Source organism: Coleofasciculus sp. E1-EBD-02 (assembly GCF_040218245.1).
Classification (GTDB): domain Bacteria; phylum Cyanobacteriota; class Cyanobacteriia; order Cyanobacteriales; family Coleofasciculaceae; genus Coleofasciculus.
In genome coordinates this window covers 1-84,789 of record NZ_JAVJQN010000033.1, presented here as the reverse complement: position 1 = coordinate 84,789, position 84,789 = coordinate 1, and the positions used below count along the sequence as shown (strand labels likewise).

The window sequence follows — 84,789 nt, the reverse complement described above, 5'->3', positions numbered from 1 at the left end:
TCATTGGTCATTGGTCATTGGTCATTGGTCATTGGTCATTGGTCATTGGTCATTGGTCATTGGTCATTGGTCATTGGTCATTGGTCATTGGTCATTGGTCATTGGTCATTGGTCATTGGTCATTGGTCATTGGTCAAATAGTTCTTGCCCCTACACACCGGGCGGGTTTTGCCGCCAAGCTAGGGATGACAATCAATATTAGTCCCTAAACCCGCCCCTACACCCAGAGGTGCCATGCTACGCCTTTGCACTATTTAAAACCAATCATCATCCTCTTCATCCCAATCATTTTCTAAGGGGGCGGAACGAACATCGCGACGAGAATAACTTCTGGGTCTTTCGTAATCGCGTTGGCGACTGGATCGACCTGTCCCTACACCATAATCATACGGATCACGGGGTTCACGCGGTTCACGCCGTCTGGGTTCCCAATAAGCATCGTCTTCGTCTTCTCCAGTGAAGACACGACGAATTGAGCCAAAAAAGTCATCATCCTCATCTTCGGCGTAAGCTAACCGTACCTCCCGTTTGAGTTCATAGAGAGTATCTTGTAAATCTGACTGCGCCCGGTCAATCGCCCGATCATCATTTTGGGCGATCGCGTCTCGGAGTTCCAAGACTAGGGCTTCAATCCGCCGCCGATACGCACTGGCAAATTGGGTGCCAAAATCCAGCGTCACTTCCTTGAGTTGGCGTTCCGCATCCGTCGCCATGGTTTCGGCGCGATTGCGCTTCTCTACCCGTTCCCGACGTTGACGATCCAATTGGGCATTTTCCTCAGCGTCGCGAATCATCTGTTGCACTTGCGACTCATTTAAGGTTGATGCGCCTTGGATTGTCACACTTTGCTCCCGTCCCGTGGTTTTATCCAAGGCGGTTACCTGTAAAATCCCATTAGCGTCAATATCAAACGCCACTTGCACTTGGGGAACGCCCCGGGGCGCAGGCGGAATTCCGGTCAGCTTAAACCGTCCCAGGGATTTGTTATCATTTGCCATTTCCCGTTCCCCTTGCAGAACATGAATTTCTACCAGGGTTTGATTATTTTCGCTGGTGGAAAAGATATCGGATCGCCGCACGGGGATAGTCGTATTCCGGGGAATCAGCTTTTTCATCACCCCACCAATGGTTTCCAATCCCATCGATAACGGCGTCACATCCAGCAACAGCACATCCTTGACTTCATTACTCAGGATACCCGCTTGAATGGCTGCGCCGACGGACACTACTTCATCAGGATTCACATTTTGATTCGGTTCTTTGTCAATCAAACTCCGCACCAATTGCTGAACTAAGGGAATCCGAGTCGAACCCCCAACCAAAACCACCTCATCAATTTGTACAGGCGTCAATCCCGCATCTTTGAAGGCGCGTTTCAGGGGACGACGTAAACGACTCACCAATTCTCCACACAATCCCTCAAACTGGGGGCGAGTCAGTCGGGTTTCCAGATGCTTGGGTCCCTCGGCGGTAGCGGTGATGAAAGGTAAATTAATCTCCGTCACCCCCACCCCCGAAAGCTCAATCTTGGCTTTTTCAGCGGCTTCCATCAATCGCTGGAGGGCTTGGCGATCGCGGCGTAAATCCACGCCTTCGGCTTCCAGGAACTGTTCGGCTAGCCAATCGACGATTTTGCGGTCAAAATCATTTCCCCCCAATTGAGTATCGCCACTGGTGGCTTTCACCTCAAATACACCCTCCCCCACATCTAGAATCGAGACATCAAACGTACCACCGCCCAAATCAAAGACTAAAATCGTCTGACTGTCTTCCCGATCCAACCCATAGGCTAAGGATGCGGCTGTGGGTTCATTGAGAATTCGCAACACCTCCAACCCCGCAATCCGCCCCGCATCTCGCGTCGCCTGTCGTTGGGAATCATTAAAATAAGCGGGAACCGTAATCACCGCCCCCGTCACCTCTTCACCCAGATAGCGAGTCGCCTCATCCGCCAACTTCCGCAGTACCATCGCCGAAATCTCTTCCGGGAAAAATTCCTGCTTCAAGCGGGGACAGCGAATTTTAATCGCGTCTTCTGGATCACGGCGAATCGTATAGGGGACGCGCTTCGACTCAGGATTGAGTTCGCTATATCGACGCCCCACAAAGCGCTTAATCCCATAAAACGTATTTTGGGGATTCAGAACCCCTTGGCGGCGTGCCATTTGTCCGACTAAGCGTTCCCCCTCCTTACTAAAAGCCACCACAGAAGGGGTTGTCCGCATACCTTCTGCATTAGCAATGACAACCGGCTTGCCACCCTCCATGACGGCTACCACAGAGTTTGTTGTCCCTAGGTCAATGCCGACTACCTTGCCCATGCGTACTTTTGTCTCCTCTCGCTGTTAATGCCAAATCGCTGAATACAATAACTTTAGAGATTTTAATGGATAGTTGACCAGAGGAAGTGCGATCGCTGGTCATTTTACCTATTCTATCGTGAGGAAGAGGGGAAGCTGGGGAAGCTGGGGGAGCTGGGGGAGCTAGGGGAGCTAGGGGAGCTGGGGAAGATGGGGAAGATGGGGAAGATGGGGGAGCTGGGGGAGCAATGTAGAGACGTAGCATGCTACGTCTGGAAGATAGGAAAGATAGGGAAGATGAGTAAAAATCACAAATTTTGTAGGGGCGGGTTTAGGGATTAACCTTGATGATTTCTGATAACTGTGATGCAAAACCCGCCCTTGTTCTATTATTTGAGAGCAAAAACTATTTGCCTGTTTTTATTCAGGGGTGTTTGACCGGACATGATATGACTCAACAGCCTTTGTTGCGAGTGCGATACCCGTCTTGTCGGGTGCGTTCCTACCAATAACTCCCATGACTCACTCGAACTCCATCATGGGAACACACCATCCCAACTTATCGGTGAGTGCGATCGCATCCCTGGTCGTTTGAGTAAAAAAATTCCCTTAACCTTAACATAGACATAAGCCAAATCAAGCTGACCGATGAATTGGAGCAATAACAATGATCGCGATCGCCAACAAACCCCTAGCCTTCGAGGAATTTCTCAACTGGGATGATGGCTCCGGTAGGTCATTCGAGCTTGTCAAAGGAGTTGCCATGCCCCTCAGTGAACCTACAGCTAAACATGAAGACGTTGTTGATGGGCTTTGTCGTCTCCTGAACAACCATTGCCAAGACTTTAATTTACCCTATGTTCCCCGTCAGAGCAAGCAAGTCCGGTTGAATAACGCCCCCGGTGAAAATGAGTCCAGTCGTAAAGCCGATATTGTGATATTCGCCAAAGACGAATGGCAAAGAATGCGCCAAAGTTCAGCATCTGCGGCAGCATACATACCACCTCCCCTGGTGATTGAAGTTGTCAGCACCAATTGGCGGGACGATTACCGGATTAAATTAAATGAGTACGAAACACTCGGAATTCGGGAATACTGGATTGTCGATTATGCCGGACTCGGAGGCGTTCAATATATTGGATCTCCTAAACAACCCACTGTAACGATCAATCGTTTAATTGACGATGAATACCAGGCAGCGCGATATCAAGGAGACGCGACAATTCTGTCTCTTTTGTTTCCTCAGTTAGAACTAACAACGCTTCAAATTGTGGCAATGACAGAAGGGTAATAGTACACCTAAATGTAGGGAAACATAGGGACGCTATGCTTACAGCCTCACCGAATTACAGAGGGCGACCCGACCAAATTGAGACGACGAACGTTGTTCATTTATACAAGCGGGTCACCCCTACTGCATCGCGGCAAAAATACTTGAGCAGCTTCGTAGAGACGATGAAGCTGGGGGAGCTGAGGGAGCTGAGGGAGCTGGGGGAGATATTAGCTGTTCAGTTATTTCTGCCTTCTTGCACTACAAGCGCCGATATGACCAATGACCAATGACCAATGACCAATGACCAATGACCAATGACCAATTAGCAAATAATCTAAATCCAAGAACGGAACCACATTCGCAGTTGATGACCCTCAGGAGATAGAGGTAATCCTAAATAAATCGGCAACCAAAATACAAATGCCAACAGAATTAAACTGATAACCGTTATTGCCACTATTTGCCAAGACTCTTGCTCTCGATGTAGCCAACGGTCAATCAGCCAAGCTAACCCTAACCCAGAAAACACAGAAGCTCCCATATAGTGGTATAAAAATGTACAGCGACTTACCCCAATCCAAGGTACTAACTGAGCCAACCAGTTAAGACCTAAATAGAGGCTAATATAATTCACTGTTGTGGGTGGAAAATATCCACACATTCCTGAAAAAATACGCTGTAGCAACAGCAACAGTAACAATAAAATGGCTGCTGTTGATAACCACCAAAGGATAGGATTTCCCATCGCATGGACATCATAAATCACCTGACCATATCCCTTGGGTAACGGAGGGTAAGCCGGGACTTGTTCGCGGGTACTCTGGGCAGTTTGGTAAAAGTAAGCCACAGGTCGCAGCATAATTAGCCAAGTGTACCATTTAGAACAGTAGGGATGAACATCGGGTCCGCTGCCGATTTTTTCGTGAAACGTCAAAATTTTATAGTGGGCTTCCCAAAATCCGGGTTGGGGATTCATAATTAGGTGGGGAATCCAAAGTAAGCTATACGTCAACGCCGGAATTAAGGCAAAATTGACTAAAAATTGAATCCCGTTTAATTGAGTTAAATTAACTAAGGGAGTTTTAAGTGTTGAGTGTTGAGTGTTGACCCTTCGCTTCGCTGTAGTGCATGGTTTGTAGGGGCGGGTTTCACTACTATCGTCTCTTTTTGACCCAGATGTAAATAAACCCGCCCCAACCCAAGGTTTAAATTTTGAACTATCTCCTCTCCACTGAAGCAACCAAGCCATCCCCCACAGGAGATAAACCCCAAATAAAAACCATAAACCATTCCATTTAATACAAGCAGATGCGCCGAAAAAAGCACCCGATAATGCCAAAATTATCCAGCGTTTCGACTGAGATTGATTGAGTGCGATTAACAAACATAAATTCCCCAATAATCCCAAAATAACCAAATAGACATTATTCAGCGCGTAGCGAGACTCAACTAAAAATAGACCATCCGCCCCAGCTAACAAGGCGGCGATTAACGCATAGCTGCGACGCCGATTAAGCTGATAGGCAATTCCGGCGACAACTAAGGGAATAAACGAACCCGTGAGCGCATTCAGCCAACGGTAACTCCAGGTCGATCGCAATGAACCCGCCAAACCATTCATGGACTGCTGATCCCAGGGAAAATGAGAACCCAGCCACATCCCGATCGCGATAATATATTGGCTCAAGGGCGGGTGAGCATTGAAAAACTCTGTTCCGGTTAAGTAATTATTGGCAAATTTGGCGTAATACACCTCATCAAATACCAGCGTATTAAATCGACCCAATCCCCAAAATCGGAGTAGTACTGAGGCTAAAAAAATAGCGATTAAGCCAAGACGAAACCAATACTTTGATAAGTGATATAATTTATGATTCCCAATCATATAATACTAATGGCTAAATCTTAGGGCATCTCAGGCGACACTTATGAGTCATCATGATCCAAATCAGGAGCATTCCCCTGCTAATCCGTCTGGACAACCAGCGAAACAGCCGGGATTTTTGGCTAAATTCTTTAAATTTGATCGATACCAAACCACCATCCGCATAGAACTATTGGCAGGGTTCACCACCTTTATGACGATGGCTTATATCTTGGTTGTGAATCCGGGCATTTTATCCGATGCCATTTTTTTACAAGCATCAGGAGATTTGTTTAATGAATTGGTCATTGCCACAGCACTTTCTGCGGCAATTGCTACCCTAGTTATGGGATTGTGGGCGAATTACCCCCTTGCCCTTGCACCCGGTATGGGACTTAATGCCTTTTTTACCTACTCGGTGGTATTGGGATTAGGTATCGACTGGCGGATTGCCCTTTCTGCTATCTTAATCGAAGGGTTGATTTTTATTGCCCTAACGTTGTCAAATGTCCGTCATTTAATCGTCAAAGCGATTCCCGATTGTCTGAAACGGGCAACGGCGGCTGGAATTGGCTTATTTATCGCCTATATTGCCTTAAGTGGGGCGGGGATTATCGCCGCTGATACGGTGACGAAAACGAAGTTAGGGGATTTGAGTCAACCTTCAACATTAATTGCGATCGCGGGTATCCTAATTACCTCGGCATTTGTTGCCCGTCGCCTCACGGGGGCGCTGTTATGGGGAATTTTAGCAACGGCGGCGCTAGCCTGGATTCTCGGCGTGTCTCCGTTACCAGAGGGAATTATTGGTGTTCCTGAGTTACCCGTGGATTTAGTCGGAGTTGCGATCGCGGGATTGGGTAGAATCAATCAGGTGAATGGCTGGGATTTCCTAGCAGTGTTGTTCGTGTTTCTGTTTGTAGACTTATTTGACACCGTAGGTACCCTGACTGGGGTAGGGATGCAGGCGGGTTATATTAACGAACAAGGGGAATTGCCCAGGGCGAATCAAGCATTGATGGCGGATGCAGTAGGAACCACAGTAGGGGCAGTTTTGGGAACCTCGACGGTGACGACGTATATTGAGTCAGCTTCAGGGATTGCTGAAGGGGGGCGAACGGGATTTACGGCTGTTGTTGTCGCGGTTTTGTTTATTGGTTCGATCTTTTTTATTCCGTTAATTTCGGGAATTCCAGCGTTTGCTACGACGCCAGCATTGGTAATTGTGGGGGTATTAATGGCTGGGAATTTACGGGGAATTCACTGGGATGATCCGGCGGAGTCAATTCCTTCATTTTTAACGATTTTAATGATGCCATTGACGTATTCGATCGCGGAAGGTTTAGCGATTGGATTGATTACTTACCCGTTAATTAAAGGGTTTCAAGGTAAAGCCAATGAAGTCGCGATCGCGGTGTGGGTTTTGGCGGGGGTTTTTGTGCTACGTTTTATCGTGATGGCGCTGAATAGTGGATAAGCACTGACTAAAGCCCTGAACTAAAGTCCGGGCTAAAAGCTAAAACCCGTTAAAACGGGTTAAAAGAATTACCCAATAAGCTTGATTCTTACTTTAGCTTAAAGATAAGAAATTCCTTTTCTGGTGTCCAAGTTGGCGATATTTATCTTAAGTCAACAACATTCGTTTTAAGTCAATGATATAACAAAGGACGAATGACGAATAACAAATGACTAATCAATTGTGGTTTAAGTGTAGCGCCAGTATGACCTGTGATAATCCAGAGTAGGGCGCGAATGCTGTCACGAAGAATACGCAGCCAGGATTCAGGGGGTTGGTTGGAGGGTACGGCGATGGGGGTGAAGGTGATGCTTTGGCTTCCGAGAACCAGATTCGCGATCGCTTTTGCTCTGGGGATATGATAGTCTGAGGTGATTAGGTAGATATGTTGGATTTGGCGGCGTTTGAAGTCAGCCACGAGAGAGGTGAAATTGGTGACGGTATCGACGGCGCGATAGTCGAGATGAACGCGCTGAGTTGGAATATTGGCGTTCTGGAAAATAGCAGACAAAACGTCTGGGGGTGAACCACTCGAAACCCAGATGTCTAGGGAAGGGTGAGTTTGGGCAAATTGGGCGGTGAAGGTTTCGCGATCGCGCCCACCGCCTAAGGTTAGAATAGCTTGAGGGTAGGGTGATTGGTATTGTGCGATCGCCAGCCGCAGGGGAATGATACTGAGTAGAAGCAGGATCAGAGTAGCGCTGGTTAGACAGCATTTCCATTTAAATTGATGACGGCAGATTTTCACCAGACTATTTGTACTAGCGGGATAGGGGTAAATGTCACTGATTTGACGGCTGATCAATAATTACTGAGATGATCCGGTAAAGGTTTCCCCTCGATTATTGCAGTATAGACAGAAATCAGATTTTGAGCGATCGCCTTCCAGGAATATCGATGACTCACCAAGCGCTTACCATTCTCGCCGAGTTCATGGCGTAGATGAGGAGAGTTTAGCAAAGTCGCGATCGCATCAGTAAGAGTCTCAATCTCTCCCTCTACAACTAATCCAGCTTTAGCTTCGGCAATTTCGGGTGAAATTTGTACACCGGGGGTAACGATCACGGGTAATCCAGCCGCCATTGCTTCGGCTACTGCTACTCCGAAATTTTCCGAAAAAGAAGGGAGGACAAAGATATCCGAACCTTGGAGGAGTAAGTTTTTATCTTCACCCGTGACAAAACCAACAAATGATGTATTTTTAGTTAAACCAACCGAGGCGACTAATTTTTGTAGATGATTTACATAGTCGGGTTCCCCTGAACCCGCCAATATAAGGTGAAAATCATAGCTTTTAACAGTGAGTTGGCTGAGGGCTTGGATTAATAAATCAGGACGCTTTTTATAGTGCAGGCGAGATAAAAAAAGTACGATTGGCGTTTGATTCGGTATTCCATAACTCTGATGTAAATTCTGTTTAGCCTCTGGGCAATCTGGAAGTAAGTTCACCCCTAGAGGTAAAGTAACGGTAGGAGTTGAAATGCCAAAGTTACGCACATCTTGGGCTTCATGGGCTGACGTGCAGTGAATAGCGGCGGCACGGTTGAGATTGCGACGTTCAATTAGGAAGGTGTATAATTGCTTTTTTAACCGACTTTGCTCCAATGCCCAAGGGCTGAGTTGACCCATTGTACGGACGGTATAAGGAATTTCATACCAGCGAGCGATCGCACCAGCACAGGTGGAGGCGTAGGAGAAAAGATAATGGTTATCTAAGATATCATAATCCTGAATATGTTGCCACAACCATTGAGTCAGTGCTGTTGAAAAGATAAACTCTTTTAAAGGTGGAGAAAATCGCGGCAGAAACCAGACAGGAACCTGTTGATATGTAATGCGTTGATTTAAAGGTACATCTAAAAGTGTTGCACCGTTGTCATTAGTGGTAACAATTTCAGTATCAATTCCCCATTCTCGCAATGCTTGAACTAAGTTTAATACAACTTGTGTAGGACCCCCTAAAGCTGGACTAACGGAGGGAATAACCTGTAAAACTCTCACCTATTGAACTCCCAGTTCCGTTGTTTGGAGTAATTCTGCCAAGGTTTGTTGAAAGCGCTCAAACCCATAGGTATCGATGACTTTCTGACGCAAGACTTCAGGTTGATATAGAAGGGGATGGGGATAGATACCTTGCAAGATTTGGATGATGGTTTGAGTTATCTCATCTATATTATCAGGATCGACCAACACACCCAATTCTCCTTGACAAAGTGCATCGATTGCTCCATCCTGATTACCACCGATGGTAGGCTTACCACAAGCTAAGGCTTCCAGGTAAACGATGCCAAATCCCTCGCCTTTGCTGGGCATAGCAAACACATCACAAAGATTATAATGATCACACAGTTCCTCATCGCGAACAAAGCCAGTTAAGGTGACACAATCTTGGAGGTTGAGGTTGGTGATGAGTTGTTCAATGCGGGCGCGATCGCTACCCTGACCAACTAGGATATAGTGAACCTGGGGAACCTGACGCCGAATCTCTGGTAGTGCCTGAAGGATATGGTCATATCCTTTGTACTGTTCACTACTATCCAATCTAGCCACCGTTAAAATAATTGGCTGTTTTTCAGTCAGGTGATAACGCTTCAGTAGATGTTGAGGTTTAGGGGCAATTTGGAAGCGAGTAGCATCAAATGTGTTGGGTAACACTGAGATTTTAGCCGGATCAAGGTGTTGTTCGTTGAGGAGGCGATCGCGGGTATAATGGCTGACAGCTAGAATCCGGTCAGCGTAATGTAAAGCCCTTTTTAAGCCAGGGTGTTCGATGTTCCAAGCTTCTACACCATGGGCAACTGTCCAATAGGGGATACCTGTCATTCGTTTTAGCCAGTACGCTGCTTTTGTAAAATGGAGGTGCGTGGCTATCACTAGATTAGGATGTTGCCAAAATCCATGTCCTAAAATTTGAGCGGCAAATACCAGGGTTCGTAGAGGTAGGGGAAAGGTTCCGGCACAATGAAATCGAGTGGACTTGAGAAAATCGGGTGATGCACAAGTATCGTGTTTGAGAAAAACTTTATAATATTTGTTAGGATACAAGCTTTGTAAATTTTTCAATAAAAAAGCTGAGTAAACTTGAATTCCACCTTTAAACTCAAAAATATTGGGCAACCATAAATGAATCTTGTTAAAGTTGTTTTTCATAACTATATTGACCAATCAAAAAATATTGTATCATCTCATTTTTATTTGATACACATTAATATTTTCATGGATGATATTTAGCAATTATTCTTTTTATTAAAATACCTTTTTTTATGAAATGGGCATTAAAATTCTTGAAATATTTTTAATGCATAATCATACAAATACAAATCTAGCTGATTATTTTTTTTTATAGTTTCCATGGTTTTTTTGCTAATATTAGGTTTTTTATTTGTATTTTTTTGTCTAGTAACTCTGGATTGGAATGACCATCCAAAATACGTTTTCAATAGATTTATTGACTTTTCAAATTCCTCTTGAATACCAAAAATTTTATAGTATTTAACAAGGTTTAACTTTGCAATTTCCAGCATATATTCTGAATCTTTTGATCTCAATCTATTTTCTATTCCGGCAATATACCTTGTTTGCAAATTATCAATTAACCTAAAGTAGTCTAGACTAAATTTATCAAATTTTCTTTTATCAAAAAATTCTTCTAAAGAATTTTCTGAATGCAATTTCCAATCTGGATGTTCATACGTTGGATATTTAGTCTCTTTTACCCAGTAGTAGTGAGATATAACTCTCTCTAGGGGATCTCTTAGAAATGTAGTGTATGCAAAGGAATCAGAAAAAAGCCTATGTAGACCAAAGGGAAAGTGACCTATAACAATTTTAACTTTTTTTTTATTACATAAAATTATTCTTTTTAGTCCCTGGTAACAGTAAATTTCCTCTTCCTTATAGTTGGGATAAATTAAAGTATTTTTTACCGAACTACCCGCCGTTTTAGGAATGTGTGTAAAGAAAATTCTGTGCTGCATCCTTTGCCTATAGAGTAAATCTTCTCAATTTTAACACCAAATGCAGCATTCAGGAGCATTTTTTCCCAAGTTCAGTATTGTAGTATCGAGGCTAGATGATCTTTAGGATTCTTTTTTTGATAAATTGTCTTATTGATAAAGGTAAGATTTTACTTACTAGTCTTCTTACGGCTAAATCTAGATTATTAAACCACCGATCCCGTTCCGTGACCTCTATGTTTGTGTTTGAGGTTATTTTTTTATGTTTTATAATTGAGTATAAAAGGTAATTATCTAAATTTTTTTCTTTAAAATTAATCGGTTTTATCGCTTTCAGAAATACGCCCGGTTCTTCGTTGTCTTTTTGTAGTACTTCAATTTTAAAGTCGGAAAATATAGCTTTTAAATCTGATAGCTGATATCTCCAAAAATCATAGGGTGCGCCATGATAAGGAAAACCTATAGATCTAGTTGTGATCAACAAAATCCCATTGGGTTTAAGCACTTGTTTGAAGTTGCTTATTACCTCTTGCCAATTTGGTACATGTTCTAACATCTCAGTTGAGATCAGTACATCGAACTTTTCTTGTCCAAACTGATTAACTAAATTATCAGCATCACAAATGAAATCGACTCCAGGAGCCATGTGTATATCAACGCCAATATAAAGACTAGGTTCTAAGGCTTCTACAATAGATCTTAAGCTGCCATTAATATTAACAGATCCTACCTCTAGTACCGACTTATTTTTAATGTTTTCCACAGTAAGATTAGCTTGACCAAATTCAATACAGCTTTGATCGCACATGATTTTACCTTAATAATTGAACAAACATTCTCTAACTTTATTAACTAACTTTTGTCGATAATTTTCCCAGGTTAGCTGTTCAGCTTTATGGCGAGCCGCTTTACCCATTTCAGCTAATTCTTGCGGATGCTGATAGCACCATTCTAATTTTTCTTTGAGGGTGTTAACATCCCGAATGGGAATAATAAACCCATCTACCCCATCTGTGATAATATTACAACCTGCTGTGTTAAATGTGGTAATTACAGGAATTCCACAAGCCATTGCCTCTAGCAGCACCAGTCCAAAGCCTTCAACTAAGGAAGGAAACACGAAAACACTAGCAGCACTGTAATATTTTTGCAAGGAACAGTGAGGAACAGAAGGAACATAGCGGAAAAGATGGGTATAATCTGCTAGCCAACCTTCCGGAAATTCGTTAACCCCGACCAAAAGTAATTCCGTCCCAGGTAGTTTTAACTTCTGCCAAGCTAGCAATAGGTAGTGGACGCCTTTGCGGGGTCCAACTCGACCAACAAATAAAGCGCGAAAACAGTGATCTGACTTGGGTTGAGGTTGGAAATAGTCAATGGGCGCACCGTAGGGAATGACGGTAATTTTTTCGGGTTTTACACCTCTATCCAACAGAGACTTTTGTGTCATAGACGATGCCACAACTATATGGTCAGCTAACTCAACTTCCTGTTCCTTACGCTCGATTTTCCAAGCTGGTTCTTGGATGGCCTGTAAGGCAGGAGCCAAGTCTGGAAACTGTTCAGCTTCTTCGGCTTGAATAGCACGACTGGTTCGATAGAAGGGAATCGGCAGGTCGTATAAGCAGAGGATACCAGATTGCTTAGCAGCTTGAAAAGTGCAGGCAGCTCCATCTTCGTAGGCATAGACGGCATCAATTCCTTGGAGATGGTGATGGGCAACGTGGCGGTCTAAGGAAGCATACACCCAATCAATCGGTCCTTGATGACCTAGACCAATGCGGCAACTTACGCCTGATTTGACCATTGCCATTCGCAGTACTTCTCGCCAGGGATACGTCCGTATGGGTACGCCATGGGGAGGAATCCAGGTTCGTCGTTTCAGTTCATGAGTAATCGGGTTACGAATAGAGGGAGGAAGCCGCTTCAAGACATGTCCTATCGCCCCTTCGGGGTTATAAGCCATTGTGGTAATTACTTCCTGAAGCCAACCGGCTTGTGCCAGAGCAATTGCCGCATTCCGGGAAAAAGGATTACTTGTGGGGTGAATCAGGGAAATCCGAGGATTGGACATAGAGTTGCCATGTTTGTTGATAGTGTTGCCAATTCACTTTCTGTTCGAGTTGAGGTAAAAGGAAAATAAAACCATTGAGAAACCAATAATACAAGTTAGCTGTTGGGTTGAAAATTAGCTGACTATTGAACATGATGGCTTGGAGTAAAAAAGCACTGAGAGCCAACTGACGCAAGAAAGGTCGTTTTAGCTGCCTATATACATTCCACAGGGCTAACAGCAAAACCAGTTTAAACCCATACCACAATAAAAAGCCAATCGGTCCCAATTCCAGGGCAATCCTACCCATTTCTGATTCATAAAAGACGGGGATATATTCTCCACTGGGAAGATTGAGTAATGCCCGAATGATACCATTTGCCTGGAAAGTCGCTCCTGTACCGTAACCATCTATTCCCTTATACGCAAAAAACCTAAAGGGGTCAGTAAAACTACCTACAATTCGAGCCGGGAGATCGTTGCTCGTGGAGGCGCGAATCCAGAAGGCTTCCACGGCTGGGCGAAACCAGACAGTTGTGGCAATAAAAGCCAGGATACCGGGTAGTATAAATTTTGGGATGGAACGCAGGATGTTACCCAATTGGGTTAACCCTTGCAGGCTAAAGTAACCAACTATGAGTAAAATGGCGATAATCATTAAGCCACGGGCACCGGTCATAAAGCTAGTGATGACTACTAACAAGACCTCGACAATAGTGAGGGAACGCCATAAACGTGACTGTTGCCGCGTCAGCAATGGTAGCAGTAAGCATAAGCAGAATCCCAGATAAATGGAGTAGCCAGCAATGTAGGAAAAGGTGCCAGTTACCCGGACGGTATTGTTTCCCGATAGGGCAAAAGCTGTGTCATCATTGACATAGACATTAAGAGGGCTACTAGGAGGACTTAAAAACTGAGCGATCGCTAAAATTCCGACAGGAATAAGTAGCAAGAGATAAGAACGCAAAAATTTATAAAGTTCTTCTTCTGACCGGAAAAGATGTGGCAATAGCCACATTAAAGGAAGATAAAATAAGTAATTTTTAATACCGAATATACCGATAACAAAAGAACCCAAACTTGGATTGAAGGATTGAAACAGACACCAGAGTGCTACGATACAGGTTAGAGCAGTAATAGTGTGGTGTTTTCCCGCTAGTTTTAGTTTAGTATTTGGCAAAGAAAAGTAACTGATGTACGCTCCAAAAAGGATAAAGTCTTTCAGAAAGTAAAGGAGTTGACTGGCTTGGGGAAAAGCCCATTTTCGTAGCGCTCCCTCAATCACTACAACAACTAGCGTCGTTTTAACGGCAAGACGCCAGTTGAGGGCTGATAGGCAAGCTATGAAAGTACCAGCGAGTAGACCCAGAATTAGTAGGTTCAACGGATAGTCTCCTCCAATATTTTTAGGTACGCTTTTGCTATTTCAGCTTTTCGATGGTCGGCTAAGTGAGATGCTGCATTTTGGCGATACTGAGATAACAGGTTAGGTTGGGTTAACAACTGTGCTAGGACTTGAGTCAAGGCTTGACTATCACCATTGGCAAAGGTAAGTCCACAAGAACCAATGGCTTCTTTAAGTCCGCCTCCGGCTGAACCCACCACTACGCAGCCACAGGCAATCCCCTCTAACGCTACTATACCGAATGGCTCTTGCCAACGGGATGGTACTACCATAATTTTATGAGCGTTTAATAATTGGGCTAATTCTTTGCCAACTTTCACTCCCACAAAATTGACTGGCTCCCAAATGTGTAAATCTCGCGCCTGTTGACGTAATTGAGCTTCTTCTGCACCGCCACCTATAATCGTCAATCGAGGAAATTGGTTTATCTGTTTAAGATTAGCTAATGCTTTGAGCAATACGTCTACACCTTTATCAGATACTAAGCGTCCTAAAAAGACAAGTTCTTTATCCCGATGAATGTCTGGCATTTCGTAAAATATGTCTTCCTGATAAGGATTGGGAATCACCGTTGATGGAGTTAAGATATGGTTGGCTACAGCTTGACTGACTGAAATGTTAGTGGCAAATCTGATGATTAAATGCTTTAAATAGTCTTGCCAGCCTAGACTACCATTTTGCCGAGTGTACCAATTATTATGTGACACAACCCAGGGTTTAGGGCTAATTAAAAGCGGCAAAATTCCTTTGAGACTGACATTGGGTTGGAAATAGACATCACACCAACGGATAAGTTTTAATAGGTGCTGTGGGTGAGGTCGTCGGATGACTTCAAAAGGAAAAAACCGAGGTACAGTTGTTGGTGTCTGTGAAACGAGTTTAACCTCATGCCCCAGGTAGACAAACTCATGAGCGAGAATGGACACAACTGTTTCTAGTCCTCCAATACTAGGATAAAATAAAGAAGAATAAACTAATATTTTCATTATTTATACATAAAATATATTTATTAAATCTATTTATATTTTTATCTTTTTATACAAAATATAATCTGTTTATAATTTTAATTTGCTTAATTGACTGGGAGGACAGCCATGGCGATTCAGTATAAAATTAGTAATTGCTAAAAATCGCGCATAAAGAAAATCATCTGTAAAAAATGCATTTTTTCGCGTAAAAGGAAATATAAGTAGCCTAGAGGTGTTGATACATATCAGAAATATTCGTAGCATTGCCTGTAACCTACCACCATAAGTATAGGCTAGAAGTAATGAATTCCTAGTAAATAAATAAGTTTTAATTGGACTCGGAGTCCATGAGCCAGGGTTAACTACGAGCGCTCCCCAGACGATAGCAACCTTCCAGTTGTAGAGCCAAGTTCGTAAGCCAAGGTCATACTCGTCACCATAAGCAAAATAACGCTCATCAAACAGACCAATGTCCTTTAAACATTCCCAGCGAAAAGCCATTAGAGTTCCGTGAGGAAAGGGAATTGATTCCACAGTACCAGTAGGACGGGGTGTGGTAAAAATAAAGTGGGGACCTTTTATAGGTGAGAATCGAGGTAGTTCTGGGTTGCCATACTCTGGACAAACAATGCCAAGCTTAGAATCACTTTCCAGACTATTAATCAGCATGTTTAGACATTTTCCTTGTGGTAGAGCATCATGAGCGCTGATGAAACAGTAAGGTTCTTTTTTGTTAACTAGCCATTGACTGAGAAGGACATTTAATCCGCCACCCCAACCTTTATTTTCCTCTAACCGGACTAGTTTGACATTGGCAGGGAGATTCTCGCTCAGAATTTTAACATTTTCTTGACTCGAAGCGTTATCAATGACTGAAATACTCACAAGTAAATTTTGCTCAAGAAAGCATTGTACGGTGCGTATGCATTCTTGAGGGCGATTCCAATGAACTATAAAAACTGGAATGGGTAAACTCATATCATCTTTATTTTATTCCTTGACGGCATGACAAACAACTTCTTCACCTAAATCAGGAAAAAATGGCAATAAAATTGAAGTAAATAAACCCAATATTTTGGGCAATAACCATCCTGTATACTTTCCCACTCTACCTGTCTGATGAATCGATAAACTTTCACGGCATATCCAAAAAAATATTTGCTTAATTGTATAAACTTGTACTTTTAATTTTGTACCTTCCAGCATAGACTCATATCCTTTTCTGCTGGGCAATATCAAATGACGCGGTGCATCTAGCGCATACCATTTATTTTTGAATAACTTGGCTATTATACCCTCAGGGTTAGGTGAAATACTGACTAAAACGCCGCCTGGTTTGAGACTATATTCTAACTTTTTTAACACAGTTTTCGGATCAGGAAGATGTTCTAAAACGTGGTGCAAAACTATAGCATCGTAACTAGAGGGTTCTAAGTCAACGTCTTCCACTCCACATTTTATCAGCTTTAACCCTGTAAAATCAGCAGCTTGAGCTGCCTTTGGATCTGGTTCTATCCCTTCGACGTGCCAGCCTAACTCATTCATCAACCACAAGAACTGTCCATTTCCTGCCCCTACTTCTAACAAGCGACCTTGAGGATAGTAAGGAAGAAATCGAACTGTGTATCCTGCCCATTTTGAAATTCCTGGAAGAAAGCGAATGAACTTCCCTAGCTTAATTCCTAATGACAGGGATGCTTTTTGAGAAAGATCTTTATATCCGAATTTATGTTCTAAAATTGCTAGCTTTGCAGAAAATCTGAACTTATTTAAAAAGCCTTCCGGCTCTTTGAGTGGAGCTTCCGGTTGAATGTGTGTAAAACAATAATTATCAGGATAAAGAAATGAAATCATTTCCTTAGTTGGACGCGGATCTATCCAGAGCGAATTACATTGCTGGCACTTTCTAAATGACCAATTTCCTGACAATCCACAAATATGATCTCGGCAACCTTCTAAGCTAACATAGCCATTAGCTCCACATACAGGGCAGGATTGTACGGGTTCAAGTTTAATAGGATTTGAAAATGCATTTTCTCTAGTATGCAAGCTGGACTTTCTCCTTAAATGAAACAACGTAAATGACAGAAATATTTAATTAGAATATTTATTTAAAATATGAATTGGCTAGATTATATAATAAACAGATTTTTTTTATGATTTATTGTTTTGTTTCAAATCAATCGTTGTCCTTATCGCCTCCACAGTTACGGCTGCATTTTCGCGAGATGACCATGTTTCCATTCGCTGCTTAGCTACCTTTCCCATTTGCTTCAACTGTACCCGATTCGTGAGGGTTTTCCTTAACAGTTCTGCTAAGATGCCTACATCACCACAGGGATAGGTGAAACCTGTTACTCCGTCCTGAATCAAATCATAACTCGCACCCACGCGATCGCTTACAATAACTGGGATGCCACAAACCATAGCTTCATTGACGATTAACCCATAGGGTTCCCACTCAGCCGGATGAACCAGTAAATCACAGGTAGCATAGACTTCCGGTAGCTGTGAATATTTAACGAATCCCAAAAAGCGCACTTGCTCATTGATTCCTAATTGCTCAACGGTAGCACGCAGTTCATCCCCTAATGGTCCTTCTCCCACCAAAACCAAATAACTGTGGGGTATATTAGCAATCGCAAAAGCTTGCAGGACATCCTGAGGACGCTTACGCTCAATAAATTTAGCACAAAATAGGATAATTAAGGCATCTTCTGAAATCTGCCAACTTTCTCTAATTTTTTGACGGTTGGCTTGGCTGGCAATGCTTGTGATTGCTTCGTTATCTACCACATAAGGCGTCACAAAAATTCGCTTTTCTGGAACGCCTAATGAATGAATAAACCGTTTAGCAGCCGTTGATGGCACCAGTACGGCATCGGCTACTCTATTGTACAGGTAAGGAAGTAGCTGGCGTTTGAGCGGCACTTTCCAGTTACCCCCTGCTGCTGATTCCAAGTAGGTTGCATCAGTTGATAGCAAAAGCGGTTTTCCCGTAAATTTGGCTGTCGCGATCACTAACCAAAAACTAGCATAGGCATGACCATAGACTATACAACAATCAAACTTGGATACCATCTTGACTAAACCTGGATTCAGTAACCCCCAAAATCTACCCAGACTGGGTGAGAGGGAGCGATTAGGTACATAAATCCAAGGATAGCCATCCATCATCGGAGTGTCAAAAACATCCTTGTTCAGGTACTCCCAACTCTGCCAAAGATGGGTGTTGGTGGGGAGGCTACAGTAAGCCATCTGCATTTCTAGCTGCGGATGTTGAGCTAGCAATCTTAAAGGCGCAGCATTTTGCATCGGTTGGGAGGAGATAAAAAGAACCCGGTATCTACCTTGACTCATGGCTCAACTCTCTCTGGCAGTCTACCTGCTGATTGGGGCTTAACGGCTTGCGGCATTCTATTCCCACAGCATTCACAAATTGTAACGGATGTTCCACCTGCTTAAACATTACATCAGTAGCATCACTATAGTCACATCTCCTGATATCCATAAATCCCACAGCCATCAACTCATACCTCAGCGACTTAAAATCCCACATCCAGAGGTGACGGCTATTTCCTAGGATGGCTTCTACCCAACCTAATAGTCCTCGTCGTCTTGTTATTACACCCATCCAGGTGTTCCGCACAAATTCCTCAGCAGCTAGAGGGTTTTCAGAGTTAATGTAAGTTTTGGCTAAGTATTCCAAATCGGGAACGACTAACCGAAAAAGTCCGCCAGGGTTCAGTAACCTATAGGTATTCGTTAAGGCAACACGAAAATCTTCTAAAGCCAGATGCTCTAAAATATGACTAGCGTAGATTCCCGCACAAGACTCCGGGGGAATGGGTAGACCTTTTACGATGTCACCGTATTTAACAGTTTTGGGAAAACGCTGGTTGTTTCTTGTATACATTTTCCCGACTAGGGGAATTTTCTCAAACAGCAGGGTAGGGGATGAGTCAAAATTTATCCAATTGTCTGGAGCCGATACACCACAGCCGTAGTTAAGATATAATTTTTGGTTCATTCGAGATATAAAAACGACTTAACTCGCCAAGTTTTGAGCTTAATAGTAGTGATTCTGTACTCTCTCGGTTGTCTCCTTCTGTGATAAATATGTAGCAAAGGACTGAGCCTGTATGGATAAATTATGGGTTTGATACCAACAATGAGCATTATCGGCGATCGCTTGCCCTGTTGCCAAGCTTAGTTTACCTACTGGACTACCTGTAAGCCAATAGTGCTTTCCGGCTTCCAAGCCATCTATCTGGAAAATTGTCGAGGTAGTCGCCACAACCGGAATCAGCCTGTGGGCGCAATAAGCGGCAAAAATAGTAGATTTTGCCAACAGGTGTGTGGGATAGTCCAAGAAACCAACGAGTGCATTTGACAGAAGTGTACTCACGGCGGCTGCTCCTATTTTACCCGTTGCTACCACGGGTACACCATTGACATGAGATATATCCAGACATAAGGGTGAACCCACATCATATATTCGTTCTATGGCAAGTTGATCACATATTTGGTTTAAAGATGTCAGAGACTCCTGATAAACCCGCCGTCTGATACCAGGGGTGCCAAAGACGATTAGCTGTCTAGGGCGTTCTGCTAATGGCAATAGCTGCTTGGGTTCTCCAATGTTGGAAAAGACAGGGAGACTTGGTGTTGGAGTAGGTTTGTCGAGAAGAAGCTGATCCAGGATTTGGGCAATGATTTGATTCGTCGTAAGAGCTTTATCACTCAGCCTTGCCAAACGCGCTGCCAAGTTTCTTTGCCAGGGTGATAACCAAAAGGCACTTGTCCAAGGAGATCCAGAGGCGTAAACTTCGTGGAACATAGTCACTAGATAATGATTGGCACTGGCGGTTCGCCAACGTTGTAACCCATTCACTAACCACAAAGGGCAACCGCGCTGAGCATACCCATAGCCAACATAGTGTAGCAGGACTGTGCTGATGCTGCTAGATAGTATTGAAACCAGGGCATTAGCAGAACGCTTATTTCCCTGGCTGATGGTAAATCCTTCAATTTCTGTAGCACCTGTCCAACCTGGATCTCCGACCACAAAATGGGTTTCGATTTCACAGTCTTGGCGCAGTTGGCGAGCTAGATTCAGTGAGTAATCTCCTAGACCATCAACTGCTGGAGGTAATCTTGGTACTATCTGAACAAGTACAGACATTTTTGTTGCTTGTACTGACATTACACATTCATGAATTGTTTATCAAAGTTGTTTTGGGCAAATTCATATAATTTTATATCTAAGGCATTGGCTTTGAGCAAAATTTGAATTGTTTCTTGGTCTAAATCATCTTTTGTCGGTCTGTTTTTGGTTTTTCTGTAGGGTATCATGTCTATTGGATAAGTCCAAGAAAGTTTTTTTGTTAAAAGTTCGATAGATTCGTCTAGTCTATCATAAATACCGTAAATGCATTTGTTTAAGTTTTTTCACCAATAATAGGATTAATTTATTTGTGCATTTGTAGGGCAACTTTAAATATATTTGATTACTTATGCTCATAATGGCAATGCTGTAATTTCTGTATAAAGAAGCTTTGAGTCTTTGTTTATATACCTAATAATAAAGCAGACTGTTGACCTTTTGTCGCTATGTGAGGAGCGGAAAAAATAAATAGCCTGGGCGCACTCGTCGATATGACTTGATTCCCTTTCAACGTTACTTGGTCACGGCAAGCGCCCCCAGCCTGATGAATGAGCTAAACATAGACCTGAATCCTTACCAACTACATTTAGTGTATTTTATAAAAATAATAGACATGAGCTTTATTTTTTATTCATTCTTCCTATAATAAAAGCCATTTGTAGACAAGAAATATGCCACAACATTGCATGTTTAATACCTAAAAAATTAAATTTCAATAGCTCTGGTATTGTAGATTTTATCAACCCATAAATCACAAACCTTAAGTAATACAATGAATTAATATTTTTAATTTCTTCTGGATGTATCGATAAGTAAATAAATGTAGATTCTTGGTGTTGTTTTAGTTTTTTCCAGCCTTTTTTGGGCGTCCAAGGATGACAGACTGAGGCTGATTGGACAAAATTGAATGGCTGTCCGATCTTGATGATTCTCTGCCTCAACTCTACATCTTCCATCGCTGCATAGGGAAATCGCTCATCAAAACCCCCTAATGATTCAAAGATATGCCTGTGAATGATAAAGTTGCATGACCACAGATATCCACCCGACTCGTTAATCGGTGATGTCTCGGCAAGACTGCGCCGAGGACGGTCAACATACACTCGCCCTTCAAAAATTAAGCAGGAGGACTCAGCTACCATAGCTTGAGTATAGGCTTTTAGCCACTGGGGGTCGGGTAAGCAGTCGTCATCGGTGAACGCTAGCCATTCTCCCTGAGCATATCTTGCCCCATTATTCCGGTTTGCCGCAGGTCCCTGGCGAGAACCAGCGACCCATTTTGCCCAAGGATAGAACTTCTGAATCATAGTCTGAGCCGTTGTCTGGGAGCCATCATCTGTAACAATAACTTCATAGTGTTTAATCGCTAAGGTTTGTACTCCAGGTGCTAAGCAATCCAGACACTTAGCCAACAAGTCATTGCGGTGATAAGTCGGAATAATTACTGATACCAGAGGAATTGAGTTCATCTTCATAAATCTTTTGAGGAGAAGTACGGTACAGTCATTGGCTGTTTAAGCAAAAACTGCTAGTTTAGTAGCGCAGGGCAAACGCAAATCAGGTCTAGATATCAGTCAAATGAATCACTGAAGGCAACAGGAATATCCACTTTATTGGTTTTGCAGGGCTTTAAAGATAAAAAGATCAGATGAGTTGGCTCTGTTAAGTAGCAGTTCATCTCAAGGTAACTTAATTCTATGGCGATTAAAACTGGCAATGGTCTGATAGGCGGTGTATTCGAGGAACCTAACACGCTTACGGGTGGCTCTGGGAGTGATACACTCATTGGTGGAATGTTTGGAGACCTACTTCGAGGGTTAGAGGGAGATGACTCCCTGTTCGGTGGCGCTGGTCCTGATTCTCTATTTGGTGGTTCCGGCGATGACACCCTCTACGGAGGTGGCGAAGGAGGTGACCGCCTAGCGGGGGGTGATGGCAATGATTTCTATCAATATATTCAACCAACGGATCAATTTGTTGAATCTTTCAATGGGGGTAATGATACTATCCAAAGCGCTTTTAACTATAGTATCGAACAATTAACAACCATTGAAAACCTGGTGCTGATATTTGCTGCCACAGAGGGAACAGGCAATGTATTCAGCAATTTTCTTCAAAGCAGTTACGCCTCAACACTCCTACGAGGGCTTGACGGCAATGACACTCTCCAAGGTCGCGACGATAAGACGACGAGTGATACTCTAGAAGGAGGCAGGGGAAACGACCTCCTTAACGGTGGTGGTGGTAACGATAGCCTTGATGGTGGCAGTGGTAGTGATACCATGAACGGGGGCGCTGGCAATGACATCTTAGTGGTAGACAGCCTAAGTGATGTTGTTGATGGCGGCACAGGTACAGATTTAGTCAGGACTTCTGCCAGCTTTAATCTGTTGACCAATGCTACTAATGTTGAGAACCTGGAACTGATTGGGACGATTAACCTCAACGCCACAGGCGATAACGATAATAACATCATAACTGGTAACAGTGGCAATAACCGCCTCGATGGTGGTGGTGGCGATGATACCCTGAATGGGGGGGCTGGCAATGACATTTTGGTTGTAGACAATCTAAGTGATGTGATTTCTGGCGGTACAGGCATAGATCTAGTTGAATCTTTTGTTAACTTTGACCTGTTGACTGCTAGCGATGTGGAGAACCTCACGCTGTTAGGCAGTGCCACCATGGCTATTGGTAACGGACTGGGTAATCTCATCCGTGGGAATACTAATCTCAATAATATGCTAAGTGGGAATGATGGTAATGATACTCTCCTCGGCGATAGTGGTAATGATACCTTGGAAGGAGGCATAGGGGCTGATAGTCTCAGGGGAGAGGATGGTGCTGACACTCTGAATGGGGGCGCTGATAATGACACTCTCAACGGGGGTGCTGACAATGACACCCTCGACGGAGAAGCTGGTAATGACAGCCTAGAGGGGGGCGCTGGAACTGACACTCTCACTGGGGGTACTGGAGCTGACACTATGAAAGGAGGTTCCGGTAATGATATTTACTTCGTAGATGATCCAGGGGACGTAGTTTTTGAAGTGTTTACTCCTGGCGAAATTGATGAGGTTCGCTCTACTATTACCTATACACTCTCTTCCACCGTGGAAAACTTGACTCTACTGTCAGCAGGTGGTGCGATCGATGGCACGGGTAATGTCTTCAACAACAGGATTGAGGGGAATGAATTTGCCAACAGCCTTAATGGAGATTACGGCAATGATATTCTTATCGGCGGTATAGGTGACGATATCCTGAGCGGTGGTGGGAGAGATGACACCCTCGACGGAGGTGGAACGGTGGCAGGTGAGTCGGATGTACTCAGTGGTAACAGTGGTGCAGATCGGTTTATTCTCGGCGAAATGGGTACTACTCGTTATCTAGGTACAGGTTTAGCCACTATTACGGACTTCAACTACTTTGAGGGAGATATAATCCAGCTAAATGGTTCTGCTACCTACAGGTTGGAAAATTTAGGTGCTGGGAATGGTATACAAATTTTTGATACAAGTGGTGCTGCTGATGACTTGATTGCCACAATCACTGGTCCAACAACGGATGTGTTTTTCCGTACTACTAGCTCCTTTACTACGGGCAGGGGCTTTGAATTTGTATAACTTATTGGTGTCCCCAAAAATTTAAGATATGGAAAACTTCCAGAGTTTGCTGATCCAGGCTCTGGAAGCTGAAGGGGTGACAAGCAACTTCATAACAATCAGGCCGCTCACAACTGTTGTGTCAACCCATTTTCTCATGTTTTACCCCAATCGTGATTACGCTTACCCGCGCTCTAGAATAGCGCTTACACCAGGCATAATCAACTATCCTCCTAGATTGTTCTTTTACCTGCTACACGTTCAATCATCTCAATATAAATTGGACGCAGTTTATCCCAGCTAAAGCGTTCATAGATACTACGATGCCGGAGATGACATTTTGACTCATCATTCCCTTCTGCTAAAACTTGACTGATCAGACTCGCTAAGCTACCTGTCAATTCAAAGTTGGCAAAATATCCCTCCTTTCCTAGAACGAAGTGGGCGATTTCATAATCATGAGCGAGACACGGTAAGCCATAAGACATAGCTTCTAAGAACACGCGCCCGAATCCCTCGTTTAAAGAAGCTAACACAAAAACATCAGCCACTCTATAATAATCTACTACTTGATTAGGGGCAACAGTTTTGATTTGAAAACTATCAGTCCCTAATAGCTGATTACCTAGCTGATGAATTTCAGGAGATTGTGCTTCTTGTTGTCCGAGCAGCAACAGATAAGGGCGCGGTTTAGGCAAGGCAGCTATCTCCCGAATCAGATAATCCATGCGCTTATGAGATTTATTAATAGCTCCTACCGATAAAATTATCTGTCGTCTCTCAGGTAATCCCAGTTGGCTTCGTAATGCCTCTCGTTCAGGGGTGGACAGGATTTTTAGTTCGGTAGGTATCTTGATGCCGTAGGGAATGAGACTTTGTTTCGCAGCAGGCACTCCCCTATCTAAGACAGCCTGGAAATGAGAGGGTGCTACTTGCTGCATATGATCGCAGTAGGGTAAGAAGGGCGGAAAAAAAGGAGCGCCATTGGAGAACAAAAGTTTGTAACTTTGTTTCGTTAAACGCCGCCAGTGCCAAAGGACATTACCTAAAGTACCATCACTGAAGTAGATAACATCGGGTTGTTGTTGATAAATGTGTTGTAATAGGCTTAGAGTAAAAGACACTTGCTCGATATAATAGGAATTGCGTCTAATAATTTTGCCGAGCTGAACAGCAATCCAACCCTGGCGTGATAAATTCCATAAAGTAATTTTGGGGGTACTCGATTCTCCACTACCCTTAAATAAGGTAATGTCTAGTGTAGAGTTTTGGTATAAAGCGTCAAAACACTCCTGAGTAAAAGACTCGAATCCCCGCTTTACCTTATCCAATCCTGAACATAGAAGAAAAACCCTAGTCATTATAACCCCTGTAGCAGGAAAAGGACGCGATTAAAGGGTATGGGTAATCTAGCCAAAAATTCCAGCATACGAGCTTTTTTGAGCATGGCGGGTGTTATTTCTGAATGCTTGACAAAGCCATACACTTTACTCCCTCGACGCTCAAACCCATAAAACCCAAAACCTAAGCTGCGAATAATCCAAAGCATTAGTTTTTGCAGATGGAAGTTTTGCGGTAAATGGCATTTGATAGCAGGTGCAAAACTCCAACTTACAGCAAAGGCTCCACCCACTCTAAGCAAATGGTTAATTTCCACGACAGCACCAATGGGATCGATTAAGTGTTCCAAGACTTCTGTTGATATAACTGCATCATAGAGGGGATCAGGTCGTTCTAAAATTCGGATCTGGGGAAAATCTGATAAATAGTGTTCAATAGTTTGGCGAAATTCTGTAATATCAACTAAATCGATGACCTCTACTTGAGGTATATATGTCGCACATAAACGTGACACTGTACCAATACCACCTCCAAAGTCGAGGATTTTGCGAGGTTGTACATGGGTAATTAGGCGCACTGCTGCTAGACGATCATTAATTGTTGCCTGATCAGATTCGGAAAAAGCCGCATTAATTAGCCAAACTGGATGTTGGTAATACTCACGGAGAAAATTTGAGAGATTCAAGCTACGGGAGTTTTTGGATGAGAGTTCCTCCCAAGCCTGATCGAGAATTTGCCATAGTCTTTGTAATGTGATACCGTGACATTCTTCTGATTTATCCAGATAACTTACTGCCTCACTCCATCGACTGTCTATATCTAGACGCTTACTAACTTGTTCCCATTTATATACCATGAGTTGACTAAAATTAATAATTATTTACAGAATAAAACATTCTATTTTTATATATAACTTACTAAACTTTATACTTTTAAATAGAGAAGATTTGAAACTAGACTTACTAATGGCAATGTACCAAATGAAAAGTTATTTTCTAACTAAACAATCTTAGCATAGCTCATAATGTGTTGTAGAGAATTTATTTCTATGGCAATATCTTCTCCAACATTATGAATTTCTGTATATTGATTATGTCTCTCACCTTTACCAAATAAGTAATAATATTCAATACTCATCTGATTACTAAGTGCCCAGTACATAAGATTTACATAATTTGGCGATAAAAACTCTATAACCTTAGTCCCTGGATTGCAAAATACTGTATTAGCTAATCCAGCACCATGAGCAGAAACTACAACTTGAGCAGAAGAGAAAAGTGATGCTTGCTCAACGACTGACATCGACTCTAGTACTATACTTTTAAAACCTAAATGAATACTTAAAAAATTCAGCACTTCATCTTCATTTACGACTCGACGCCAACTTGCCTTGGCACGACTAATATAAATACGTTTGGGGATGTCTAACTTTTCAGGTTTCATTCTAGTCAAAAACTCTCTCCTCAAAAATTTACAAACCCACTGTGGCATGTTACCTACATTTCCAGCTAGAGAAGGTACTACTAAACGAGTTGCTTTGATGTGAGGGTATTGACTACTTTCTATTATCTTTTCTGCCCTAATTCCTAAAATATTCAATGTTTCTTTGTGGAAAGGTAGTTGATAGCTGTTAACTAAAAATTTATCTATGCAACTTATATCTAATTCAGATCGACGCAACAACTCAATGCGCGGCAATAAATCAAACATCCAATGGTAGTATCCTACACCTCCTGCTACTGATAAAACAGCTACTGTACCGTTAACTTTGTATATACGTGGTAACTTCCACTGATAAAAAACACGATGAGCGGCATCTCTTCTTACGAAATCAAAGGACACATCAGCTAATAGTTTATCGTCTGGGGTAATTATAGCGCCGCTATTCCCCCAGACACGCCCATCAGTAACTATTGCCACAAAAGTTTCGGAAAAAATATTTTTTCTTTTATTTTCTCTAGAAATGATTTTATATGTTTCATGCACTTTTATAAATTTCCAATATATATTTTCATCGATTGAATTAGGTAGTTTGCTATATATTTTATAGCCATAATCATCTTCGACGAAGTTTTTCATTATTTTGCCTTGACTACTTAAGCTAGACATAGCAAAAAAATCCGATGTAAATCTATAAAATCCCTTTGGAGGACCTAATATTTCTGATTTTATAGGTAATTTTTGAATTACCGTAGCAAGTTTATTTTGACTTGAATTCAATAAACTCCTAATTTGATAACGTAAATTCATAATTTAATTTTACTCCGTATGCAACAAAAAAATTAAATTTATAAAATGATTTATTTTTAAACCAATTTTGCTTTTTGAAAAATTGGTTTTGATTACTTTGAAAGCTAATTTAGATAATTCTTCATTGAGATAGTTATGATTAATTATAAATCCTAAAAATTGTTTTACCTTTGAAAGTTGATTGCTTTCCAATATATATCCGCATTTCCACTTATCAATAAATTGATTACAGGCAGAGTAATCAGGACCACATGATAAAATCGGTCTTCCAACCGCCATGTAGTCTGTCAGCTTAGTGAAAACTGAAGACCGGATTGCATGGGCATACTCAGGTCGAAACGAGGAGGCAACCAGCAACAGGTCAGCCTGCTTGAGATATGAGTCAAGTTCAGTATAAGGAATAAAAGAGCCATAGACAACTTGCCATTGCTTCCATTGTTTTTGGTAAAGATCCCAAAACGATTGGTGAGTGTACAAAACCAACTCAATCTCTTTTCCAGCGCATCTTAACTGGAAGATAGCTTCCGCAACTACAGCAAGGGCATCATAATGGAGAGGTAAAATAGAGCCAGCATAGGCAACTTTAAATTTCCCTTTACGTTTAGGTAATTTATCAGGTGGATCTTTGCCTGATAGATCAACTGGATTATGAACAATCAGCGAGTGTTTAGGACATAATTGATAGCGACTGGATATGTCGGCTTCTAATTGCTCACTAATCATTAACCAACCGACAGACTCTTGTAAAAGTTTATAAGCAACTGTTTGGGTACTTCCTGATAGCCAGCGTGAGTCTGCTTTTGCTAACCAATCATCCATCAAATAAATTAAACTTGGACAATGAAAATGATTCGCTAATTTATGCCCCATTAGTAAGCACCAAGAGGTTAAGGGGCAGACTAGTATGACTTCAGGGTCAAAATCTTCTAGGCTTTTTTGATTGGCAATGGGTAGCCACTCAAGCAGTTGCAGGTTAAGGGCATTAATTAAAAGTCCAAGTCGATTTTTAAGAGGAGGTAGATAAGAGCCTGGAAATGGGAAGACTCGTTGGTCAAATGGTGGAGCAGTAGGTTCTGTTTTTAGTGAGGTCTCTGGGGCAAATAGCATTAACTGTTCAGATGGATAAGCGTCTAATAGATTGAACAGCGTTCGATTGGCTCCCATACCCTCTTTACTCAGCGGTACTTCGCTAACTATTAGAAGACGTGGTAGATATTTTATCATTGTTAACTAGAATTAGCAGGCATGTTTACTTGATTCGTTCAAACCAAGCGGCAATAATTGCGGCAAAAATATCCTCTAAGGATTTAGTGATAGACCAAGGCGGATAATGCTCTTTGATTTTACGCAAGTCACTATAGTAGCAGATATGGTCGCCATCTCGGTTGTTTTCTAAATACTCATAGTGCATTTTTTTAGCCGTCAATGAAGCAACGATATCAAAGGCTTCTAAGATTGAGCAAGTGTTATTCTTGCCACCACCTAGATTGTATACCTCGCCACAGCGGGGAGCTTGGATGAACGCTTCAACTAAACAAGCAACGTCATAGGAGTGGATATTATCCCGAACTTGTTTACCTTTGTAACCAAATACTTTATAGGGGCAACTCTCTAGGTTACACTTCACCAAGTAGCTCAGAAATCCGTGCAGTTCCACACCCGCATGATTGGGTCCGGTTAAGCAGCCACCCCGCAGACAGCAGGTTTTTAAGCCAAAGTAGCGACCATACTCCTGTACCATAATATCAGCGGCGAGTTTAGAGGCTCCAAACAACGAGTGCTTGGATTGGTCGATGCGGAATGATTCCGGGATACCCTGTTTATAGTGAGGATCAGCATAGTCCCAACGGGTTTCTAACTCTACCATGGGAATCTCGTTGGGAGCATCACCATACACTTTATTCGTGGAAAGATAGACAAAGGGCGCTTCTGGAGTAAACTGGCGAGTGGCTTCCAAGAGATTCAATGTCCCTACCGCATTGATGTCAAAGTCATCAAAGGGCATCTTAGCTGCTAAATCATGGCTAGGTTGTGCTGCGGCATGGACGATCGCATCCGGTCTGATACTCTCAGCTAAGTCTAGAATACCACTGCGATCGCGAATATCTAACTCGTGATGGACAAAGCTTTTAATCTGTGACTGTAGACGCTGTTGATTCCAGCGCGTATCCCCTTGAGCGCCGAATAAAACTGCTCTCTGGTTATTATCCACACCATAAATTTCCCAACCCAGTTGAGCAAAATGCAGGCAGACTTCAGAACCAATCAGTCCTGATGAACCAGTGACAAGCAGCTTAGGCATACTTTATCTTAAAATAAATGAACTGAGAGCAGCTTTTACCCTATCAGGCAATACCACTTTAATTTTCCCATACCTGGGTCACTTCCTGAGAGTTCGATGGTATGCCCAATACCTTCTGTGTTAAGCGAACCATCGTTCCTCCTACACCTCGTCTTTGAAACGAGCGAATGAGTCGTATGATCTGGTATTCATACTCCCATTTTTGGCGTTCCTCTCGTTTCTTTATTAACGATTCCAAGGACAAGGTAGTCCATAGCTTAAACCTAGGAGGACGATAGTATTCCAGGATTTGCGCCAATTCTTCATAAGCATATCCCATTTGATTGATTCTGTCTTGTCCCAGCCACTGCAAATAATCGTTTGCTAATCGCCAGATCTGAATATCTTCCATTCCCCTAACCCACTTTTCTATCCTATTAACGTCCGGTTTGCTCATTTGATAGATAGTCTTTTGATCACCAAAGCGCCATTTAGGAACCTGATCTAGTCCATAATCTATCATTGCTGATAAAAATTCGATATCTAGCCACTCGCAAATTTTTCTCATTTCACTCTCAGGATTTTTTGACAATTGTTCATAATGCAAAACTATACACCTATCTCCTAGTAGCTTTATTCCTTCCAGTAAAAGTGTTGGTGATCGAATTAAATCATTTTTTATTCCATCAAGTAAAATCCAATTTTCCTTTGAACCACAACCGACAGACGAATACAGTACAGCCAATGGATTCCGTAACAAAATGATAAATTTTGCATTGGGAAAAGTACGGTATAGTTCTGGAATAATTAAGTAATAACGGGGTGTCTTGTCCAGGAAATAACGTTTACCTGAACTTGCTAATGCCTGACTATATAAGTAAGTGTACATTTGACGTATACCCTCGAAATACACCTCTTCACGATCAGGAAAGTTCTGAAGGAAATCGTTAAGAGCCATTTGAGCCAAGCTTTGCCAGTATTCCGCCTGATATCCTTCAGTTCGTAGGGCATAAAGAGGATGTAACATTAACCAAGGCTCAGATACTGTATAAATATCGGGGTGGTTCCCTAAAATTCGCTGAGTCAATGTAGAACCAGCGCGGGGTTGAGAAATTAAGAAGAGGAGGTTGTCGCCTTGTAAATTAATCATAAATCAACTCTACAATTGATTATTTTTTCCTTTTAACAATAAATAATAAATACTTTGATTTAATCCATACATAGGCTATGTGAGGCAACAAAATTCTGAGAGCTAATTTGTAGTCAAGGTGATCAGGTTGATAATGCAGACTTTTTAGATAGTACCGAATAGCATCGACTCTATTATTTACTGAATTCGTAGATTCTAAGAGTGATTGTCTGGCTGCTCCTCTAGCCACCACCGCCAGATATTTCCCTAGCTTTCGTCGAATTGTATCCTGTTCTTTCGGACTCAGTTGCTTGAGAAGAAGAATGTTCTTTTTGTAGGCGTACTCTAACTCAGCTAGATGCTGGATAACTTTTGCACTGGACACTCCACTTTGGCATCTACGGTATTCAGCTAAAGGTTGATCATAATATACAATTTGTAGCTGCTTGGTTAGCCGAATCCGCATTTCATAATCATGGTAAATGCCTAGATAAGTATCGTAGAATCCAATATTTTTCCAAGCTTGATAATTAACTAATTCGTTCCTAAAAAGATTACGCCTCGGAAACTCTCTAGAGAAGGTCTGGCGAAAAACATCACCTTGAGGTGGTGTTTCTCCATCAGCCCATACTCCAGTACGAATACCGTCCTCCGTGATATAATAGTAGTTGGAAAATGCAATCTGAGCATGAGGATTTTCTTGAAGCAGCTTCGCTTCTTTTTCAAGTTTGGTTGGGAGAATTCTGTCATCCCCATCAACATAAGTGGCATAATCCCCTGTAACAGCTTGCATTGCATGTATGCGAGTTTGGGCAACGCCTTGGTTTTGAGAATGATAAATAGGGGTGATTAGCTCTGGGTAACGAGAGGCATAACCAGCAATTATATTTTGTGATCCGTCGGTAGAGCAATCATCAACGATGATGATCTGGTAGGGTTTCAACGTCTGATTAAGTACACTTTCAATTGCTTCAATCAAATATTTTTTTTGATTATATGAAGTAATATAAATACTAATTTTTAAAGGCATTTTTATTAAAAGAAAATAATTTAAATAAATTATGTATCCCCAAAAGTCGATTAATCATTCCATTTATTAGTCTCACCAAAACTTTAGTGCTTGGGAATAAAATTGGTAAAATTTGCCAATGCCTTTGCAAAAACTCGCGTCCCCAAGCAAGTTGTAATCCTCGAGAAGTCATGATATGAGTTGCATCTGCAATAGAAAATAAATAATTCCACCACTCACATCCCATCAACTGACGATTCCAGTCAGCCTCTGGTCCTTCCCATGTCTTATTCTTACGATGTGGAACATGGGCATAGTCATGATTTTGATGCACGATGGTCACAGTTCTCGTAACGTCAATAACAGGAATGCCAAGTTGACGAGTTTTGTAGATGAACCAGTTATCCCATCCTGGACGACCAACAGCAAAGGGTGGAAGTCTTCCTAGTGGACTATCTCGCGGAAACACGAAAAAGTCAATTCCCATTGGAGAAAATAGCACTCCATGACTAGCAACATATTCACGCAACTTTTTGTCCCAATTGATCGGGGCAAAATCTAAGGGTTCTGTAATATCTATATTCCAACGCTGACCGACCATCAGAAATCGGCGGAAATGAATTTTTGGTAACGCTTCTATAAAATCTCTGAGTAGAATAATATCAGCATTCACGTAGCATAACAAGGGGTGGCTAGCTACCTGTTGTACTTGGTCAAAAGCTGAGTTGAGTAGGGGTGTACCATATTCGTTACGGGCAAGGCTAGGAATCCATTTTGCACCAAACTCAGTTACTACTTCCTCTATTCCTGGTTCATTTCCACACAAAATGATTTCACAAGCTGGATGGAGGCGAGACCAACTTTCGATCGCGTTACGTTGAATAATGCCAATGTGTCCGTTAAAAGGTTTAGGAATCGAAAAAATGGTTAACATGACTATCTTTTCTAGCAGCTAACTTGGCTGACTTGACTGACGCTACGAGTTAGACAAAATCCATTAACTGAGCAAAATTTCTTGATAGAGTTTAATATATCGCTGAACTTGGAGTTCTAAGGAGAATTCCTCTAGAGCGATCGCCCGACAGTTTTGATCCATGTGCTCTCGTAGCGTTTTATCCTCCAGTAGCTGGACAATACCATAACACAAATCCCGATCATCTTCGGGTTCAGCTAAATAGCCAGTGACTCCTGGACGCACTAGATCCGGAACGCCACCAATTTTAAAGGAAACCATGGGTGTGCCACAGGTCATACTCTCTTGTAACATTAAAGGTAAATTATCGGCACGAGTCGGAAAAACAAACAAGTCAGCGGCTGAATAGGCAATGGATTTGAGGCGATCGCTGCTCACATAGCCAAGATTGAGAGTCGCAATACCCGTTGCTTGGGCGATCACTTCTCCCCTATCACCTAGAGTGAGTAGCACGGTTTCAGCTTTAAGGGATTCAGGTAAGTGAGAGAGCGCTTTCAGAAGCAGATCCCCACCCTTGCGGGTATCTTTTAGATTCTCAGCTCCAAACATCAACACTTTTTTGCCGACGGGAATACCAAGCAGGGATTTACACTGTTCGCCGTCCAGAGGTTGATAAGCTATGGTATCAATACCATTGGCAATGTGATGAATTGGGAAGCGGTTAAGCATACTTTGCTTGGCTTGTTCAGCTAGCCAGCGGCTGGGAGTGACGATAGTTAAGTGGGAATGGTGATAGACCCAATTCTTCAGTTTCCATTCAAAGCGAGTATTATCCCTCTGGATAGCTGGATAAGTTTCTGGGTAAGGACATTTACCACAACCAATTTTCCAGCGATCGCACTCATAGCTATAGGTGCAATGACCGGTGAAGCTCCACATATCGTGGAGAGTAAAAACAGCAGGTTTGTTTGCTGTTAATGAGGGAATAGCCAGGTAGTTAAAATATCCACCATAACCTCTGTGGAGGTTGTGAAAATTAATAATATTAGCGTTCTGATAAAAAGCGTGCTTAGGAATATCAAAGGTGTTGAGGAGATGAATAAAATTAAGACTTAAGCGACGAGTCAGGCGATAGATTTGATTCTCTAGTCGGAGTTGACGAGGAGGCATACCCGCCACGCGATCGCTGCTAGTTCTCACTTCCCCAACTAGCAAGCGCGAGTCAACGCCCTGAGCCAGTAAACCTTGATGCAGCCTATAGGCGGCGATCGCTGCTCCACCAGCAATATCTGACTGATTGATATGTAAGATATTCATGTCACTGGTTTAATCGCTTCCATATAAAGTGAATCAGGTTTGTAGACTGTTCCATCTGGTTCTGTATCAAGATTATAGCTAGCCCAATCTAGAATATAGCTTTCTGTAGCAGCACGCTGAGTGATAGCCTCGAAGCCAGCTTTCTCCAGCAACAGAGCTAAGGAGTAACGGTCATACATCCACTGGTGAACTTCACCACTTTGACGGAAACGTCCAATCTGTAGAGCAGTATACTCTTTGTTCAACAGAAGTTTGAGTAATGACTCGCGACGATAGTTAGGATAGCGCAAAAAATGATAAATCTGCTTGAGTAAGCTTATCCGTTTAGTGTCTTGTACTTGATCGGGTTGATGTTGTTCTCGTTGCTCCCGTTGCTGACACCCTGCTTCAATCAAGTTTTTCGCTTCCATTCCACAGCGATTGAGAATAAATTCCACATTAGGGATATTTTTCCTAGTTAGATATTCTGCCATTTTCCCCCCAGAATGCTCCCTTACTGTTTGGTCATACATCTCCAATAAAATCCACTCATAATTAGCCGCCCACTCTTGAGAACCAGAACTAGCTTGCTCAAGAGCAATCAAATACGTTCGCGCAATTTGCTCCAGATCCGGAACGACAACTCTCAGGACACTTTTGGGACGCAATACACGGTAGCATTCTCTAATCAAAGATTCAGCTTGTTGCCTAGACAAGTGTTCGAGTAGATGGGAGTGATAAACAACATCAAAAGAGACATCAGCGAAAGGGAGTCCTTGAGTAATATCGCAGGCAAAGACATCAGCGTCAGTTGAGACAAAATCTAGGTTAGTCCAGGTAGAATGAAAGCGACGACCACAACCGAGATTAAGATAATTCATGGGCTGAATTGCTTGGCAATTTAGGATTTTGTGACTACATACAATATAAAATCCACACTAGCTTTCTTTGAACTCTGGTCGAGTCTATACAGGGTGATTTTTTAGGAACATCCCAATTTTGCATGTTAGCTATTTTGGGAGGGCTGAAACCCTTGAAATACCTTTATTTTAGGTGATGTTGTTTCCAAAATGGATGCTCCCGCTTTCAGCAACTAGGTTTGATAGTTCGGCTCTCCCGTACATGGTGTGATAAATTTTACTTATGTGTGTGGCGATTGGCTTGATTTGAGGAAAACCTAGCTTTTAAGCTGGATTAGTTGGGTTTCCTTTGTCAACCCAACCTACAAGCATTACACCGTGGGACTTTAGCTTAATTCATAATACTTTATTATCACTCTAAGTACGGGAGAGCCATAGTTCTTTTCCCAGAGTGACAATAGAGTGATAGTTTATTTAGATTCTGTCAAAGCATATAATTTAACTCATCTTTTCAAAGCAAACGTATAAGGTATGTCCTGGGATAAAACCCCTAATCAAAGGTGATTGTTGAAGCATAGGTTTTAAAAGCTTATGAAATATATGAAAACTCAAGCTACTGAATAACCGATTTGCTGAAAACCTAGATAATTGTCTAGATAGCTGTATTGATATATACCAATCAACATGATATTCAGCTAATGGTTCAAATAGTATTTTATGAACTTTTATGGGAAAAATGTCATTCATATGATAGAATGTTTCTTCGCACCACCGCGTCATGTGGTGAGGCGGTTGGTCTAATAAGTTATTTTGTGAATACTTAATAAAAGATTGAGAATTTGGAACAGAAACTATAAGTTTCCCATTCTTTTTCACAAGATTAATCAGAGCTTGCAAGAACGATTTAGGATAAGCAACATGCTCTAATACTTGAAAACTACAGACAGCATCAAAATAACCTTCTTTCTCCTTTGCTAGTTTATATAAATCTGTTTGGGATACTGGAATTCCTCTTCTGATTGCGTAGTCAACAGCACTTGGATTAAGTTCAATGCCATGGGCATCTATTTTAGATTCTTTACGTAGGCGCTCTACAAAATCTCCTCTCCCACATCCTACTTCTAGTACTTTAGAATAATTTTTGAAATCTTGAATTGCTATATCATGCTCCCACTTATTAGGCATATAGTACCAATCAATTTCCTCAAGTTTTTCGTAGATTTTTCTCGATCCAGCAATATCTAATGGCAAGAAAAACATAAGCTTTGTTTTATTACATTGATACAAATAAATTTCATCTTTATCCATTATTTCCTCTGTAATATCTATGTTAAAATAACTTTGCCAATCAAGAATAATTTGCTCTGTCTTGATTTTTTTTAACAAAGTAATATGTTTATTTTCAGTTAAAGGGCTAATAGCATCCATCATACATACATTTAATTTAATGTTGGCAACTTCACAAATAATTAAGGCGTTCTAGGGCTAAACCATGAACGCGGATAAATTCATTCATTAAATCATCTGTAAAAAACTGCTTCCAATTTCCTACTTGACCTCTGCGAATAAAGGGAATACTAGCATCAGAATCAGATAATCTATAAAACATATTATGCTGGGCTTTTTCCAGAGTTTTCATTTTTTCAAATTTAGATGATTCAATAGCTGCTGTAGCAGCATCATAATTTACCGAAATATTGGCAAATTCTAATATTTTAATTAGTTGAAGAAGTGGGTTTTGCTTGATATTTTCATATTTTATTAATAGAAACTTATTTGGGGCATTATTGATCCACGAATTTACATGACTATTCCATGAAGTATAGTCATCAAAAAAACCATGATTAAATTTTCCTATAAAATCAGCAAATAGAGTATTTCTACTAATTTTCCTGTACTTCATCAAATGAAAATAGTACGATACAGCAACATCACGTCCATCTCGGACTAAGTATATAACATTCCTATAATCACATCTAAAGGGCATGTGACTCTTGATAAATATTGGTTGTTGGATTTGACTACATTGCTCTGGGTTAAGATGAATATCTGGCACTATTAGATGAGAATTAGTGAAATCGCATCGATTTCCGCTCAAATAGTTACCAATTAAAAAGCGAACCCAAGTGCTGCCTGACTTTGGATATGAAACCAAGAATACATTATCATACGATATTTTGATTGGTAATTTTTTATTACCTGAAAAACTTAATCTTTTATTTAAATTATACCAAAAATACGAATAAATTTTGAGCATTTCTATTATAAACTAAATTGAATAGGTCTGCCAATCCAGCTTAGGAGCCACAACTCCAGGCCATTTCTCGGAAAATAGAGGGCCATGATGGTTAATTTTTTCAACAAAAAAATCTAACAAAAAATTACATTCGACCAAAATTTTTACCCCGGGACAACCTGCATGCACTTTAACAAAATGCAACCCGGAATTTAATAAACAAGCAGGTATCGTACACACTGTACGGTATAACCCTGGTGTTGTCTCGGTATTACGGATGGCATAATCAGTCGAACAGAAGGCTATACTCCCATCGTTACTAAGAATTTGAACGACTAGGCGCATTCCTCTGACAGATTCAAAAATTTCATAGACTATTTCTACTTGAATTGCTTTTCCTGCATCAAAATTTCTTTGTACTACATTATCTGGATTGAGTAATCTGATAGCCACAAGACGCACTTCTTTACCACCTGGAGCTTGCTGCCTATCAAACCACTGCATTTCTCCGTTGCTAACTCTATTTCCAGAAGCATATAGCAAATACGAATCTACAACTTGAGAAGTTATTCCCTGATGAAGGATTCTTCCTTGGCAAAATAGGATAGCTGAATGACATAAGGCCTTAAGCGTTCCCATATTATGACTCACAAACAGCACTGTCCTACCTTCCCTTCCCACCTCATCCATCTTACCTAAACACTTCTTCTGAAACTGAGCATCCCCTACTGCCAGAACCTCATCTACAATTAAAATCTCTGGTTCCAAATGCGCCGCCACCGCAAACGCTAATCGCACATACATTCCCGACGAATACCGCTTAACTGGCGTGTCTAAAAACTTTTCAATTCCAGCAAAGTCAACGATTTCATCAAATTTTCGCCTAATCTCCGCCTTGCTCATTCCCAGAATCGCACCATTTAAAAATATATTCTCCCGTCCCGTCAACTCCGGGTGAAATCCTGTACCTACTTCCAACAAACTCGCTACTCGCCCTTTAATCCGAATCCTCCCGGTTGTTGGTTCCGTAATCCGGCTTAAAATCTTTAATAGTGTTGATTTTCCTGCACCGTTACGCCCAATAATCCCAATTCTATCACCCTGCTTAACCTCAAACGATACATCCTTCAGCGCCCAAAACTCCTCATACGCCGGGTTAGCACTCTGTTTTCCCCAAGGTTTCAGTAACCGTTGTCCGAGAGACTTCGCCCCATTAGCCATCACATCCCGCAGCGCCGTGTAACGTTCCTGCTGCTGGTGACCAATAATATATTTCTTACTGAGATTCTCGACCTGAATCACCGTGTCAGACATTATCCATTACCTAGTTCGCTTATCTACTGAAAATATCTAGATTACATCTGCAAATGTACGTTCTACCTTACGAAAATACCACACCCCACTCGCCAATACTCCAAAAACCAATCCCAATGAGAGGAGAAATCCTGGCAGGTAAATTCTGGCTTCCCCACCTAAAATTGCCCAACGAAACCCATCGATTACCCCAACCATCGGGTTGAGTGAATAAACTAATCGCCACTCTTGAGGGACAATCGTGCTACTAAATCCCACAGGGGAAATATACAAACCAAACTGTACGATAAACGGGACAATATAGCGAAAATCCCGATACTTTACATTCAGCGCGGCTAGCCATAACCCTGCCCCCATTGATGCCGCAAAGGCAATTATAATAAAAAATGGTAGTGTCAAAATTCGCCAACTGGGTAGGAAATCATACCACGCCATTAAGCCTAGCAAAATTATCCCTGATATCATAAAGTCTGCAAAGCTGACAATCACGGCACTGGCTGGCACAATTAAGCGGGGGAAGTAGACCTTGGCGATTAAATTGGCATTGCTAATCAAACTATTGCTGCACCCGGAAAGGGCATTGGAAAAAAACTGCCAGGGTAGCATCGCCGCAAACACCAAAATCGGATAAGGAACTCCTTCAGAGGGTAACTTTGCCAGTTTACCAAAAACTATCGTAAATACCACCATTGTTAAAAAGGGTCGAATTAAAGCCCAGGCTATGCCAATGATGGTTTGCTTGTATCGTACCAAGATATCTCGCCATGCCAGAAAGTAGAACAGTTCCCGGTAACGCCACAAGTCTTTCCAATATTGTTGTTCGGTGCGACCTGCCTCAATTATCAGTTCTTGCGTCATTGGTCATTTGTTATTTGTCCTTGGGTAGCTTTTGTTCAATCCTCTGATTTTAAACTGAGAAGAATACCACTAGCGATCGCGTGTCTCCTTGCCTCTGAACAATCCCTTCATACAGCCCCCGTTAAAGCCCATCAGGATATCGACTTTAAACTAATTTACCTCATAAATCCCGTTTGTAGTTTTTTGGGCGCACGTCGGTGCGCCCCTACAATCCCGGAATGTACAAACATCCTCAGTCCAGCTTCAACGCATTGACTGGCACCTCATCCCAAGAACTGACGGTTCTCAGACGCGCTACCCAACCTGCTGATTTTTGCTCCTCTGTCAAGTTCTGCTGAAACGATTCATGGCAGTCTTTGGCTTGGTCTTCGTCACGACAAGCGATGCACGAATAAATCAGACCTCCGGGATCAACCTGTTCATTCACCCAAATCATGATGTTCTCCTCATTCCCTAAAACAGTTAATCACAATCTTAAGTAGATCTACTTATTTTTGTAAAAGACTGGGATCACTGACGGCAAGAGGAAAAACACAGTTTTTGATATTTCATTAGCCTTGGCGACATAAGTTGTAAACCAATTTAATGATTATATAAGCTTTGTGTCGCTAGTTGGGGAAGTGCATCGCCTGTGACTCGGCAAATGCGCCAGTCGGGTAGCACTGTAGCACCTAGGCGCTGATAAAACGCGATCGCAGGTTCATTCCAGTCCAAGACTGACCATTCTAACCGCCCACAATCCCGTTCTACCGCTAGTTGGGCAACATAGGTTAGCAATGCCTTCCCGATACCCTGACGCCGAAATTCCGGGCGCACGAATAAATCTTCGATGTAAATGCCCGGTTTGGTTAAAAAGGTGGAATAGTTAGAGAAAAATAGAGCAAAGCCTACCGTTTGCCCCTCATAGTCTGCCAGAATTGCCTCAATATAAGGTTTAGCCCCAAACAGGTGGTCTTGGAGAGCGTCCACCGTCCCTGTGACTAGGTGAGACAGCTTCTCATACTCAGCCAGTGCTTGAATGAGTTCAAACAGCACTGGCACATCTGTTGGGGTAGCTGGTCGTATCTTTAGCTTGCTCATTGTTCGTTCGTAGTTGGCACGAAGCGTGCCATCAGCGCTAAAGCGCTTACTACAAACCAATCCTAACTTAACCACCCTTGTAGGCGACGAGCAACTTGAGGACGGCGCAGCTTCCGCATGGCTTTACTCTGAATCTGACGTACCCGTTCGCGGGAAAGGTTGAACATGCTGCCCACTTCTTCTAAGGTGTAGGATTCAGGAGTTGCTAATCCATAGCGTAGAGAAATGACATCCTTTTCCCGTTCGGTGAGAACATCACTCAAGACATCGGAAATCTCTTGACGCATCATGGATTCGCTCATTTGCTGTTCGGGCAAGTGCAAATCGTTATCTTCGAGTAAATCCACGAGTTCTGTATCTTCGCCTTTACCCACCCGATGGTTGAGAGAGAGCGATCGCCGACGCAATTGTAACAACTGACGCAAGCTAGTGCGGCTAATGTCTAAGGCTTCTGCGAGTTCGGTTTCGTCGGGAGTCCGTTGCAGTTTCTGCTTGAGTTCCCGTTGCACTTTTTTCAGCTTATTCAGCTTTTCGACAATGTGAATCGGTAAGCGAATGGTACGGGCGTCATTGGCAATGGTACGGGTAATCGCCTGACGAATCCACCAATACGCATAAGTGGAGAATTTGTAACCTTTGGCGGGATCGAACTTCTCTGCCGCCCGATTGAGTCCTAATGCGCCTTCTTGAATCAAATCCAGGAAAGGAACTCCCCGGTTAAGATAACGCTTGGCGATGGAAACGACTAAGCGTAAGTTGGAACGAATCATTTTACGCTTAGATATCTGTCCTCGGTAGAGGCGATTTTCAAATTGACGTTCGGTCAGATCTAAAGCTTGAGCCAGTTCAGCGTTCGTTGGTTTGCGCCCCAACTCCTGGTGCAAGCGTTCAGTCGTCTCGTTCATTTCGACCAGGAATTGAACCTGAGTGGCTAACTCGATCTCTTCTTCTGGCTTCAGCAAGGGATAACGAGCCATCTCCTTGAAGAACGCTCCTACTGTATCGTCAGAGCTAGTTTTATGGTAGCCAGATTGTCGGGTTTTTCCGGCGCGAGTCTCTGTTTCGGAAAATTCGACTTCGACCTGATTTTGGTCATTATCTGAGATTTGCTCACTCTGAGGGTGAGAAAAATCCGTATCTTCTGTAAACTGACGAGTAGCAGTTGGGTTCAATTGTGCGATAGTCATAGTTAGGTTTGAAGTAGGAGTGTTATGAAAGCTTGTGATTGGGTTTTTAGGCAATCGGTCAGTTAGACAGATTGAACTAGACAGATTGGGCAGATGGACTGAATATAAATGGGTACTGTCAATGAAAATTTTTCAACACTGGCTGTAGCTACGGGCTGTACAGCTCAACACAACATAAGAGATGATTTGAGTGAGAGTCGCTATTCAAGGCGCACCCCCATCTCGATACCTTCTCTATGTTTAGGATTAGAAAATACTGATTCTAAGGCTACCAGAAGCAATTTGGCTAGTTGTTGCCCTGATTACAAAATATTGAACAGCATAGATGTATGGATTATAGCGGCAAACTCAATGGGCTATATACAGAATCTCATACAGGTGGCTGTTTTACTCTCTACCGATCGGGTGAAAATAAGCAGAGGGAGCTGGGGGAGCTGGGGAAGCTGGGGAAGCTGGGGAAGCTGGGGAAGCTGGGGGAGTTGGGGAAGCTGGGGAAGTTAACTCAAAACTCTACCTTACCTATTGCCGATTGCCCATTGCCGATTGCCCATTGCCTATTCCCTGTTCCCTGTTCCCTGTTCCCTGTTCCCTGAAAAATGACCAATCAAATTAGGAGATAATGTTCGTGACCAAACCAACTCTCGTCGAGAACCCCGGAATTCCTGCTGAATCAGCAGAGGGTGTATCGACTGCATACAATCCCAAGGATTTCGATACTAACGTGATGGGAACATATAATCGTTTCCCTATCGCCCTAGAACGGGGTACGGGTTGTCGAGTTTGGGATACAGCCGGACGTGATTATCTCGATTTTGTCGCTGGGATCGCTACCTGTACCTTGGGTCACGCCCATCCGGCTGTGATCGAAACGGTGACGCAGCAAATCAAAACGCTGCACCATGTTTCTAATCTGTACTATATTCCCCCGCAAGGAGAATTAGCTCAGTGGATGATTGAGCATTCCTGTGCCGATCGCGTCTTTTTCTGTAACTCGGGTGCGGAGGCGAATGAAGGGGCGATTAAATTGGCTCGGAAATACGCCCACACGGTTCTAGAAATTGATAAACCTGTAATTTTGACGGCGAACGCCAGTTTCCACGGACGCACGTTAGCAACGATTACAGCTACGGGTCAGCCCAAGTATCAAAAGAATTTTGACCCCTTGGTGCCAGGATTCTACTATGTGCCGTATAACGATATCGGTGCCATGGAAGATGCGATCGGAGAATTGGATGAAGGGGATCAACGAGTAGCCGCAGTGATGCTGGAACCCCTGCAAGGAGAAGGGGGTGTGCGTCCAGGCGAGTTGGAGTACTTCCTGCGCTTGCGGAAAATCTGTGACGAGACGGGTATCCTGCTGATTTTAGACGAAGTGCAAGTGGGGATGGGTCGCACGGGTAAGTATTGGGGATATGAGAATTTAGGGATTGAGCCAGATATTTTTACCAGCGCTAAGGGATTAGCGGGCGGTGTTCCGATTGGGGCAATGTTGTGTAAGCAATTTTGTAATGTTTTTCAACCTGGGGATCACGCGAGTACCTTTGGCGGAAATCCTTTGGCTTGTGCGACGGCTTTAACCGTGGCTCAGACATTGGAACGGGACGGTATTCTGCAAAACGTTCAGGAACGGGGTGAACAGTTGCGGACTCGTTTAAGAGCGATCGCGATGAACTATCCCCAGCTCATTAATGAGGTGCGCGGTTGGGGGCTGATTAATGGAATGGAGTTGAACGCGGATGTAGAATTTACAGCAGTGGATGTGGCGAAAGCGGCGATGGAGCAAGGATTGCTGCTAGTACCCGCAGGTCCCCAAGTGGTGCGCTTTGTCCCGCCTTTGATTGTCTCGGCTGAAGAAGTGGATGCAGCCGCTAAAATTGTTGAACAATCCATAGCCAAGCTAGCTAGTTCAATCAGTAAATAGGGTCTGCTGAATAAGTTTTATGGTGAGGAGAGGGAACAGGGAACAGGTAGAATTTTGAGTTAACGTCCCCAGCTCCCCCAGCTCCCCTGGCTCCCCCAGCTTCCCCAGCTTCCCCAGCTCCCCTGGCTCCCCCAGCTTCCCCAGCTTCCCCAGCTTCCCCAGCTTCCCCAGCTTCCCCAGCTCCCCTGCTTCCCCCCTAGCCCATGAAAAAAATCTGGTCATCGATAAAACCCTACATTCGCTGGGTCATTCTGGGCGGAACGCTATTTTTTATCGCCAAAGCTTTTAAAGATCATTGGCGAGACGTTGCTGGAATTCGCATTGATCCCCAGGGCTGGACAATGCTGGCGATCGCACTTTTGGTGACGCTTCTGGCACATATTTGGTCGGGTTGGGTTTGGACGTGGATTCTACAGGCATTTAAACAACCCATTGGACAGCGTTTAGCGCTACAAGTTTATCTGAAAACAAACGTTGCTAAATATTTACCCGGCAATGTCTGGCATTTCTATGGTCGAATTTCCGCCGTAATGCGGGCAGGAGGTTCCGTGGGCGCTGCTAGTATCAGCGTGTTGCTCGAACCCCTGTTAATGGCAGCTTCTGCGTTAGCGATTGCCTTAATTAGTGGTGGATTGGGTTGGGTTAATATGGCGTCTGATAGCCGGATATGGGGTTTAAAATTTGTGGGTTTAGCCGTGGTGTTGCTGGGAGTTCATCCGCGAGTTCTTAATCCTATTGTTCAACGCTTAAGCCGTTCCAAGAAGGTCACAGATACGGAAGAGTTTACCATTGAACACTATCCCTTATTGCCATTGTTGGGTGAAATGGGTTTTTTGGGATTTCGGGGAACCGGATTTTTATTTACCTTACTGGCGGTAGGATCAATTACTCCGAGTCAGATCCCGTCGTTACTGAGTGCGTTTAGTTTCGCCTGGTTACTGGGATTAGTCGTACCTGGCGCACCGGGAGGTTTAGGCGTATTTGAAGCCACCGCGATCGCGCTTTTAGATCAGCAGTTGCCTACGGGTCTCATCCTTACAGGGGTTGCCTTATTTCGCCTTGTTAGTATTCTGGCAGAAATCAGCGCCGCTGGACTGGCAATTTTAAGTGAACGTATGGAAAAGACTTCTAAAAGATAAATGAGGAAGGCGAATCAACGGAAATAAGGGCAGGTTCAATCGTTCCCGACACCCGACACCCGATACCCCACACCCTACACATCCTTCATTCCTCCTATTACTTCCCGCACTCGATAAATTGGTCGCCCTTGGGACTCGTGATAGGTTCGCATTAACACTTCTGCTAACAGACCAAAACTAAATAACTGGACTCCTGCTAATAGGAGGACAACGGCTAAAATCAACAACGGTCGGTCACCAATATTTTGCCCAAAACCTAGTTTGAGTACGGTTAAATATAGCCCTAAAAACAATCCCACACCGAAGGAAAGCAAGCCGAATAGTCCAAAGACATGCATGGGACGAGTGAGAAATTTTTTCATGAAAAATACGGTAACTAAATCCATAATTACACGAAATGTTCGCCCTAAGCCATATTTACTTTGACCGTAGCGACGGGCATGATGTCGCACCGGAATTTCTGTAATTCTTGCCCCCTCAATATAAGCTAACGCGGGTAGAAATCGATGTAACTCGCCATAGAGATGCATATCCGCCACCAGTTCAGAACGGTAGGCTTTCAGGGAACAACCATAGTCATGTAATTTGACACCAGTCACTTTACCAATCAGCCAATTAGCAATTTTAGAGGGGAGGAGTCGAGTTAACGCCGCATCTTGTCTTTCTTTGCGCCAACCACTGACTAAATCATACCCTTCTTCTATTTTGGCGAGTAAGGCGGGAATATCAGCTGGCTCATTTTGTAAATCACCATCTATCATCACAATAACGCGACCTTGAGCATGTTTAAATCCGGCTGACATGGCGGCGGTTTGACCGTAATTTCGGCGGAGAATCACCGCTTTTAAGTCCGGGCGGCTGCGTGCTAACTCCAAGAGGAGTTCTGTGGAACCATCTTGGGAACCATCATCGACACAGACAATTTCGTAGGAAAGCTGATTGGCTTTTAAACTCGCTGCTACGGCGTCAACTAGGTGGGGTATACTAGCGACTTCATTGTAAATGGGTACAACTACCGATAACGCCAGTGGATTTGATGGGGCGATGGGTGCTTGATGTTTTTCAAAGGATAATGAATCTGTCATATTTTAATTCCTTATTGTCTTGACTCCATCGATTTATACAAGTTCGCACTGATTTTAGAGATAAATGGCAAAGAAAGTACCGGGTACAACAGCCATAAGGGAGGCAAATACCGCAGGCTTTCACGGAACGCTAAAAAACCTTTGCGTTTTGAGCCGCTAGGGAGGACAAGATAAAGCCGTTTTTGATAATCATCCAGGGCAATTTCCGCCATGTTATCGCTCTGAGATGATTGTTTGGTCTGCCAATCCCTGAATGTTAGCCGATTAAACCAATTAAAGTAGGATAAAACGGTAATGATAGTGAGACAATGATTATCTGATTTGTCATAAATAATTTCAGGGTTGTGAGTTAAACCATCAAGGCGACGACGTTTAGACACATTTCCGACTAATTCTGCCCAAGGAATAAAGGCTGAATAGCAAGGAATATACTTAAGGAATGGAGCATTTTGAGCAATATATATTCCTGTATGGAAGCAAATTCCTAGAGGAATATAAAACCAGATTAAACGGGGGAAAATTAGCACAAAGAAAAATGTTGCCTCAAACAGGATTGCTACCCAAGAGGATAGTATAGCTAATGTATGTTGTCCAGCTAACCAAATCCCCAAGGGTCTATTCCAAATCAGTCCATCCTGCCACAAATAATATTGTAATGTATAGCCATTCATCCAATCGAGTCCTCCTTTAAGGAGCTTACTCATAGCTGAGTCGAGGTAGATAATTGCAAACATCCACTGGATGAGTAACAAGGGCCATCTAGCCAAGTGACTTTTTTCTTGCTGAATATCAAAAGTATCTACGCTTTTTCTTTGGCAATTTTGTCGAATACGACGCCGCAGATCGTCTAGGGATAAAACTTGACCAGCAGGACTCAAAGCCAAGATGACAAGCGATATCATGATTAAGGCTTGAGAATGACTATACAATGCACCGAAGGAGTATATATAAGCTTGAATTAATATATTCCCTATCGCAAAGATAATTAAATTTAGATTAGTGAATAGTCCAATTAATCCGAATGTTCCTGTTATTATCGTGAACGCTAAAATCACCAATAGCAGTGCAACGGGAGGAGGATGATTTAGCCCAAATGGTAAGAGTATATTCTTTAAAATGGGTAGCGGATTGTAAAGAAAATCTGGTAATTGAGAATTATTAACTAACTGACTCACTATAGTACCATCTCGACCTGGAACTAATAAATAGAAGAGTTGAGAGCCAACAATAATAATTCGACTAATAGCTAGATTAAACAAGGGGGTGAGTCTGAACCAATAGGTTGTCCACCATTCCCAAGGCATAGTTAGTTTTTTTAGCATCGGTATTATTTTTTCATCAATTCGGCAATTGGGTACTGTTTTACCAGTTGGGGTTCCGCTTCAATTATCTTGTCTTTGAGTAAGACTAGGGGATAATTATACAATCGCAAATTGATTATTTTAGTGTGGTAACGACTTTCGTATAACTGGACAAAATTCATGATCATTTCTTTTTTTTCTAACCGTAGTGATCCTTTGAAGACATACATAAAAACCCAGTAATTGATACCTAAATCTTCAGGTTTAATCAGGACTTCAGTTGAATCATCTAGAGTGGCATAAATTGAATATTGCTTGATTGTATCTCCTTCATATTTGGCATAATTGTACATCGGATAACTAACGAAGGGCCAGAGGCTAGGATCTGGAGGGGGTTTGAGTAGTTTATAAGGATATTGCAGTCGTCGAAACTTGGGCCAAAACCCTCTCAGATGTTTGGCGGTATAGAATTGTAGTCCGATGAAAAATAAGATAACGATAGATAGAAGGTGGACTGTGAATTTATAGGGATGTGTATGACCTAGTTTTGACATGGCAAACCAATTGTTATAATTGTTTGGTTGAAAGGCTACTTGACGAGTTTCCACAGTCGGGGGTTTTCTCGACGACGGGGATCAACAACAACAGGCTCAAGTGTATAGTTTTGATTTTGTTCTAACCAAGATTTTAATTCATCATGAGGTCGGTAAACGTATAAGTCTTGAAACTGTGCCGGAATTTCCGACGGAACAGTTGGTTGAACGACAAACAAAATTCCTACATTTGGCTCAAACTGACGAGTAAGGGGTACAACTCTCCCCACAGCCCCCCCTTTACCCCAAAGCACATTTGATGGAACTGAATACAAGACGAGGGGTTGTTCAGCTTGGTTAACGATAGTCGCAATAGGGTGAACGTGATAATTACCGCCTTTACTCCACCATCCATGGGCTTGAGTAATTATTAGGTTGGATAAAATGCCGAGGGAAATCAAAATAACAAAAATTGCTTGCCATATTTCCTGTTGCCTAACTGACCGGAAATTGGTGGACATTTTGCTTGCCAAAAGGTAAGCAACAGCCAACTGAAACCCTAATAGACAAGGGATAACATAACGAGTCACTGTTGACCGTTGACCGCCTTTAATAATATCGGGGATGATCAAGGCTGCAGCCATAACTCCAATCAAGCTGAGAATAAAAATCCATACCCGTGCTGGAGTTTTTTGGCAAAGAAAATAAATCGAATATCCCCCTAAAACAATCAGCGGCAAAATTAACCAATAGATAAGGGATTTATTGTCACTCAATAAATAGCTGCAATCTGGACGGTTTAAAGGTAAACACCATCCTCTATCTAGGTCTAAGAAAATACGGCTAACACTTAATCCCCAGGATTTAACTAAAGTTAATATAGGCAATTTTTGGAAAACCCAACCCATTTGCTCTTCTAAGGGTGGTGGCGTCGTTATCGTATTGATTATCCAGGGAGAGAAGACAATCACCCCAGCTAAAGAGGCTAAACTATAAGCAATAACCGTTTTATTCAGGCGAAATCTTTGAATGACAACGACATAAAGTCCATGAGACGCTGCAACAACAGTAAAAAACCAATGAGTGTAAAATCCCAATGTTAGAGTAATGGCGTAGATACTCCAACTTGCCTTTGTATTCAGGCGCATGGCTCTCAATAAAGCGGCGCTTGAGAGTAAAATAGCCACGGTCAATAAACTATAAGGGCGCACTTCCTGAGCATACAAAATATGGAAGGGTGAAATTGCCATCAGCGCCACGGCTACCCAGGCAACAAATGGGGATTCAAACAGTTCTTGGCAGAGCCAATAAATGCCAGGTAAAGCCAATAAGCTAATCAGAACGGAAAAGCTTCTTAGCGCCGCCACTGAACTGCCCAACCCAATTGCCCAAACTCTGAGTGCGAGATAGTAAAGTGGAGTATGCTCCGTGTTTCCGGCTAAAACCCGAATCGTATCTCCCCAATTTTTGGTCGGACTCGGACGCTGATACTGGAGCAAATCATCAGAATTAACGACCTCACCGGAAAAAATATCTTGAATAAATTCAGGTTCCGTATAGCCGAAAATTCGCAAAGATGAGTGGGTTTCATCAAGCCAGTAGACTTTTTGGTCGAGATGAACAAAGCGGAAAAATAGACCTAAAACTAAAACCGTGATCAGTAAGACTAGCCATCGTCCTAGTGGAGATGTTAACTTTTGTTGTTTTTCCCTGTTCATAGACTATTAGGTACGATAGTTTTTATTTATTGACTTGATTTTTATCAATTTTCCCTAATCTTCTCCAGAACAAGATTGCTGCCACTGATTTTTCTTCTCTAAATCCTGAGTTTCTCCGGGTGGGACAGTTCGTTCATCCACAAAATAAATGTCTAAACTTTCTAGCTGTTGGTTTCCCTGATGGTGTTGATTCCAGGTGCGACATAAATACTCAGCATAATAAGGATAAAGCTTATTGCCGATCGCGCGATTGAGATTGATGAAGTAGGTACGCCACTGCATATTGGGATACAGGGTATTGCGCTGCTTAATCGTTGGCTTATCCCAATTTACAGAACCGCTATTCCGCAAAAGGTCAACCTCGCTACCATCCTGGAGTTTACCGACAATAACGTGCCAGCCATCATCTCTGGGCGGCGCTGGGGCGAAAATACTCCACGACTGATCTAACCGCAATAGGCGACTAATCCAGTCTAGGGAATTCAGCGTCCTTGACTTCATCACCCGGTCAATTTTGGCGCGAACATTGGGATCAAGTGTCCGTTTTAGGGATCGCGCATCGGCTAAACTGCGGAAATTCCAAACGGTAACGTAAGCCAATAACAACAAGGTGACGATGTTTAATAGTCCCGAAGAACGGACTTCCACCGGACGAAATTTTAAGGGGGCGGTGAATTGACCCGCAACTTGACGATTTGAGGCAATGGTTTCATAGAACTTTGTTCCCACCGCCATCAAAGGACGCCAACGGAGAACGTAGGCTAGGGGTTTAAAGACCGGAGAAAGACTCACCACATACGCCATTGCTTCCCACTTGAAATGCCTGTTCTCCTGCCAGTCTACAACTACCCAGGAGTTTTTTTCCTGCATATCGGCATAAATTGAGGGGTCATCCTGCGCCGTTTGTAAGGGGGTTTTGGGCAAAATTAAAAAGGTTCGTAGCAGATAAACAACCTTTTTACAGAACCCACAGTCGGCATCATAATAAATTTTTAATCCTGCCCTTTGGGGGGTATACATTCGCTTATAAAGGGCATCCCATACCTCAGTTGGGATAAACACCAACCAGACAAATATCCCTAACGCGGGAAACAAGCCGATATGCAGCGTTAAGCCAAACCCAATATGTAACAAGATAAACGTGATAATGGTGGCGCAGCGGAAAAACGTGGTGCGCCAGGGGATAAAGAGAAATAAGGGACCAATCCACTCCAATATTAATGTGGCAACCGTGGAAAAAACTAACAGGGGCGGGAAGTTCAGCAGGAATTGACCCAGTGGTGCAGCGTACTGGTCAAAACTTAAGGCATAATAGACGGCTGTGAGTTTGGGAAACCAGATATCGCTGGTTGTTTTAAACGCACCGGAAAAGGCATAAACGTAATAAATTTGTAAGGTTAGCGCGAATGTAGCCCCGGTGAGAATCCGCTTGGGTAACGGCTTACTGGATGAATTCAAGGCGCTATCCACCGAGTAACACGCCCCTAAGGGTAAGAACATCATCCAGAACAATAGCGCCCGCATCATGTCATCGGCGGCAAATAATACGGTAGGATTCCGATTTTGTAGGGAAATCAACAACACCCAAGACGCGATCGCAGCCAGCCTTGTCCGGTATCCTACCAGTAGGGCGACGGCAATTAACCCCGCCAGCAAAAAGACAATGCCTTGAATAAAGGGTTGACCCCCCAGTAAATGTACCGACCAATACCACGGATGCAGAATCTCATCGATTAACGCGGTGCGCGGTAATACCCCAGCATCGCTGTAAAGTGTGGTAATATCCTGGGCACGGATGAGCAAATCGGCAATCAGGATAATCGCTACACCGATACGAAACACAGCTAGCGATCGCAAATCAAACCCAAACAAAGGTTCAAATTTACTCACCCACTTACCTTTCGGTTTCTGCACACTGGACGCCATAAACGGTAGACCTCACGGGATTTTAGGAGTTGCCTCAAAAAACGATAATTTCGATACTAAGTCAGTAAAATTCCCCTTAAGTATGAAATATGACAAAGGACGAATGACGTAGCTGGCTTCTCGCGAAGCGAGTATGACAAATAACAAATGACAATTAACGAACCGTTTTTCGCCGCCGACGCTTCCAGAATAGCTGTGCCAATTGTCGCCTTAAATTAACCAACCATTGACCGACCCAATGCTGCAACACCCGCAAGCGATGGCGCAGGGTGGGCAATCGCTGGAGATAAACGAATTGTCTAATCATACCAGCCAAACGACCGCTGATCTTCAGGGCAAAACTGGACACTACCGCCTCCCCTTTTCCCAAGGTCAACATTTCGCCTAAATGTAAATAGCGGAACGGCTTTAACCGTTTACGCCTAACCGCCCGATACAGGTTTTTGGCGGCACAATCCGCTTGTTGGTAAGCCACTTGTGCGGTTTTGGGGAGTTGACCTGGATAATCTTGAATTTCTGCCATATCCCCTAGGGCTAAGACTTCTGGATAATCCACAACCTGTAAAGTAGGGTGGGTGAGTATCTTACCTTGAGGATTCTGTTGACAGGGGAGATGGCGTACCCATTCAATGGAACGAGTCCCCACTGTCCATAACACCAGATCAACAGGCATAAGGGTTTTTCCGTTCTGATTAATCAGGGTAATTTGATCCGATTCAATCGCCTCTACGCTAGTTACAAAATCCATTTGTACTCGACGTGCAGTTAAGGCGCGATAGGCGGATTTTTGACTGTAAGGGGTAAAGGTTTTCAGCAATTGCTGACCCCGTTCAATCAGTCTTACCTGTCCTCGTTCCTGCAAGCGATCGCTCAGTTTACAAGCTAACTCTACACCACTCGGTCCTGCACCGATTACCGCGATGCGAATTTGGGGCAAATTCGACTGTTCCAACTGGTTAAGCTGTTGGTTGAGGTGTTCTGCATCAGTAACGGTGCGAAAGGGATAAGCATACTTCGCCGCACCCGGTACACCCTCTAAGCGCATCTCGGCACCAACGGCTAATACTAAATAGTCATAATTTAGGATTTTGAGATTTTGCCCTAATTCTGATAGGGTTTCTAATTGCAGCTTAACCTGGCGTTTTTCTAGATCGACCGCTTGAATATTTCCTTGACAAAAGTCAATTGTTGTGTTTCTAATTAAATTTTGATAACGGGGGGCAATTTCCCAGGCTTGTAGTTCCTCGGTTACCCGTTCATAGAGCAAGGGTGTAAACACCAGATGATCTTTGCGATCGATTAAGGTAATTTTATACTTATACTTAGGTGATTTAAACAGGCGAAACCGTTGCAGGTACAAGGCGGTGTAAAGTCCACCAAACCCCCCGCCTAGAATACAGATGTGAATCGATGGTTCATGGTTCATTGTTCCTTCCTAAAGTCTAGTTCAGGAATTGCTCGGAGTTGCTTCACCAACTCCCTGGATCTAATTGTCCGAGATTTAGGGGTTAGGTGGTAGTGGGTATCAGCAAATAAATCGGAGTCAGTCTTCATATTTAAAGATTCTGGGTCATAAATTAATGGGGCAATTTTGGCTAACTCCTCTGCCGTTTTTTCCACATTTTCCACGGATTTCTCATCAGTGCGAGCATAAACCCAGGGTAATGAGAGAACTAATGTTCCTCCTTTGGCTTCGACTTCCTGACGAAATTGCTCAATCCGTTTAAGTGCATGTTTGGTGATGGGTTTATTAATTGGCAATTCCCACCAGTCTGCTGTGCGGCGTTTATCATCTTCCGGGGCGGGATCACCATAAGCATTCACTCCATCGGAATAGTACCCCGTCATCTGTCCTTTTTGGATGACATCTATCGTCGATTTAGTGACGCCTCTGAGTGTGGCGGTACCCAGCATTAGGGTATCTTGAGCCAATTGTTTTGGGGGAACCCCACCCAACCCCGGACGTCCAATGGCGACACCAAATTGAGCCGAGCGATCGCCCAATCCATCCTCTGACCATAAAATGAGATATTCGGGAATCAGTAGCACAATATCTCCGGGACGAACCTGATCAATAATACTGGGAAGAATCACATTCAAACCCACGGGTCCATCGATTCCCAAGTTCAACACCGGAATCCCCAGTTTCTCTGACATCAACTCGGAATTAATCGTATAATGCGCCCCTGAACCGCCCGTAATCAGCAACCGTCGCGGCGCTTCCACCTTATCCTCAGCTAACGCGATTTTGTCTTCGTACATCATCCGGAGCCAACTTAACTCTCCGCCATAGCGGGCGTTGTAAATATAACCGATTGTCCAGGCGACAACAGCAACTGCAATCCAACTGGTCAGTTTTAATGGTTTCCACATCAGAATTCAAAGTAAATAAACTCAGACGGCTGATTCGCCGCAAATAGGATAGTTAATCCTAATAAAACTCGCGACACCCAAGGCAATAGTAACAATTCATATTCAAACTTCCGTTTCTGCCAAACGGCGAGATGTTCCATAAATAACACAGCATTTGCCAACAACAGCGTGACAATTAACACAGCGCCTTCGTTGAGACTGTAGGAACTCAAGAATTCGCCTAAATTCGATAAAGAATACGCCCATGGGGTAACAATCGTGCGTAACTTTGAGAGCAAGCGCAGAATATTCGTGTCCATAAAGAACAGACACCCCAGCGTCACTGCTCCAAAGGTTAGCGCCCAGGAAATAAACTGAAACCGGGAGACTTGTTTGCCTTTCCCCATCAAGCGTTGAAACGGTCTACCTGTATATCGCAATAGCAACAGTAACGCCCCGTGATACGCGCCCCAAATAATGAAATTCCACGCCGCACCATGCCAGAATCCGGATAAGGTAAAGGTGATGAATAAAAAGAAAGCGGCTAATTGTTTTTTAGAACCCATCAACGGCAGAAACACATAGTCGCGAAACCAGTTATTTAGGGTAATGTGCCATCGCCGCCAAAACTCTTGGATACTGACGGAGGTATAGGGCGCCAGGAAGTTCACGGTTAGTTTTACTCCCAATATTCTCGCCACACCCAGCGCCATGAAACTATACCCGGCAAAATCAAAGTAGATTCGCAAGGTAAATAAGTAAGCAAAGAACCATACAATCCAGGGATTGGCGGTTTCTTGTAAGTTAATGTAGGGGGCGATATTATCGGCTAGCACCAACTTCATAAAGAAGCCCAAGGATAGCCATCGTAATCCCAACTCAAAGTTTTCGGCTGTGAATTTAAACCGAAATGATTGAATTTGGGGTAATAAGTCAGCCCGTCGTTCAATCGGTCCGGCGACAATTTGCGGAAAGAAGGCAATAAAGTTAATGTAATCCAGAAAGGCGATGGGTTTTTTATATTTGGGTCTGAGTGAATCAACCACAAACGCCACCATCTGGAAGGTGTAGAAGGAGACACCAGGGGGAATCTGTTGAAAGATGGGCAAGGGAAAGCCTTGTTCCCAGTTGTTCTTGAATCCCGGTACGACAATGCCGAATACATCTTCGACGAAAAATGTCAAGTATTTTAGGTAGGCGAGGATCGCAATGTTCGTGATAATCACAATCGCGGCAATTAGCTTAGCACCATTTCCACGACGCTGAAGCATTAGCCGCACCATGAAGTAGTTGAAAACAATTTCAACAATAAAAATGGCGAAACTGGAGCGACTGGCGTTTAAGAACAACATCAGCGACATTACCGCCAAACCGATGGTGTCAAAGTTGTCTCGCCATAACTTCAGGGATTTGCCCACATAGCGAATGGCAAAGAAAGGAATGGCGTAAAGTAGTAGAATCCACCAGAAGGAAAAGTCAGAAAAATTCAATTAACGGCTTCCTCCTTTTTTGTCCTTTGTCATTTGTCATTCGTCATTTGTCATTTGTTAGGGAATAGGGAACAGGGAACAGGGAACAGGGAACAGGGAATAGGGAATAGGTAAGGTAGAGTTTTGAGTTAACTTCCCCAGCTCCCTCTGCTCCCTCTGCTCCCAGACGTGCCATGGCACGTCTCTACCCTCCCAATCCTTTCCAAAATCCACCCCAGCCTTTGCCGGATTTTTCCGATGCTTCGGGCTTCGCTTCTTTATTATCCGAGGGGGATGCGGGTTCGGCGTTGTTCAATGCGGCTGAAACATCGAATTCTTCGACTAGGTATTGAGCCGATTTCTCAATTGTCGGATAATCCCAGAACAAGGTTGAAGGTAATTCCACCTCTAACCAATCTTCGAGTTCACCGACAATGGTTACCGCATCAATGGAATCCAGCCCATAGCGGGTTAGAGGTTCGGTAACATCAATATTTTTGGCATCTAGGGACAGTTGTTCTACCAGTTGATTCACCATCCAGTTTTGAATAGCTTGGACGGAATCAACGGACTGATTGGGGGTTTCTACGTCACTTTGAACCATAACGTCATTAGGCTTGGAGTTGGAGTTCTGCACTTGCATGGGGTTGTTCCTCTTGTGTTTCAGTTTGGGCGAGTTGAATCGGTACAATGGAAAACATTTTGTTTTCCTGATGCAGCTTCAGCAGGTGTTGTGCCACATTTTCACTGTACGCTTTCGGGACAATATTGGGCAGCGATCGCCAGGGGCGTAAACGGCGATAAAGTCCTAAGACTAACCATTCTCCCTTAGCAAAAAAATCATCCAAGATTGTTCGGTTGTAAATCCAGGTGTGAACTGACGCGGCGGCGGCGTGTAAGTCGCAGTATTTTTTCGCCTGTTCAAAGAGTTCGGGATCTTGATCATGACCATGTTCAAATCCGGAGTTGGCAATGCGTTCATCGAAGGCGTCGAGTTCTTCTAAAACAATGGTAGTTAAGGTGATAATTTTTTCCAGTACGTCGGCGTCAACATCGGCTTCCGTCGTCAGCGCCTGGAGTTGTTCCCAGGCAATTTCTAGCCCTTGCAGCACATCATCAGCCCCGCGACCAAATAATCCCAGTTTCTCAGGCTCAAAGGACGGCACAGATTTTTCGAGGGAAAAAATGGTATCTAGGCGGGATTGAATCCCCTCCATCGTCTTCTGCTTGCGTCTGGAGCGATATTTGGCGATTGGGCGAAACTGGAGAATTAGAGCATGGAGGTTCACCACACTGCTGCCATCAAACATACTGATAATTGAATTATCCCGCAGCAGTTTCTGGAAAATGCCGTAGTCATGCTCATCCCGCATATAGAAACGGGAACCGAGGACAACGTAAACACTGTTAATCACTTCCTCTAGTTTGATGGTGACGAAGTATTTGACCACCGCCGACCAAACCGAGAATTGTTCGGGGATAATATGAAACCCTCTCGCCGCCCCAATGGTTTCGCAATCACAAACCAACATGTCAATAAAGGCATCAACTAAGGTTTGTCGAGGTTGGGGGATATCAAAAACGGTTTTGTTATAAATAACCCGGTCAATGGCAAAGTTCAACGTGGTTCTCATCGCCGTATCAGCCGCACCATGAGAAAAGGCGGCGCACAACATCCGGGTGATTTGGAATCCCTTGAGTGCTAGTTCTAACCCCGAACCCTCGTCTTTTAACCGCATTGCTTCGGGAATAAAGCAATCCTTAAACCCAATTCCACTCATATCCGAAGCGCGAATCCCATGGGTGAGGATTTTGGGCAGGTGGTAGTAGGTTGAGGGGTCAAGTTGCCGTTTGTCAACCATAAATAAGGAGAGACAACGAGCGCCCTCCTCTTCATCGGTTTTGGCTAAAACAAAGGTTACCCCGGAACGAGTGGCGCGGTTAATGGGCCACTTTTCGCCATTCAGGAGATAGCCCCCCTCGACTTTTTTCGCCGTCACATCACCGCCAATCAAGTCACTCCCATGCGCCCGTTCGGAATAAGCCAGACACATCGTCCCCTTTTCCTCGCGGATAAACTGGGATAGTTTCTTTTTCTGGTCATCTGTCCCCGCCATCCAAGTCAGGAATGACCAGAACATGGTGGTGAATGCGATCGCGATCGTTTGGTCTCGCCGCGACATCACCCGGACAAAGGCGACGAATTCCTCAAACGAGGTAAACTTGCCACCACAGTTTTCTGGCACATAGTAATCTTGCAGTTTCCAGTTATAAAGCCAATCCACTTCAGCTTCAGGAAACTCTTCGCTCTCATCCAGTTCCATCACCCGTTTGAAGGACATCGTACTCTCTGGATGACCCGGATCTCCCAAATCCCGTTCTAGCGCTTCTGCTATTTGATACTGTTTTAGTTGATGCATTTCTCTATACCCTATCAACGAGTTTTGAGTGTTCCCGACGTGCCACGGCGCGTCTTTGTCGTTTTCGTAGGGGCGGGTTTCACTATTATCGTTGTTTGCCACCCTGATGTTACTAAACCCGCCCCGACCAAGTGCGATGAATCTATAACGAATGACAAATGACCCACCCTAAGATTTAGGAACTTGTAATTGCTGCGCCAAAGCATCGACTTCTCCCTGGAGAGTGCGGAACTTACTCGTCAGTTTCGGATTTTCACTCCAATCTGCAATCACACCCAGTTCTCCATCTAGGAACTTGGTTCTCGCCGCACGGCGCTGAATCTTACCACTTGAGGTTTTCTCAATGGTTCCCGGTTGAACTAAGACAACCGCATACGCCGGGATTTCGTGTTCTTCAGCAATAGCTTGGCGAATATCGCCAATCACTTCCTCAAAGTTGACATCTTGAGTTCGACGTTCAACCTCCTGCAACGTAATCAATCGTTCCTCACCCCCAGCCTCGATCGAAAATGCCGCCCCATAATCAGGACGCAAGGCGGAGTGAACCGCTTGTACCGTCCATTCAATATCTTGCGGATAATGATTCGTACCTCGGATAATAATCAGGTCTTTAATCCGACCCGTAATAAACAGTTCACCATCCCGCAAAAATCCTAAATCCCCAGTTCGCAAGAACGGACCTTCCCCAGTATCTGTCAGATAAGCCTGAAAGGTTTCCTTTGTCGCCTCTGGACGTTGCCAATACCCTTGAGCAACACTGGGGTCTTTCACCCAAATTTCCCCCACTTCATCAGGGTCACATTGGGTTAATGTATCAGGATTAGCGATAACCACTTGAGTATCACACACCAGACGCCCACAACTGGGTAACATCCTCACCCCCTCTTGGGGACTGGATACAGGAACAATCCGATTTTTTTCTAAGGCGGATGCATCCAGGATACAGAGAACTGGCGGGGTGAGTAATGGCTTACTCGATACCAGCAGGGTATCTTCTGCTAGTCCATAGGCTGGGGCGAATGCATTCCAGCGAAACCCGCATTGTTCAAAGGTTTCAAAGAACGCCTGCATCACTTTCGGGTTAATCGGTTCCGCCGCATTTCCCGCCGCTTGCCAACTGCTCAAATCCAGTTTTGCTAGTTGTTTTGGTTTTGCCCGCCGCACGCACAAGTCGTAAGCAAAGTTCGGCGCTTGGCTATGAGTTGCCCGATAATGAGAAATCGCCCCTAACCAGCGCATCGGTTGCTTAATAAAGGAGAAGGGCGACATCACATAACAGGGCGTACCGTTATAAAGGGGTTGCACCATGCCTTGGACTAACCCGTAATCGTGGAAATAAGGCATCCAAGTCACGGTAGCGCTATCGGCATCATAACCGCAGGCTTCATTAAGAGAGCCGGAATGGAACATCAGGTTATGGTGAGATAGCATCACGCCCTTGGGTGTGGAGGTAGATCCTGATGTGTACTGAAGATACGCCAGATCATCCCGACTTGCTTGTGGATCTTGCCATGCTTCAGCCAGATTCAGATCCACCTGTTCCGTATCCAGCCATTGCATTTGGTCGAATTCGGGAAAATCCTCCCGTCCGTTCTCCAGTAAAGACAGGATTCGACCTGTGGTTAGACAAATCGAGGCTTGAGCATCCTGAACAATCGATCGCAGTCTGGGTAACGTGCGCTTCATCCGTCCCCCATCAGGAGGCGGGACTGGAATCGCAATAATCCCGCCATACAAACAGCCACAAAAGGCGGCAATCACCTCTAATCCTTGGGGATAGAGGAGTAACGCTCGCTCTCCTTTGGTACTATGCTGTTGCAGCCAAGCGCCAATCGCCCGGGCTAAACGGTCAAGTTCGGCATAAGTGAGTTCGGGTCCGTCTGGCTTGCCATCAACGAGAAACTTATAGGCTAATTTATCTGACTGCTGACGCGCCCTCCAGCACAGCAATTCTGTCAGTGTCGAAAATTCAGCTAGGGAAACTGTAGAACTAGCAGGGTTTTGAACCATCTTTGTATAACCTTATCTAAGCAGTTGGCTGGGGCTAAGTCTAAGACCTTGTCGCCGCGATCGCTCCATCCATTCGTAGTCGGTGTTTGATTCGCCACCTTAGCTCAGCTACCCCGATCCGCACGCACATTTAACTCATCTTAAAAATTGATAACAAAACGTGACATAATTATTCTTCTTCCAGTGCTTTAGATCATTATGGCTTAATATTTATGAATGATACTAATTCTCTATAAAGTTTTGGTGAAGTTTTTATCGCTTTTCGTCACTCGTCATTTGTAAATTCTCCCCTATCTCCCCTATCTCCCTCATCTTCCTCTGCCCCCTTTCACCTTACCTCAACGAATGAATGCCAATCTCCTGCAAACCCCCCATAGCGGCTATCACTGGGATGGAAGTAGTTCTCGCTTCTTTGAAGGATGGTACTATCGAGTCACCTTACCCGATTGGGGTCAGACTTTTGGTTTCATGTATTCCATTGAAGATCCCATTGGCGGTCAACCCCACAGTGGTGGCTCGGCTCAAGTTTTAGGTCCTGAGGATGGCTACCTCTGCCGGACGTTTCCCGATGTTGAGCAATTTTGGGCATCTCCCTCATCATTAGCCCTAGGACATTGGGGCAGAACGGACTTAGCAATGCCCGCCAAATATCTAGATCCCCTAACCTTTGACAATCACATCCAGCAAGGGTATCAAGCCACCGCCACCTGGAATCAAGGTAAAATTAGCGATCCCGCCACGGGGGATTACTGTCATTGGCGCTATCAAATTCAACCCATCTATGGTTGGGCGAGTAACAACGCGCCTCAGCAATCCACAGCCGGCTGGTTATCGTCATTTCAGATATTTGAACCCGGTTGGCAGATTTTAATGGCTCACGGCTGGGCGACGGGTTGGATTGAATGGAATGGTCAACGCTACGAGTTTACCAATGCTCCCGCTTACGGTGAAAAGAACTGGGGGCGTTCGTTTCCGCAAAAGTGGTTTTGGCTCAATGGCAACAGTTTTGACAACGAACCCGACTTAGCACTCACGGCGGGGGGCGGTAGGCGAGGAGTGCTGTGGTGGATGGAATCCGCCGCATTAGTTGGTATCCACTATCAAGGCAAATTTTATGAATTTGTCCCCTGGAATTCAGAGGTGCGCTGGCAGATTCAGCCGTGGGGAAGCTGGCAAATGCAAGCCCGTAATGCTGACTATGAGGTCGAGTTGACAAGTACAACAAATCGACCGGGTACTCCCCTCCGCGCCCCAACGGAACAGGGTTTAATCTTTATTTGCCGCGATACCATGCAGGGTGAGATTACGCTGGAATTGCGATCGCGAAAAGGGGGAATCCCGAAAACGATTCTCAACGCCCATAGCTCACTGTGCGGCTTAGAAGTGGGAGGCGAACCTTGGGATCAGGCGTGGATAGGTGAGGCGAAATTGCCCTGGATTTCCTAGTAGCTGGGGGAGCAGAGGGAGCTGGGGGAGCTGGGGAAGCTGGGGGAGCAGAGGGAGCAGAGGGAGCAGAGGGAGCTGGGGAAGTTAACTCAAAACTCTACCTTACCTATTGCCCATTGCCTATTGCCTATTGCCTATTGCCTGTTCCCTGTTCCCTGTTCCCTGTTCCCTGTTCTCTGTTCTCTGTTCCCCACGCTTTTGGGTATAATAGTTTAGTCGAAATGGGGCTGTGGCTCAGATGGATAGAGCAAGCGCCTCCTGAAAAATCGGGCACCGCCAGGGAAACCTGACGAGTGAATGTAGTCAAATTCAAGGAAGCCTAAGTCTGATCCCAGATACGGTAATCTTGAGCCAAGCCGATTCGTTTGAGTTTAAGTCAATCTGGCAAAACTCCACTCTAAAAACGAATCGGAAGGTGCAGAGACTGGTTTAAGGATACCAATAAAAGATGGACTACAATGTCTCATCGAAAGTAGAGCAACGCGGTATTCTGGCTGGACTGTTATTAGGTGATGGAAAAAGAAATCAAAACAATTTCTTTATCCAGAATTCATCGAAGTATGAGGAGTATCTCTTATTTAAGAAAAAGCTTCTCGAACAAATAACTGGTAAATCAGTCAGCATCCGACGCTGGAGTACAACAAAGGGCTATGAGCAGATTCGCCTAGAACCAAAGTTGATTCCCCTGACACGGGTTTTAGTTAAGAGGCTTTATCAAGCGGGAACGAAAACAATCACGCGAACGTTCTTAAATGTCTTAACCCCCCAGGGAATAGCGATTTGGTTTATGGATGATGGGTCTAAGTCCTTCCCAAAGAAAGACGGAAAGGTTCACGCTTTAACACTGAGCCTGAATACTTATCTCTCTAAAGAACAAAATGAGATCATTGTTGCTTATTTTGCCGAGGTTTGGGGATTTAAGTGGGGGCTGAGTAAAGCCAAAGGTCTTTATCGTCTGCGAATGGGAACGAAGGAAGGAAAACGGTTTTTAGCGTTCATTCGTCCTTACATCCACGACAGTATGCTCTATAAAGTACAAACGTCCTTAAACAGAACGGCTACCACCTAAAGGCGATACGCCCAAGGTGAAGGGATAGTCCAGAGAGTGAGGAAACTCACACCAATCTGAAGCGCTAGGTCGCCGGTTCGAATCCGGCCAGTCCCGTCAGTAAGACGCCATTTTTGACATTCCTGTGTTTTCAAATCGATTACCCGAATTGACAAACACGATTAACCCACAAGGATTAATGATGAAGACACGACAACTCGGCAAAAATGGACTGATGGTCTCAGCCATAGGACTGGGATGTATGGGAATGTCTGAGTTCTACAGTGGTAGGGATGAAGCCGAATCCATTGCTACCATTCACCGGGCGCTGGAACTGGGAGTGACCTTTCTGGATACAGCAGATATGTATGGTTGTGGCGATAATGAGCGGTTGGTGGGTAAAGCAATTGCCAACCATCGCGACCAAGTTATCCTAGCCACGAAGTTTGGGATTGTGCGGGGTCAAGATAGTCAGGTTCGGGGCGTCAATGGGCGTCCTGAATATGTCCATCAAGCGTGTGATGCATCCCTGGAAAGGCTGGGGATTGACCACATTGACTTGTACTATTTACACCGAGTTGATCCGAATGTTCCGATTGAGGAAACGGTTGGAGCAATGGCTGAGTTAGTAGAACAGGGTAAAGTACGCTACATTGGTCTATCGGAGGCGGCTCCCGCGACGATTCGACGCGCTCATGGGGTTTACCCGATTACCGCGTTGCAGACAGAATACTCGCTCTGGAGTCGTGATCCAGAAGACGAGATTCTGCCTACGGTTCGGGAATTAGGGATTGGTTTTGTCGGGTATAGTCCACTGGGTCGAGGATTTCTATCGGGTCGGATTACCAGTCCAGAGGATTTAGCACCGGATGATTACCGCCGAAGTTCACCTCGGTTCCAATGGGAAAATTTTAGCAAGAATTTGCAACTGGTTGAGCGGATTAAGGAAATTGCCCAGGAGAAAGGGGTCACTCCAAGTCAGCTAGCGATCGCGTGGTTATTGGCTCAAGGTGATGACATTGTACCGATTCCTGGGACTAAGCACCGTCGATACTTGGAAGAGAATGTTGAGGGAACGACCATCACCTTCACCCAAGACCAACTCCAGCGCATTGACGAGGTAGCTCCCCAGAACATTGCCGCAGGCGATCGCTATCCGGACATGAGCAGTGTCAATCGGTGACATCTTCACACCTTTGTGTCGAATATTATCACGGCGGCTGCCTAATTTGAAGTCATCTGACAGTAGATTTTTAGAAGCTTTACGGACTAGCAGAGAATTAGAGTGGAAAGTTTTCAGGGGATCGTGGAACTTTTCCAGTAATGGATTGCATTGCGGTTAAGCGTACCTTTAGACTGGTATCTTGCGATGTAGGGGGGATTTCCAGGTTCCGCCCCAACGAGCGCTCCTCCTTGATACCACCTGATTCATCTGTTTATTCATGCTTTTGAGGATTTCTGTGCGTCAACGGCGATACTTGTTTTCGCGATCGCGGCGCTCTAAGGTTAGATTACTGTCCTGGTTGATGCCGATTTTGGCGGTTTCGCTATTGTGTGGCTATAAGCAAATTCAAAGTTATTTGATCCAGCCGGAAGCTATTTTGGTTTTAGGGGGAGAAGAAGAACGAGAACTGTTTGCGGCTGATTTTGCCCAGCAGCATCCTGATCTTCACATCTGGGTATCGTCGGGTAGTCCGTCTTGGTACACCGAAAAGGTATTCGCCAAAGCCGGAATTCCCCGCAATCATCTGCATATTGATCGCCGCGCTACCGATACGGTAACCAACTTTACGACGTTGGTGGATGAGTTGAAAGCCCAAGGAATTGATGGTGTCTATTTGATTACGGCGGACGATCACATGCTGCGGGCGCGGGTAATTGGTGAAATTGTGTTTGGCAGTCGCGGGATCACTCTTAAACCTGTCCCTGTGTCGTTAGGACGTGATCCGGAACCGATTGAGAAATCCCTGCGGGATGGTGCGAGAGCTTTATTGTGGGTGACGACTGGACATACTGGCGCTACTCTGGGTCAGACATCGAATTTCCTGAAAAAATAGAACTTAAGTAGGTGGACACAATTAAAGTGAACGGTAAAGATCGTCATTCGTCATTCGTCATTCGTCATTCGTCATTCGTCATTCGTCATTCGTCATTCGTCATTCGTCATTTGTAAGGGTTTAAGGATTATTTAAATAACTTACTATAGGTAAGTTTATTGCCACTGACCTACTTAAATAAGGGCGGGTTTTGTTGTTCCGTTATTGGTGAATATCTGAATTTAGTCCCTAAACCCGCCCCTACAATTGTCCCTAAACCCGCCCCTACAATGGTTTGGTACAGACATTCCATGGCGCGTCTGGAACATAACCGCTGATTGAGGTTGAACCCAGCAATGTTTTAGGCGGCGAGTTCTTGCACTAAAACATAGGGCTGTACAATCAAAGCTTGAAAACGTTTACTTTGATCGCTATTCCAATCGGCTAATTGATTCGCAAACGGTTTGTGAAGCTGTTGGTGACTAATCCAAGACTGGACAGACAAGGTATCATCATTCGCGATCGCGACTCCAACATCGAGTAGATCTAACTCTGGCTTCACCACAATCACAACATCTCGTTTAGCGTGAGGAACCAGCCAATCCCAGGCGGCTTCATCGACAGATTGGGCGAGTTCTGATTTTAAATCTTGCATGAGTTATCGTTTTTATGTAGAACAGATGTAACTAAACCCGCCTCATCTCCCCCATCTCCTGTTCCCTGTTCCCTGTTCCCTGTTCCCTGTTCCCTATTCCCTGACGAATGACATCGCCGCATCCAAATGTTTTAATAATGTACCTTGAGGTAAAGATCCTTGTAAATGACTCCAAGGCAATATTTGCTCTGTTGACCAATTGTCATGCACATAAAAATCCAATTCTGGCAACTTGCCTTTTAATTGCTTAAACGCCCGTCGAAAACTTCCCACGGAGTCGCCATAATGCCGCGTTAATTCTAACAACTCCGACAATCGGCGATCGCCTCTAGAGATTAGCGCCTGAATCACTGACCAATTATAGCTTTCCGGGCGAAAGTCAATCCCCTGCGATCGCAAGGTTTTCTGCAAATACTTCAACCGCTTCTGGGCAGCGGGATTCACGCCAAACCATTGAAAAGGGGTATGGGCTTTGGGTACAAATGTACTGCATCCTAGGGTTAAGCGTAAACCGGGGGCGGCTTTTTTGATCGCCTTCATCATGGTTACGGTTTGTTCCACATCAGACATTTCTTCGCCGGGGACACCCACCATCCCATAAAGCTTGAGTGCCTTTAATCCTCCAGCCTTGGCATTAATTGCCGCTTGGATGATCTCCTGATTATTCAATTTCTTATTAATGATTTGCCGTAATCGTTCCGAACCACTTTCCACGGCAATAGTAATTGATCGCGTGTCCCGTTTCGACAAGGTTTCCGCTAGCTTGGGCGTAACGGTATTGGTTCGTACTGAGGCAATACTCAAGCGGACATCATCATAGTCTGGTTGTGCCAGATAATCGAGCAAGACTTCAAACTCTGGATGTTGAGTCACCGACGCCCCCAGTAAGCCAATCCGCTTAGTTACCGTCAATCCGCGTTCAATCGCTGGAATCAACGAATCCGTTGCACTCGGCGTGCGAAAGGGCAAGGTTAAATAACTAGCTAAACAAAAGCGGCACATTTCTGGGCAACTGCGTACCACTTCCACCATGTAAATATTTTCCCAAGCGGCTTTTTCGGTAACAACGGTGGAGGCGGATAGGGTATTACCGCGATAGGTTTGCTTGGTGACGGTGGCGGGAATCTGGGAATCAACAGGTTGAATGGATGCGATCGCGCCTGTTTGATCCTGATAGGTTACCGTATACAGACTGGGAACATATATCCCTGGAACTTGGGCTAAATGCCGCAATTTTTCGGTTCTATCGGCGTGGCGAACCTGTTTATAAGCGTCAATGAAATCCCCTAATAGGGTTTCCCCATCCCCTAACAAGATCACATCAAAGAAATCGGCAAAGGGTTCTGGGTTTGCGGTGAGTACGGGTCCGCCACCAAACACGAGGGGATGGTGATCGTCCCGTTGCGCTGATCGTACCGGAATTTCTAAGGATTCGAGTAGGGACAATATATTGACATAATCGAGTTCCCATGATATAGAGAAACCGAGTAATTCGGCTTGTCTGGGCAACGGTTCATGACAATCGGTAAACAAGCGACTTACTTGCAGGTCAGATCGCTCGGCTAGGGTTGCCCAAACAACTTGATAGCCTAGGCTGGTGATGCCTACGGTGTAGTCATTGGGAAAGGCAAAGATGGTGGGGATAGCATCGATTTCCGGGGTAGTCGGTGTAAAGAGTAGGCGTTCAGCGGTAAAGGCAGAAACAGTCACAAGCAGCGTTTGAGGCAATGAGGTTTGTGCTTTCTATTGTAAGAATCTGGCACACTGATTTCACGGATTTTTGGAGAGGGTAAGGGTGGGGTGTTTGGGGGTTAATCGCACTGATTTCACAGAAGCGTTAGTTCTGGGGAGGCAAAAGAGGAAAAGATGATTGTGGGGAAATTAGTTAGTTTTCTGTGTTAATCTGTGTCCCTCACTATTCAATGTTCTGTCTGTGCCATTTCCTTATCTGTGTAATCTGTGTTTTTGTCAATACCTTGTAATGATTTTTATTGTAAGTTTAATAAAATATATGCGTCCAAGGGAATATTGGGCGGGAGACGAAAACCAAGACTTATACAATGTTTTACCAACATTCAAGGGGTTTAGCTAGCTTGGAATTATTTTTGTCCACAAAATATCCACCATAGATAATATACCTGAAAACCGCACATTCTTCTCACAATGGCTGAATCCCCTGATAATTCGTAAATTATTCCGGAAACAGAGTAAAAAACGAGCAATTATGATGTTGTGTTAAGACATCAAACAGATTTAAATATTTAACCCTTTTTTAGGAAAAGAATAGTTTGAATTATCAGAACGTGACAGGTTTAGCCGAAACAATCTTGAGGAAAGCCAAAACTATGTCTGTAGCAAAGGATACAACAACTATAAATTGGTATGTAGCTAATAGTCGTCGTGATCTGATGAATGCGATCGCACAGGTACGACAGGCGCTGATTGGTCGGATAGAACAGCGTCAGGGAAAGGAGACGGAGATGATCGCGATCGCGCCGCCAGAAGAGGAAGAGGATGCACCACCCTCGGCGTTGATACAACTCTGTCAGATCTTCCGGTTATCAGTGTTTGAGCGGGATGTATTGCTCCTCTGTGCCGGGATGGAATTGGATGAACAGTGGGGGGCGTTATCTGCTGAGGCACAGGGGGAGGCGCACCGGAATTATCCCACGTTTGGTTTAGCCTGGGCGCTTTCTGTAGAACCGAATTTAGCTGCCTTGCGTCCGGATGCGCCTTTGCGCTGGTGGCGGTTGATTGAAGTGGGGGAGGGGACGAGTCGGCTTAAGTGTCCCTTGCGGATAGATGAGCGGATTTTCCATTATCTGTTGGGGGAGGATTATATTGATTCGCGATTGCGGGGAATGGTGCAGCCCTTGTCCGTGGCGGCACAGGATTATGCCGTTTTACCGCCATCCCATCAGCAGATGGTGGCGCAAATTGCGGCAACTTGGGTCGAGTCATCCCGGACATTATTGCCGGTGATTGGGTTATCCGGGGTAGATGGATTGAGTAAAAGTGCGATCGCGGCGGCGGTTTGTCGTCAGTTGAATTTGAATCTCCATCGCTTATCGGTAGCGGCGTTGACGCCTCAGCAGGGAAGTCTGAGTTTAGTTAAGCAGTTGTGTGAACGGGAATGGCGATTGAGTCAGTCGGTGCTATTCGTGGATGGGGATGAGATGGAGGAGGGGATGAACTCTGGGTTATCGGAATTGATCGATACGATTAATCTGCCTCTGATGGTCAGTAGTCCCGAACGTGGGCGACAACGAATGCGATCGCTAATTACCTGGGAAGTGCAGCCCCCCACCGCCGAGGAACAGAAGGCGATTTGGCAAGGGGCTTTAGGCGAGAAAGCCGTGCATCTGGAGGCGGAGATTGAGGCGTTGGTGTCTCAGTTTCAACTGAGTGTCAGGGATATTTATACGGTGTGTCTTCGGGCGCAAACGAGTCTGGAGGAGGAAATCGCCAACAAGGAAGCCGCCAAAGCTACTCCTGCACCTGCACCTGAACCCGTAGAGGAAAGCAAACCCAAGCGCAAACGCCGCACTACCCGGAAAACCACCACCGAAACCCCACCGCCGAAACCTGTCACCTTAGAGGTGGCAAAAAGTCCCCTCTGGGAAATTTGCCGCACCCAAGCCCGTCCCCAGTTGCAGGACTTAGCAGTGCGGATAGAGACAACCGCCGAATGGGAGGATTTAATTTTACCGGAGAGAGAGAAGGGGATGCTGCGGGAGATGGTGGTACAGGTGCAGCAACGGGGAAGGGTCTATGAAACCTGGGGATTTGCCCAAAAGAATCAGCGAGGATTGGGAATAAATGCCCTGTTTTCGGGGATGTCGGGAACCGGGAAAACCCTGGCGGCGGAGGTATTGGGGAATACCCTACGCTTGGATGTCTATCGCATTGATTTGAGTGCGGTGGTGAGTAAGTATATTGGCGAGACGGAGAAGAATCTGCGGCGCATCTTTGATGGGGCGGAAGGAAGTGGGGCGATTTTGCTCTTTGATGAGGCGGATGCGCTGTTTGGCAAACGGTCGGAGGTGAAGGATTCCCATGACCGTCATGCCAATATTGAGGTGAGTTATTTGTTGCAACGAATGGAGACGTATCGGGGATTGGCGATTTTGACGACAAATATTCAGACGGGGTTGGATCAGGCGTTTATTCGTCGGATTCGGTTTATTATCAAGTTTCCCTATCCGGGTGCCAAAGAACGAGAGGAAATCTGGCGGCGGGTGTTTCCCCAACAGACGCCGACAGAGGGGTTGGATTTTAAGAAGTTGGGAAAGCTGCACATGGCAGGGGGAAATATTAAGACGATTGCCATGAATGCGGCGTTTTTAGCGGCGGGTGCTGGGGAAGCGGTGCAGATGAAGCATATTAAGCAGGCGGCGATTCAGGAATGTCTGAAGATGGAACGTCCGATTGGTCAAGGGGAATTGCAAGGCTGGTAACACTGATTTCGCTGATTTTTTTATGGGTTAGTGATGGGTGGCACAGGTGAGTAGCACTGATTACACAGAGGGGTTAGTTCTGGGGTGGCACGGGTTACACTGATTTTTTTATGGGTTAGGGGTGGGAGGTGAGAGGTGAATGGCACTAATGACACAGAGGGGTTGGTGGTGGGTGGCACAGGTTGATTAAATTGGGGTGGGGACTGTTTAGGCGTCTGTGTAATCTGTGTTATTCAATCGTGAGGCTGCTGGTAAAATCTAAGAAAATCGGTGTAATCAGTGTTTGAGGCAGGAGGTTGAGGATGGGTTATTTGTATGAGGAGAAGACCTATCAAATTATTGGCGCGGCACAGGAGGTGCATCGGGAGTTGGGGGCGGGGTTTTTGGAGGTGGTGTATCAGGATTCGTTGGAGATTGAGTTTCACCAGCACAATATTCCCAATCATCGGGAATGTCCCTTACCGATTTTTTATAAGGGGGTGCGGTTAAATCGAACCTACAATGCGGATTTTTTATGCTTTGACCAGATAATCGTGGAAACCAAGGCGGTAAGGGTGTTAGTTAAGGAATTTGAAGCCCAAACCCTGAATTACCTTAAAGCCACGAAACTGCGCCTGGGTTTACTGATTAATTTTGGTGAACCGAGTCTCAAAGTTAAACGCATTATCAATTAGCCCCTCCATGGCAGCCGTGGCGGAACAATATATCTAGACAAGGAAAAAAAGCTTTATTACAAACCCCCCCGAAGATCCAAAAACTGTGATAAAACAGCAGAAACCAACCCGAACCCAACCCATCCCAGAAATCAGTATGACGAACCTTTGCTACCCATCCCTAACCCCTCTGTGAAATCGAAGCTGCCAACCCTTGAATCATCCTTACCAACCTTTGCCACCTACCCCTAACCCCTCTGTGAAATCAGTGCTTCTAACATAAGCCACCCACCCCTACCCTGAAAAAAAATCCGTGAAATCAGTGTTTTAAACACAGATTACACAGAGAAGAAGGTCTCAGCCAGCATAGTCCTAGCAGGAGGTACACAGATTACACAGAAAACTAAATCGCATTGCACCCTTGAATCATCCTTACCAACCTTTGCCACCCACCCCTAACCCCTCTGTGAAATCAGTGCTTCTAACATAAGCCACCCACCCTTACCATCAAAAAAAATCAGAGTAATCAGTGTTATGTCCACTCATCAATCCCTCCCCAAACCCGCCAACGCCAAGAAAAAATCGGATATCCTACCCATTCCAGCGCAATCTAAATCCCATCCGGTTGTCGCCCAACCGAAAATTGAGTCAACCCGCAGTAATGAGGAACAATTGGCACAGATGCGGGCGCAACGAGAAGCGTCTGAACGCATGGGTTCTACTTTATTAATCCCCGAATCGGTTCCCCACACACCGCCACCGGTGCAACCGAAACAGACAATTGGGCAATCGGGGGTAAACAAAGAACAGGAAGCGGATATCCAACCCGTAGCAGCGCCAATTCAATCCCATCCGGTTATCGCCCAACCCAAAATTGAGTCAACCCGCAGTAATGAGGAACAATTGGCACAGATGCGGGCGCAACGAGAAGCATCAGAACGTTTGGGTTCCACGTTATTAACCCCCCAATCCTTGCCCCACGCACCGCCACCTCTGCAACCGAAACTGACGATTGGGCAATCGGGGGATCAGGATGAACCGGAAGCCGATAGGGTAGCGCGTCAGGGGGTGGATCATAAGAATGCGCCGCCGCCGATTCAAGTCTTAGCGCAGATGGTGCAGCCAAGGGATGCTTTGATTCTTCGGGTACAGCCAGGTGGTGATCAGATTCAGGCTAAATCGGATTTTTCCCGAGTCAACACTCACCGATCTGATCAATCTTTACAAAAGCAACTTATTGCTTCTGCTGCGGCACCCTTAGCGGTTTTTGGTCCCATAGGAATCGGCGTGGCATTGACTGTTACGACTGGAGTTTTAATCACGATTTGGCTGAATCATGGTGGCTGGGAGGTCATTGGTGAGATTCCTAATGCTATAGACCAGGGGATTGATAATACACTTGAGAAAGTCAAAGAAATCCTTCAGCAAGCTGGGGAGGTGACACAGAACCAGATCGAGGCTTTAGAAGACTTTATTCGAGGCGTTTTTAGAGCCCAAACCCAAGACATTGATCCAAATGATCCTGAACGGGATGGTTCGCGTGATAGAAAACTGTCGGATGGAGAGATTCAACGACTTAAGGATGCTGGGGAAGATATTCATGAACTGAAACGAGATTGTGAGGGTGGGGCGTCTAAATGCGATTTATACAAGGATAGAGACGGAAATATCTATGTGAAACCGAAAGGGGGACGAGGCGCTGGAGATTTTACAGGACTTAATATTAATGATTTTTGAGCTAAAATCCAATCCATAAGGGGATGGAGATAATGGCAAAGACGAATGAAGTATATGCCTATTTCCAATTGTCAGGGGTTGAACTTGATCCTGACCAAATTACAACTCAGGTCGGAATCAAACCCACAAAGACGTGGAAAACAGGTGATGTGGTGGTTTATCCGAATGGTAGAACAACGACCCGCACCCGCAAGTTTAGTGTGTGGGAAGTGAGATCTCAACTGAATCCAGCCGCCGAACTTGACCCGACACAAGCGTTAGATTTACACTTGGAGTCAGTTTTTCGCCAACTCGAAACAGGCTGGGAGTCGTTAGTCCAAGTCTGTTTGCATTACGAGGCGTTAGTCTGTGGTGTCATTTACGCCTATACTGATATCCCCGCGATTCATTTCAATAAAGAGCAAATTAAAAAAATTAGTGATTTAAATGCGGGTATTGATATTGATGTTTATTCGTTTATGGAAAAATTAGCGGATTAGAGTCAGGGGTTTAGGGTCGATGGTTATGTCCTATACCTCCAGATTCCCCTAACCTCCCTCTATATCAGTGAAATCAGTGCGACAAACCTCTCACCACCAACCCAAAACCTCTCTATAAATCAGAGAAATCAGTGTTTTGATTTTTTTATCCCCAAGGATATAAAGATATATCAAGCGGAGGTTCGCGCATTATCGGGAGAGTTGTTAACCTGGTTCTATTCCCATCACCTATACCTAATTATTATGTCCACTCATCAATCCCTCCCCAAACCCGCAAACGCGAAGAAAAAATCGGATATACTACCCATTCCAGCGCAATCTAAATCCCATCCGGTTATCGCCCAACCTAAAATTGAGTCAACCCGCAGCAATGAGGAACAATTGGCACAGATACGGGCAAAACGAGAAGCATCGGAACGCTTGGGTTCTACCTTATTAATCCCCGAATCGGTTCCCCACACACCGCCACCGATGCAACCGAAACTCACGATTGGACAACCGAATGATCAGTATGAACAGGAAGCCGATAGGGTAGCGCGTCAGGTGGTGGATCATATTAATGCGCCGCCGAAGATACAAGCGAAGACACCGCGATACCCGATGTCGGTGGCGGCGAGGAAGCCTTCTCCATTGGCTCATCACCCAGCGATGACGGTGCAGCGTTATGCTACTGGGGGAGAAATGGATGCGTCGCCGGATTTGGAATCCTCGATTCAACGGGCAAGGGGAGGCGGACAACCGCTAGATGATGGGATACGGGAACGGATGGAAGGGGCGTTTGGGGCAGATTTTAGTGGGGTGCGGGTGCATACGGATGGGACATCAGATCAGTTGAATCAGTCGATTCAGGCGAAGGCGTTTACGACAGGGCAAGATGTGTTCTTTCGTAAAGGCGCGTATGAGCCGGGGAGTCGGGGGGGACAGGAGTTGTTGGCGCATGAATTGACTCATGTGGTGCAGCAGAAGGGGAAGGCGGTGCAGCGAAAAACCTTAACTGATAAATCTGATACCATCTCGACGCGCTTCATTTCTCAAACTGATACCGGTAAGGCAGTGGTACAGTGTAACAGGGTCAAAGAGTTAATCGGCAAGTTTGAATCAAAAGGCAAAACTCAAGTTACAGAGCAACGCTCTCAGAATGAGGATTCGGGGCAGAAAAAGGTTAAAGGATTAAGAAATTCCTTTGAAGAAACCGCTCGGCAAGAGAGTGAAGCTCTGAACTCAAAACGCGACTTTGTTAAAAAAAAGATAGTCAGGGCTACACCCATTAAAGGGGGGGCTGTAAACGAAAAACTGTACAAAATTACGTTCAACTTTGGTGTACAAAAAGCACCGGATGGAAGTCTCAAGAAGGTTCAGGGGACATCACTCTGGTTTTTCAAACCGATAAAGCTGATAAATCTAACCGATGATGATAATGCGCCGGAGGAATTAGATGCTGATGGTTACCCCAATTATGAAGATAGGCATCCTAACTTTTCGCTAGTCATGACGCCGGGTGACAAAATTGCGGGCGAGGGGTTAGGTATTCCTGGTCAAAATCCACGCATTGCTGAACGCAACGTCGCTGCCTACGAAATGGACAAACTGCTGGGTGGGGATACGATCGTTGCCTCGTTCATTGTTGACTCACTGGAAATTCCTGGAAAAGAGGGCAAAGTGCGTGGTCTTTTAATGCAAGGCGCTTCCGGTCAAGAAGCATCTAAGATTAAGGCGAATCAGTTAAGAAAAGAAAAATTGACATCTAGAGAAGAATTAAGAGGATTAGATTTAGAACAATTTGACTTAAACACTCAGCTTGCCTTTTCCCGGCTGTCTCTTCTCGACATTATTATTGGTAACTTTGATCGGCATGTTCAAAACTTTTTTATCGGGAAAGGTAATGTAACGGGGATTGATAACGACCTAATCTTTGGAAAACTTTTCGGGAAAAAGATGTTAGACGATACAAAAGGCAAATCAGACACATATGCAGGTTATTACCCCGCCGATTTGCCAATAATAGACGGGTATTTTGCAGAACGTATCATTCAACTAGACCCCGAATCAGCGAAGCAAGTTTTAGAAAACAACTTCAAGGGTAAGATCTGGGAAAAAGAACTGATAGAAATGCAAGGTGTTCTGGTGGAACGGCTGGAGTGGCTGAAGGCGGAACTTAACAAAGAAGAGATTAGGGAAAATTTTATGAATCCTGACACACTAGAGTGGATGTATCCCAAGCAAGAGCAGCAATGAATCCAGATACCAGTTCTCTCGACAAAGCCAGAGAGCTTTTTGCCAGTGAGGGACTGCCGTTCCCCTATATCCCAGCAGAAATGCACGGCGCTTTCCGCCAGCTTTCCCCGTGGGTGTATAGCACCCGGACAGATATCCCCAGCCCCTATAGCATCGCTCGGTTTGTAGAGGAAGTCGGCACCCAGCCTATAGCAGATTATGTTCTCCTCGGTCATGCAGGGCATGGTATCAACTCCTACGCCATGCACTACTACCTGGTGCGAGGTTCCCTAGGAATGTTTCTCCAGATTGCCTGGGGTGGCGCTTACACCGATAATGATAAGGCAATAGAAGAGATGGCGACTGCCTATACCCAGGCAGAACAACTTGTTGCCGCAATCGAAGCTGCCGAACTTAGCGCCAGTGAACGGCTCATCGTCGTCATCAGCGATTTCTACGGTTCCCGCTGGACACACCTAGACGGGACGAAAGACCCAGAGGCGTTCCACACCGATGTAAATTGGCAGACAGACAGCGATGTATTGCAAAAAGTATTATCCATCTACGCCAAAGAAAAAGATAGTCCGTGAATGGATGCCCCCTCTTTTCAGGTGGTATGACCCGAAAATTGGGGAACTTTTTCGGCAAGATCACAGCAATACCCACCAACCCTTGGAATGAAAGTGCGCCCATATCCCAACCTGCGCCCAACCCATGTACACTCAACCCACATAACCACCCAATGCGATCGCGCCTTGTCTGAACCCCATCAGATAACCAGGCTCAACCCCTTCCCACCTAGTACACTGATAATCGTGCGATCGCGTAACACTGATTTCACTGATTTTATAGAAACGGTAGCGGTGGGGGGGTGAAAGATTAATCGCACTGATTACACGGAGGCGTTAGTTCTCAATTGCCAGAAGATGTAAGACTTGTCGGGATATTATTAAGTCCTCTCTCGTTAATCTGTGTGCTTCACGATTGAGTCTTCTTTATTAGTGTCACTCAATCCGTGTAATCTGTGTTTTGGAAGTGACGAATACAGAGTCTATAGGCTGGCACATTTTCCCATGATGAAATAGTACCTACAAAATTAGCCAAAGTCAAGCCTTTATCGTATAAATGGGTAAAAATAGAAGTGCGATCGCTGCTCTTGGTTGAAATGAAGTGCGATCGCCCCATCAATTGGTTCGCCGAACACTTTCAATCAGCTTTATATTAGCTCTGAGCCATTCATTCACCAATATCTCAACTTCAACGCCCTTCTCATTGGCAAGCTTGTTCATAACCTCATTGACATCGGGTTCAAGATAAATGGGAAAGCTGAAAACGGCATCAGGATGATAAAACTTGCCACGTTCACCCTTAGAAAAATCATAGTCTGCTTTCATTAATTCCCCTCCCTATACTGGCTCATTTCTCGACTTGTTGCTTTACGTGCCGAAATAATCCGAATTTGGCACAATTCATCGTTAATCTGTTCGTAAGTATGTACGACAACGCGAACCACACCTGTGCTATCTATTCCCATCGTAATCCAGCGTTCTTCCTCCTGACTATGTTCCTGATCATAAATAGAAAGCTGGTTAGGATCTCGAAAGATTGTCGCGGCTTGACGAAAAGAAACCCGGTGTTTACGAATATTTTGCTGGTCTTTGGTCGAGTCCCAATCAAAGCTATAACGCAATCCTTACCTCACTCCCTGCCTAGACTACAACAATTCTAACTTAGCTGTTGCGATCGCAGTAACACGCTCTTTCACGGATTTATAGAAACGGTAGCCGTAGGAAGTGAGAGGTTGGTGCGATCGCGGATCTTGTAGGGTGCGAAAACGCAAGTGTAACGCACCACCCTAACCGAAAACGGTGCGTTACGGCGATAAAATCCCCCATTTTTTAAAATGAACCCAAGCCAGCGCCTAACGCACCCTACGGGATAAATAAATTCATGCGATCGCGCCAAGGCTGAACCCCATCAGATAACCAGGCTTAACCCCTTCCCACCCAGTACACTGATAATCGTGCGATCGCGTTAGGGTTGGGTTAACGAGGAAGAGTGGGATCACCCAAGGAACGAAAAAGTTTAAGCCCACATCAAGGAATTGCCGTGAAAATAGGGGAAGAAGAACTCATCTTTGATAATATTCATCACCAGGGCATTTCCCGAAAAGCTTGGCTGAATAACCTCTACTGTCCCATCAAAGACTTTGGCGGCGATTTCCAAATTACAGAGACTGACTTTTAAATCCTAATGGGAATTGAGTTAAAATAAAGTGACAATCCAAACCAAGAGGTGAAAGATGAGTGACTTATATGATCTACTCCAGAAAATACAAAAACGACCTTCAATGTACCTAGGAAAGCCCCATATTAGCAACCTGCGCTCTTGTTTATCAGGTTATAACCTAGCCCGCCGTCAATTAGGAATTCCCCCAACCAAACACGAGCAAGAATTTGTCGAATTCCCAAATTGGATTAAGGAAAAATTTAACATTAGCACCGGACAATCCTGGGATAATATAATTCTATTTTATTCTGAAGATGAAAGAACCGCTTTGAATAAATTTTTTGAATTATTTCAAGAATTTACCCAAGAATCAGAGAAAAACGGCAAACATGAATCCACAGAAGAGCAAGTGGAATCGCCAATCTTGTAGTCGCGTAGCACCCCGAAGTCAAATAGATGAGCATTACATATTCCACAAGGGGAGAAACCGTAGGGGCGCACGCCCCGTGCGCCCTTTGTCTGACGTGCGCCCCTACAATATTATCCCCAAATCCTTTATCGTCGTTCCATTCCTTTCACCGGATAGGATGATTAACCATCCGGGAAATCCTGCGATCGCACCCGCTTTCCTTACAAGTTAATCCTTAGACGATACCAACGGTTAAGCTACGCTAACGCAAATTCAGTATATTGTCTAACATGAGGTGGATGAAACGCTAAAACAATCTCCTCTCGTGTAATTCCTTTGTGCAATAACTCTGTCGCCACTCCATCCTCTGTCCAATCTTCCTCAATCCAAATTTTGTTATCTTTTAAACGAATATGAATCATCACACTCTTAATCCGCTCATCCTTGTGCCATCCCATCAACAGCAAAAGGTACTGATCGTGTACCTGATCAAAAGCTAAAGCACTTTCAGTTGTCGAACCTGATTTTTCATTGAGTTGATGATATTCTGTTAAAACATCTTGGATGATTTGCCGATAATGCTTTAATCTATCCATTCCACAATCACCTCACTTTCTGGATCAACGATTAACAATTTCACTTGATTTCGATTGATAATCATCTGAGCTAACTGGCGTTGAAAATAACGTTTATAGGTTCCTTGTGTAATCGCCAAATACAGTTCAAAATCTAATCCTGTCTCTATCAAAATATCTCGATAAACAATATATTGACCCACAGCTCGTTCTAAGTCATTAATAAATGAGCGACCTAAAAAACTTTTAACTTCGACAAGAATCTTTTGACCCTGTTTGGCTGCTGCGATTGGTTTTTCCGCTGCAATATCCACGTATAGGCGATCACCACCATACTCTAAAGAATAATCTTCCGTTAAAATCTCCCAGCCATCTTTAACCAATGCAAATCTCACAGCATTATGATAAATATCCTTAGCAGGCATCTATAGTTCTATAGTGTTGAAGTATATACCCCTTTAATTTTAACCAAATATCGGAGGCGATCGCAGTAACACGCTCTTTCACTGATTTATAGAAACGTTAAGGGTGAGGAGTGAGAAGTTAGTCATACTGATTTCACTGAGGTGTTAGTTCTCAATAGCCAGAGGATGTAAGACTTGTCGGGAAATTATTAAGTCCTCTGTGTCCATCTGTGTGCTTCACTATTGAATCTTCTCTTTAGTGTCACTCAATCCGTGTAATCTGTGTTTTTGAAGTGATGAGGAAAGAGTCTATAGGCTGGCACATTTTTCCATGATGAAATAGTACCTAAAAAATTAGCCAAAGTCAAGCCTCTGTCGTATAAATGGGTAAAAAAAGAAGTGCGATCGCGCGATTGGTAGGTTGAGTGCGATCACCTCTATAGAAACTCGACACGTCCAACCATTTCCTCTGGTGTACAAACTTCATAAATCAGAACCAGACTTTCAATGATTTGTCCAATCGAACGACTTCCTTGTTGACAATAAGCAATACCTGGATGATCATTAGTCAAGCTAGCCATTCTAAGAAAATCATCATCCTGAGTAAAAAGCACTCGTTTCTCTTGACAGATAAACGCTAACTGTGCGCTATCACTTTGAGTACGCAACCCAGCTTCAACGGTTGTTGTCACATCAATACCCCGACGCCGTAACTCACGAGCAATCACAGATTTCACCTGTTCATCTAAGTGAAACCGAATCCGATTACTCACCCCGACTTTCTCTCAACTTTTCCTGCAGACGGGAGGGAGTATTATTACGCCTTATTTGTTCCACATAAGCCTCACTTTCAGCCGTATAACGGTCAATGTCTTGGCGATGATCATAATAATAAGCCATTGCCGCATAAACCGATGCCAAAGATAAATCATACTCAGTAGCAATATCCTCCAGGGATTCTCCCATCTCCAGATACAGTTTGGCAATCGTCGCCACTGGGATTCTTGTACCCGCAATGCGGGGTTTACCGAAACAATAGCCAGGATCAATGGCGATATGTTCTGTACTTATGGATTGAAGAGGCATTTTTCCGTCTGGGGTAACGAGAATATTGTATTGATCGTATCATCAATCTGAGTGCGATCGCTGTAGGGTATGAAAACGCAAGTGTAACGCACCACCCTAACCGAAAACGGTGCGTTACGGCGTGAAAATCCCAAATTTTGACATTAACCCAAGCCAGCGCCTAACGCACCCTACGGGATAAATAATTCATGCGATCGCGCTTTGGCTGCATCCCATCGGATAACCAGGCTTAACCCCTTCCCACCCAATACACTGATAATCGTGCGATCGCAGCATCTGTGTGTCAAGGTACAAATAATGTCAGGGCAAATATCTTATAAGGGCTAAGGGCGCACATCAGCAAGGGCGCACGTCGGTGCGCCCCTACAATCAATATTATCCCCAAATCCTTTATCGTCGTTCTATTCCTTTCACAGGATAAATAACCATCAGGGAAATCTTGCGATCGCTCCTGTTGCTGTTTGCCTTTGAAGTGATCAGTATAGAGTTTATAGGCTGGCACATTTTCCCATGATGAAAGAATACCTAAAAAATTAGCCAAAGTCAAGCCTCTATCCTATAAATGAAATGGGTAAAAATATAAGTGCGATCGCGTTAGGGTTTGGTTGAGGGGAGAGAGTTCGATCGCCGATCAAGTGACATGATAAGCCGTAATAGCAACTGCCCCATCTGGACTATAAATTGCTTCTATTCGCCTGAAACTTGCGTGAACCTACCAAACTTTAATCCGATTCCCTTTAGCTGGAGCCGTACCCATCTTACTATATCCGGCAGCAATTAAAAGCGCTTCAAATTCAGGAGTTGGCAGAATTTTAACCGTGATTTTGGCAATGCCATCCAGATCATGCTGATCAAGGGTCATAGCTACCTTGATAGGTACTATAGATCCGATACCCAGGTAGAACCAGTGCTATACCCCACCAACTATGAATAATTCCAGGATAGGTTTCTTCTGGTTCACTCCCACCTAACCTAATTTTCAGATCACCTAGCCAAAGATAAAATCCTGGAACGAGACTATCTAAGCTGTAAGCGATCGCTTGCAATTGAGGATCGGATTGTTGCCTAGGTTGAACTGACTTTTTTTTATCCGAGTGAGACGTTGACATAAACAGAATTTGAAGTGACGAGTATAGAGTCTATAGGTGGACACATTTTCCCATGATAAAAAATATACCAGAAAAATGGCGCGATCGCTGATTATTTTGCCCATCAATCTTTGTTTTCTACTCAGTTGCCTGATATCGCCAGCGCAACATTTCAATCAAGATCGGCGAAGCCCGAAACGAATCGCTTCTTACTCTCCTAAATCTAAGTCAATTAGCCCAACATCAGGTTGATTCTAGATGGGTTGAACATCCAGCCAAGCCGGAGGTTGAGCTATCCAGGCTTGAACGGGTTCAGGTGCTGGCGATCTCGCCTCATGGTGTCCGAACTGGCCCCCAATCCCAGTATTCCTGGGTACGGTGGGATTTTTCCAATAGTTGAGATACAATTTGAGCGCTGGAGTGACTTAAACCGCTTAAAAAGAAAAAATGATAACCATTGGTAGACAAAATCGATTAAACCCAGGCGACACATCAACGCCAACGAAACCGATGCTAGGATGACGCTAGATTGCCAAGTCTTACGCATCGGGATTTTACTGAGAAGGAAGCTTGGCTTCATCCATCCGGCAAATTTTGATCCCAAGCCCTAAAATAAGCAAAAGGTCATGGCGGCTTGTGGTTTAATTGAGGAGTTCAAGTGTCAAATTCTATCCCAAAGCACGAAGATCCATCAAGTCAGTTGAATTCGGAGGCAGTAACGGAACAACCAACCCAGGCTGCCTCAGAGGATCAGATTCAACCAGACTCCCAGGCAAAACCGTCACCACGCTTGGGTCTGGTGAGACGATGCCGACGGGGTGTAACGGTGACGATGAATGGGATCAAGGGAATTCCCAGTACCTTGGTTAAGTCATTTGTCGGACCCCCTCCTATCTATCGTCGGCGTAAGTTTTGGGTGGGGATAGGAATGGTGGGGATCAGTGGCGGTGCGATCGCCTTCGGTTTGGGTTGGCAAACCCTGGAAGAAACTTTACCGGAGTCCACGGATGATGTGTTGACCTATATCCGGGATGAGACGATTACCGTAAAAGCCGCCGATGGTACGATTCTCCAGCAAATTGGACCTGCTACCCACGATAATCTAAAAATATGGGAAATTCCGGACAGGCTGAAGCAAGCGTTTATTTCGATAGAAGACCAACGCTTTGAAAATCATAGCGGATTGGATTACCAAGGGATTGTCCGGGCGGCGTTCTCGAATCTGTTAGCCAGAGATGTGGTAGAAGGCGGCAGTACGATCACCCAGCAGTTGGCGCGGATTGTCTATTTTGATCAGCAACAAACCCTAGGGCGCAAGCTCAAAGAAATGCGGATGGCGCAAAAAATTGAGCAGGATTTGGAGAAAGATCAAATCTTGGAGCGCTATTTGAATCTGGTGTATTTGGGGTCTGGGGCGTATGGCGTCGCGGATGCGGCTTGGGTGTATTTTAGTAAACCCGTCACAGAATTGACTTTAGCGGAAATGGCAACCTTGGCAGCCTTGCCACCCGCACCGAGCGAGTATTCTCCCTTTATTAACAAAAGAATAGCCCACGAGCGGCGGAATGTGGTGCTGCGCCGGATGCAGAAAAATGGGTATATTACCGAAGGGGAAGCAGACGCCGCGATCGCGACTCCTCTCCGAACAAAGCGCAGCAACCCGAAGCGTTTAGACAGACAGGCGTCTTATTTTACGGAATATATTCAACAAGAACTGCCGAAATACGTTCCCCCCGATGTTTTAGGCAAAAAGGGATTGATTGTGGAAACAACCCTCAATCCGCAGTGGCAAGTAGCCGCAGAAGCAGCGGTGGCAGAGACAATCGAAACCTATGGCAAATACCAACGGTTTGAACAAGCCGCATTAGTGGCAATTGATCCGCGTAATGGTCAAATCAAAGCCATGGTTGGGGGTAAGGAGTTTTTAGATCAGCAATTTAACCGCGTCACCCAGGCACAACGTCAACCGGGTTCGACATTTAAAACATTTGTTTACACAACCGCGATCGCGGCAGGGTTCTCTCCCTATCAAAGTTATCAGGATGCCCCCTTTGTCGTTGATGGCTATGAACCCAAGAACTATAGTGAAAACTTTCGCGGTTGGACTTCGATTCGGGATGCTCTCACCCATTCAGTGAACATTGTGGCAGTGAAAACCTTAATCAAGGTGGGTTGGGACCCAGTGGTGGAAATTGCCGAGAAAATGGGCATTGAATCGACCCTCAACAAAACCTATTCCTTGGCATTGGGGGCGTCAGAAGTGAATTTACTGGAGTTGACCAGTGCTTATGGCACTTTAGCCACTCAAGGCGTACACGTCCACCCCCATGGGATTCGCCGCATTCTGGATCGACAGGGTAAGGTGATTTATCGAGAACAGATCCAACGCGAGCGAGCCATTGACGAAGACACTGCCGCCATTATGACCTGGATGCTTCGCAATGTGGTCACGTCTGGGACAGGGGGGAACGCTCAGTTACGCGATCGCGTCGTGGCGGGCAAAACAGGCACTTCAGACGAAGCCCGTGACCTCTGGTTCATCGGGTACATTCCCCAACTGGTGACTGGCGTTTGGCTGGGTAATGATGATAATAAACCGACTTGGGGAGCCAGTAGCACCGCCGCCATTACTTGGCATGAGTTCATGGAAGAAGCCGTCGAAAATATGAGGGCGGAAGACTTTCCGGATCGACCGGATAAACTCGATGGTCGGGAAGGGACGATTGAAGCCAAGCCAATCGAGCCGAAAAAAACCTATACCAAGAAGACAAACCAGACTCACTCTAGCAGAAGACGGACAAGCCGCCGCGCTTCGACCACCAGACGCTCAACCTCTCGTTCCACCAGTCGTAGTTATTCCCCACGACGTTCAAGCAGCAGCAGAAGCAGTGGTGGAAGTAGTCGCAGTAACACTAGGAGCCAACCTGCACCCGCCCGTTCCTCCCGTCGCCAAGCCCCGGTTCGCAACACAGCGCCCAGCAACCCACCACCCAGACGGTCAGCACCTGCACCTGCACCCAAACCCGCTCCACCAGCCCCAGCCCCAGCCCCAGCTCAACCTGCAGCGGTTTCGGCTCCGCCAGCCCCAGCCCCAGCCCCAGCCCCAGCGCCTGTGGCACCGCCCCCAGCGCCTCCAGCGTCTCGCAAAGCTGCACCTGAACCCGCTCCGGCGGCACCTGCACCTGCACCAGTCACTGCTCCTCCTGCGTCTGAGGAGTAAAGTTGTGACCCTGAGGGGGTGACAAGGGACTTGAGGGTACTAATGGGTGTCGGGTGTTGGGTGTCGGGTGTCGGGTATAGGGAAAAATTGAACCTTCCCAACCTTCAAGGGAACCTGATTTGTAGGGGCGGGTTTAGGGACTTTCGTTTTACTATTGACGATAACGTTGGTTCAAAACCCGCCCTCATCTCCCCCATCTCCCTCATCTCCCTCATCTCCCTCATCTCCCCCAACTCCCCAGCTTCCCCAACATCTTTGTCAGGGCAATTCGGTCTCAGGGGTGATAGATACTCCTGAAAGTTTTGATAGGATAGCCAAAATAGGATAAGGAGTGAATCTATGTATTTGAATTTATTGATGGAAGCAGGAGCGGCTCAAGCTTCTGAATTTCCATTCTCGTTTACATTGGTCTATGTGATCGGCTTTATCGCCGCTGTTGTCCTCGGCTCTATCGCCTGGTATAACTCCAAACGTCCAGCCGGTTGGGAAAATAAAGATCGTCCTGACATTGTACCCAAGGTTGATACGCCAGAGAATTCCAGCCAAAAGAAATAAAGGCTAAATTTTAAATCGGGAGGGGCTTGCAGCAAAGATGTATTCGATAATACATAGGTTGACAATCTCTCCCCCGCTCCCCTACACCTGGAACCGTTATGAAAGACCTACTCAAAGTTGGTCAACCTTAGTCAGACTTAACTTTGATGCTTACTTCCTGCTTCGCTCTGACGGTGACGGCACTCAACCAGTCCACAGGCACTTCCCCACCTAACTGGCGGCTATCTCCAAATTAATGGAGGCATTAAAATCTCTGTCGATTTCCAGTCCGCAGTTATCGCACCGGAAAACTCGCTCTGATAAAGGCATCTCCTCTTGGACGGTATGGCATCTTGAGCAGGTTTTAGTTGAGGGATACCATCGGTCTACTACAACCAAGCTTGATCCGTACAACTGGCACTTATACTCTAACTGGCGTTTGAACTCATGAAAGCCCATATCCTGAATAGCTTTCGCCAATTTGTGATTAGCCATCATGCCCGACACATTAAGATTCTCTATTCCTATTCGGCTGTGGTTTTGGGCTAAATAGGATGTGAGTTTGTGCAATGTATCTTTGCGAATGTTGGCTATTTTTCGATGGAGTCTAGCTATCTTAATTTGAGCTTTCTTCCAATTAACTGAACCAATTTGTTTATGACGATTTATCCATTGCCGTCGTGAGAGTTTTTTCTCGTACTTTCGGTAAGCTTTCGCCCCCTCCACTACAATCCCGGTAGACAACACGGCTAACGCTTTTATGCCCAGATCGACACCCACTACA

The 84,789-nt window shown here is 44.5% G+C and carries 80 protein-coding genes and 1 pseudogene; 23 read left to right on the top strand and 58 right to left on the bottom strand.

From position 1 onward, the window contains the following. Positions 1-209 (top strand): hypothetical protein (locus tag RIC07_RS05895; protein ID WP_446393702.1); only part of this gene is annotated, 209 nt, incomplete at its 5' end. 45 nt (positions 210-254) lie between these two features. On the opposite strand, the gene dnaK is transcribed toward RIC07_RS05895, so the two are convergent. Beyond that, positions 255-2,321 carry a molecular chaperone DnaK gene (gene dnaK, locus RIC07_RS05890; protein ID WP_446393701.1) on the bottom strand — a complete coding sequence of 689 codons (2,067 nt, stop codon included), beginning with the start codon at positions 2,319-2,321 and terminating at the stop codon, positions 255-257. Positions 2,322-2,647: 326 nt separating this feature from the next. Between dnaK and RIC07_RS05885 the strand changes: the two genes are divergently transcribed. After that, positions 2,648-2,812 carry a hypothetical protein gene (locus tag RIC07_RS05885; RefSeq protein ID WP_446379124.1) on the top strand — a complete coding sequence of 55 codons (165 nt, stop codon included), beginning with the start codon at positions 2,648-2,650 and terminating at the stop codon, positions 2,810-2,812. A gap of 155 nt (positions 2,813-2,967) precedes the next feature. Further along, a complete protein-coding gene (locus RIC07_RS05880) occupies positions 2,968-3,591 on the top strand; it encodes a Uma2 family endonuclease (protein WP_446393700.1) in 624 nt (207 codons plus the stop codon). A 316-nt stretch (positions 3,592-3,907) separates the two neighbouring features. Here the strand turns inward: RIC07_RS05880 and RIC07_RS05875 are convergent, their stop codons facing one another. Next, complete coding sequence (locus tag RIC07_RS05875) at positions 3,908-5,458, bottom strand: dolichyl-phosphate-mannose--protein mannosyltransferase (RefSeq protein WP_446393699.1); 1,551 nt, start codon at positions 5,456-5,458, stop codon at positions 3,908-3,910. 43 nt (positions 5,459-5,501) lie between these two features. Between RIC07_RS05875 and RIC07_RS05870 the strand changes: the two genes are divergently transcribed. Next, complete coding sequence (locus tag RIC07_RS05870; protein WP_446393698.1) at positions 5,502-6,914, top strand: NCS2 family permease; 1,413 nt, start codon at positions 5,502-5,504, stop codon at positions 6,912-6,914. A 172-nt stretch (positions 6,915-7,086) separates the two neighbouring features. Here RIC07_RS05870 and RIC07_RS05865 read toward each other — a convergent pair whose 3' ends face one another. The 15 genes and pseudogenes from RIC07_RS05865 to RIC07_RS05795 form a co-directional block, all read right to left on the bottom strand. Then, a complete protein-coding gene (locus RIC07_RS05865) occupies positions 7,087-7,695 on the bottom strand; it encodes a YdcF family protein (protein ID WP_446393707.1) in 609 nt (202 codons plus the stop codon). A 59-nt stretch (positions 7,696-7,754) separates the two neighbouring features. Next, positions 7,755-8,954, bottom strand: coding sequence for a glycosyltransferase (locus tag RIC07_RS05860; RefSeq protein ID WP_446393697.1), 1,200 nt, complete (start codon positions 8,952-8,954; stop codon positions 7,755-7,757). Continuing rightward, positions 8,955-10,103 carry a glycosyltransferase gene (locus tag RIC07_RS05855; RefSeq protein ID WP_446393696.1) on the bottom strand — a complete coding sequence of 383 codons (1,149 nt, stop codon included), beginning with the start codon at positions 10,101-10,103 and terminating at the stop codon, positions 8,955-8,957. Positions 10,104-10,228: 125 nt separating this feature from the next. Next, positions 10,229-10,936 (bottom strand): annotated as a pseudogene (locus RIC07_RS05850) (sulfotransferase family 2 domain-containing protein); the annotation flags it as partial. Positions 10,937-11,021: 85 nt separating this feature from the next. Then, positions 11,022-11,717 carry a class I SAM-dependent methyltransferase gene (locus tag RIC07_RS05845; protein WP_446393695.1) on the bottom strand — a complete coding sequence of 232 codons (696 nt, stop codon included), beginning with the start codon at positions 11,715-11,717 and terminating at the stop codon, positions 11,022-11,024. Between the two features lie 9 nt (positions 11,718-11,726). Then, positions 11,727-12,983, bottom strand: coding sequence for a glycosyltransferase family 4 protein (locus RIC07_RS05840; RefSeq protein ID WP_446393694.1), 1,257 nt, complete (start codon positions 12,981-12,983; stop codon positions 11,727-11,729). Beyond that, positions 12,943-14,346 carry a hypothetical protein gene (locus RIC07_RS05835; protein WP_446393693.1) on the bottom strand — a complete coding sequence of 468 codons (1,404 nt, stop codon included), beginning with the start codon at positions 14,344-14,346 and terminating at the stop codon, positions 12,943-12,945. Before RIC07_RS05835 ends, RIC07_RS05840 begins: the two co-directional genes overlap by 41 nt. After that, positions 14,343-15,353, bottom strand: coding sequence for a glycosyltransferase family 4 protein (locus RIC07_RS05830; protein ID WP_446393692.1), 1,011 nt, complete (start codon positions 15,351-15,353; stop codon positions 14,343-14,345). The genes RIC07_RS05835 and RIC07_RS05830 overlap by 4 nt, the downstream gene beginning before the upstream one ends. A 69-nt stretch (positions 15,354-15,422) precedes the next feature. Beyond that, on the bottom strand, positions 15,423-16,313 hold the full coding sequence (locus tag RIC07_RS05825; RefSeq protein WP_446393691.1) for a glycosyltransferase family 2 protein: 891 nt from the start codon (positions 16,311-16,313) through the stop codon (positions 15,423-15,425). Positions 16,314-16,325: 12 nt separating this feature from the next. After that, positions 16,326-17,384 carry a class I SAM-dependent methyltransferase gene (locus tag RIC07_RS05820; RefSeq protein ID WP_446393690.1) on the bottom strand — a complete coding sequence of 353 codons (1,059 nt, stop codon included), beginning with the start codon at positions 17,382-17,384 and terminating at the stop codon, positions 16,326-16,328. A 105-nt stretch (positions 17,385-17,489) separates the two neighbouring features. After that, positions 17,490-18,695 (bottom strand): glycosyltransferase family 4 protein, encoded by a 1,206-nt coding sequence (locus RIC07_RS05815; RefSeq protein WP_446393689.1) that lies wholly within the window; start codon positions 18,693-18,695, stop codon positions 17,490-17,492. Continuing rightward, positions 18,682-19,365 carry a class I SAM-dependent methyltransferase gene (locus RIC07_RS05810; protein ID WP_446393688.1) on the bottom strand — a complete coding sequence of 228 codons (684 nt, stop codon included), beginning with the start codon at positions 19,363-19,365 and terminating at the stop codon, positions 18,682-18,684. The genes RIC07_RS05815 and RIC07_RS05810 overlap by 14 nt, the downstream gene beginning before the upstream one ends. A 39-nt stretch (positions 19,366-19,404) precedes the next feature. Continuing rightward, positions 19,405-20,520 (bottom strand): glycosyltransferase family 1 protein, encoded by a 1,116-nt coding sequence (locus RIC07_RS05805; protein ID WP_446393687.1) that lies wholly within the window; start codon positions 20,518-20,520, stop codon positions 19,405-19,407. A gap of 20 nt (positions 20,521-20,540) precedes the next feature. Beyond that, entirely contained in the window at positions 20,541-20,690 is a 150-nt protein-coding gene (locus RIC07_RS05800) for a hypothetical protein (protein WP_446393686.1), read from the bottom strand. A 432-nt stretch (positions 20,691-21,122) separates the two neighbouring features. Further along, complete coding sequence (locus RIC07_RS05795) at positions 21,123-21,977, bottom strand: glycosyltransferase family 2 protein (protein WP_446393685.1); 855 nt, start codon at positions 21,975-21,977, stop codon at positions 21,123-21,125. 222 nt (positions 21,978-22,199) lie between these two features. On the opposite strand from RIC07_RS05795, the gene RIC07_RS05790 reads away from it, so the two are divergent. Beyond that, positions 22,200-24,128: a calcium-binding protein gene (locus tag RIC07_RS05790; RefSeq protein WP_446393684.1), complete on the top strand. Its 1,929-nt coding sequence runs from the start codon at positions 22,200-22,202 to the stop codon at positions 24,126-24,128. 212 nt (positions 24,129-24,340) lie between these two features. Here RIC07_RS05790 and RIC07_RS05785 read toward each other — a convergent pair whose 3' ends face one another. The 17 genes from RIC07_RS05785 to RIC07_RS05705 form a co-directional block, all read right to left on the bottom strand. Further along, positions 24,341-25,468: a glycosyltransferase family 4 protein gene (locus RIC07_RS05785; protein ID WP_446393683.1), complete on the bottom strand. Its 1,128-nt coding sequence runs from the start codon at positions 25,466-25,468 to the stop codon at positions 24,341-24,343. Then, positions 25,468-26,304: a class I SAM-dependent methyltransferase gene (locus tag RIC07_RS05780; protein ID WP_446393682.1), complete on the bottom strand. Its 837-nt coding sequence runs from the start codon at positions 26,302-26,304 to the stop codon at positions 25,468-25,470. Before RIC07_RS05780 ends, RIC07_RS05785 begins: the two co-directional genes overlap by 1 nt. 143 nt (positions 26,305-26,447) lie before the next feature. Continuing rightward, complete coding sequence (locus tag RIC07_RS05775) at positions 26,448-27,698, bottom strand: glycosyltransferase family 61 protein (protein ID WP_446393681.1); 1,251 nt, start codon at positions 27,696-27,698, stop codon at positions 26,448-26,450. Between the two features lie 9 nt (positions 27,699-27,707). Then, the gene (locus RIC07_RS05770) at positions 27,708-28,922 is read right to left on the bottom strand and encodes a hypothetical protein (RefSeq protein ID WP_446393680.1); all 1,215 of its coding nucleotides are present in this window, start codon (positions 28,920-28,922) and stop codon (positions 27,708-27,710) included. 25 nt (positions 28,923-28,947) lie between these two features. Next, a complete protein-coding gene (locus RIC07_RS05765) occupies positions 28,948-30,000 on the bottom strand; it encodes an NAD-dependent epimerase/dehydratase family protein (protein ID WP_446393679.1) in 1,053 nt (350 codons plus the stop codon). A gap of 58 nt (positions 30,001-30,058) precedes the next feature. Beyond that, positions 30,059-31,129: a sulfotransferase family protein gene (locus RIC07_RS05760; protein ID WP_446393678.1), complete on the bottom strand. Its 1,071-nt coding sequence runs from the start codon at positions 31,127-31,129 to the stop codon at positions 30,059-30,061. Between the two features lie 19 nt (positions 31,130-31,148). After that, positions 31,149-32,138, bottom strand: coding sequence for a glycosyltransferase family 2 protein (locus RIC07_RS05755; RefSeq protein ID WP_446393677.1), 990 nt, complete (start codon positions 32,136-32,138; stop codon positions 31,149-31,151). Then, positions 32,122-33,051, bottom strand: a complete 930-nt coding sequence (locus RIC07_RS05750) for a hypothetical protein (protein ID WP_446393676.1) — start codon at positions 33,049-33,051, stop codon at positions 32,122-32,124. Before RIC07_RS05750 ends, RIC07_RS05755 begins: the two co-directional genes overlap by 17 nt. Positions 33,052-33,114: 63 nt before the next feature. Beyond that, on the bottom strand, positions 33,115-34,347 hold the full coding sequence (locus tag RIC07_RS05745) for a glycosyltransferase family 4 protein (RefSeq protein ID WP_446393675.1): 1,233 nt from the start codon (positions 34,345-34,347) through the stop codon (positions 33,115-33,117). Continuing rightward, positions 34,344-35,207 (bottom strand): class I SAM-dependent methyltransferase, encoded by an 864-nt coding sequence (locus RIC07_RS05740; protein WP_446393674.1) that lies wholly within the window; start codon positions 35,205-35,207, stop codon positions 34,344-34,346. The genes RIC07_RS05745 and RIC07_RS05740 overlap by 4 nt, the downstream gene beginning before the upstream one ends. A gap of 477 nt (positions 35,208-35,684) precedes the next feature. Then, complete coding sequence (locus RIC07_RS05735) at positions 35,685-36,617, bottom strand: class I SAM-dependent methyltransferase (protein ID WP_446393673.1); 933 nt, start codon at positions 36,615-36,617, stop codon at positions 35,685-35,687. 28 nt (positions 36,618-36,645) lie between these two features. Beyond that, complete coding sequence (locus tag RIC07_RS05730; protein WP_446393672.1) at positions 36,646-37,443, bottom strand: sulfotransferase domain-containing protein; 798 nt, start codon at positions 37,441-37,443, stop codon at positions 36,646-36,648. Positions 37,444-37,455: 12 nt separating this feature from the next. Further along, positions 37,456-38,736 (bottom strand): ABC transporter ATP-binding protein, encoded by a 1,281-nt coding sequence (locus tag RIC07_RS05725; protein WP_446393671.1) that lies wholly within the window; start codon positions 38,734-38,736, stop codon positions 37,456-37,458. A 36-nt stretch (positions 38,737-38,772) separates the two neighbouring features. Continuing rightward, complete coding sequence (locus tag RIC07_RS05720) at positions 38,773-39,594, bottom strand: ABC transporter permease (RefSeq protein ID WP_446393670.1); 822 nt, start codon at positions 39,592-39,594, stop codon at positions 38,773-38,775. A 232-nt stretch (positions 39,595-39,826) separates the two neighbouring features. Further along, positions 39,827-40,033, bottom strand: coding sequence for a glycogen debranching protein (locus RIC07_RS05715; protein ID WP_446393706.1), 207 nt, complete (start codon positions 40,031-40,033; stop codon positions 39,827-39,829). 143 nt (positions 40,034-40,176) lie between these two features. After that, positions 40,177-40,674 carry an N-acetyltransferase family protein gene (locus RIC07_RS05710; protein WP_446393669.1) on the bottom strand — a complete coding sequence of 166 codons (498 nt, stop codon included), beginning with the start codon at positions 40,672-40,674 and terminating at the stop codon, positions 40,177-40,179. Positions 40,675-40,736: 62 nt separating this feature from the next. Further along, positions 40,737-41,861, bottom strand: coding sequence for an RNA polymerase sigma factor, RpoD/SigA family (locus RIC07_RS05705; protein WP_446393668.1), 1,125 nt, complete (start codon positions 41,859-41,861; stop codon positions 40,737-40,739). A gap of 329 nt (positions 41,862-42,190) precedes the next feature. Here RIC07_RS05705 and RIC07_RS05700 point away from each other — a divergent pair, with 329 nt between their 5' ends. The 3 genes from RIC07_RS05700 (at position 42,191) to RIC07_RS05690 (ending at position 44,921) form a co-directional block, all read left to right on the top strand. Further along, complete coding sequence (locus RIC07_RS05700; RefSeq protein WP_446393667.1) at positions 42,191-42,454, top strand: hypothetical protein; 264 nt, start codon at positions 42,191-42,193, stop codon at positions 42,452-42,454. A gap of 26 nt (positions 42,455-42,480) precedes the next feature. After that, positions 42,481-43,782, top strand: a complete 1,302-nt coding sequence (locus RIC07_RS05695) for an acetylornithine/succinylornithine family transaminase (RefSeq protein WP_446393666.1) — start codon at positions 42,481-42,483, stop codon at positions 43,780-43,782. A gap of 203 nt (positions 43,783-43,985) precedes the next feature. After that, on the top strand, positions 43,986-44,921 hold the full coding sequence (locus RIC07_RS05690) for a lysylphosphatidylglycerol synthase transmembrane domain-containing protein (RefSeq protein WP_446393665.1): 936 nt from the start codon (positions 43,986-43,988) through the stop codon (positions 44,919-44,921). A gap of 74 nt (positions 44,922-44,995) precedes the next feature. On the opposite strand, the gene RIC07_RS05685 is transcribed toward RIC07_RS05690, so the two are convergent. From RIC07_RS05685 to RIC07_RS05630, 12 genes are all read right to left on the bottom strand, one after another. Continuing rightward, positions 44,996-46,006 carry a glycosyltransferase family 2 protein gene (locus RIC07_RS05685; protein WP_446393664.1) on the bottom strand — a complete coding sequence of 337 codons (1,011 nt, stop codon included), beginning with the start codon at positions 46,004-46,006 and terminating at the stop codon, positions 44,996-44,998. Positions 46,007-46,017: 11 nt separating this feature from the next. Continuing rightward, entirely contained in the window at positions 46,018-47,328 is a 1,311-nt protein-coding gene (locus RIC07_RS05680) for an HTTM domain-containing protein (protein ID WP_446393663.1), read from the bottom strand. Positions 47,329-47,333: 5 nt separating this feature from the next. Continuing rightward, positions 47,334-47,861: a hypothetical protein gene (locus RIC07_RS05675; RefSeq protein ID WP_446393662.1), complete on the bottom strand. Its 528-nt coding sequence runs from the start codon at positions 47,859-47,861 to the stop codon at positions 47,334-47,336. A 35-nt stretch (positions 47,862-47,896) separates the two neighbouring features. Further along, the gene (locus RIC07_RS05670; protein ID WP_446393661.1) at positions 47,897-49,558 is read right to left on the bottom strand and encodes a glycosyltransferase family 39 protein; all 1,662 of its coding nucleotides are present in this window, start codon (positions 49,556-49,558) and stop codon (positions 47,897-47,899) included. 54 nt (positions 49,559-49,612) lie between these two features. Continuing rightward, the gene (locus RIC07_RS05665) at positions 49,613-51,484 is read right to left on the bottom strand and encodes a DCC1-like thiol-disulfide oxidoreductase family protein (RefSeq protein ID WP_446393660.1); all 1,872 of its coding nucleotides are present in this window, start codon (positions 51,482-51,484) and stop codon (positions 49,613-49,615) included. 154 nt (positions 51,485-51,638) lie between these two features. After that, on the bottom strand, positions 51,639-52,910 hold the full coding sequence (locus tag RIC07_RS05660; protein WP_446393659.1) for an NAD(P)/FAD-dependent oxidoreductase: 1,272 nt from the start codon (positions 52,908-52,910) through the stop codon (positions 51,639-51,641). Beyond that, positions 52,907-53,857, bottom strand: coding sequence for a hypothetical protein (locus RIC07_RS05655; protein WP_446393658.1), 951 nt, complete (start codon positions 53,855-53,857; stop codon positions 52,907-52,909). Before RIC07_RS05655 ends, RIC07_RS05660 begins: the two co-directional genes overlap by 4 nt. Continuing rightward, complete coding sequence (locus RIC07_RS05650) at positions 53,857-55,326, bottom strand: MBOAT family O-acyltransferase (protein ID WP_446393657.1); 1,470 nt, start codon at positions 55,324-55,326, stop codon at positions 53,857-53,859. Before RIC07_RS05650 ends, RIC07_RS05655 begins: the two co-directional genes overlap by 1 nt. Before the next feature lie 43 nt (positions 55,327-55,369). After that, entirely contained in the window at positions 55,370-55,501 is a 132-nt protein-coding gene (locus tag RIC07_RS05645; protein ID WP_446393656.1) for a hypothetical protein, read from the bottom strand. A 9-nt stretch (positions 55,502-55,510) separates the two neighbouring features. Next, entirely contained in the window at positions 55,511-55,909 is a 399-nt protein-coding gene (locus RIC07_RS05640; protein WP_446393655.1) for an acyl carrier protein, read from the bottom strand. 7 nt (positions 55,910-55,916) lie between these two features. Beyond that, on the bottom strand, positions 55,917-57,725 hold the full coding sequence (locus tag RIC07_RS05635; protein ID WP_446393705.1) for an acyl-CoA dehydrogenase: 1,809 nt from the start codon (positions 57,723-57,725) through the stop codon (positions 55,917-55,919). 168 nt (positions 57,726-57,893) lie between these two features. Then, positions 57,894-59,735, bottom strand: a complete 1,842-nt coding sequence (locus RIC07_RS05630; RefSeq protein WP_446393654.1) for a fatty acyl-AMP ligase — start codon at positions 59,733-59,735, stop codon at positions 57,894-57,896. Positions 59,736-60,080: 345 nt separating this feature from the next. Between RIC07_RS05630 and RIC07_RS05625 the strand changes: the two genes are divergently transcribed. From RIC07_RS05625 to RIC07_RS05605, 5 genes are all read left to right on the top strand, one after another. Then, positions 60,081-61,181 (top strand): tocopherol cyclase family protein, encoded by a 1,101-nt coding sequence (locus RIC07_RS05625; protein WP_446393653.1) that lies wholly within the window; start codon positions 60,081-60,083, stop codon positions 61,179-61,181. A gap of 116 nt (positions 61,182-61,297) precedes the next feature. Continuing rightward, positions 61,298-61,471 carry a hypothetical protein gene (locus tag RIC07_RS05620; protein ID WP_446393652.1) on the top strand — a complete coding sequence of 58 codons (174 nt, stop codon included), beginning with the start codon at positions 61,298-61,300 and terminating at the stop codon, positions 61,469-61,471. Positions 61,472-61,629: 158 nt separating this feature from the next. Beyond that, positions 61,630-62,250, top strand: coding sequence for an LAGLIDADG endonuclease (locus RIC07_RS05615; RefSeq protein ID WP_446393651.1), 621 nt, complete (start codon positions 61,630-61,632; stop codon positions 62,248-62,250). A 181-nt stretch (positions 62,251-62,431) separates the two neighbouring features. Next, positions 62,432-63,412, top strand: a complete 981-nt coding sequence (locus RIC07_RS05610; protein WP_446393704.1) for an aldo/keto reductase — start codon at positions 62,432-62,434, stop codon at positions 63,410-63,412. Between the two features lie 259 nt (positions 63,413-63,671). After that, on the top strand, positions 63,672-64,286 hold the full coding sequence (locus tag RIC07_RS05605) for a YdcF family protein (protein WP_446380591.1): 615 nt from the start codon (positions 63,672-63,674) through the stop codon (positions 64,284-64,286). A gap of 340 nt (positions 64,287-64,626) precedes the next feature. On the opposite strand, the gene RIC07_RS05600 is transcribed toward RIC07_RS05605, so the two are convergent. Next, positions 64,627-64,920 carry a DUF2288 domain-containing protein gene (locus RIC07_RS05600; RefSeq protein ID WP_446393650.1) on the bottom strand — a complete coding sequence of 98 codons (294 nt, stop codon included), beginning with the start codon at positions 64,918-64,920 and terminating at the stop codon, positions 64,627-64,629. Positions 64,921-65,013: 93 nt separating this feature from the next. Next, positions 65,014-66,630: a B12-binding domain-containing radical SAM protein gene (locus RIC07_RS05595; protein WP_446393649.1), complete on the bottom strand. Its 1,617-nt coding sequence runs from the start codon at positions 66,628-66,630 to the stop codon at positions 65,014-65,016. Between the two features lie 578 nt (positions 66,631-67,208). On the opposite strand from RIC07_RS05595, the gene RIC07_RS05590 reads away from it, so the two are divergent. The 6 genes from RIC07_RS05590 to RIC07_RS05565 all read left to right on the top strand — a co-directional run bounded on the left by RIC07_RS05590 (position 67,209) and on the right by RIC07_RS05565 (position 75,050). Beyond that, complete coding sequence (locus RIC07_RS05590) at positions 67,209-69,377, top strand: AAA family ATPase (protein WP_446393648.1); 2,169 nt, start codon at positions 67,209-67,211, stop codon at positions 69,375-69,377. Between the two features lie 302 nt (positions 69,378-69,679). Further along, positions 69,680-70,051 carry a GxxExxY protein gene (locus RIC07_RS05585; RefSeq protein ID WP_446393647.1) on the top strand — a complete coding sequence of 124 codons (372 nt, stop codon included), beginning with the start codon at positions 69,680-69,682 and terminating at the stop codon, positions 70,049-70,051. Positions 70,052-70,564: 513 nt separating this feature from the next. Next, on the top strand, positions 70,565-71,767 hold the full coding sequence (locus tag RIC07_RS05580) for a polymorphic toxin type 33 domain-containing protein (RefSeq protein WP_446393646.1): 1,203 nt from the start codon (positions 70,565-70,567) through the stop codon (positions 71,765-71,767). Positions 71,768-71,799: 32 nt separating this feature from the next. Further along, positions 71,800-72,246, top strand: a complete 447-nt coding sequence (locus tag RIC07_RS05575; protein ID WP_446393645.1) for a DUF4279 domain-containing protein — start codon at positions 71,800-71,802, stop codon at positions 72,244-72,246. Between the two features lie 243 nt (positions 72,247-72,489). Continuing rightward, positions 72,490-74,481, top strand: a complete 1,992-nt coding sequence (locus tag RIC07_RS05570; RefSeq protein ID WP_446393644.1) for an eCIS core domain-containing protein — start codon at positions 72,490-72,492, stop codon at positions 74,479-74,481. Then, positions 74,478-75,050 (top strand): hypothetical protein, encoded by a 573-nt coding sequence (locus RIC07_RS05565; RefSeq protein WP_446393643.1) that lies wholly within the window; start codon positions 74,478-74,480, stop codon positions 75,048-75,050. Before RIC07_RS05570 ends, RIC07_RS05565 begins: the two co-directional genes overlap by 4 nt. Before the next feature lie 594 nt (positions 75,051-75,644). Here the strand turns inward: RIC07_RS05565 and RIC07_RS05560 are convergent. Next, positions 75,645-75,854 carry a hypothetical protein gene (locus RIC07_RS05560; protein ID WP_446393642.1) on the bottom strand — a complete coding sequence of 70 codons (210 nt, stop codon included), beginning with the start codon at positions 75,852-75,854 and terminating at the stop codon, positions 75,645-75,647. Next, the gene (locus RIC07_RS05555) at positions 75,854-76,150 is read right to left on the bottom strand and encodes a BrnT family toxin (protein ID WP_446393641.1); all 297 of its coding nucleotides are present in this window, start codon (positions 76,148-76,150) and stop codon (positions 75,854-75,856) included. The genes RIC07_RS05560 and RIC07_RS05555 overlap by 1 nt, the downstream gene beginning before the upstream one ends. 368 nt (positions 76,151-76,518) lie before the next feature. Between RIC07_RS05555 and RIC07_RS05550 the strand changes: the two genes are divergently transcribed. Both RIC07_RS05550 and RIC07_RS05545 read left to right on the top strand, forming a co-directional pair. Beyond that, positions 76,519-76,707, top strand: a complete 189-nt coding sequence (locus RIC07_RS05550) for a papain fold toxin domain-containing protein (RefSeq protein WP_446393640.1) — start codon at positions 76,519-76,521, stop codon at positions 76,705-76,707. A 55-nt stretch (positions 76,708-76,762) separates the two neighbouring features. Next, on the top strand, positions 76,763-77,119 hold the full coding sequence (locus RIC07_RS05545) for a hypothetical protein (RefSeq protein ID WP_446393639.1): 357 nt from the start codon (positions 76,763-76,765) through the stop codon (positions 77,117-77,119). 236 nt (positions 77,120-77,355) lie between these two features. On the opposite strand, the gene RIC07_RS05540 is transcribed toward RIC07_RS05545, so the two are convergent. From RIC07_RS05540 to RIC07_RS05510, 7 genes are all read right to left on the bottom strand, one after another. Beyond that, a complete protein-coding gene (locus RIC07_RS05540; protein ID WP_446393638.1) occupies positions 77,356-77,694 on the bottom strand; it encodes an element excision factor XisI family protein in 339 nt (112 codons plus the stop codon). Further along, a complete protein-coding gene (locus RIC07_RS05535; protein WP_446393637.1) occupies positions 77,682-78,098 on the bottom strand; it encodes a XisH family protein in 417 nt (138 codons plus the stop codon). Before RIC07_RS05535 ends, RIC07_RS05540 begins: the two co-directional genes overlap by 13 nt. A gap of 416 nt (positions 78,099-78,514) precedes the next feature. Further along, on the bottom strand, positions 78,515-78,850 hold the full coding sequence (locus tag RIC07_RS05530) for a DUF5615 family PIN-like protein (RefSeq protein WP_446393636.1): 336 nt from the start codon (positions 78,848-78,850) through the stop codon (positions 78,515-78,517). Continuing rightward, entirely contained in the window at positions 78,843-79,163 is a 321-nt protein-coding gene (locus RIC07_RS05525; protein WP_446393635.1) for a DUF433 domain-containing protein, read from the bottom strand. Before RIC07_RS05525 ends, RIC07_RS05530 begins: the two co-directional genes overlap by 8 nt. 283 nt (positions 79,164-79,446) lie before the next feature. Continuing rightward, the gene (locus tag RIC07_RS05520) at positions 79,447-79,704 is read right to left on the bottom strand and encodes a hypothetical protein (protein WP_446393634.1); all 258 of its coding nucleotides are present in this window, start codon (positions 79,702-79,704) and stop codon (positions 79,447-79,449) included. A gap of 171 nt (positions 79,705-79,875) precedes the next feature. Further along, complete coding sequence (locus RIC07_RS05515) at positions 79,876-80,025, bottom strand: hypothetical protein (RefSeq protein ID WP_446393633.1); 150 nt, start codon at positions 80,023-80,025, stop codon at positions 79,876-79,878. Further along, positions 80,015-80,272 (bottom strand): hypothetical protein, encoded by a 258-nt coding sequence (locus RIC07_RS05510; RefSeq protein ID WP_446393632.1) that lies wholly within the window; start codon positions 80,270-80,272, stop codon positions 80,015-80,017. The genes RIC07_RS05515 and RIC07_RS05510 overlap by 11 nt, the downstream gene beginning before the upstream one ends. A gap of 811 nt (positions 80,273-81,083) precedes the next feature. Between RIC07_RS05510 and RIC07_RS05505 the strand changes: the two genes are divergently transcribed. Next, positions 81,084-83,471: a transglycosylase domain-containing protein gene (locus RIC07_RS05505; protein WP_446393703.1), complete on the top strand. Its 2,388-nt coding sequence runs from the start codon at positions 81,084-81,086 to the stop codon at positions 83,469-83,471. Positions 83,472-83,816: 345 nt separating this feature from the next. After that, entirely contained in the window at positions 83,817-84,026 is a 210-nt protein-coding gene (gene psb35 / locus RIC07_RS05500; protein WP_446380595.1) for a photosystem II assembly protein Psb35, read from the top strand. A gap of 210 nt (positions 84,027-84,236) precedes the next feature. Here the strand turns inward: psb35 and RIC07_RS05495 are convergent. Next, positions 84,237-84,789, bottom strand: a 553-nt coding sequence (locus RIC07_RS05495) for an RNA-guided endonuclease InsQ/TnpB family protein (protein WP_446393631.1), incomplete at its 5' end; no start/stop codon positions are given.

What these genes read in the sequence shown, in the direction of transcription:
- dnaK (WP_446393701.1), bottom strand. Translation starts at nt 2,321, where the DNA reads ATGGGCAAGGTAGTCGGCATTGACCTAGGGACAACAAACTCTGTGGTA.
- RIC07_RS05885 (WP_446379124.1), top strand. Translation starts at nt 2,648, where the DNA reads ATGATTTCTGATAACTGTGATGCAAAACCCGCCCTTGTTCTATTATTT.
- RIC07_RS05880 (WP_446393700.1), top strand. Translation starts at nt 2,968, where the DNA reads ATGATCGCGATCGCCAACAAACCCCTAGCCTTCGAGGAATTTCTCAAC.
- RIC07_RS05875 (WP_446393699.1), bottom strand. Translation starts at nt 5,458, where the DNA reads ATGATTGGGAATCATAAATTATATCACTTATCAAAGTATTGGTTTCGT.
- RIC07_RS05870 (WP_446393698.1), top strand. Translation starts at nt 5,502, where the DNA reads ATGAGTCATCATGATCCAAATCAGGAGCATTCCCCTGCTAATCCGTCT.
- RIC07_RS05855 (WP_446393696.1), bottom strand. Translation starts at nt 10,103, where the DNA reads ATGAAAAACAACTTTAACAAGATTCATTTATGGTTGCCCAATATTTTT.
- RIC07_RS05845 (WP_446393695.1), bottom strand. Translation starts at nt 11,717, where the DNA reads ATGTGCGATCAAAGCTGTATTGAATTTGGTCAAGCTAATCTTACTGTG.
- RIC07_RS05840 (WP_446393694.1), bottom strand. Translation starts at nt 12,983, where the DNA reads ATGTCCAATCCTCGGATTTCCCTGATTCACCCCACAAGTAATCCTTTT.
- RIC07_RS05830 (WP_446393692.1), bottom strand. Translation starts at nt 15,353, where the DNA reads ATGAAAATATTAGTTTATTCTTCTTTATTTTATCCTAGTATTGGAGGA.
- RIC07_RS05825 (WP_446393691.1), bottom strand. Translation starts at nt 16,313, where the DNA reads ATGAGTTTACCCATTCCAGTTTTTATAGTTCATTGGAATCGCCCTCAA.
- RIC07_RS05815 (WP_446393689.1), bottom strand. Translation starts at nt 18,695, where the DNA reads ATGAGTCAAGGTAGATACCGGGTTCTTTTTATCTCCTCCCAACCGATG.
- RIC07_RS05810 (WP_446393688.1), bottom strand. Translation starts at nt 19,365, where the DNA reads ATGAACCAAAAATTATATCTTAACTACGGCTGTGGTGTATCGGCTCCA.
- RIC07_RS05805 (WP_446393687.1), bottom strand. Translation starts at nt 20,520, where the DNA reads ATGTCTGTACTTGTTCAGATAGTACCAAGATTACCTCCAGCAGTTGAT.
- RIC07_RS05800 (WP_446393686.1), bottom strand. Translation starts at nt 20,690, where the DNA reads ATGATACCCTACAGAAAAACCAAAAACAGACCGACAAAAGATGATTTA.
- RIC07_RS05795 (WP_446393685.1), bottom strand. Translation starts at nt 21,977, where the DNA reads ATGAAGATGAACTCAATTCCTCTGGTATCAGTAATTATTCCGACTTAT.
- RIC07_RS05790 (WP_446393684.1), top strand. Translation starts at nt 22,200, where the DNA reads ATGGCGATTAAAACTGGCAATGGTCTGATAGGCGGTGTATTCGAGGAA.
- RIC07_RS05785 (WP_446393683.1), bottom strand. Translation starts at nt 25,468, where the DNA reads ATGACTAGGGTTTTTCTTCTATGTTCAGGATTGGATAAGGTAAAGCGG.
- RIC07_RS05780 (WP_446393682.1), bottom strand. Translation starts at nt 26,304, where the DNA reads ATGGTATATAAATGGGAACAAGTTAGTAAGCGTCTAGATATAGACAGT.
- RIC07_RS05775 (WP_446393681.1), bottom strand. Translation starts at nt 27,698, where the DNA reads ATGAATTTACGTTATCAAATTAGGAGTTTATTGAATTCAAGTCAAAAT.
- RIC07_RS05770 (WP_446393680.1), bottom strand. Translation starts at nt 28,922, where the DNA reads ATGATAAAATATCTACCACGTCTTCTAATAGTTAGCGAAGTACCGCTG.
- RIC07_RS05765 (WP_446393679.1), bottom strand. Translation starts at nt 30,000, where the DNA reads ATGCCTAAGCTGCTTGTCACTGGTTCATCAGGACTGATTGGTTCTGAA.
- RIC07_RS05760 (WP_446393678.1), bottom strand. Translation starts at nt 31,129, where the DNA reads ATGATTAATTTACAAGGCGACAACCTCCTCTTCTTAATTTCTCAACCC.
- RIC07_RS05755 (WP_446393677.1), bottom strand. Translation starts at nt 32,138, where the DNA reads ATGCCTTTAAAAATTAGTATTTATATTACTTCATATAATCAAAAAAAA.
- RIC07_RS05750 (WP_446393676.1), bottom strand. Translation starts at nt 33,051, where the DNA reads ATGTTAACCATTTTTTCGATTCCTAAACCTTTTAACGGACACATTGGC.
- RIC07_RS05745 (WP_446393675.1), bottom strand. Translation starts at nt 34,347, where the DNA reads ATGAATATCTTACATATCAATCAGTCAGATATTGCTGGTGGAGCAGCG.
- RIC07_RS05740 (WP_446393674.1), bottom strand. Translation starts at nt 35,207, where the DNA reads ATGAATTATCTTAATCTCGGTTGTGGTCGTCGCTTTCATTCTACCTGG.
- RIC07_RS05735 (WP_446393673.1), bottom strand. Translation starts at nt 36,617, where the DNA reads ATGATGGATGCTATTAGCCCTTTAACTGAAAATAAACATATTACTTTG.
- RIC07_RS05730 (WP_446393672.1), bottom strand. Translation starts at nt 37,443, where the DNA reads ATGCTCAAAATTTATTCGTATTTTTGGTATAATTTAAATAAAAGATTA.
- RIC07_RS05725 (WP_446393671.1), bottom strand. Translation starts at nt 38,736, where the DNA reads ATGTCTGACACGGTGATTCAGGTCGAGAATCTCAGTAAGAAATATATT.
- RIC07_RS05720 (WP_446393670.1), bottom strand. Translation starts at nt 39,594, where the DNA reads ATGACGCAAGAACTGATAATTGAGGCAGGTCGCACCGAACAACAATAT.
- RIC07_RS05710 (WP_446393669.1), bottom strand. Translation starts at nt 40,674, where the DNA reads ATGAGCAAGCTAAAGATACGACCAGCTACCCCAACAGATGTGCCAGTG.
- RIC07_RS05705 (WP_446393668.1), bottom strand. Translation starts at nt 41,861, where the DNA reads ATGACTATCGCACAATTGAACCCAACTGCTACTCGTCAGTTTACAGAA.
- RIC07_RS05700 (WP_446393667.1), top strand. Translation starts at nt 42,191, where the DNA reads ATGGATTATAGCGGCAAACTCAATGGGCTATATACAGAATCTCATACA.
- RIC07_RS05695 (WP_446393666.1), top strand. Translation starts at nt 42,481, where the DNA reads ATGTTCGTGACCAAACCAACTCTCGTCGAGAACCCCGGAATTCCTGCT.
- RIC07_RS05690 (WP_446393665.1), top strand. Translation starts at nt 43,986, where the DNA reads ATGAAAAAAATCTGGTCATCGATAAAACCCTACATTCGCTGGGTCATT.
- RIC07_RS05685 (WP_446393664.1), bottom strand. Translation starts at nt 46,006, where the DNA reads ATGACAGATTCATTATCCTTTGAAAAACATCAAGCACCCATCGCCCCA.
- RIC07_RS05680 (WP_446393663.1), bottom strand. Translation starts at nt 47,328, where the DNA reads ATGCTAAAAAAACTAACTATGCCTTGGGAATGGTGGACAACCTATTGG.
- RIC07_RS05675 (WP_446393662.1), bottom strand. Translation starts at nt 47,861, where the DNA reads ATGTCAAAACTAGGTCATACACATCCCTATAAATTCACAGTCCACCTT.
- RIC07_RS05670 (WP_446393661.1), bottom strand. Translation starts at nt 49,558, where the DNA reads ATGAACAGGGAAAAACAACAAAAGTTAACATCTCCACTAGGACGATGG.
- RIC07_RS05665 (WP_446393660.1), bottom strand. Translation starts at nt 51,484, where the DNA reads ATGGCGTCCAGTGTGCAGAAACCGAAAGGTAAGTGGGTGAGTAAATTT.
- RIC07_RS05660 (WP_446393659.1), bottom strand. Translation starts at nt 52,910, where the DNA reads ATGAACCATGAACCATCGATTCACATCTGTATTCTAGGCGGGGGGTTT.
- RIC07_RS05655 (WP_446393658.1), bottom strand. Translation starts at nt 53,857, where the DNA reads ATGTGGAAACCATTAAAACTGACCAGTTGGATTGCAGTTGCTGTTGTC.
- RIC07_RS05645 (WP_446393656.1), bottom strand. Translation starts at nt 55,501, where the DNA reads ATGGCACGTCTGGGAGCAGAGGGAGCAGAGGGAGCTGGGGAAGTTAAC.
- RIC07_RS05640 (WP_446393655.1), bottom strand. Translation starts at nt 55,909, where the DNA reads ATGGTTCAAAGTGACGTAGAAACCCCCAATCAGTCCGTTGATTCCGTC.
- RIC07_RS05635 (WP_446393705.1), bottom strand. Translation starts at nt 57,725, where the DNA reads ATGCATCAACTAAAACAGTATCAAATAGCAGAAGCGCTAGAACGGGAT.
- RIC07_RS05630 (WP_446393654.1), bottom strand. Translation starts at nt 59,735, where the DNA reads ATGGTTCAAAACCCTGCTAGTTCTACAGTTTCCCTAGCTGAATTTTCG.
- RIC07_RS05625 (WP_446393653.1), top strand. Translation starts at nt 60,081, where the DNA reads ATGAATGCCAATCTCCTGCAAACCCCCCATAGCGGCTATCACTGGGAT.
- RIC07_RS05615 (WP_446393651.1), top strand. Translation starts at nt 61,630, where the DNA reads ATGGACTACAATGTCTCATCGAAAGTAGAGCAACGCGGTATTCTGGCT.
- RIC07_RS05610 (WP_446393704.1), top strand. Translation starts at nt 62,432, where the DNA reads ATGAAGACACGACAACTCGGCAAAAATGGACTGATGGTCTCAGCCATA.
- RIC07_RS05605 (WP_446380591.1), top strand. Translation starts at nt 63,672, where the DNA reads ATGCTTTTGAGGATTTCTGTGCGTCAACGGCGATACTTGTTTTCGCGA.
- RIC07_RS05600 (WP_446393650.1), bottom strand. Translation starts at nt 64,920, where the DNA reads ATGCAAGATTTAAAATCAGAACTCGCCCAATCTGTCGATGAAGCCGCC.
- RIC07_RS05585 (WP_446393647.1), top strand. Translation starts at nt 69,680, where the DNA reads ATGGGTTATTTGTATGAGGAGAAGACCTATCAAATTATTGGCGCGGCA.
- RIC07_RS05580 (WP_446393646.1), top strand. Translation starts at nt 70,565, where the DNA reads ATGTCCACTCATCAATCCCTCCCCAAACCCGCCAACGCCAAGAAAAAA.
- RIC07_RS05575 (WP_446393645.1), top strand. Translation starts at nt 71,800, where the DNA reads ATGGCAAAGACGAATGAAGTATATGCCTATTTCCAATTGTCAGGGGTT.
- RIC07_RS05570 (WP_446393644.1), top strand. Translation starts at nt 72,490, where the DNA reads ATGTCCACTCATCAATCCCTCCCCAAACCCGCAAACGCGAAGAAAAAA.
- RIC07_RS05565 (WP_446393643.1), top strand. Translation starts at nt 74,478, where the DNA reads ATGAATCCAGATACCAGTTCTCTCGACAAAGCCAGAGAGCTTTTTGCC.
- RIC07_RS05560 (WP_446393642.1), bottom strand. Translation starts at nt 75,854, where the DNA reads ATGAAAGCAGACTATGATTTTTCTAAGGGTGAACGTGGCAAGTTTTAT.
- RIC07_RS05545 (WP_446393639.1), top strand. Translation starts at nt 76,763, where the DNA reads ATGAGTGACTTATATGATCTACTCCAGAAAATACAAAAACGACCTTCA.
- RIC07_RS05540 (WP_446393638.1), bottom strand. Translation starts at nt 77,694, where the DNA reads ATGGATAGATTAAAGCATTATCGGCAAATCATCCAAGATGTTTTAACA.
- RIC07_RS05535 (WP_446393637.1), bottom strand. Translation starts at nt 78,098, where the DNA reads ATGCCTGCTAAGGATATTTATCATAATGCTGTGAGATTTGCATTGGTT.
- RIC07_RS05525 (WP_446393635.1), bottom strand. Translation starts at nt 79,163, where the DNA reads ATGCCTCTTCAATCCATAAGTACAGAACATATCGCCATTGATCCTGGC.
- RIC07_RS05515 (WP_446393633.1), bottom strand. Translation starts at nt 80,025, where the DNA reads ATGACCCTTGATCAGCATGATCTGGATGGCATTGCCAAAATCACGGTT.
- RIC07_RS05510 (WP_446393632.1), bottom strand. Translation starts at nt 80,272, where the DNA reads ATGTCAACGTCTCACTCGGATAAAAAAAAGTCAGTTCAACCTAGGCAA.
- RIC07_RS05505 (WP_446393703.1), top strand. Translation starts at nt 81,084, where the DNA reads ATGAATGGGATCAAGGGAATTCCCAGTACCTTGGTTAAGTCATTTGTC.